Origin of the sequence: Rhodococcus sp. SGAir0479 (genome assembly GCF_005484805.1) — a bacterium.
Taxonomy (GTDB): Bacteria; Actinomycetota; Actinomycetes; order Mycobacteriales; family Mycobacteriaceae; genus Prescottella.
In genome coordinates this window covers 2860480-2975822 of sequence record NZ_CP039432.1, presented here as the reverse complement: position 1 = coordinate 2975822, position 115343 = coordinate 2860480, and the positions used below count along the sequence as shown (strand labels likewise).

General features: G+C 69.8%; 96 protein-coding genes (2 of these 96 only partly in view). 72 read left to right on the top strand and 24 right to left on the bottom strand.

Going from position 1 to position 115343, the window contains the following annotated elements:
• From E7742_RS13860 to E7742_RS13850, 3 genes are all read left to right on the top strand, one after another.
• Positions 1-9659, top strand: partial view of a non-ribosomal peptide synthase/polyketide synthase gene (locus E7742_RS13860; protein WP_254699005.1) — the end only. The gene continues 11119 nt to the left of window position 1, outside the view; the window shows 9659 of its 20778 coding nt (coding positions 11120-20778); its start codon lies off the left edge, out of view; its stop codon occupies positions 9657-9659.
• Between the two features lie 91 nt (positions 9660-9750).
• A complete protein-coding gene (locus E7742_RS13855; protein ID WP_137799469.1) occupies positions 9751-20421 on the top strand; it encodes a non-ribosomal peptide synthetase in 10671 nt (3556 codons plus the stop codon).
• A 107-nt stretch (positions 20422-20528) separates the two neighbouring features.
• The gene (locus E7742_RS13850; RefSeq protein WP_137799468.1) at positions 20529-32684 is read left to right on the top strand and encodes a non-ribosomal peptide synthetase; all 12156 of its coding nucleotides are present in this window, start codon (positions 20529-20531) and stop codon (positions 32682-32684) included.
• Positions 32685-32771: 87 nt separating this feature from the next.
• Here the strand turns inward: E7742_RS13850 and E7742_RS13845 are convergent, their stop codons facing one another.
• The 6 genes from E7742_RS13845 to E7742_RS13820 form a co-directional block, all read right to left on the bottom strand.
• Positions 32772-33725: an esterase/lipase family protein gene (locus tag E7742_RS13845; protein ID WP_137799467.1), complete on the bottom strand. Its 954-nt coding sequence runs from the start codon at positions 33723-33725 to the stop codon at positions 32772-32774.
• A 138-nt stretch (positions 33726-33863) separates the two neighbouring features.
• Positions 33864-34736 carry an ABC transporter permease gene (locus tag E7742_RS13840; protein WP_137799466.1) on the bottom strand — a complete coding sequence of 291 codons (873 nt, stop codon included), beginning with the start codon at positions 34734-34736 and terminating at the stop codon, positions 33864-33866.
• The gene (locus E7742_RS13835; RefSeq protein ID WP_137799465.1) at positions 34733-35596 is read right to left on the bottom strand and encodes an ABC transporter permease; all 864 of its coding nucleotides are present in this window, start codon (positions 35594-35596) and stop codon (positions 34733-34735) included. The genes E7742_RS13840 and E7742_RS13835 overlap by 4 nt, the downstream gene beginning before the upstream one ends.
• Positions 35593-36567, bottom strand: coding sequence for an ATP-binding cassette domain-containing protein (locus E7742_RS13830; protein WP_137799464.1), 975 nt, complete (start codon positions 36565-36567; stop codon positions 35593-35595). The genes E7742_RS13835 and E7742_RS13830 overlap by 4 nt, the downstream gene beginning before the upstream one ends.
• Before the next feature lie 195 nt (positions 36568-36762).
• On the bottom strand, positions 36763-37464 hold the full coding sequence (locus E7742_RS13825; RefSeq protein WP_137799463.1) for a GntR family transcriptional regulator: 702 nt from the start codon (positions 37462-37464) through the stop codon (positions 36763-36765).
• Between the two features lie 132 nt (positions 37465-37596).
• On the bottom strand, positions 37597-38085 hold the full coding sequence (locus tag E7742_RS13820) for a hotdog fold domain-containing protein (protein ID WP_137799462.1): 489 nt from the start codon (positions 38083-38085) through the stop codon (positions 37597-37599).
• Positions 38086-38593: 508 nt separating this feature from the next.
• On the opposite strand from E7742_RS13820, the gene rpsJ reads away from it, so the two are divergent.
• The 24 genes from rpsJ (at position 38594) to map (ending at position 51187) form a co-directional block, all read left to right on the top strand.
• Positions 38594-38899 (top strand): 30S ribosomal protein S10, encoded by a 306-nt coding sequence (gene rpsJ / locus E7742_RS13815; protein ID WP_003938093.1) that lies wholly within the window; start codon positions 38594-38596, stop codon positions 38897-38899.
• A 28-nt stretch (positions 38900-38927) separates the two neighbouring features.
• Complete coding sequence (gene rplC / locus E7742_RS13810; protein WP_137799461.1) at positions 38928-39581, top strand: 50S ribosomal protein L3; 654 nt, start codon at positions 38928-38930, stop codon at positions 39579-39581.
• On the top strand, positions 39578-40243 hold the full coding sequence (rplD, locus tag E7742_RS13805; protein ID WP_137799460.1) for a 50S ribosomal protein L4: 666 nt from the start codon (positions 39578-39580) through the stop codon (positions 40241-40243). The genes rplC and rplD overlap by 4 nt, the downstream gene beginning before the upstream one ends.
• Entirely contained in the window at positions 40240-40545 is a 306-nt protein-coding gene (gene rplW / locus E7742_RS13800) for a 50S ribosomal protein L23 (protein WP_127946084.1), read from the top strand. The genes rplD and rplW overlap by 4 nt, the downstream gene beginning before the upstream one ends.
• A 40-nt stretch (positions 40546-40585) precedes the next feature.
• Positions 40586-41419 carry a 50S ribosomal protein L2 gene (gene rplB / locus E7742_RS13795; RefSeq protein ID WP_137799459.1) on the top strand — a complete coding sequence of 278 codons (834 nt, stop codon included), beginning with the start codon at positions 40586-40588 and terminating at the stop codon, positions 41417-41419.
• A gap of 18 nt (positions 41420-41437) precedes the next feature.
• Positions 41438-41719 (top strand): 30S ribosomal protein S19, encoded by a 282-nt coding sequence (rpsS, locus tag E7742_RS13790; protein ID WP_005518370.1) that lies wholly within the window; start codon positions 41438-41440, stop codon positions 41717-41719.
• Positions 41716-42120 carry a 50S ribosomal protein L22 gene (gene rplV, locus E7742_RS13785; RefSeq protein ID WP_137799458.1) on the top strand — a complete coding sequence of 135 codons (405 nt, stop codon included), beginning with the start codon at positions 41716-41718 and terminating at the stop codon, positions 42118-42120. The genes rpsS and rplV overlap by 4 nt, the downstream gene beginning before the upstream one ends.
• Complete coding sequence (gene rpsC / locus E7742_RS13780) at positions 42120-42917, top strand: 30S ribosomal protein S3 (RefSeq protein ID WP_137799457.1); 798 nt, start codon at positions 42120-42122, stop codon at positions 42915-42917. Before rplV ends, rpsC begins: the two co-directional genes overlap by 1 nt.
• Before the next feature lie 3 nt (positions 42918-42920).
• A complete protein-coding gene (gene rplP / locus E7742_RS13775; protein ID WP_107982806.1) occupies positions 42921-43337 on the top strand; it encodes a 50S ribosomal protein L16 in 417 nt (138 codons plus the stop codon).
• Positions 43337-43573 (top strand): 50S ribosomal protein L29, encoded by a 237-nt coding sequence (rpmC, locus tag E7742_RS13770; protein ID WP_137799456.1) that lies wholly within the window; start codon positions 43337-43339, stop codon positions 43571-43573. Before rplP ends, rpmC begins: the two co-directional genes overlap by 1 nt.
• Positions 43570-43860 (top strand): 30S ribosomal protein S17, encoded by a 291-nt coding sequence (gene rpsQ / locus E7742_RS13765; protein ID WP_137799455.1) that lies wholly within the window; start codon positions 43570-43572, stop codon positions 43858-43860. The genes rpmC and rpsQ overlap by 4 nt, the downstream gene beginning before the upstream one ends.
• A 172-nt stretch (positions 43861-44032) precedes the next feature.
• Positions 44033-44401, top strand: coding sequence for a 50S ribosomal protein L14 (gene rplN, locus E7742_RS13760; RefSeq protein ID WP_137799454.1), 369 nt, complete (start codon positions 44033-44035; stop codon positions 44399-44401).
• Entirely contained in the window at positions 44401-44718 is a 318-nt protein-coding gene (gene rplX, locus E7742_RS13755; RefSeq protein ID WP_137799453.1) for a 50S ribosomal protein L24, read from the top strand. Before rplN ends, rplX begins: the two co-directional genes overlap by 1 nt.
• 1 nt (position 44719) lies before the next feature.
• Positions 44720-45286 carry a 50S ribosomal protein L5 gene (rplE, locus tag E7742_RS13750; RefSeq protein WP_137799452.1) on the top strand — a complete coding sequence of 189 codons (567 nt, stop codon included), beginning with the start codon at positions 44720-44722 and terminating at the stop codon, positions 45284-45286.
• 4 nt (positions 45287-45290) lie between these two features.
• Entirely contained in the window at positions 45291-45476 is a 186-nt protein-coding gene (locus tag E7742_RS13745) for a type Z 30S ribosomal protein S14 (protein ID WP_005239644.1), read from the top strand.
• A 170-nt stretch (positions 45477-45646) separates the two neighbouring features.
• Positions 45647-46045, top strand: a complete 399-nt coding sequence (gene rpsH, locus E7742_RS13740) for a 30S ribosomal protein S8 (protein WP_031937772.1) — start codon at positions 45647-45649, stop codon at positions 46043-46045.
• 14 nt (positions 46046-46059) lie between these two features.
• Entirely contained in the window at positions 46060-46599 is a 540-nt protein-coding gene (gene rplF, locus E7742_RS13735; RefSeq protein ID WP_137799451.1) for a 50S ribosomal protein L6, read from the top strand.
• A gap of 1 nt (position 46600) precedes the next feature.
• Positions 46601-47008 (top strand): 50S ribosomal protein L18, encoded by a 408-nt coding sequence (gene rplR / locus E7742_RS13730; RefSeq protein ID WP_137799450.1) that lies wholly within the window; start codon positions 46601-46603, stop codon positions 47006-47008.
• 31 nt (positions 47009-47039) lie between these two features.
• Positions 47040-47681, top strand: a complete 642-nt coding sequence (rpsE, locus tag E7742_RS13725) for a 30S ribosomal protein S5 (RefSeq protein ID WP_137799449.1) — start codon at positions 47040-47042, stop codon at positions 47679-47681.
• Positions 47681-47860 (top strand): 50S ribosomal protein L30, encoded by a 180-nt coding sequence (rpmD, locus tag E7742_RS13720; protein ID WP_137799448.1) that lies wholly within the window; start codon positions 47681-47683, stop codon positions 47858-47860. The genes rpsE and rpmD overlap by 1 nt, the downstream gene beginning before the upstream one ends.
• 2 nt (positions 47861-47862) lie before the next feature.
• A complete protein-coding gene (gene rplO / locus E7742_RS13715; protein WP_137799447.1) occupies positions 47863-48303 on the top strand; it encodes a 50S ribosomal protein L15 in 441 nt (146 codons plus the stop codon).
• A gap of 216 nt (positions 48304-48519) precedes the next feature.
• Positions 48520-49842, top strand: a complete 1323-nt coding sequence (secY, locus tag E7742_RS13710; protein ID WP_137799446.1) for a preprotein translocase subunit SecY — start codon at positions 48520-48522, stop codon at positions 49840-49842.
• Positions 49839-50384, top strand: a complete 546-nt coding sequence (locus tag E7742_RS13705; RefSeq protein WP_137799445.1) for an adenylate kinase — start codon at positions 49839-49841, stop codon at positions 50382-50384. Before secY ends, E7742_RS13705 begins: the two co-directional genes overlap by 4 nt.
• Positions 50384-51187: a type I methionyl aminopeptidase gene (map, locus tag E7742_RS13700; protein ID WP_137799444.1), complete on the top strand. Its 804-nt coding sequence runs from the start codon at positions 50384-50386 to the stop codon at positions 51185-51187. The genes E7742_RS13705 and map overlap by 1 nt, the downstream gene beginning before the upstream one ends.
• A gap of 85 nt (positions 51188-51272) precedes the next feature.
• Here map and dtd read toward each other — a convergent pair whose 3' ends face one another.
• On the bottom strand, positions 51273-51710 hold the full coding sequence (gene dtd, locus E7742_RS13695) for a D-aminoacyl-tRNA deacylase (RefSeq protein WP_137799443.1): 438 nt from the start codon (positions 51708-51710) through the stop codon (positions 51273-51275).
• Positions 51711-51935: 225 nt separating this feature from the next.
• Here dtd and infA point away from each other — a divergent pair, with 225 nt between their 5' ends.
• From infA to E7742_RS13650, 9 genes are all read left to right on the top strand, one after another.
• Positions 51936-52157, top strand: a complete 222-nt coding sequence (infA, locus tag E7742_RS13690) for a translation initiation factor IF-1 (protein ID WP_003418601.1) — start codon at positions 51936-51938, stop codon at positions 52155-52157.
• A gap of 75 nt (positions 52158-52232) precedes the next feature.
• A complete protein-coding gene (gene rpmJ / locus E7742_RS13685) occupies positions 52233-52346 on the top strand; it encodes a 50S ribosomal protein L36 (protein ID WP_003938068.1) in 114 nt (37 codons plus the stop codon).
• A 226-nt stretch (positions 52347-52572) separates the two neighbouring features.
• On the top strand, positions 52573-52941 hold the full coding sequence (gene rpsM, locus E7742_RS13680; protein WP_137799441.1) for a 30S ribosomal protein S13: 369 nt from the start codon (positions 52573-52575) through the stop codon (positions 52939-52941).
• Positions 52941-53354, top strand: a complete 414-nt coding sequence (gene rpsK / locus E7742_RS13675) for a 30S ribosomal protein S11 (RefSeq protein WP_005239680.1) — start codon at positions 52941-52943, stop codon at positions 53352-53354. Before rpsM ends, rpsK begins: the two co-directional genes overlap by 1 nt.
• Before the next feature lie 26 nt (positions 53355-53380).
• Positions 53381-53986, top strand: a complete 606-nt coding sequence (rpsD, locus tag E7742_RS13670) for a 30S ribosomal protein S4 (RefSeq protein ID WP_137799440.1) — start codon at positions 53381-53383, stop codon at positions 53984-53986.
• Between the two features lie 100 nt (positions 53987-54086).
• Positions 54087-55151 (top strand): DNA-directed RNA polymerase subunit alpha, encoded by a 1065-nt coding sequence (locus E7742_RS13665; RefSeq protein ID WP_137799439.1) that lies wholly within the window; start codon positions 54087-54089, stop codon positions 55149-55151.
• Positions 55152-55206: 55 nt separating this feature from the next.
• Positions 55207-55767, top strand: a complete 561-nt coding sequence (gene rplQ / locus E7742_RS13660; RefSeq protein WP_137799438.1) for a 50S ribosomal protein L17 — start codon at positions 55207-55209, stop codon at positions 55765-55767.
• 83 nt (positions 55768-55850) lie between these two features.
• Positions 55851-56708, top strand: coding sequence for a tRNA pseudouridine(38-40) synthase TruA (gene truA, locus E7742_RS13655; protein ID WP_137801209.1), 858 nt, complete (start codon positions 55851-55853; stop codon positions 56706-56708).
• Positions 56709-56777: 69 nt separating this feature from the next.
• Positions 56778-57218, top strand: coding sequence for a hypothetical protein (locus tag E7742_RS13650; RefSeq protein WP_137799437.1), 441 nt, complete (start codon positions 56778-56780; stop codon positions 57216-57218).
• Between the two features lie 36 nt (positions 57219-57254).
• Here E7742_RS13650 and E7742_RS13645 read toward each other — a convergent pair whose 3' ends face one another.
• The gene (locus tag E7742_RS13645) at positions 57255-58397 is read right to left on the bottom strand and encodes an acyl-CoA dehydrogenase family protein (RefSeq protein ID WP_137799436.1); all 1143 of its coding nucleotides are present in this window, start codon (positions 58395-58397) and stop codon (positions 57255-57257) included.
• A 69-nt stretch (positions 58398-58466) separates the two neighbouring features.
• On the opposite strand from E7742_RS13645, the gene E7742_RS13640 reads away from it, so the two are divergent.
• Positions 58467-59036 carry a TetR/AcrR family transcriptional regulator gene (locus tag E7742_RS13640; RefSeq protein ID WP_137799435.1) on the top strand — a complete coding sequence of 190 codons (570 nt, stop codon included), beginning with the start codon at positions 58467-58469 and terminating at the stop codon, positions 59034-59036.
• 51 nt (positions 59037-59087) lie between these two features.
• Positions 59088-59642 carry an NADPH-dependent FMN reductase gene (locus E7742_RS13635; RefSeq protein ID WP_137799434.1) on the top strand — a complete coding sequence of 185 codons (555 nt, stop codon included), beginning with the start codon at positions 59088-59090 and terminating at the stop codon, positions 59640-59642.
• Between the two features lie 4 nt (positions 59643-59646).
• Here the strand turns inward: E7742_RS13635 and eccE are convergent, their stop codons facing one another.
• Positions 59647-61293 carry a type VII secretion protein EccE gene (gene eccE, locus E7742_RS13630; protein ID WP_137799433.1) on the bottom strand — a complete coding sequence of 549 codons (1647 nt, stop codon included), beginning with the start codon at positions 61291-61293 and terminating at the stop codon, positions 59647-59649.
• A gap of 131 nt (positions 61294-61424) precedes the next feature.
• On the opposite strand from eccE, the gene eccB reads away from it, so the two are divergent.
• Positions 61425-62900 carry a type VII secretion protein EccB gene (eccB, locus tag E7742_RS13625; RefSeq protein ID WP_137799432.1) on the top strand — a complete coding sequence of 492 codons (1476 nt, stop codon included), beginning with the start codon at positions 61425-61427 and terminating at the stop codon, positions 62898-62900.
• Positions 62901-62916: 16 nt separating this feature from the next.
• Here the strand turns inward: eccB and mycP are convergent, their stop codons facing one another.
• Both mycP and eccD read right to left on the bottom strand, forming a co-directional pair.
• Positions 62917-64305, bottom strand: a complete 1389-nt coding sequence (mycP, locus tag E7742_RS13620) for a type VII secretion-associated serine protease mycosin (protein ID WP_254699004.1) — start codon at positions 64303-64305, stop codon at positions 62917-62919.
• On the bottom strand, positions 64302-65771 hold the full coding sequence (gene eccD / locus E7742_RS13615; RefSeq protein WP_254699003.1) for a type VII secretion integral membrane protein EccD: 1470 nt from the start codon (positions 65769-65771) through the stop codon (positions 64302-64304). The genes mycP and eccD overlap by 4 nt, the downstream gene beginning before the upstream one ends.
• 221 nt (positions 65772-65992) lie before the next feature.
• Between eccD and eccCa the strand changes: the two genes are divergently transcribed.
• The 10 genes from eccCa to E7742_RS13565 all read left to right on the top strand — a co-directional run bounded on the left by eccCa (position 65993) and on the right by E7742_RS13565 (position 78119).
• Complete coding sequence (gene eccCa, locus E7742_RS13610; protein WP_137799429.1) at positions 65993-70000, top strand: type VII secretion protein EccCa; 4008 nt, start codon at positions 65993-65995, stop codon at positions 69998-70000.
• Complete coding sequence (locus tag E7742_RS13605; RefSeq protein WP_175420487.1) at positions 69997-71298, top strand: type VII secretion-associated protein; 1302 nt, start codon at positions 69997-69999, stop codon at positions 71296-71298. Before eccCa ends, E7742_RS13605 begins: the two co-directional genes overlap by 4 nt.
• Before the next feature lie 189 nt (positions 71299-71487).
• Complete coding sequence (locus tag E7742_RS13600; protein ID WP_137799427.1) at positions 71488-71802, top strand: WXG100 family type VII secretion target; 315 nt, start codon at positions 71488-71490, stop codon at positions 71800-71802.
• 48 nt (positions 71803-71850) lie between these two features.
• Positions 71851-72135, top strand: coding sequence for a WXG100 family type VII secretion target (locus tag E7742_RS13595; protein ID WP_175420486.1), 285 nt, complete (start codon positions 71851-71853; stop codon positions 72133-72135).
• 158 nt (positions 72136-72293) lie between these two features.
• On the top strand, positions 72294-73556 hold the full coding sequence (rocD, locus tag E7742_RS13590) for an ornithine--oxo-acid transaminase (RefSeq protein ID WP_137799426.1): 1263 nt from the start codon (positions 72294-72296) through the stop codon (positions 73554-73556).
• 159 nt (positions 73557-73715) lie between these two features.
• On the top strand, positions 73716-74159 hold the full coding sequence (rplM, locus tag E7742_RS13585; protein WP_137799425.1) for a 50S ribosomal protein L13: 444 nt from the start codon (positions 73716-73718) through the stop codon (positions 74157-74159).
• On the top strand, positions 74156-74662 hold the full coding sequence (rpsI, locus tag E7742_RS13580; RefSeq protein WP_137799424.1) for a 30S ribosomal protein S9: 507 nt from the start codon (positions 74156-74158) through the stop codon (positions 74660-74662). Before rplM ends, rpsI begins: the two co-directional genes overlap by 4 nt.
• Before the next feature lie 151 nt (positions 74663-74813).
• Complete coding sequence (gene glmM, locus E7742_RS13575; protein ID WP_137799423.1) at positions 74814-76151, top strand: phosphoglucosamine mutase; 1338 nt, start codon at positions 74814-74816, stop codon at positions 76149-76151.
• A gap of 151 nt (positions 76152-76302) precedes the next feature.
• Positions 76303-76605, top strand: a complete 303-nt coding sequence (locus E7742_RS13570; protein WP_137799422.1) for an N-acyl-D-amino-acid deacylase — start codon at positions 76303-76305, stop codon at positions 76603-76605.
• Positions 76605-78119, top strand: a complete 1515-nt coding sequence (locus tag E7742_RS13565; protein WP_137799421.1) for a hypothetical protein — start codon at positions 76605-76607, stop codon at positions 78117-78119. Before E7742_RS13570 ends, E7742_RS13565 begins: the two co-directional genes overlap by 1 nt.
• A 22-nt stretch (positions 78120-78141) precedes the next feature.
• Here E7742_RS13565 and E7742_RS13560 read toward each other — a convergent pair whose 3' ends face one another.
• Positions 78142-79023, bottom strand: coding sequence for a dienelactone hydrolase family protein (locus tag E7742_RS13560; protein WP_137799420.1), 882 nt, complete (start codon positions 79021-79023; stop codon positions 78142-78144).
• A 67-nt stretch (positions 79024-79090) separates the two neighbouring features.
• Between E7742_RS13560 and glmS the strand changes: the two genes are divergently transcribed.
• On the top strand, positions 79091-80959 hold the full coding sequence (gene glmS, locus E7742_RS13555) for a glutamine--fructose-6-phosphate transaminase (isomerizing) (protein WP_137799419.1): 1869 nt from the start codon (positions 79091-79093) through the stop codon (positions 80957-80959).
• A gap of 27 nt (positions 80960-80986) precedes the next feature.
• Here the strand turns inward: glmS and E7742_RS13550 are convergent, their stop codons facing one another.
• Positions 80987-81346 (bottom strand): cupredoxin domain-containing protein, encoded by a 360-nt coding sequence (locus E7742_RS13550; RefSeq protein WP_137799418.1) that lies wholly within the window; start codon positions 81344-81346, stop codon positions 80987-80989.
• A 73-nt stretch (positions 81347-81419) separates the two neighbouring features.
• Between E7742_RS13550 and E7742_RS13545 the strand changes: the two genes are divergently transcribed.
• The 8 genes from E7742_RS13545 to tsaD are packed head-to-tail and all read left to right on the top strand — an operon-like array spanning position 81420 to position 88733.
• Positions 81420-82199, top strand: coding sequence for a VOC family protein (locus tag E7742_RS13545; protein WP_137799417.1), 780 nt, complete (start codon positions 81420-81422; stop codon positions 82197-82199).
• 2 nt (positions 82200-82201) lie between these two features.
• On the top strand, positions 82202-83662 hold the full coding sequence (locus tag E7742_RS13540; protein ID WP_137799416.1) for an NAD(P)H-hydrate dehydratase: 1461 nt from the start codon (positions 82202-82204) through the stop codon (positions 83660-83662).
• Positions 83663-83702: 40 nt separating this feature from the next.
• Entirely contained in the window at positions 83703-84947 is a 1245-nt protein-coding gene (alr, locus tag E7742_RS13535; RefSeq protein WP_137799415.1) for an alanine racemase, read from the top strand.
• Complete coding sequence (locus tag E7742_RS13530) at positions 84944-86038, top strand: alpha/beta fold hydrolase (RefSeq protein ID WP_137799414.1); 1095 nt, start codon at positions 84944-84946, stop codon at positions 86036-86038. The genes alr and E7742_RS13530 overlap by 4 nt, the downstream gene beginning before the upstream one ends.
• Complete coding sequence (gene tsaE / locus E7742_RS13525; RefSeq protein ID WP_137799413.1) at positions 86028-86528, top strand: tRNA (adenosine(37)-N6)-threonylcarbamoyltransferase complex ATPase subunit type 1 TsaE; 501 nt, start codon at positions 86028-86030, stop codon at positions 86526-86528. Before E7742_RS13530 ends, tsaE begins: the two co-directional genes overlap by 11 nt.
• A 26-nt stretch (positions 86529-86554) precedes the next feature.
• Entirely contained in the window at positions 86555-87220 is a 666-nt protein-coding gene (tsaB, locus tag E7742_RS13520) for a tRNA (adenosine(37)-N6)-threonylcarbamoyltransferase complex dimerization subunit type 1 TsaB (protein WP_137799412.1), read from the top strand.
• Positions 87217-87687, top strand: a complete 471-nt coding sequence (rimI, locus tag E7742_RS13515) for a ribosomal protein S18-alanine N-acetyltransferase (protein WP_137799411.1) — start codon at positions 87217-87219, stop codon at positions 87685-87687. The genes tsaB and rimI overlap by 4 nt, the downstream gene beginning before the upstream one ends.
• Before the next feature lie 5 nt (positions 87688-87692).
• Entirely contained in the window at positions 87693-88733 is a 1041-nt protein-coding gene (tsaD, locus tag E7742_RS13510; protein WP_137799410.1) for a tRNA (adenosine(37)-N6)-threonylcarbamoyltransferase complex transferase subunit TsaD, read from the top strand.
• Here the strand turns inward: tsaD and E7742_RS13505 are convergent.
• On the bottom strand, positions 88678-90159 hold the full coding sequence (locus E7742_RS13505; RefSeq protein WP_137799409.1) for an exopolyphosphatase: 1482 nt from the start codon (positions 90157-90159) through the stop codon (positions 88678-88680). The two genes, tsaD and E7742_RS13505, sit on opposite strands and share 56 nt — an antisense overlap.
• A gap of 231 nt (positions 90160-90390) precedes the next feature.
• On the opposite strand from E7742_RS13505, the gene E7742_RS13500 reads away from it, so the two are divergent.
• Positions 90391-90951 carry a potassium channel family protein gene (locus E7742_RS13500; protein WP_137799408.1) on the top strand — a complete coding sequence of 187 codons (561 nt, stop codon included), beginning with the start codon at positions 90391-90393 and terminating at the stop codon, positions 90949-90951.
• Positions 90952-90961: 10 nt separating this feature from the next.
• On the opposite strand, the gene E7742_RS13495 is transcribed toward E7742_RS13500, so the two are convergent.
• Entirely contained in the window at positions 90962-92695 is a 1734-nt protein-coding gene (locus E7742_RS13495) for a TIGR03767 family metallophosphoesterase (RefSeq protein ID WP_137801207.1), read from the bottom strand.
• A gap of 192 nt (positions 92696-92887) precedes the next feature.
• On the opposite strand from E7742_RS13495, the gene E7742_RS13490 reads away from it, so the two are divergent.
• Both E7742_RS13490 and E7742_RS13485 read left to right on the top strand, forming a co-directional pair.
• Positions 92888-93736 (top strand): alpha/beta fold hydrolase, encoded by an 849-nt coding sequence (locus E7742_RS13490; RefSeq protein WP_254699002.1) that lies wholly within the window; start codon positions 92888-92890, stop codon positions 93734-93736.
• 70 nt (positions 93737-93806) lie between these two features.
• On the top strand, positions 93807-95528 hold the full coding sequence (locus E7742_RS13485) for an HNH endonuclease signature motif containing protein (protein WP_137799407.1): 1722 nt from the start codon (positions 93807-93809) through the stop codon (positions 95526-95528).
• On the opposite strand, the gene E7742_RS13480 is transcribed toward E7742_RS13485, so the two are convergent.
• A complete protein-coding gene (locus E7742_RS13480; protein WP_137799406.1) occupies positions 95498-96517 on the bottom strand; it encodes an endonuclease/exonuclease/phosphatase family protein in 1020 nt (339 codons plus the stop codon). The two genes, E7742_RS13485 and E7742_RS13480, sit on opposite strands and share 31 nt — an antisense overlap.
• Before the next feature lie 350 nt (positions 96518-96867).
• Here E7742_RS13480 and groES point away from each other — a divergent pair, with 350 nt between their 5' ends.
• Both groES and groL read left to right on the top strand, forming a co-directional pair.
• Positions 96868-97170, top strand: coding sequence for a co-chaperone GroES (gene groES, locus E7742_RS13475; protein WP_005518479.1), 303 nt, complete (start codon positions 96868-96870; stop codon positions 97168-97170).
• A 94-nt stretch (positions 97171-97264) separates the two neighbouring features.
• Positions 97265-98878 carry a chaperonin GroEL gene (gene groL, locus E7742_RS13470; RefSeq protein ID WP_137799405.1) on the top strand — a complete coding sequence of 538 codons (1614 nt, stop codon included), beginning with the start codon at positions 97265-97267 and terminating at the stop codon, positions 98876-98878.
• 82 nt (positions 98879-98960) lie between these two features.
• Here groL and E7742_RS13465 read toward each other — a convergent pair whose 3' ends face one another.
• The 4 genes from E7742_RS13465 to E7742_RS13450 form a co-directional block, all read right to left on the bottom strand.
• Positions 98961-99665: an anti-sigma factor gene (locus E7742_RS13465; RefSeq protein ID WP_137799404.1), complete on the bottom strand. Its 705-nt coding sequence runs from the start codon at positions 99663-99665 to the stop codon at positions 98961-98963.
• 1 nt (position 99666) lies between these two features.
• Complete coding sequence (locus E7742_RS13460; RefSeq protein ID WP_302661136.1) at positions 99667-100203, bottom strand: sigma-70 family RNA polymerase sigma factor; 537 nt, start codon at positions 100201-100203, stop codon at positions 99667-99669.
• 202 nt (positions 100204-100405) lie between these two features.
• Entirely contained in the window at positions 100406-101065 is a 660-nt protein-coding gene (locus E7742_RS13455) for a fasciclin domain-containing protein (protein ID WP_137799402.1), read from the bottom strand.
• Positions 101066-101239: 174 nt separating this feature from the next.
• Positions 101240-101530 carry a WhiB family transcriptional regulator gene (locus tag E7742_RS13450; protein ID WP_137799401.1) on the bottom strand — a complete coding sequence of 97 codons (291 nt, stop codon included), beginning with the start codon at positions 101528-101530 and terminating at the stop codon, positions 101240-101242.
• A gap of 502 nt (positions 101531-102032) precedes the next feature.
• Between E7742_RS13450 and E7742_RS13445 the strand changes: the two genes are divergently transcribed.
• The 3 genes from E7742_RS13445 to E7742_RS13435 all read left to right on the top strand — a co-directional run bounded on the left by E7742_RS13445 (position 102033) and on the right by E7742_RS13435 (position 104514).
• On the top strand, positions 102033-102836 hold the full coding sequence (locus E7742_RS13445) for a hypothetical protein (protein ID WP_137799400.1): 804 nt from the start codon (positions 102033-102035) through the stop codon (positions 102834-102836).
• A gap of 129 nt (positions 102837-102965) precedes the next feature.
• A complete protein-coding gene (locus E7742_RS13440; protein ID WP_137799399.1) occupies positions 102966-103544 on the top strand; it encodes a sigma-70 family RNA polymerase sigma factor in 579 nt (192 codons plus the stop codon).
• On the top strand, positions 103537-104514 hold the full coding sequence (locus tag E7742_RS13435; protein ID WP_137799398.1) for an anti-sigma-D factor RsdA: 978 nt from the start codon (positions 103537-103539) through the stop codon (positions 104512-104514). Before E7742_RS13440 ends, E7742_RS13435 begins: the two co-directional genes overlap by 8 nt.
• 82 nt (positions 104515-104596) lie before the next feature.
• Here E7742_RS13435 and E7742_RS13430 read toward each other — a convergent pair whose 3' ends face one another.
• Positions 104597-105001 (bottom strand): DUF5319 domain-containing protein, encoded by a 405-nt coding sequence (locus tag E7742_RS13430; RefSeq protein ID WP_031938665.1) that lies wholly within the window; start codon positions 104999-105001, stop codon positions 104597-104599.
• Between the two features lie 203 nt (positions 105002-105204).
• Between E7742_RS13430 and guaB the strand changes: the two genes are divergently transcribed.
• From guaB to guaA, 4 genes are all read left to right on the top strand, one after another.
• Entirely contained in the window at positions 105205-106728 is a 1524-nt protein-coding gene (gene guaB, locus E7742_RS13425) for an IMP dehydrogenase (protein ID WP_137799397.1), read from the top strand.
• A gap of 30 nt (positions 106729-106758) precedes the next feature.
• The gene (locus E7742_RS13420) at positions 106759-107898 is read left to right on the top strand and encodes a GuaB3 family IMP dehydrogenase-related protein (protein WP_137799396.1); all 1140 of its coding nucleotides are present in this window, start codon (positions 106759-106761) and stop codon (positions 107896-107898) included.
• Positions 107899-108118: 220 nt separating this feature from the next.
• Entirely contained in the window at positions 108119-109882 is a 1764-nt protein-coding gene (locus tag E7742_RS13415) for a GMC family oxidoreductase N-terminal domain-containing protein (protein WP_137801205.1), read from the top strand.
• A 42-nt stretch (positions 109883-109924) separates the two neighbouring features.
• Positions 109925-111496, top strand: coding sequence for a glutamine-hydrolyzing GMP synthase (gene guaA, locus E7742_RS13410; RefSeq protein WP_137799395.1), 1572 nt, complete (start codon positions 109925-109927; stop codon positions 111494-111496).
• A gap of 74 nt (positions 111497-111570) precedes the next feature.
• On the opposite strand, the gene E7742_RS13405 is transcribed toward guaA, so the two are convergent.
• Together E7742_RS13405 and E7742_RS13400 are read right to left on the bottom strand one after the other, a co-directional pair.
• The gene (locus E7742_RS13405; protein ID WP_137799394.1) at positions 111571-111813 is read right to left on the bottom strand and encodes a hypothetical protein; all 243 of its coding nucleotides are present in this window, start codon (positions 111811-111813) and stop codon (positions 111571-111573) included.
• Positions 111806-113119 (bottom strand): PspC domain-containing protein, encoded by a 1314-nt coding sequence (locus tag E7742_RS13400; protein WP_137799393.1) that lies wholly within the window; start codon positions 113117-113119, stop codon positions 111806-111808. Before E7742_RS13400 ends, E7742_RS13405 begins: the two co-directional genes overlap by 8 nt.
• A 104-nt stretch (positions 113120-113223) precedes the next feature.
• Here E7742_RS13400 and E7742_RS13395 point away from each other — a divergent pair, with 104 nt between their 5' ends.
• Together E7742_RS13395 and E7742_RS13390 are read left to right on the top strand one after the other, a co-directional pair.
• On the top strand, positions 113224-114570 hold the full coding sequence (locus E7742_RS13395; protein ID WP_137799392.1) for an ATP-binding protein: 1347 nt from the start codon (positions 113224-113226) through the stop codon (positions 114568-114570).
• 9 nt (positions 114571-114579) lie between these two features.
• Entirely contained in the window at positions 114580-115239 is a 660-nt protein-coding gene (locus E7742_RS13390; protein ID WP_137799391.1) for a response regulator, read from the top strand.
• Positions 115240-115255: 16 nt separating this feature from the next.
• Here E7742_RS13390 and E7742_RS13385 read toward each other — a convergent pair whose 3' ends face one another.
• A protein-coding gene (locus tag E7742_RS13385; RefSeq protein WP_137799390.1) for a serine/threonine-protein kinase crosses the window boundary here: on the bottom strand, positions 115256-115343 show its end. It continues 1145 nt past the right edge of the window; 88 of the gene's 1233 nt are visible here — the last part of the coding sequence; the start codon falls outside the window, past its right edge — the gene reads right to left on this strand; its stop codon occupies positions 115256-115258.

The window sequence follows — 115343 nt, the reverse complement described above, 5'->3', positions numbered from 1 at the left end:
TGCGCCGGTCGGTGGATCTGTTGGTGGGCATGTACGCGGTGGTGGCTGCGGGTGGCGGTTATGTGCCGGTGGATCCGGATCAGCCGGCGGAGCGTAACGGCTACATTCTCACGACCGCGAATCCCGTTCTGCTGCTGAGCACTTCGCGTGATCGTTCGGGTCTGCCCGACGGGCAGCGGATCGTCGAGCTCGATACCGTGGACGTGTCGGGGTTCTCGGATGCCCCGGTGTCGGATGCGGATCGTGTTGGGGCGCTGTCGGGTTCGAATGTTGCGTATGTGATTTTCACGTCGGGTTCGACGGGTCGGCCGAAGGGTGTGGCGGTCGGGCATGCGGCGATTGTGAATCGTCTGGTGTGGATGCAGGCGGAGTACGGTTTGTCGGCTGCTGATGTGGTGTTGCAGAAGACGCCGTTCACGTTCGATGTGTCGGTGTGGGAGTTCTTCTGGCCGTTGCAGGTGGGTGCGCGGTTGGTGGTGGCGGCTCCGGATGGGCATCGGGATCCTGCGTATCTGGCGCGCACGATGGTCGAGTGTGGTGTGACGACGGTGCATTTCGTGCCGTCGATGTTGTCGGTGTTCGTGGCCGAGCTGGAAGCGAGCAGTGTCACCGAACCTGCTGCGGCGTCGGTGGGTTCGTTGCGGTTGGTGTTTGCGTCGGGTGAGGCGTTGCCGGCGTCGACGGCGGCGCGGGTGCGTGAGGTGTTGCCGTCGGCGGCGTTGCACAATTTGTACGGCCCCACCGAGGCCGCGGTGGATGTCACCTTCCACGAGGTCACCGGGGCGGATGCGGCAAGTGTGCCGATCGGTGCGCCGGTGTGGAACACGCAGGTGTTGGTGCTGGACGGGCGGCTACATCCGGTGCCGGTGGGTGTTGCGGGTGAGTTGTATTTGGCGGGTGTGCAGTTGGCCCGTGGGTATGTTTCGCGTGCGGATCTGACGGCGGATCGGTTCGTGGCGAATCCGTTCTCCGGCAGTGGTGAGCGGATGTATCGCACGGGTGATCTGGTGTCGTGGAACGGCTCCGGTGAGCTCGAGTACATCGGTCGTACCGATTTCCAGGTGAAGTTGCGGGGTCTGCGGATCGAGTTGGGGGAGATCGAGACCGCGCTGCTCACGCTGGAGTCGATTTCGCAGGCGGTGGTCCTCGTCAAGGCGGACCAGCTGGTCGCGTATGTGGTCCCGTCCGCTGGTGCGGCGCTCGACGAGGCCGCGGTGAAGATGGAACTGGCGCGGTCGTTGGCGTCGTACATGGTGCCGTCGATGTTCGTGGTGCTCGAGGCGTTCCCGTTGAATGCGTCGGGCAAGTTGGATCGGAAGGCGTTGCCGGAGCCGGTGTTCGAGGCTGCGGTGTTCCGGGCGCCGACGACGCCGACGCAGGAGATCGTCGCGGGCGTGTTCGCGGACATCCTGGGTGTGGAGCGGGTGGGTCTGGACGACGACTTCTTCGCGTTGGGTGGTAACTCGCTGGTCGCGACGCAGGTGGTGGCCCGGTTGGGTGCGGCGTTCGATGCGACGGTGCCGGTGCGGGTGTTGTTCGAGGCATCGACCGTCGAGGCGCTGGCCGCGACCGTCCAGTCGATGGCGGGAGGGGGAGCGCGCAAGGCACTCACGGCCGGACCGCGCCCGGAGCGCGTGCCGCTGTCCCTCGCTCAGCAGCGCATGTGGTTCCTCAATCGGTTCGAGCCCGATTCGGCCGTCAACAACATTCCGATGGCGATCCGCCTCACCGGTGCGCTCGACGCCGACGCTCTGGGAGCTGCGCTCCGCGACGTCGTCGCCCGGCACGAATCCCTCCGCACGGTGTTCCCCGACGTCGACGGCGTGGGGGTGCAGACGGTGCTGCCGGTCGATCGGGCCGTGGGCGATCTCGCCGTGGAAGCGGTGACCGAGTCGGACCTGACCGGCCGCATCGAGTCGCTCGCCTCCGCCGGCTTCGATCTGACGACCGATGCGCCCCTGCGCGCCACGCTGTTCCGGATGAGCGACGATCGACACGTCCTGGTGCTGGTGGTGCACCACATCGCGGCGGACGGGTTCTCGATGAGCCCGCTCACCCGGGACGTGATGGTGGCGTACGCGGCCCGCGTGGCCGGTGAGGCGCCGGCATGGGCGCCGCTAGCGGTGCAGTACGCCGATTACGCGCTGTGGCAGCGGGAAGTCCTCGGCAGTGAGGACGATCCGGATTCGCTGATCGCGCAGCAGGTCGCGTACTGGACCGAGCAGCTGGCGGACCTGCCCGAGCAGTTGGATCTGCCGGCGGACCGCCCACGTCCGATGGTCGCCAGCAATCACGGTGCCACGTACCGCTTCCCGATCGATGCCGACCTGTTCGCAGCCATCGATTCGGTGGCACGCAGTCAGGGCGTCACACCGTTCATGGTCGTCCACGCCGCCCTGTCGGTGCTGCTGGCCCGGCTGAGCGGCACGTCGGACATCGCGATCGGCACCCCGATCGCCGGCCGCGGCGAGGCGGCACTCGACGACCTGATCGGCATGTTCGTCGGCACCCTGGTGCTGCGGGCCGACGTGGACGGCAGCAGATCCTTCGCGGACCTGCTGGCGCAGGTGCGGGCCACCGACCTGGCGGCGTTCGAGCACGCCGACCTGCCGTTCGAGCGCCTGGTCGAGATCCTCGACCCGGAGCGGTCGCAGGCCCGTCACCCACTGTTCCAGGTGATGTTGGCGTTCCAGAACCTCGACCGCACGTCTCTCGAGCTGGCCGGACTGCACGTCGCCCCGGTCGACTTCGACACGGCCGTCGCGAAGTTCGACCTCCAGGTGACCGTCGAACCGGCCGGCGACGGCTACTCGGTGGATCTCACCTACGCGACCGACCTCTTCGACGAGTCCTCGATGCGGGTGTTCGGCGAGCGGTTCGTGCGGCTCCTCCAAGCGGTCACCGCCGATCCGAACGTCGTCGTCGGCGATGTCGAGCTGCTCGACGCCGACGAGCGAGTGCTGGTCCTGGGCGATTGGAACGACACCGACCGGGCGATCGACGAGGCCACGCTGATCGAGTTGTTCGAGGCGCAGGCGGCGCGTACGCCCGAGGCGACGGCACTGGTCTTCGAGGATCGGTCCCTGACGTACGCCGAGTTCGCCCAGCGGGTACACCGCACGGCCCGGTTCCTCGTCGCGGAAGGTGTCGGCCCGGATTCGCTCGTCGGCCTCGGTGTGCGGCGCTCGCTGGACCTGCTGGTGGGAATGTACGCGGTGCTCGCGGCCGGCGGCGGCTACGTTCCGGTCGACCCCGACCAACCCGCCGAGCGCAACACCTACATCCTCGACACGGCGAATCCCGTACTGCTGCTGAGCACGTCGCGTGATCACGGCGATCTGCCGGCCGGCCGGCAGACCCTGGATCTCGACACGCTCGACGTGTCCGCGTTCTCGGAGGCGCCGCTGACCGACGCGGAGCGGCGCGCGCCACTGCGTCCCGACAACGCCGCGTACGTGATCTTCACGTCCGGATCGACGGGACGGCCGAAGGGCGTGGCCGTCAGCCACGCCGCGATCGTGAACCAGATCCGCTGGATCTGCGCCGAGTACGCGCTGTCGACCGACGACGTCGTGCTGCAGAAGACGCCGTTCACCTTCGACGTGTCGCTGTGGGAGCTCTTCGGCCCGTTGGCGGTCGGCGGCCGTCTGGTGATCGCGGCCCCGGACGGGCACCGCGATCCGGCGTACCTGAAGCGCGTGATCGAGGACCGGTCGGTGACGGCGACGTCGTTCGTGCCGTCGATGCTGTCGGCGTTCACGGCGGAATTGTCCGCGGGCGACTGCGGTTCGTTGCGCCTGGTGCAGGTGGCCGGTGAGGCCTTCCCGACGTCGGCGGCCGACCGGTTCACCGCGGTGAACGACGCCGAACTGCACAATCTCTACGGGCCCACCGAGTTCACGGTGCACGCGACGGCGCGGCCGGTGGCCGGCACCGTCGGAGCGAGCGTGCCCATGGGATCGCCGGTGTGGAACAGCCGCGCGTACGTGCTCGACGCCCGGCTGCGTCCCGTGCCCGCCGGGGTGGCCGGAGAGCTGTACCTGGCCGGCAGCCAGCTGGCGCGTGGCTACGTCGGTCGCGGTGACCTGACGGCGGACCGCTTCGTCGCGAATCCGTTCGCCGGTGACGGGGAGCGGATGTACCGCACGGGCGACCTCGTGCGCTGGACGACCGGGGCGACGGGGGAGGCCACTGCCGGCGAGCTCGAGTACCTGGGCCGCACCGACTTCCAGGTGAAGCTGCGCGGTCTGCGTATCGAGCTCGGGGAGATCGAGACGGCGCTGCTCGCGCTGCCCGAGATCGCGCAGTCCGTCGTGCTGGTCAAGTCCGACCAGCTGGTCGCCTACGTCGTGGCCGACGCGGCCCTCGACGTCCACCGGGTCAAGACGGAACTGTCGAAGACGCTGGCGTCGTACATGGTGCCGTCCACCTTCGTGGTCCTCGATGCGTTCCCGCTCAACGCGTCCGGCAAGCTCGATCGCCGGGCACTGCCGGAGCCGGTGTTCGAGACGAGGACGTTCCGGACGCCGACGACGCCGGTCGAGGAGATCGTGGCGGGCGTGTTCGCGGAGGTCCTCGACCTCGATCGGGTGGGCCTGGACGACGACTTCTTCGCCCTCGGCGGCAACTCGCTGGTCGCCACCCAGGTCGTCTCGCGGCTGAGCGCCGCGCTGGACGCGCGGGTGCCGGTGCGGGAGCTGTTCGAGGCATCCACCGTGGAGGCGCTCGCGGCGCGGCTGACGACGCAGTCCGGCGACACCCGTCCGGCGCTCGCCCCGCGTCCGCGCCCGGACCGGATTCCGCTGTCGCTCGCGCAGCAGCGCATGTGGTTCCTCAACCGGTTCGACACCGAGTCCACCGCCTACAACATCCCGATGGCGTTGCGGTTGTCGGGCGACCTCGACGTCGCGGCGCTCGAGCAGGCGGTCGCCGATGTGACGGCCCGGCACGAGTCGCTGCGGACGGTGTTCCCGGCGACCGACGAGGGCCCCGAGCAGGTGATCCTCCCCGTCTCGGACGTGCCGGCGGCGATCACGGTCGTCGACGTCGATCCGAGCGAGGTCGCCGACAGCCTGCGTGCGCTGGCGACCACTCGTTTCGACGTCACCGCCGACGTTCCGATCCGCGTGGCGCTCTACCGGGTGGCCGACGGCGAGTTCGTCCTCGGCATGGTGGTCCACCACATCAGCGCGGACGGTGTGTCCCTCGCGCCGCTGACCCGGGACGTGATGACGGCGTACGCGGCGCGCGCGGCCGGCCATCCGCCGGCCTGGGCGCCGCTCGAGGTGCAGTACGCCGACTACGCACTGTGGCAGCGTGAGGTACTCGGCGACGAGGACGATCCGCAATCGCTGGCAGCGCAGCAGCTCTCGTACTGGAGTGAGGCGCTCGCCGAACTGCCGGATCAACTGAACCTGCCGACCGACCACGCGCGTCCGGCGGTGCAGTCGTTCCGCGGTGGCCTGGTCGAGTTCGACATCGACGCGCACACCCACCGCGGGTTGCGCGATCTCGCGCGCGAGCAGAACGCGACGCTGTTCATGGCCGTGCACTCGGCCTTCGCGGTACTGCTGTCGCGGTTGTCGGGCAGCGACGACATCGCGGTCGGGACCCCGATCGCGGGCCGTGGCGACTCCGCGCTCGACGACCTGGTCGGCATGTTCGTGAACACGCTCGTGTTCCGGGCACGCATCGACGGGGGACGCTCGTTCGCGGACACTCTCGGCGCCGTCCGGGAGGGGGATCTGCAGGCGTTCGCCCATGCGGACGTGCCGTTCGAGCGGCTGGTCGAGGTGCTGAACCCGACGCGTTCGACCGCCCGCCATCCGCTGTTCCAGGTGGGCTTCTCGTTCCAGAACCACGACCGCGGCACGCTCGCGCTGCCCGGTCTCACGGTCGACGTCGCCGAGGTGGAAACCGGTGTGGCGCAGTTCGATCTGCACCTCATCGTGGAGGACCGCTACGACGATTCCGGCGACCCCGTGGGCATGCGGGCGTCGATGACCTACGCGTCGGACCTGTTCGACCAGCCGACCGTGCGTTCGTTCGCGGACCGGTTCTCGCGGCTGCTCGGCGCGGTCGTCGCCAAGCCGAGTGTGCCCGTCGGTGACGTGGATCTGCTCGACGTCGACGAGCGCGCACGAGTGCTGGCGGGCTGGAACGCGACCGCTCACCCGATCGACACGCGGTCGACGCTGGTGGATCTGTTCGACGCGCAGGTCGCGGCCACGCCGGACGCCGTCGCGCTGGTGTCGGGCGACGACCAGCTCACGTACGCCGAGTTCGATGCGCGCGTGAACCGGCTGGCCCGCCACCTGGTCGATCGGGGCGTGGGGCCGGAGACGGCGGTGGCGCTGGCGATCCGCCGGTCCGTCGATCTCCTGGTCGCCATGTACGCGGTGGCCAAGACCGGCGGCGCTTACGTCCCCGTCGACCCGGACCAGCCCGCGGAGCGGACCGGTTACATCCTGGACGCGGCCACCCCGGTGTGCGTGCTGACGGTGTCCCGAGACGGCACCGCCGTCGGCGCCCGAGACGGTGGCCCCGGCGGCGGGGCGTGGCCGGTCGTCGAGATCGACACCCTCGACCTCGGCGCGGTCTCCGACGCCCCGGTCACCGACGCCGACCGGCTGCGGCCACTGGACGCCCGCAATACCGCGTACGTGATCTTCACGTCCGGCTCGACCGGCCGCCCCAAGGGAGTCGCGGTACCGCACGGCGCGGTGGTCAACCAGTTGTGCTGGATGCGAGAGCAGTACGGCCTGGGCTCGTCGGACGCGGCACTGCTGAAGACCGCGGCGACGTTCGACCTCTCGGTGTGGGAGTTCTGGTCGATGACGACGTGCGGTGGCCGGCTGGTCGTCGCCACTGCGGACGGGCACCGGGACCCCGGCTACCTGTTGGAGGTGCTGCGCGACCAGCAGGTGAGCGTCCTCCACGTCGTCCCGTCGATGCTGTCGATGCTGCTGACCACTGCCGGTGGCGCGCTGCCGGACACGCTGCGGCACATCCTCGCGATCGGCGAGGCACTGCCCGCCGCGACGGCGCAGGCGTTCCGTGCCGACAACACCGCGGCGCTGCACAACCTGTACGGACCCACCGAGGCCGCGGTGTCGGTCACCCACCACGAGGTGACGGACGAGGACACCGCCGTCGTCCCGATCGGTGTGCCGGAGTGGAACACTCAGGTGTACGTGCTGGATGCGCGCCTGAACCCGGTTCCGGCCGGCGTGTCGGGTGAGCTGTACCTGGCCGGTGCGCAGCTGGCGCGCGGCTACTTCGGCCGCGCGGATCTCACCGCCGACCGGTTCGTCGCGAACCCCTGGGCGGGCGGCGAACGGATGTACCGCACGGGTGACGTGGTCCGGTGGAACACGTCGGGCGAACTCGAGTACGTCGAGCGTGCCGACTTCCAGGTGAAGGTGCGCGGCTTCCGCATCGAACTCGGCGAAATCGAGGCCGCACTGCGAGGGCTGGGGTCGGTGGCGGCGGCCGCCGTCACCGCGCACCGCGACGAGCGCACCGGCGATCGGTTGGTCGCGTACGTCGTCGGTACCGACGGCAGCGCCCTCGACACCGAGCGGGTCCGGGACGAGCTGTCGCGGGTGCTGCCGTCGTACATGGTGCCGTCGGCCTTCGTTCCGCTGGAGACGTTGCCGCTCAACGCGAACGGCAAGCTCGACCGCAAGGCGCTGCCCGAGCCGGTGTTCGAGGCCCGGGACTTCCGGGCCGCGTCCACCGCGCTCGAGGAGATCGTCGCCGGTGCGTTCGCGGACGTGCTGGGCGCGCCGCGGGTGGGCCTGGACGACGACTTCTTCGAGCTCGGTGGCAACTCGCTGGTCGCGACGCAGTTGGCGGCCCGCCTGGGTGCGGCGCTCGACACGCAGGTGCCGGTGCGGGTGGTGTTCGAGGACTCGACGGTCTCCGGTGTGGTCGCCGCGATCACGCCGCTCGTCGGGCGTGGGGCACGGGCGCCGCTCACCGCGCGTCCCCGCCCGGATCGAATTCCGTTGTCGCTGGCGCAGCAGCGCATGTGGACGCTCAACCGGGTCGATCCGACGTCGGCCGCGTACAACATCCCGGTCGCCGTGCGGCTGTCCGGGGCCCTCGACGTCGCGGTCCTGCGCAGTGCGGTCGCCGACGTGCTCGCGCGGCACGAGGTACTCCGTACGCGCTACCCCGACAGCCCGGAGGGCCCGGTCCAGCAGGTGGTGCCGGTCGCCGACGCGATGCCGTCGCTCGATCCCGTGCCGGTGACCGAGGACGAGATCGTGGGCCGGCTGACGGAGTTCGTCGGCCGCGGCTTCGACGTCACGGCGGAGGTCCCGGTGCGTGCCGCGCTGTTCACGGTGGGGGAGAGCGAGCACGTCCTGACGTTCGTGGCGCACCACATCAGCGCCGACGGCTTCTCGATGGGGCCGTTGATCCGCGATGTGATGCTCGCGTACGTCGCGCGGATCGACGGCGGGGTGCCGCAGTGGCAGCCGCTGGCCGTGCAGTACGCGGACTTCAGCCTGTGGCAGCGGGAGGTGCTCGGCGACGAGTCCGACCCGGATTCGGTGGTGTCGAGTCAGCTCGCGTTCTGGTCGGACGAACTGCGCGGTGCGCCGGAGCTGTCGGCGCTGCCGACGGATCGGCCGCGGCCGGCCCGCCCGTCGATGGCCGGCGCCTCCGTCGAGGTCGACCTCGACGCGGAACTGGCCGCGCGCGTGGAGGACACGGCGCGCGAACACGGCGCGACGACGTTCATGCTCTTCCACGCCGCGCTCGCGGTGCTGGTGTCGCGGCTCGGCGGGTCGAACGACGTCACGATCGGTACGCCGGTCGCCGGACGCGGAGAGGCGGCGCTCGACGACCTGATCGGCATGTTCGTCAACACCCTGGCGCTGCGCACTCGGGTCGCGCCGGCGGCCTCGTTCGCGGACCTGCTGGCGCAGACCCGGACCGGCGATCTCGCCGCGTTCGGCAACGCCGACGTCCCGTTCGAGCAGGTGGTCGAGGCGGCCGGCGTCGCGCGGTCGAGCGCGTACTCGCCGCTGTTCCAGGTGATGCTGACGTTCCAGAACATGGAAACCGGCGTGTTCGAGCTCCCGGGCCTGGAGGTGTCGGCGCTGGATCTCGGCGGCGACCAGGCCAAGTTCGATCTGCAGCTCACGGCGGCGCCGCAGTTCGGCGACGACGGGGCACTGACCGGCATCCGCACGATGTTCACGTACGCGACCGACCTGTTCGACCGCGAGACGGTCGAGGTGTTCGCGCAGCGATTCGTGCGGATCCTCGACGCGGTGACCGACGACCCGGGCATCGTGCTGCGGGCGATCGACCTCACCACCGACGCCGAGCGCAGCGCCCTCGAGCCGCAACGGGAACTGACGGTCGACGACCTGCCCGACCTGGTCGCGGGTGCCGCGCAGGTGGCCGCCGACACGGTCGCCATCTCGCACGGCGGAACCGACGTGACGTTCGGCGAACTGCACGCCAAGCTCGACGCGACGGCGACCGCGACCGGCGGTGCGCTGAAGCCGGAGGCGCTCGTGACCGTCGCGCTCTCGGGACTGCTGCCGGGAATCCTCCCGGCGCTCGGTGCCGACGGATACAGCGCGGCGATCGGCAGAATGATCGTCGACGCCGCCGCGATCGCCGAGAGCGGGAACCGGTGATCGCACGCGGATGATCCGGGGGAGCCGAGCAATCGGCTCCCCCGGATCGGGCGATCGGAGATGGACGTAGATGTCGGGAGGACGAGAGTAGATGGCGGCGAACAAGCCTGGAGCCGGCGCTGTGACGGTCGAGGACCTGCCCCGGTTGCTCGCCGGGGTCACCGCGGTGGAGCCGGACCGGGTCGCGCTCACCCTGGGCGAGACCACCGTCACCTACGCGCAGTTGAAGGCGGAGATCGAGACCCTCGACGCGGCGATGGGCGGCGTGCTGGGCATCGACTCGCTGGTGCCGGTGGTGCTGTCCAACCTCGTTCCCGGACTGCTCGAGTCCGCCGAGCACGGCGGACTGGCCGGGGTGCTCGAGAGCGTGTTCGCCGACGCCACGCTGGTCCTCGGTGAGGGTGCGTCCGCGCCGGCACCGACGGCCGACACGCTCGCGTCGCTGTTCGACCGCCAGGTGGCGGCCACCCCCGACGCCGTGGCGCTCGAATTCGACGGCCGGACCCTGACGTACGCCGAGTTCGATGCGCGGGCGAACCGGCTGGCCCGGCACCTGATCGCTCTCGGTGTCGGACCGGACCGCACCGTGGGGCTCGGGATCCGGCGATCCCTCGATCTCCTCGTCGGCATGTACGCGATCGTCAAGGCAGGCGGTGCGTACGTTCCCCTCGACCCCGATCACCCGGCCGACCGCCTCGGCTACGTCCTCGACATCGCCGAGCCCGCCGTCGTACTCACGACCGGGCGGGACGGCCTGACACTCGACACCGACGTACCGGTCCTCGATATCGACGGCCTCGACCTGGCGGACCTGTCCGCCGATCCGGTCACCGACGACGAGCGCCTCGCACCGCTGACGGAGGACCACGTCGCGTACGTGATCTTCACGTCCGGGTCCACGGGCCGGCCCAAGGGCGTGGCCGTGGGACACGGCGCGATCGTCGCGAACCTGCGCTGGCGGCAGACCGCGTACCCGATGACGGCGGACGACGTCGTGCTGCAGAAGACGCCGTTCACGTTCGATGTGTCGGTGTGGGAATTCTTCTGGCCGCTGCAGGCCGGCGCGCGGCTCGTGATCGCGGCCCCGGACGGCCACCGCGACCCCGCCTACCTGGCGCGGGTGATGGTCGAACGGGGCGTCACCGTCGCACACTTCGTGCCGTCGATGCTGTCGGTCTTCGTCGCCGAGCCTTCGGCGCGGGAGGTGACGACGCTGCGGAACGTCTTCGCGTCCGGCGAGGCGCTGCCGCCGCAGACCGCCGCACGTTTCCGCGACGTCCTCGGTTCGACCACCGCCCTGCACAACCTCTACGGCCCCACCGAGGCCGCGGTCGACGTCACGTACCACGAGGTGACCGCGGCCGACACCGCCACGGTGCCGATCGGACGGGCCGTGGCCGACACCGGCCTCTACGTGCTCGACGAGGGGCTGCGCCGCGTCCCCGCCGGCAACGAGGGCGAGCTGTACCTCGCGGGTGTCCAGCTCGCCCGCGGTTACCTGAAGCGGCCCGACCTGACGGCCGATCGCTTCGTCGCCGACCCCTACGGTGCGCCCGGTGACCGGATGTACCGCACCGGTGACCTCGTCAAGCTGGGTCGCTCCGGTGAGCTGGAGTACATCGGCCGCACCGACTTCCAGGTGAAATTGCGCGGTCTGCGCATCGAGCTCGGTGAGATCGAGTCGGCGCTGCTCGACCATCCGGCGGTGTCGCAGTCCGTCGTCGTGGTGCATTCCGATCCCGACCTCGGTGATCACCTGGTGGCGTATGTCGTCACCGACGGCGGCGAGGACGTCGAGCGCACCGAGCTCGCCGCCGCAGTCGGCGCGCGGTTGCCCGAGTACATGGTCCCGTCCCTGTACGTCGCACTCGCGGAGTTCCCGCTGAACGCCAGCGGCAAGCTCGACCGCACAGCGCTTCCCGCCCCCGACTTCTCGTCGCTCGCCCGCGAGTACCGGGCCCCCGGCACACCCACCGAGGAGATGCTGGCGGCGACGTTCGCCGAGGTCCTCGGCGCCGAGCGGATCGGTGTCGACGACGACTACTTCGCGCTCGGCGGCAACTCGCTGAGCGCCACCCGGGTGGTCGCCCGGATCAACGCCGACCGCGGCATCCGGATCGACGTCCGGGACTTCTTCGACGCACCCACCGTCGCCGAACTCGCCGCGCTGGTGGACGCCCAGGTGGCCGCGGGTGGCAGCACCCGGGCACCGCTCGTGGCACAGGACCGTCCCGACACCGTGCCGCTGTCGCTGGCGCAGCAACGGATGTGGTTCCTCAACAGGTTCGACACCGCGTCTGCGGTGAACAACATCGTCGCCGCCATCCGGCTGTCGGGAACGCTCGAGGTGGGAGCGCTGCGGGCGGCCGTCGCCGATGTCGTCGCGCGCCACGAGTCGCTGCGCACGGTCTTCCCCGAACACGACGGCGCCGCGCAGCAGGTCGTCCTGCCCGCGGACCGGGTCACCGTGGACCTCGATCCGGTGCCGGTGACCGAGGGCGAGATCGCCGAGGCCGTGTCCGCGACGATCTCGCAGGGGTTCGACGTGGCCGCGGAGGTGCCGCTGCGAGTGCGGTTGTTCGCGATCGCGCCCACCGAGCACGTGCTGGTCGTCGTCGTCCACCACATCATCGCCGACGGGTTCTCGCTCGGCCCGCTCACCCGCGACATCGTCACCGCGTACGCCGCGCGGTCGGCCGGCGCCGTCCCGGGCTGGGAGCCGTTGCCGGTGCAGTACGCCGACTACGCGCTGTGGCAGCGCGCGGTGCTCGGCGACGAGAACGATCCGGAATCGCTCATCGCGCGGCAGGTGGACTACTGGCGCCGCGAACTCGCCGACCTGCCGGACCGTCTGGAGCTGCCGGCGGATCGACCGCGCCCGGCCGTGGCGTCGAACAGCGGTGCGTCGTACCGCTTCTCGATCGGCGCCGAGCTGTCCGACCGGCTGGACGCCGTCGCACGCGAGCACGGCGCCACCCCGTTCATGGTCGTCCACGCCGCGCTGTCGGTGCTGCTGGCGCGCCTGAGCGGCACGTCGGACATCGCCATCGGCACCCCGATCGCCGGTCGCGGCGAGGCGGCGTTGGACGACCTGATCGGCATGTTCGTGGGCACCCTCGTCCTGCGGGCCGACGTCCGCCCCGGCGCCGCCTTCGCGGACCTGCTCGCCCGGGTGCGGTCCACCGACCTGGAGGCGTTCGCGCACGCCGACGTGCCGTTCGAGCGTCTCGTGGAGGTTCTGAGTCCGGCGCGGTCGCAGGCGCGGCACCCGCTGTTCCAAGTGGCGCTGTCGTTCCAGAACATGGACCGCACCGAACTCGCGCTCGGCGACCTCACCGTGTCGGGCGTCGACTTCGACACCGCCGTCGCGAAGTTCGACCTCGCGGTCACCCTGGCGGCGTCCGAGTCCGGCGGTCTGGACGTCGACCTCACGTACGCGACCGACCTGTTCGACGAATCGACGATGCGCGCGTTCGCGACCCGCTTCGAGCGCGTGCTGGACGCGGTCGCCGCCGACCCGTCCGTGGTCGTCGGTGACATCGAGATCCTCGACGCGGCCGAGACCCGCGCCGCGACCGCCGCCGGTCTCCCGGGACCCGAGCCCCGGCTGCTGCCGCAGATCCTGTCCGCTGCCGCGAGCGCGGATCCGACGCGGGCCGCACTCGTCTCGGGCGAGCAGACCGTCACCTACCGGGACCTGGACGAGCAGTCGTCGCGACTCGCGCGCGAACTGATCGCGCGCGGCGCCGGCCCCGAATCGGTGGTCGCGGTCGCCCTCACTCGCTCGGTCGAGTCGGTCGTCGCCGTGTGGGCCGCCGCCAAGAGCGGTGCCGCCTTCGTGCCGGTGGACCCGCACTACCCGGCCGACCGGGTCGCGCACATGGTCACGGATTCTCGTGCGCTCCTCGGCATCACGCGTACCGAGCACGTCGGCGCCCTCCCCGACGCAGTGCCGTGGCTCGTGCTCGACGACGCGGCGACGGCGGACGAGGTGGCCGCGCGATCGGGTGCCCCGGTGAGCGACGCGGACCGCACGGCCCCGCTGCGCGTCGCCGACGCCGCCTACGTCATCTACACGTCCGGTTCCACGGGTGTGCCGAAGGGCGTGGTGGTTCCGCACACCGGACTGGCGGCCTTCGCCGCCGAGCAGGTGGAGCGCTACGGCATCGAGTCCGACTCCCGCACCCTGCATTTCGCGTCGCCCAGCTTCGATGCGTCGATCCTCGAGCTGTTGATGGCGTTCGGTGCGGGCGCGACGATGGTGATCGCCCCGACCTCCGTCTACGGCGGTCACGAGTTGGCCGACCTGCTGCGCTCACAGCACGTCACACATGCGTTCGTCACGCCGGCCGCGCTGGCCTCGGTGGACCCGACGGGCCTCGACGCACTGCGCACCGTCGTCGTCGGCGGCGAGGCCTGTTCGGCCGAACTCGTCGCACGATGGGCGCCGGGTCGCCGGATGTTCAACGCGTACGGCCCCACCGAGGCCACCGTCGCGTCCAACATCTCCGACGCCCTCGTCCCCGGAGAGCCCGTCACGATCGGTCGGGCCATCCGGGGCGCCGACGCGTACGTCCTCGACGGTCGCCTGCGGCCCGTGCCGGCGGGCGTCCCCGGTGAGCTGTACCTCGCCGGTGCCGGAGTGGCGCGCGGATATTTCGGCCGTCCCGCGCTGTCCGCGGAACGGTTCGTCGCCAACCCGTTCGGCGCCACCGGATCGCGCCTGTACCGGACCGGCGACGTCGTGCGCGCCACCTCGGACCGGGTGCTCGAGTACGTCGGCCGCGCGGACGACCAGGTGAAGCTGCGCGGCTTCCGCATCGAACTCGGCGAGATCGAGGCCGTGTTGGCCGCGCACGACGCGGTGACCCAGGTTGCGGTGCTGGTGGTGCGCGACCAGCTGGTCGCCTACGTCGTGGCCGCCGACGACCGGACGGTCGACGCGAGCGAGCTGAAGGACTTCGCGGGTCGATCGCTCACCTCCTACATGGTTCCGTCGGCGGTACTGGTCCTCGACCGGCTCCCGCTGACCGGCAGCGGCAAACTCGATCGCAAGGCCCTGCCGGAGCCGGAGTTCGAGGCCGCCGAGTTCCGTGCACCCACCACCCCGGTCGAGGAAGCGGTCGCGGCCGTGTTCGCCGACGTTCTCGGTGTCGACCGGGTGGGGCTCGGCGACGACTTCTTCGCGCTGGGCGGCAACTCGCTGCTGGCGACGCAGGTGGCGGCACGGCTCGGCGCCGCCCTGGACACCACGGTCCCGGTCCGGCTGTTGTTCGACGCGTCCACCGTCGACGGACTTGCCGCGCACCTGACCGGGTCCAGCGCCGGCCGGAGCAAGGCGCTCGTCGCGGGTCCGCGCCCCGAGCGGATCCCGCTCTCGCTCGCGCAGCAGCGCATGTGGTTCCTCAATCGGCTCGAACCGGAGTCGGCGGTGAACAACATCCCGCTCGCCATCCGGCTGTCCGGTGACCTCGACGTCGAGTCCCTCACGGCGGCCGTCGGCGACGTTCTCGCACGGCACGAGTCGCTGCGCACGGTGTTCCCGGAAAGCGACGGGGTCGGCTACCAGTCCGTGCTCCCCGCGTCCGAGGTCGCGGTCACGGTGCCGGTCGAGACGGTCGAGCAGGCGGAGCTGCCGGCGCTCGTCCAGCAGATGGTCGCGACCGGATTCGACCTGACGACCGACCTCCCGGTGCGCATCCGGTTGTTCGCGCTGTCGCCGACCGAGCACGTGCTGGCGCTGGTGGTGCACCACATCGCCGCCGACGGCTTCTCGATGGGACCGTTGACCCGTGACGTGATGACCGCCTACGCGGCCCGCGCGGCGGGGACTGCGCCCGCCTGGACGCCGCTGTCGGTGCAGTACGCCGACTACACGCTGTGGCAGCGCGACGTGCTCGGCTCGGAGGACGACCCCGAGTCGGCGATCTCGACCCAGCTCGACTACTGGAAGCGCGCCCTCGCGGGACTGCCGGACCAACTGGACCTGCCGACCGATCGTCCCCGGCCGGCGGTCGCGTCGAACCGTGGTGCGGTGCACCAGTTCCCCCTCCCCGCCGGGCTGTCGTCCGCCATCGGCGAACTGGCCCGAGAGCGGGGCGTCACCCCGTTCATGGTGGTGCATGCGGCGTTGTCGGTGCTGTTGGCGCGGCTCAGTGGCACGTCGGACATCGCGGTGGGTACGCCGATCGCCGGTCGGGGCGAGCAGGTGCTCGACGACGTGATCGGCATGTTCGTGGGCACGTTGGTGCTGCGGGCGGAGGTCGACGGCGCGGCGTCGTTCGGGGAGTTGCTGGCGCAGGTCCGGGAGACGGATCTGGCGGCGTTCGCGCACGCGGACGTTCCGTTCGAGCGGCTCGTCGAGGTGCTCGATCCGGCGCGGTCGCAGGCACGGCATCCGTTGTTCCAGGTGATGCTCACGTTCCAGAACCTCGGGCAGACCTCGCTCGAACTCCCGGGGCTCACCGTGTCCGGTGTCGACTTCGACGCCGCGGTCGCGAAGTTCGACCTGCAGGTGACGCTGTCGGAGACGCCGGACGGACTGTCCGTGGCGCTCACGTATGCGACCGATCTGTTCGACGAGTCCACGATGCGGGCATTCGGACAGCGGTTCGTCCGAGTCCTCGACACGGTGACGGCGGAGCCTGGCACCGGCGTCGGCGACCTCGATCTACTCGAGGCCGACGAGCGGTCACTGGTGCTCGAGCGGTGGAACTCCACCGAGCATCCGGTGGCGGATGCGACGTTGGTGGATCTGTTCGAGGCGCAGGTGGCGCGGACGCCGGATGCGGTTGCGGTGGTGTTCGAGGGCGAGTCGCTGTCGTACGGTGAGTTCGCGGCGCGGGTGCATCGGACGGCGCGGTGGCTGATCGGTCAGGGTGTGGGTCCGGATTCGCTGGTCGGGTTGGCGATGCGCCGGTCGGTGGATCTGTTGGTGGGCATGTACGCGGTGGTGGCTGCGGGTGGCGGTTATGTGCCGGTGGATCCGGATCAGCCTGCGGAGCGTAACGGCTACATTCTCACGACCGCGAATCCCGTTCTGCTGCTGAGCACTTCGCGTGATCGTTCGGGTCTGCCCGACGGGCAGCGGATCGTCGAGCTCGATACCGTGGATGTGTCGGGGTTCTCGGATGCGCCGGTCGGGGACGGGGAGCGGCGTGCGCCGCTGCGTTCGGGCAACACTGCGTATGTGATTTTCACGTCGGGTTCGACGGGTCGGCCGAAGGGTGTGGCGGTCGGGCATGCGGCGATTGTGAATCGTCTGGTGTGGATGCAGGCCGAGTACGGTCTGGGCGCGGATGATGTGGTGTTGCAGAAGACGCCGTTCACGTTCGATGTGTCGGTGTGGGAGTTCTTCTGGCCGTTGCAGGTGGGTGCGCGGTTGGTGGTGGCAGCTCCGGACGGGCACCGGGATCCGGCGTATCTGGCGCGCACGATGGTCGAGCGTGGCGTGACGACGGCGCATTTCGTGCCGTCGATGCTGTCGGTGTTCTTGGCCGATCCTGCTGCGGCGCGGGTGGGTTCGTTGCGGTTGGTGTTCGCGTCGGGTGAGGCGTTGCCGGCGTCGACGGCGGCGCGGTTGCGTGAGGTGTTGCCGTCGGCGGCGTTGCACAATTTGTACGGCCCCACCGAGGCTGCGGTGGATGTGACGTTCCACGAGGTGACGGCGGCGGATGCGGCGGGTGTGCCGATCGGTGCGCCGGTGTGGAATACGCGGGTGTTGGTGCTGGACGGGCGGTTGCATCCGGTGCCGGTGGGTGTTGCGGGTGAGTTGTATTTGGCGGGTGTGCAGTTGGCCCGTGGGTATGTTTCGCGTGCGGATCTGACGGCGGATCGGTTCGTGGCGAACCCGTTCGGTGGTCCGGGTGAGCGGATGTATCGCACGGGTGATCTGGTGTCGTGGAACGGCTCGGGTGAGCTCGAGTACATCGGTCGTACGGATTTCCAGGTGAAGTTGCGGGGTCTGCGGATCGAGTTGGGGGAGATCGAGACCGCGCTGTTGTCGTTGCCAGGGATCACTCAGGCCGTGGTGCTGGTGCGCAACGAGCAGTTGGTCGCGTATGTGGTGCCCGCGGCCGATGCGTCCCTCGATGTCGAGCAGGCCAAGGCCGGCCTGGCGCGGTCGTTGGCGTCGTACATGGTGCCGTCGGTGTTCGTGATCCTGGATGCGTTCCCGTTGAATGCGTCGGGCAAGTTGGATCGGAAGGCGTTGCCGGAGCCGGTGTTCGAAGCTGCGGTGTTCCGAGCGCCGACGACGCCGACGCAGGAGATCGTCGCGGGCGTGTTCGCGGACATCCTCGGTGTGGACCGGGTGGGTCTGGACGACGACTTCTTCGCGTTGGGTGGTAACTCGTTGATCGCGACGCAGGTGGTGTCGCGGTTGGGTGCGGCGTTCGATGCGACGGTGCCGGTGCGCGTGTTGTTCGAGGACTCCACCGTCGAGGCTCTGGCGTCGCGGATTCAGGATCTCGCGGGTGGTGGTGCGCGGAAGCCGCTGACGGCGGGACCGCGTCCGGCGCGGGTGCCGTTGTCCCTCGCTCAGCAGCGCATGTGGTTCCTCAGCCGGCTGGAGCCGGAGTCGACCACGTACAACATTCCGCTCGCAATGCAGTTGACGGGCGCTCTGGACGCGAGCGCGCTGCAGGCGGCGCTGCGGGACGTCCTGGTGCGGCACGAGGCGCTGCGCACGTACTACCCGGAAGATGCCGAAGGCCCGCACCAGGTGGTTGTGCCCGTCGACGACGTGGACATCGACCTGACGCCGGTCGACGTCAACGGCGAATCGGCCCTCCGAGAGCGGGTCACCGGCCTCCTCGATCGCGGTTTCGACGTCACCACCGGAGTTCCCCTGCGCGCCGGTCTGTTCCGCCTCGCGGACGAGCTCCACGTCTTCGCCTTCGTCGTCCACCACATCAGCGCCGACGGCGTGTCGATGGCACCGCTGGCGCGGGACCTCATGACGGCGTACGCAGCCCGCGCTGCCGGCGAGGCGCCGGCATGGGCGCCGCTCGCGGTGCAGTACGCCGACTACGCGCTGTGGCAGCGGGAGGTACTCGGGTCCGCGGACGACCCCGGCACGGTGGCGGCCACCCAGCTCGACTTCTGGTCCCGGACGCTGGCCGGGGCGCCGGATCTGCTCGAGCTGCCGACCGACCGGCCCCGACCGCCGGTGCAGTCCATGCGCGGCGCCGAGATCGGTTTCACGGTCCCGGCCGAACTGCACACCGCGCTCGAGTCGCTGGCCCGCGACGCGGGGGCGTCGCTGTTCATGGTGACGCACGGTGCGCTCGCGGTGCTGCTCGCCCGGCTCAGCGGGACGTGGGACGTCACGGTCGGCACCCCGATCGCGGGCCGCGGCGAGGCCGCGCTCGACGACCTCGTCGGCATGTTCGTCAACACGCTGGCGTTGCGGACCGAACTCGCGTCGTCGATGACGTTCACGGACGTGCTGGCACGGGCACGGGAGATCGACCTGTCGGCGTTCGGCAACGCCGACGTGCCGTTCGAGCGCGTGGTCGAGGCCGTCGCACCCGCGCGGTCGACGGCGCGGCACCCGCTGTTCCAGTCGGTGCTCTCGTTCCAGAACCAGCAGCAGGCGGGGCTCGCGCTACCCGACCTGACCGTCACCGGTGTGCCCGGCGTGGAGCCCGCCGCGAAGTTCGATCTGCAGTTCACGCTCGTCCCGACGTCGACCGGTGAGCTCGAGGCGTTGTTGACGTACGCCACCGATCTGTTCGACGAGTCCACCGCGCGGCTGCTGGGACAGCGCTTCCTCCGTGTCCTCGAGGCGGTGGCGGCCGATCCCGGCGCGGTGGTCGGCGACATCGAGATCGCCTCCGACGAGGAGCGCGCCCAGCTGCTCGGCGCGCGTCCCGCCGAGGGACCGGCGACGGATGCGGCGGGTGCGGTGACCCCGAGCGACCGCACCGTGCCGCAGGTGCTGGCCGCCGTGGTCGAGGCCGATCCCGAGGCCCCTGCCGTCGCCGACGAGGGGGAGGAGACCACGTACGGCGAGCTGTCCGAGCGAGCGTCGCGGCTGGCGCGGGTGCTCATCGCCGAGGGCGTCGGCCCGGGCCACCGGGTGCCGGTCGCCCTGCCCCGCTCGGTGGATGCGGTCGTCGCGGCGTGGGCGGTGCTCGAGTCCGGGGCCGCGCTCACACCGGTCGACCCCACCTCGGCGGCTCTCCAGCCGTCGGAGCTGCCGGCCAAGGTGGGCGTCACCACGTCGGAGTTCGTCGACGCGCTGCCCGACAGCGTCGCGTGGATCGTGCTCGACACCGCCGGCGAACGGATCGAGGCGCAGTCCGGGCGGCCGGTGGGCTACGCCGAGCGGGTCCGGCGCCTCGCGCCGGAAGACCCCGCCGTCGTCGCCGCGGACGCCACGCTCGTGGTCACCCACGGCGAGGTCGTGGCTCTCGCCGACAGGGACCGAGAACTCCTCGGTGTGACGTATGAATCGCGGACCGTGTGCACCGAGCCGGTGACCAGCGTGTGGGCGGTGACGGAACTGCTCGTGGCCCTCACCGCCGGTGCGGTGACGGTAGCCACCGCCCTACCCGCCGGTAACGCCACCGAGGTTCTGGCCGACGAATGGGTGACTCATGCCTTCATGTCGGGTTCCTCCGCGCAGGACCTCGACGTGGAGGAGCTCGAGGACCTCGAGGTCCTGGTGCTCACCGACGGGCAACCGTCCGGCGGGCACCCGGACGTCCGACGAGTCGTCGTCGACGCGGCGGCGTGGTCGGTGCGAGGCGAGAGGTGAGGCGATAATGGTGCACTGTTCGTTCCGGGCGATGTACGTGTGAGGAAAAGGGTCACTGTGGTGCGTTGTGCAATGCCGACCAGCGGTACACGAGGTGTTGAGAACGCATGAGTGAGCAGAGCCGGGAGCCACAGGGTACGGACGGTGACGGGGCCGCGCGGACGCGTCGTCCGCGGCCTGCGCGCAGGGAACGGCCTGCGCGCCGCAGCCGGTCCCGCACGACGACGCTGCCGCAGCTGCTGACGGCCGCGGTCGAACGCGACCCGTCGGCCACCGCGCTCGTCTGCGGCGACCGGACGCGCACGTACGCGGACCTCGACGCGTGGTCGTCCCGGCTCGCCCGTGTACTGATCGAACGGGGGATCGGCCCCGGCGATCTCGTCGCGGTGGCGGTGCCCCGGTCGATCGAGTCGGTGTCCTCGGTGTGGGGTGTCGCCAAGTCCGGTGCCGCATTCGTCCCGGTCGACCCCAACTATCCCGCCGATCGCGTCGCCCACATGGTCGGCGACTCCGGTGTCGTGGTGGGCGTGACGACCGCCGAGGCGCGGGGCTCGCTGCCGGACGGTGTCGAATGGCTCGTACTGGACGACGCGTTCGACCGCGACCTGACGACCCGGTCGGACGCGCCGGTGACGTTCGCCGACCGTACTCGGACGCTCACGGACGCCGACCCTGCGTACGTCATCTACACCTCCGGTTCGACGGGCAGGCCCAAGGGCGTCGTCGTCACGCAGGCCGGGCTCGGCGACTTCTGCGCCGAACAGGTCCGCCGCTATCAGCTGACGCCGCAGTCGCGGACCCTGCACTTCGCGTCCCCGAGCTTCGATGCCTCGGTGCTCGAGCTGCTGTTGGCGATCGGTGCCGGCTCGACGATGGTGATCGCGCCGCCCACCGTCTACGGCGGCGAGGACCTCGCCGAACTGATCGTCACCCACGAGGTCACACACGGCTTCGTGACCCCCGCCGCGCTCGCGTCCGTCGATCCCGCCGGGCTGGACACCTTCTCGGACGTCGTCGTCGGCGGCGAGGCGTGCCCGCCCGACCTCGTCGCGCGCTGGGCGACGCCGGGCCGCCGCTTCTTCAACGGTTACGGCCCCACCGAGACCACCATCATGACCGCAATCTCGGACCCGCTCACGCCCGGCGAGCCGATCACGATCGGCGCCGCGACGCAGGGCATGTCGCTGGTGGTGCTGGACGACCGGCTGCGGCCCACGCCGGTGGGCGTGGCCGGTGAACTGTACGTGTGGGGCCCGGGCGTCGCCCGCGGCTACCACGACCGTTTCGCGCTCACGGCCGAGCGGTTCGTCGCGTGCCCGTTCGGGGAGCCGGGGCAACGCATGTACCGCACCGGCGACGTGGTGCGCTGGAACGCGAAGCAGCAGATCGAGTACGTCGGGCGTTCGGACTTCCAGGTCAAGATCCGTGGATTCCGCATCGAACTCGGCGAGATCGACGCCGCGCTGGCGGCGCACGAGGACGTCGACTTCGCGGCGACGGTGGCTCACGAATCGGCCACGGGCAGCAAGGTTCTGGTCTCCTACGTGCACCCGGTGGCCGGACGGGACGTGGACACCGCCGCACTCACCGAGTTCGTCGGCCGGTCGCTGCCGCGACACATGGTGCCCTCCACCGTGATGGTGCTGAGTGAGATCCCGCTGACCCCGGTCGGCAAGCTCGACCGTCAGGCACTGCCGGCGCCGGTGTTCGAGGCCAAGGAATTCCGCGCCCCCTCCACCGCGACCGAGGAACTCGTCGCCTCCGTCTTCGCGGACGTCCTGGGCGTCCCACGGGTCGGCCGCGACGACGACTTCTTCGAACTCGGCGGCAACTCGCTGATCGCGACGCAGGTCGTCTCGCGCCTGTCGGCAGCCGTCGACGCGCAGGTCCCGGTGCGTGCCGTGTTCGAGGCCTCCACCGTCGAGGCCCTCGCGGCGGTCGTGGCCGGCGCCTCCGGTGGCGCGACCCGTCCGGCCCTGGTCGCCGGCCCGCGACCGGACCGGATTCCGCTGTCGCTGGCGCAGCAGCGCATGTGGTTCCTCAGCCGCTTCGAGCCGGACTCGACCGTCAACAACATTCCGGTCGCGATCCGTCTGTCCGGAGCGTTGGACGCACGGGCACTGCAGAGTGCCGTCGCGGACGTCGTCGACCGACACGAGTCGTTGCGCACCGTCTTCCCCGACATCGACGGGGTGGGCCACCAGGTGGTGCGAGAGACCGCCGAACTCGGTGACCTGCTCCCGTCGGAAGCCGTCGCCGCCGACGCGATCCTCGGGCGGGTGACCGAGATGGTCGCCGCCGGTTTCGATCTCGCCCGCGAGATCCCGGTGCGTGCGCGGCTGTTCGTGGTGTCGCCGACCGACCACGTGCTGGTGTTCGTGGTGCACCACATCGCGGCCGACGGCTTCTCGATCGGCCCGCTGACGCGCGACGTCATGCTCGCGTATGCGGCCCGGTCGGCAGGCGACGCACCGGCCTGGGCCCCGCTGCCGGTGCAGTACGCCGACTTCACGTTGTGGCAGCGGGAGGTGCTGGGGTCGGAGGACGATCCCGCGTCGGTGCTCTCGCAGCAGGTCGAGTACTGGTCGTCCAACCTGGCCGGGCTGCCGGACCAGTTGGACCTGCCGGCTGACCGGCCCCGGCCGGCGGTGGCGTCGAACCGTGGTGCGACACATCGGTTCCCACTCCCGAAGCAGCTGTCGGTCGCGGTGGACGAACTGGCGCGCGACCGAGGTGTCACCCCGTTCATGGTGGTGCATGCGGCGTTGTCGGTGCTGTTGGCGCGGCTCGGTGGCACGTCGGACATCGCGGTGGGTACCCCGGTCGCCGGTCGTGGCGAGCAGGTGCTCGACGACGTGATCGGCATGTTCGTCAACACGCTCGTACTGCGCACCGACGTCCGGCCGAGCGCGTCGTTCGACGAACTACTCGCCCAGGTCCGCGCCACGGACCTCGCGGCGTTCGGTCACGCCGACCTGCCGTTCGAGCGGCTCGTCGAGATTCTGGACCCGGCCCGCTCGCAGGCGCGCCACCCGTTGTTCCAGGTGATGCTCAGCTTCCAGAACTTCGGTGCGTCCGAGTTCGCGCTCGGCGACCTCACGGTTTCCGAGGTGGAATTCGATTCTGCGACAGCAAAGTTCGATCTCCAGGTCACCGTGCTGGAGAGTCAGGAGGCCGCCGACGCTGGTTACTCGGTGGCGCTCACGTATGCGACCGACCTGTTCGACGAGTCGACGATGCGCGCGTTCGGGGAGAAGTTCGTCCAGGTGCTGACAGCGGCCGTCGCCGCACCGGAATCGGTAGTAGGCGACGTCGACCTGGTCGCGCCGTCCGAGCGCGCGCAGCTGCAGCGGTGGAACTCCACTGAGCATGTGGTGGCGGATGCGACGTTGGTGGATCTGTTCGAGGGGCAGGTGGCGCGGACGCCGGATGCGGTTGCGGTGGTGTTCGAGGGTGAGTCGCTGTCGTACGGTGAGTTCGCGGCGCGGGTGCATCGGACGGCGCGGTGGCTGATCGGTCAGGGTGTGGGTCCGGATTCGCTGGTGGGTCTGGGGATGTGCCGGTCGGTGGATCTGTTGGTGGGGATGTACGCGGTGGTGGCTGCGGGTGGCGGTTATGTGCCGGTGGATCCGGATCAGCCTGCGGAGCGTAACGGCTACATTCTCACGACCGCGAATCCCGTTCTGCTGCTGAGCACTTCGCGTGATCGTTCGGGTCTGCCCGACGGGCAGCGGATCGTCGAGCTCGATACCGTGGATGTGTCGGGGTTCTCGGATGCGCCGGTCGGGGACGGGGAGCGGCGTGCGCCGCTGCGTTCGGGCAACACTGCGTATGTGATTTTCACGTCGGGTTCGACGGGTCGGCCGAAGGGTGTGGCGGTCGGGCATGCGGCGATTGTGAATCGTCTGGTGTGGATGCAGGCCGAGTACGGTCTGGGCGCGGATGATGTGGTGTTGCAGAAGACGCCGTTCACGTTCGATGTGTCGGTGTGGGAGTTCTTCTGGCCGTTGCAGGTGGGTGCGCGGTTGGTGGTGGCGGCTCCGGACGGGCATCGGGATCCGGCGTATCTGGCGCGCACGATGGTCGAGCGTGGCGTGACGACGGCGCATTTCGTGCCGTCGATGCTGTCGGTGTTCTTGGCCGATCCTGCTGCGGCGCGGGTGGGTTCGTTGCGGTTGGTGTTCGCGTCGGGTGAGGCGTTGCCGGCGTCGACGGCGGCGCGGTTGCGTGAGGTGTTGCCGTCGGCGGCGTTGCACAATTTGTACGGCCCCACCGAGGCTGCGGTGGATGTGACGTTCCACGAGGTGACGGCGGCGGATGCGGCGGGTGTGCCGATCGGTGCGCCGGTGTGGAATACGCGGGTGTTGGTGCTGGACGGGCGGTTGCATCCGGTGCCGGTGGGTGTTGCGGGTGAGTTGTATTTGGCGGGTGTGCAGTTGGCCCGTGGGTATGTTTCGCGTGCGGATCTGACGGCGGATCGGTTCGTGGCGAACCCGTTCGGTGGTCCGGGTGAGCGGATGTATCGCACGGGTGATCTGGTGTCGTGGAACGGCTCGGGTGAGCTCGAGTACATCGGTCGTACGGATTTCCAGGTGAAGTTGCGGGGTCTGCGGATCGAGTTGGGGGAGATCGAGACCGCGCTGTTGTCGTTGCCAGGGATCACTCAGGCCGTGGTGCTGGTGCGCAGCGAGCAGTTGGTCGCGTATGTGGTGCCCGCGGCCGATGCGTCCCTCGATGTCGAGCAGGCCAAGGCCGGCCTGGCGCGGTCGTTGGCGTCGTACATGGTGCCGTCGGTGTTCGTGATCCTGGATGCGTTCCCGTTGAATGCGTCGGGCAAGTTGGATCGGAAGGCGTTGCCGGAGCCGGTGTTCGAGGCTGCGGTGTTCCGGGCGCCGTCGACGCCGACGCAGGAGATCGTCGCGGGCGTGTTCGCGGACATCCTGGGTGTGGACCGGGTGGGTCTGGACGACGATTTCTTCGCGTTGGGTGGTAACTCGTTGATCGCGACGCAGGTGGTGTCGCGGTTGGGTGCGGCGTTCGATGCGACGGTGCCGGTGCGGGTGTTGTTCGAGGCGTCGACCGTCGAAGCGCTCGCGGCCCGCATCGGCTCGCTCGAGAACTCCCGGCGGGCACCGCTGGTGCCCTGGAACCGTCCCGACCGTATCCCGTTGTCGCTCGCGCAGCAGCGGATGTGGTTCCTGGGCCGTCTCGATCCGGAATCTGCGGTCAACAACATCCCCGTCGCCGTCCGACTGTCCGGCGCGCTCGACGTCCCGGCGCTGCAGGCAGCCGTTACCGATCTCCTGGCGCGGCACGAGTCGCTGCGCACCGTGTTCCCCGATGCCGACGGTGTCGGCTACCAGGCGGTCCTGCCCGTCGACGAGCTGGACCTCGACGTCGCGGTCGAGCAGGTCGAGTCCGCCGCCCTGATCGAACGGATCGAGAGCGCGGCGCTGCGCGGATTCGACCTCACGACCGAACTCCCGGTTCGCGCAACACTGTTCGCGCTCTCGGAATCCGAACACGTGCTGATGCTCGTGGTGCACCACATTGCCGCGGACGGGTTCTCGATGGGACCGCTGATCCGCGACGTGATGGTGGCGTACGCGGCCCGCGTGGCCGGCGAGGCGCCGGCGTGGGCGCCGCTCGCGGTGCAGTACGCCGACTACACGCTGTGGCAGCGGGAAGTCCTCGGCAGCGAGGACGATCCGGATTCGCTGATTGCGCAGCAGGTGTCGTACTGGACCGAGCAGCTGGCGGACCTACCCGAACAGCTGGACCTGCCGTCCGACCGGCCCCGCCCCCTCGTCGCCTCCAACAGCGGTGCCGCGCACCAGTTCACCATCGGCGCCGAGTTGCGCACGTCCCTCGAGGACGTCGCCCGCGCCCACGGGGCCACTCCGTTCATGGTGGTCCACGCCGCCCTGTCGGTGCTGCTGGCGCGGCTGAGCGGCACGTCGGACATCGCGATCGGTACCCCCGTCGCCGGTCGCGGCGAGGCGGCACTCGACGACCTGATCGGCATGTTCGTCAACACCCTGGTGCTGCGAGCGCAGGTGGACGGCAGCGGATCCTTCACGGACCTGCTGGCGCAGGTGCGGGCCACCGACCTGGCGGCGTTCGAGCACGCCGACCTGCCGTTCGAGCGCCTGGTCGAGATCCTCGACCCGGAGCGGTCGCAGGCCCGCCACCCGTTGTTCCAGGTCGCCCTCGCCTTCCAGAGCGGTCTCGTCGGCGAGTCGCTCGAGCTCCCCGATCTGACGGTCGCGGGCGTGGACGTCGATGTCGCCGTCGCGAAGTTCGACCTCCAGGTCACCGTCGCCGACGCGCCGGATCCCGAGTCCGATCGGCCGGGGTTGTCGGTGGCGATGATCTACGCGACCGACCTGTTCGACGACGCGACGGTCCGCGCCGTCGGTGAGCGTTTCGTGCGCGTTCTGGAGTCCTTGGTCGCCGACCCGTCGGCGCCCGTCGGGGACGCGGCCTTGTTGAGCGATGCCGAATCCGCGGCCCTCACCCACGTGGTCGGCGCGCCGGTGCCGCGGACGGAGACCCTCACCGCCATCCTCGGCCGCAGTGCGGCTCGCCGAGGTGACGCGCCCGCCGTCACGTGCGGCGCGACCACGGTGACCTACCGGGAGCTGGACGAGCGCTCCAGCGCCCTGGCCCGCGAGCTGATCGATCGCGGCGTTGGTCCGGAAAGCGTTGTCGCGCTCTCGTTCCCGCGTTCGATCGAGATGGTGATCTGCGTCTGGGCGGTCGCGAAGACCGGGGCGGCGTTCGTCCCGGTCGACCCCACTTATCCGTCGGACCGCATCGCGCACATGGTGACGGATTCGGCCGCCGCGCTGGGTATCGCCACCGTGGACGAGATCGACCGGTTGCCGAGCGCCGTGACCTGGTCGACCCTGGCAGACCTCGAGCGGGCCGCGGCGGGCCGGGAGACCCGCCCGGTGACGGACGCCGACCGCGTTCGGCCCCTGCACCTCGACCACGCTGCCTACGTCATCTACACGTCCGGATCGACGGGCAGGCCCAAGGGCGTCGTCGTGACGCACCGCGGCCTGTCGGGCCTGGTCGACGAGACCCTCGACCTCTACGGGGTGACGTCGACCGACCGCGTACTGCACATCTGCTCGCCGAGCTTCGATCCGTCGGTCTTCGAGTGGAGCGTCGCGGCCGCGGCCGGCGCCGAACTGGTCGTGGTCCCGCCGACCGTTCTCGGCGGCGAGGAACTGCACGCCTATCTCGAGCAGCACCGGGTGACGGTCGCGATCATCACCCCCGCGGTGTTGGGCTCGATGGACCCGACCGGGCTCGACGACCTGCGCCTGCTCTCGGTCGGCGGTGATGCGTCCTCCACCGAGCTCGTCGGGCACTGGGCGCCCGAGCGCACGTTCTTCAACGCGTACGGACCCACCGAGACCACCATCATCTCCACTCGCGGCGAACTGTTCGCGGGCAAGCCGGTCACGATCGGCGGCCCGGTCGCGGGCGTGGGCGCCATGATCCTCGATTCCCGTCTGCGGCCGGTCCCGGTGGGCGTCACGGGTGAGCTCTACCTGTCGGGTGCCGCGCTCGCACGCGGCTACCACGGCCGGGCGGGGCTGACGGCGGACCGCTTCGTCGCCCACCCGTTCGGTGCGGCGGGCGAGCGGATGTACCGCACCGGCGACGTCGTGCGCTGGACGGCGTCCACGAGCGACGCGTCCGGCGACGCCAGCGACCTGGCCATCGAGTACGTCGGCCGCTCGGACTTCCAGGTGAAGGTGCGCGGTTTCCGCATCGAACTCGGCGAGATCGACTCCGCACTCACCGACCACCCCGCGGTGTCGTTCGCGACCACGGTGGGGCACCGGCTGCCGTCCGGGCAGACGGCGCTGGTCTCGTACGTCCGGGCCGGCGGCGTCGACGTCGAGGAGATCACCCGGCACGCCGCGGCGCTGCTGCCGTCGTACATGGTGCCGGCCGCGGTCGTCCTTCTCGACGAGATCCCGTTGACGGCCGTCGGCAAGCTCGACCGCCGGGCCCTGCCCGAGCCGGTCTTCGACGCCCGCGAGTTCCGGTCTCCGACCACCGAGACCGAACGCCTCGTCGCGTCGGTGTTCTGCGACGTGCTCGGCATCGACAGGGCCGGGTTGGACGACGACTTCTTCGACCTCGGCGGCAACTCGCTGATCGCGACGCAACTCGTGGCCCGGCTCGGCGGCGCGATCGGCACCCGGGTCCCGGTGCGGACGTTGTTCGAGGCGCCGACGGTGGAAGCCCTCGCGGCGCAGCTCGCATCGCACACCGGCGACGCCCGCCGCGCGCTCGTCGCGGGTCCGCGGCCCGACCGCATCCCGCTCTCGCTCGCGCAGCGGCGGATGTGGTTCCTCAACCGACTCGAACCGGAGTCGGCCGTGAACAACATTCCGGTGGCCGTGCGGCTGTCGGGGACCCTCGACGTCGCCGCGTTGCGCGCGGCCGTGACGGATGTCGTGGCGCGGCACGAGTCGCTGCGGAGCCGGTACCCCGAGCAGGACGGCATCGGGTACCAGGAGGTGCTGCCGGTCGAGGACGTGCTCGCGCACCTCGACCTCGGTCCCGAGCCCATCACCGCCGACGACGTCCACCAGCGCGTCGTCGCAATCGCGTCGACTCGGTTCGACGTCACCGCCGAGGCGCCGCTGCGAGTCCGGCTGTACGAGCTGTCGCGCACCGAGTACGTGCTCGCGGTCGTCGTGCATCACATCTCGGCGGACGGCGTGTCGATGGGTCCGCTGATCCGCGACCTCATGACGGCGTACACCGCGCGCGCGGCCGGTGCCGCACCCGGGTGGGCGCCGCTGGCCGTCCAGTACGCCGATTACGCGCTGTGGCAGCGGGATTCGCTGGGCGACGAGGACGACCGGGATTCGGTGATCGCCCGTCAGATCGACTACTGGCGCGGTCGGCTGGCCGGTATCCCCGATCAGCTGGACCTGCCCACCGACCGTCCCCGGCCGGCGCAGCAGTCGTACGCGGGCGCCGACGTCGGGGTCGATGTCGACGCCGCCACGCACCGCGGACTCGTCGAACTCGGCCGCACGCGCGGCGCGAGCTCGTTCATGGTGATGCACGCGGCGCTCGCCGTGCTGCTCGCGCGGCTGTCGCGGTCGCAGGACATCGTCGTCGGCACGCCCATCGCCGGTCGCGGTGAGGCGGCTCTCGACGACCTGGTCGGCATGTTCGTCAACACCCTCGCGCTGCGGGTGCAGGTGGATCCCGCGGAGACGTTCACCGACCTGCTGGCGCGGGTACGCGACACCGATCTCGACGCCTACGCCCACGACGACCTTCCCTTCGAGCGGCTCGTCGAGGTCCTCAACCCGGTGCGGTCCGCGTCGCGGCACCCACTGTTCCAGGTCGGATTCTCCTTCCAGAACATGCGGATCGGCGCCCTGACCCTGCCCGGACTCGAGGTGCATGCGCTCGACGTCGAGACCGCGCTGGCCAAGTTCGACCTGCACGTCACCATCGTCGACAACACCGACGAGGACGGGAATCCGGCGGACTTCGCCGTCCAGTTCACCTATGCCACCGATCTCTTCACCGAGGACACGGCACGCCGGTTCGCGCAGATGTACGCGCGGATCCTGCGCGCCGTGGTGGCGGAGCCGTCGACCCCGGTCGGCGACCTCGAGATGGTTGCCGCCGAGGAGCGTTCCGCCGTGCTCGACCGGTGGAACGACACGGCCCACGCCGTCGACACCGACGCGACGCTCGTCGACCTGTTCGACCGGCAGGTCGCCGAGCGGCCGGACGCCCCGGCGATCGTGGCGGGGGACCGGCGGCTGACCTACGCGGAGTTCGACGCGCTGGCCAACCGGCTGGCCCGGCGGCTGATCGCGATGGGGGTGGGGCCCGAATCCCGTGTCGCGCTGGCGATGCGGCGTTCGGTCGAGCTGATCGTGGGCATGTACGCGGTGGCCAAGGCGGGCGGCGCGTACGTCCCGGTCGACCCCGACCATCCGGCCGACCGCGTTGCCTACATCCTCGAGTCCGCCGATCCGGTGTGCGTGCTGTCGACCGGCGACTTCGCGGCCGCGGGGAACGTACCCGTGCTGCGCGTCGACGCCGTGGAGGGTGCGGATGTCGGAGCGGACCCGGTCGTGGACGCCGAGCGCACCGCGCCGTTGCGGCCGTCGAACACCGCGTACGTGATCTTCACGTCCGGCTCCACCGGACGCCCGAAGGGTGTGGCCGTGCCGCACGGCGCGATCGTCAACCAGCTCGAATGGAAGCGCGCCGAGTACGGACTCGACGCGACGGACGCGGCGCTGCTCAAGACGGCGGCGACGTTCGACCTGTCGGTGTGGGAGTTCTGGTCCGCGCTCACCTCCGGCGGCCGCCTCGTCGTCGCCGATCCGGACGGCCACCGCGATCCGGGCTACCTGAACGCGCTCATGCGGCGCCAGTCGGTGACCACGCTCCACGTCGTGCCGTCGATGTTGCAGGCGCTGCTGGTCGAGTCGGGGGACCGGCTGCCGGAGTCGCTGCGCCGCGTCCTCGCCATCGGCGAGGTGCTGCCCGTGGACACCGCCGCGCGTTTCGCGTCCGCCTCGACCGCGGCCCTGGTCAACCTGTACGGCCCCACGGAGGCAGCGGTGTCGGTCACGGCGCAGCGCGTCGAGACCACGGCCGGGGCAGCGGTCCCGATCGGTGGGCCCGAGTGGAACACCCGACTGCGGGTGCTCGACGACCGGTTGCGTCCGGTCCCGGTCGGAGTGCCCGGGGAGCTGTATCTCGCCGGCGCCCAGTTGGCGCGGGGCTACTTCGGGCGTCCGTCGCTCACGGCCGATCGTTTCGTCGCCGACCCGTTCGGCGCTGCCGGCGAGCGCATGTACCGCACCGGTGACGTCGTCGCGTGGCGTCCCGACGGCACCCTCGACTACGTCGGGCGCGCCGACTTCCAGGTGAAGGTGCGCGGATTCCGCATCGAGCTCGGCGAGATCGAGGCCGCGCTCCGCGCGCAGCCGTCCGTCGCGGAGGCCGCCGTCACGGTGTGGCACGACGACAAGCTGGGCGAGCGCCTCGTCGCCTACGTCGTCGGCGCGGAGACGGACCTCGAACCGGCGGCGCTCGAGGCGTCGCTGGCGCGGGCGCTCCCGTCCTACATGGTCCCGTCGGTGTTCGTGCGGCTGGACGCGCTGCCGCTCAACGTCAACGGCAAGATCGACCGCCGGGCGCTCCCGGCCCCGACGTTCGAGGCGGCGGAGTTCCGCAGTCCGGAAACCGAGGCCGAGCGGCTGGTCGCGGACGTCTTCGCGGATCTCCTCGGCGCCCCGCAGGTCGGTCTGGACGACGACTTCTTCGAGCTCGGCGGTAACTCCCTCAGCGCCGTGCGCGCCGCCGCGCGGCTGCGCGGGGAACTCGGCGCCGATGTCCCGTTGGCGTGGTTCTTCGAGAGTTCGACGGTCGGTGACCTCGCCGGCCGGATCGCCGCGGCCGATGCCGCCGGCGGCTCGAAGGAGTTCGACGTCCTCCTGCCGCTGCGCGAGGGGGGAGCGGAGCCGCCACTCTTCTGCGTCCATCCGATCACCGGACCGGCCTGGAGCTTCGCCGGTCTGGCTGCCGCACTCGACGGGACCCGTCCCGTCTACGGGCTGCAGTCGCCTGCGCTCGCCGGTGACAGGGAGTTGCCGGGGTCCATCGAGGACTGGGCGGCCCGGTACGTCGACGAGATCCGGCGCGTCCGGCCGCACGGCCCGTACCACCTGCTCGGGTGGTCCATGGGTGGCGTGATCGCGCATGCAATGGCCGTGCAGCTGACCGCGGCGGGCGAAGAGGTCGCGTCGCTCACGATGCTCGACAGCCACGCGGCCACCGATGCATCCGGTCCCGTCGCCGCGGCCCCCACCCTGGGGGACATGATCGGTGGGCTCGGTGTCGACGGCGTCGACACCCCGAGTCTCGACCGGCTCGACCGGGCGAGCGCCGTGGAGGCACTGCACGAACTACTGTTGCCCGTCGGCGACTTCGACCGGGCGCAGCTCGACCGCGTCGTGGGCGGGGTGGAGCACTCGCTGACGCTGCTGGCGGCGTACCGGCCGACCCGCCGCTTCGACGGGGACCTGCTGTACTTCGCCGCAGAGCTCGACGGAACCCCGGGCGCCGAATCGTGGCGCGACGTCGTCGGCAGCATCGAGTCGGTCCCGGTCGCCGTCACGCACTGGGACATGACGTCGCCGCAGGCGCTGGCCGTGATCGGACCCGTCCTCACGCGACGCCTGCGGGACTGATCCGAAGCGGTTCCGTCGAACCGTGACACGACGACGGCCGTTCCTCTCGGGAGGAACGGCCGTCGTCGGTGTCGGTGCCCGGCTCGGTCAGCAGGGAGCGAGGGTGCGTGTGCGGTACGCCGGATCCAGAGCCGACTGCACCAGGTAGATCGACCGGGGATCGTCGAGGAGGCCGACGTGCTTGACGACGGCGCCCGGGCACGTGTCCTGCACCCACTCGTTGCGCACCGCCGCGCCCGGTCCGGGCACGAGGAAGGCGCCGGCCGGCGGGGTGACGATGTCGTCGTTCTGCGACGCGATCACGGTGTACCCGATTCCCGGTATCGTCTCACCCCCGGCGTTGAGTTCCGCGAGGAACCGTGACCCCGTCAGCTGTTGGTAGGACGCCAGACCGACGGTCGCGGCCGCGATCCGCTCATTCGTCGCCTCGTCCGTGATCCGCAGCGAGGTGAGCATGTCGACCCACTGCTGGGTGCCGTTGAACGTGGTGCCGTGCGTGGTGGGACCGAGCATGACCACGTTGCGGACCGCGCTACGGCCCGGATCGGAGGCGTTCGCTCCGCCCGCGAACCGCAGATACTGGCGAGCGACGGTGCCGCCCTGCGAATGGCCGACGAGGTCGACCTGGGCAGCGCCCGTCCGGAACCGGACGGTGTCGACGAACGTCGCGAGCTCCCGTGCCGAGGTGCGGATGTCACCCGTACCCCACGACCGCGTCGACGCGCCGTAGTTGAGGGCGAACACGCAGTAGCCCTCCTGGCGCAGCGCCGGTGCGAGAGCATTCCAGCTCATCGACATGCTCATCCCGGTGCCGTGGACGAGGACCACGGGCCGAGGGTGCCGGGGACCGGGCGTGCACGACCAGTCGTTGGCGCCCGCCGGGTCGGCCCCGGGCAGAACGTCCGCGATGGGCGACGGTAGTCCGACGCTGCCTGCGGGAGTGTCGGCGGTTGCGGTGGCCGTCCCGACCCCGAGGGAGCCGAGAGCGACCGCGACGGCAGCGGTGAGTGTGCCGGCGACCCGGCGGAGTGAACGAGGCATGCGGTGAGTTCCAAACGAGCGCGCAGGGGGAGAAGAGGAAACGAGAGTTCCTCGAGGAATTGAATACCAGACGCAGGTGAAAGGACGGCTACGCAGGGGCGCAATCGGGTTGGACGGTCGGGAAAGTCGCGGCCTCCGCTAGCCGGTCGCGGCGGCGTGGCGGTAACCGCGGATCGCCGGGTAGACGAAGACCGCCATCATCCCGAACGACCACGCGAGGGTCTTCAGGACGGGTTCGAGCACCGGCCCGCCGACTGCCAACCCGCGCATCGCGTCGATCGCACACGACATGGGCTGGGCCGAGACCACCGGCTGCAACCACTCGGGATACGCCATCACGGGCACGAACCCGGAGTTGAAGAACATCAGCAGTGTGCACCCGATCGAGACGAGTTCCACCAGCGGGGCGTCGCCGGACACGGTCGCGAGCGCCGTGACCATCATCGCGAAACCCATGCCGAAGATGACCGGCAGGATCAGCAGGAACAGGCTCGGCAACAGACCCTGCGTCAGCCGGAAACCGAGGAAGATGCCGACCACCAGGATCACGATCGTCGTCGCGAGCACCCGGACCGCCTCCGCCATCATCCGGCCGACGAGACCGGCCGCCCGATGGATCGGCAGGGTCCAGAACCGCGACAGCAGGCCTGTCTTGCGTTCCACGCGGAGCCCGACGGCGCTGACGATCGAGCCGAACATGGCGCCGACGAGGATGATCATCGGGACCTGGCCGTAGACCGCGGGCCGGCCCGTCGCCGCCGTGACGGTGTTGCCGATGACGATCCGGAACATCACCAAGGTCAGGGCCGGGTACAGCAGCGCCTGGATCATCGTCGACGGGTCCCGGGCCCACCGCGTCAGGAGCCGCTTGCACTGCACGGTGCTGTGGACCCACAGCGCTTTCGCCGAGGATTCCGGCCAGGTCTGATCGGGTGGGGGGAACCCGATCGTGCCGGTGCCGGCCTGCGCGGGCTGCGTCGACGTCACGGTGCTGGGGGGAACGTTGCTCATTTGCGCCTCATACTCGCCCACACGGCCAACGGTGCGAACACCGCCATCAAACCCACACACCACGCGACCGCCGGGAACAGGGTGGACCCGCTGATCCCGCCCTCGGCCATGTCCCGCATCGCAAACGAGAACTGCGAGATCGGCTGATTGCGCACGAACGGCCGTATCCACTCGGGGAAACCGGTCTCGGGAACGAATCCGCACGACAGCATGCCGAGGATGAGCTGGGGGAGGGTCAGTGCCTGAGCCGTCGCCTCGGGGGATTTGGAGAGGGTGCCGATCGCGTCGGCGCCCAGTGACAGGGCAATGCTTATCGACAGTGCCAGCGCACAGAACAACGCGGCCTGCGCCCATCCGGCGCTGAACCGGAACCCGATCGCGTAGCCGTACGTGAGCGCGGCCGCCAGCGTGACCATCGACCGCACCAACGCTCGCGTCATCCGGGAGAGCAGCGGTACCGGCCCGGCAACCGGCATCGTCTTGAGTCTGGTCGTGAGCCCCAGCAGCGTCTCGACCGACGCCACCTGCGCCGCCGAGATCGCGGTGAAGGCCATCGCCTGGAGGACGATGATCGGCATCAGGAACTGTGCGTAGTCGATGCCCTGCAGCTTCATCACGAACCGCAGCGGCAGGTAGAAGCCGACCGTGAAGATCAGCGGCGCGATGATCGCGACCGCCAGTTCCCCGTGCTTGGCCATCGTCTTGAGACTGCGCCCGGTCAGCGCGGCCCACTGCTGCAGACCGTTGGGGTCGGGGCGGCGATGCGATCCGACGCGCTTGGTCGCCGCGGCGACGCCGGCATGCTGGGCGGCGCCGGGCACGGCCATCCGCTTCGCGGCGCTGTCGGCAGTGGCGGTCATCGCGACGCCTCCGGGGCGGCGTGGCCCGTCAGCGACAGGAAGACGTCGTCGAGCGAGGGCCGGCGCAGCGCGATGTCGGCCAGTTCGATGCCCGCGGCGTCCAGCCGGCGCAGCGCCTCGGACAGCGTCGCGGCGCCGTCCGGTGCGGGGACCGACACCCGGTCGCCGCCCTCGGCCGCGAGCTCGGCGCGCACCTGCTGCGGCACGAGAGCGCCCAGCGCGTGGACCACCCACGGCAACTTTTGCGGATCGAGCGGGACGATCTCGCAGTAGCTCCCGCCGGTGCGCTCCTTGAGCTGATCGGCAGTGCCCTCGGCGATGACCGTGCCGCGGTCGATGACGATGATGTTGTCGCTGAGCAGGTCGGCCTCCTCCAGATACTGCGTGGTGAGCAGCACCGTGATGCCCTGCTTCTTGAGCGAGCCGACGAGCGCCCACACGCCCTGGCGGCTGCGCGGATCGAGTCCGGTCGTCGGCTCGTCGAGGAACACCACCTCGGGGCGGACCACCAGCCCGCACGCGATGTCGATACGGCGGCGCATGCCGCCGGAGTAACTGCGCACGGCGCGCTTGCCGGTGTCGAGCAGATCGAACTCGGTGAGCAGATCCTGCGCGCGTTGCTTCGCGGAGGCGCGGTCGAGACCCATCAGCCGGCCGAAGAGTTCGATGTTCTCGCGGCCCGACAGGGTCTCGTCGAGCGCGGCGTACTGACCCGTCATCATGATCGAGCGGCGAACGTCCGGGGCGTGCGTGACGACGTCGTGGCCGGCGACCACGGCCCGCCCGCGATCCGGACGCAGCAGAGTGGAGAGGACCTTGACGGTCGTCGTCTTACCCGCGCCGTTGGGGCCCAGGATGCCCAGAACCGTTCCGCGCTTGGCTTCGAAACTCACGCCCTGCAAAGCCTTCACGTCACCGAAGGACTTGTGGACGTCGTCGACGAGCACGGCTGCGTCCTGGAAAATTGGCATCGACACTCCGCCTAGTTCACCTGGTTGGATGGCTGACCGCCACTGTGGGGTTCACGCGTCCATCCGTCGACGTGTATTCCCTCCGCTTGCGGGAGATGTTACCCGCGGGGGCTGCGCGACAGGGCCGCCGAGGACGGATCCGAGTGCAGTTCCGGCGCGGTAGCGGACGCTCCGGACAATCGGCCGATCGTTTGGTCAGTCCCAGATTCCGATCGTCTCGAGGTGGCGCACCAGCCGCTTCGCACCGTCGTCGAAGTGCGCCCGGGTCTCGGCCGCGACGGCCGCGTGATCCCGCGCGGCGAGGGCCGCCACAAGCCGTGTGTGACTCGCCACCGCCGCGTCACCCCACTGCCGATCCGACGAGTAGAACTGCGCCGGCGTGTAGCGGGTGGCGCCCAGCAGGAACCACGAGAGCTTGCGGGCGCCGGCCAACCGGTTGACGACGCGGTGGAACCCGAACTCGAGCTGCTCGATCCGTGCTGCGTCGCCGAGTCCGACGGCCCGCTGCAGCTGCTCGTTGATCTCGGTCAGCTCGGTCAGCGCCGCATCGTCGACGCGGTCCACCGCCCGCACGGCCAGCTCCTCGGCGATCCGCCCCTGGAGCCAGAAGACGTCGCGGACGTCGTCGCGGCTCAGCGGCGCGACGACGTACCCCCGGTGCGGCACCAGTTCGACAAGTCCCTCACCCCGCAGGGTGAGCAGAGCCTCGCGGACCGGGGTGACGCTCACCCCGAGTTCGGCGGCCGTCTCGTCGAGGCGCACGAAATCACCGGGCCGCACGTCGCCCGACATGATCCGGTTGCGGACGTGCGCGGCGACGTCGTCGGACAGTTGTGGTCTGCGGCGAAGGGCCCCGGACGCGCCCGCGGCGACGTCGCGGGCGGTGGGCCGAGTCATCGAATCTCCCTTCGCGGGCGCACGTTCCGTCTTCTTCGCGGCGGTTCGTACGCCGGCATCTCCGGCTGTGATTCGTACGACAACCGGATCGCGTCGAATATATAGGGCGTCCGCGGTACGGGGAGGGCGCGGTCAGGCCGGCGTGACCCAGACGGTGATGGCGGCGTGGACCACCTCCAGCCCGGCGCGGTCGGTGATCGACACCGGGATCGTGAGCTCGGCGCCCTCGGTGATCGCGCCGAAGTCCGGTAGGTCGTCGAGGACCGCCGTCGCACGCAGCCGGGACTCGCCCTTCGCGAGGTATCGCACGTCCATCGCCTTGGGAATCCATCGGTGCGTACGCGGCACCGTCGCCTCGGCCAGCATGCCCATCGCGATCTCGGCGAGATTGCACGCGGCGATCGCGTGGAACGTGCCGATGTGGTTGTGGACACCCCACCACTTCGGGGCCGTCACCTCGCATCGTCCGGGCGCCAGGTGGGTGACCGTCGGCAGCACCGTGGCGAAGTACGGGACCCGCGCACACATGCCGAGAGCGAAGAGCGCGCGACCGAAACGGTTGCGCGGCAAGCGTTGCCAACTGTGGTACGTGGCGGTCGGGGAAGTTGTCGGGGGCGTCATGCCACCGGACCTTACTCGCAAGTAAGTTAGGTGGCGGCCAATCGGACGGCGCACGGGCGCTGACCTCGTACGTCACAGCACGGGGGATTTGAACTCTCGGGGTCCCTACGGCATACTGATCGGGTTGCCTTGACCGGGGCGCGCTCAGTTGCGACCCGAGTCGGGCTGGATGAAGCGTCGAGCATCGGGACGAAGTGCCTGGTCACGGCGATGCAAGGCGAAGATGCAAGACGGAAGCAGTACCCGACGTTTGCGCCCCCAGCGGGTGCATCCGGTGCGGTTCCGCGGCTCCTGGGAAGGGATTTCCGGGGCCGGGGAATGAGCGGGAGGGCGACACGCCCGACCGCGTGGACCGGAGAACCATGACACATGAACAGCGGCAGCGGATCGAGTGATGTCTCGATCGCGAGTGTGTTGTTCGAGTCGTGTTTCAGCCGAGGGCTGTGCAGACGAGGTAGTTCCCGGCTCGTTCGGGTGCTACGAAACGCGGCAAGAAAAGGACACAAGCGTGGCGGGACAGAAGATCCGCATCAGGCTCAAGGCCTATGACCACGAGGCGATCGACGCGTCAGCGCGCAAGATCGTCGAGACGGTGACCCGTACCGGGGCCCGCGTGGTCGGCCCGGTGCCGTTGCCTACCGAGAAGAACGTGTACTGCGTCATCCGCTCGCCGCACAAGTACAAGGACTCGCGCGAGCACTTCGAGATGCGTACTCACAAGCGGCTGATCGACATCCTCGACCCGACGCCGAAGACGGTCGACGCGCTCATGCGCATCGACCTTCCGGCCAGCGTCGACGTGAACATCCAGTGAGCTTGGGAAGACGCAGCGGAGATATCAAATGACTAATCAGATCAAGGGAATCCTGGGCACCAAGCTCGGCATGACCCAGGTCTTCGACGAGAACAACCGGGTCGTTCCGGTCACCGTCGTCAAGGCCGGGCCGAACGTCGTCACCCAGATCCGTACCGAAGAGCGTGACGGCTACAGCGCTGTGCAGCTGGCGTTCGGCGCCATCGACCCGCGCAAGGTGAACAAGCCCACCTCGGGCCAGTTCGCCAAGGCCGGCGTCACCCCGCGCCGCCACATCGTCGAGCTCCGCGTCGCCGACGCCTCCGCGTACGAGGTGGGCCAGGAGCTGACGGCCGAGGTCTTCGAGGACGGCGCATACGTCGACGTCACCGGCACCAGCAAGGGCAAGGGCTTCGCCGGCACCATGAAGCGTCACGGCTTCGCCGGCCAGGGCGCCTCGCACGGTGCACAGGCTGTCCACCGTCGCCCGGGTTCCATCGGTGGCTGCGCCACCCCCGGCCGCGTGTTCAAGGGCATGCGCATGTCGGGCCGTATGGGCAACGACCGCATCACGACGCAGAACCTCTCGGTCCACAAGGTGGACGCCGAGAACGGTCTGCTGCTGATCAAGGGTGCGATCCCCGGCCGCAAGGGCGGCCTCGTGATCGTCAAGACCGCAGTGAAGGGTGGTGCTTCGGCATGACCGAGACCGCAACCAAGCTGACCCTCGACGTCAAGGCTGCCGGCGGCAAGACCAACGGCACCGTCGATCTCCCCGCCGAGATCTTCGACGCGACCGCGAACATCGCTCTGATGCACCAGGTCGTCGTCGCGCAGCTCGCTGCGGCACGTCAGGGCACGCACTCCACCAAGACCCGCGGCGAGGTCCGCGGTGGTGGCAAGAAGCCGTACCGCCAGAAGGGCACCGGCCGCGCGCGCCAGGGTTCGACCCGTGCGCCGCAGTTCGCCGGCGGTGGCACCGTCCACGGCCCGCAGCCGCGTGACTACTCGCAGCGCACCCCCAAGAAGATGAAGGCCGCCGCTCTCCGTGGCGCCCTCTCCGACCGGGCCCGCAGCGAGCGCATCCACGTCATCACCGAGCTGGTCGCCGGGCAGGTCCCGTCCACCAAGACGGCCAAGACGTTCCTGGGCGAGCTCTCCGACCGCAAGAAGTTCCTGCTGGTCGTCGGCCGCGAGGACATCGCAGCGTGGAAGAGCGTGCAGAACCTGGAAGGCGTGCACCCCATCGCACCCGACCAGCTCAACACCTACGACGTGCTCAACAGCGATGACGTCGTGTTCAGCCTCGAGGCTCTGAACACCTTCATCGCGGGCCCGGCCAAGAATGAGGAGGAGAGCAAGTGAGCACCATCGCCGACCCCCGCGACATCTTGCTGGCTCCGGTCATCTCCGAGAAGTCCTACGGGCTGATCGAGGAAGGCACCTACACCTTCCTGGTGCACCCGGACTCGAACAAGACGCAGATCAAGATCGCCGTCGAGAAGATCTTCGGTGTGAAGGTGACCAGCGTCAACACCGCCAACCGTCAGGGCAAGCGCAAGCGGACCCGCTTCGGTTACGGCAAGCGCAAGGACACCAAGCGCGCGCTCGTGACCCTCTCGGCCGACAGCAAGCCCATCGAGATCTTCGGAGGCCCGGTCGCGTAAGCGTCTGGGACTTGACGAGATATAGAGGACGAGAAGACTCATGGCAATCCGTAAGTACAAGCCGACTACCCCGGGCCGTCGCGGCTCGAGCGTCTCGGACTTCGCCGAGATCACTCGGTCGACGCCCGAGAAGTCGCTGGTTCGCCCGCTGCACGGTCGCGGTGGTCGTAACGCCCACGGTCGTATCACCACCCGTCACAAGGGTGGCGGACACAAGCGCGCCTACCGGTTGATCGATTTCCGTCGCAACGACAAGGACGGCGTGCCGGCCAAGGTCGCTCACATCGAGTACGACCCCAACCGCACCGCTCGTATCGCCCTGCTGCACTACGCGGACGGCGAGAAGCGCTACATCATCGCCCCCAAGGGCCTGGTGCAGGGTGCTCCGGTCGAGTCCGGCGTCGGCGCCGACATCAAGCCGGGCAACAACCTGCCGCTGCGCAACATCCCCACCGGTACCACCATCCACGCTGTGGAGCTGCGTCCGGGCGGCGGTGCCAAGATGGCCCGCTCCGCCGGTGCCAGCATCCAGCTGCTGGGTAAGGAAGGCACCTACGCCACGCTGCGTATGCCGTCCGGTGAGATCCGTCGCGTCGACGTGCGCTGCCGCGCCACCGTCGGCGAGGTCGGCAACGCCGAGCAGTCGAACATCAACTGGGGCAAGGCCGGCCGCATGCGCTGGAAGGGCGTCCGCCCGACCGTCCGTGGTGTGGTCATGAACCCCGTCGACCACCCGCACGGTGGTGGTGAGGGTAAGACCTCCGGTGGTCGTCACCCCGTCAGCCCCTGGGGCAAGCCCGAGGGTCGCACCCGTAAGAACAAGGCGAGCGACAAGCTCATCGTCCGTCGTCGCCGTACCGGCAAGAAGCGCTAGTCAAGGAGGGAGTGAAGGATGCCACGCAGCCTGAAGAAGGGCCCGTTCGTCGATGACCACCTCCTTGCGAAGGTGGACGTGCAGAACGAGAAGGGCACCAAGCAGGTCATCAAGACCTGGAGCCGTCGTTCCACGATCATTCCGGACTTCATCGGTCACACGTTCGCCGTCCACGATGGACGCAAGCACGTTCCGGTGTTCGTTTCGGATTCGATGGTTGGCCACAAGCTCGGAGAGTTTGCACCGACCAGGACGTTCAAGGGCCACATCAAGGACGACCGGAAGAGCAAGCGTCGATGAGTACTGAAACCCAGAACCCCACCGCGAAGGCGGTCGCACGCCATGTGCGCGTGACCCCCATGAAGGCGCGTCGCGTCGTGGACATCGTCCGCGGCAAGTCGGTCGACGATGCTCTCGCGATCCTGAAGTTCGCGCCGCAGGCCGCGGCCGAGCCGGTCGCGAAGGTGATCGCCAGCGCCGCCGCCAACGCGCAGAACAACCTGAACCTGGATCCCTCCACGCTCGTCGTCGCGACGGCGTTCGTGGACGAGGGCGCAACCCTCAAGCGGTTCCAGCCGCGCGCACAGGGCCGGGCCTTCCGGATCCGCAAGCGTTCGAGCCACATCACCGTCATCGTGGAAAGTGTGGCGAGCCGGGGTTCCGCCTCGGGTCGTAACCGCCGGAAGGGAAGTGGTCAGTAGTGGGCCAGAAAATCAACCCGCACGGCTTCCGTCTCGGCATCACGACCGACTGGAAGTCGCGCTGGTACGCAGACAAGCAGTACGCGGAGTACGTCAAGGAAGACGTCGCGATCCGTAAGCTCCTGGCCACCGGCATGGAGCGCGCGGGTATCGCGAAGGTCGAGATCGAGCGCACCCGTGACCGTGTGCGTGTGGACATCCACACCGCACGTCCGGGCATCGTCATCGGTCGCCGTGGCGCCGAGGCGGATCGCATCCGCGCCGAGCTCGAGAAGCTGACCGGCAAGCAGGTCCAGCTGAACATCCTCGAGGTCAAGAACTCCGAGGCCGAGGCGCAGCTGGTGGCACAGGGTGTCGCCGAGCAGCTCTCGAACCGTGTCGCGTTCCGTCGCGCCATGCGCAAGGCCATCCAGTCGGCCATGCGTCAGCCGAACGTCAAGGGCATCCGCGTGCAGTGCTCGGGCCGCCTCGGCGGCGCCGAGATGAGCCGCTCGGAGTTCTACCGTGAGGGTCGTGTCCCGCTGCACACGCTGCGTGCGGACATCGACTACGGCCTGTACGAGGCCAAGACCACCTTCGGTCGCATCGGCGTGAAGGTCTGGATCTACAAGGGCGACATCGTCGGTGGCAAGCGTGAGCTGTCGGCGGCTGCGCCGGCCGAGCGCCCGCGCCGCGAGCGTCCGAGCCGTCCGCGTCGTTCCGGTTCCGCCGGCACCACCGCGACCAGCACCGAGGCCGGTCGCGCTGCGACTGCAACCGCCGATGCACCCGCTTCGACCGAGCAGAAGGAGGGCTGACGCATGTTGATCCCGCGGCGGGTCAAGCACCGCAAGCAGCACCACCCCAGCCGTTCGGGTGCCGCCAAGGGCGGGACCCAGGTGGCCTTCGGTGAGTACGGCATCCAGGCTCTCGAGCCGGCCTACATCACCAACCGGCAGATCGAGTCCGCTCGTATCGCCATGACCCGGCACATCAAGCGTGGCGGCAAGATCTGGATCAACATCTTCCCGGATCGCCCGCTCACCAAGAAGCCTGCCGAGACCCGCATGGGTTCCGGTAAGGGTTCGCCGGAGTGGTGGATCGCGAACGTCAAGCCCGGACGGGTGATGTTCGAGATGAGCTACCCGAACGAGGAGATCGCCCGCGAGGCTCTGCGCCGCGCGATGCACAAGCTCCCGTGCAAGTGCCGGATCGTGACGAGGGAGGAGCAGTTCTGATGGCAACCACCAGCCCTGCTGCAGAGCTCCGCGAGCTGACCGACGAAGAGTTGGTCACCAAGCTGCGCGAGTCCAAGGAAGAACTGTTCAACCTTCGTTTCCAGATGGCCACCGGTCAGCTGGACAACAACCGCCGGCTGCGCACGGTCCGTCACGAGATTGCGCGCATCTACACCGTCCTGCGCGAGCGTGAGCTCGGTCTGGCCTCCGGTCCGGACGCAGGTGACGCGGCATGAGTGAGGAAAAGGCAGTGAGCACAGGCAGCACCGAAGAGCGCAACAGCCGCAAGGTCCGCATCGGCTACGTGGTCTCGGACAAGATGGAGAAGACCATCGTGGTCGAGCTCGAGGACCGGGTGAAGCACCCGCTCTACGGCAAGATCATTCGTCGTACCTCGAAGGTCAAGGCGCACGACGAGAACGGCCTCGCCGGCATCGGCGACCGCGTCCAGCTGATGGAGACCCGACCGCTGTCGGCGACCAAGCGCTGGCGTCTGGTCGAGGTTCTCGAGAAGGCCAAGTAAGAGCCTCGAAGTGTATCCAGTACGATGGTGGGGTTGCCCTGCGTATGCAGCGGCAGCCCCACCATCGGCGGGTACGGACCGCGCGCGTCGGGTCGGAAATCTGCCGCGCATGATCAGCACGAAACCCTCGGGCATCGCGCTGGTCGAAACAAGCCAGGTCAAGGAGAAGTAAGTGATTCAGCAGGAGTCGCGACTGCGCGTCGCCGACAACACGGGTGCCAAGGAGATTCTCTGCATCCGCGTTCTCGGTGGCTCGTCTCGTCGCTACGCCGGGATCGGCGACATCATCGTCGCCACCGTCAAGGACGCGACCCCGGGTGGAAACGTCAAGAAGGGCGACGTCGTCAAGGCTGTCGTCGTTCGCACCGCCAAGGAGCGTCGCCGTCCGGACGGCTCGTACATCAAGTTCGACGAGAACGCCGCGGTCATCATCAAGGCGGACAACGATCCGCGCGGCACTCGTATCTTCGGACCCGTCGGTCGTGAGCTGCGCGACAAGCGCTTCATGAAGATCGTCTCGCTCGCCCCGGAGGTGCTGTGATGAAGGTGCACAAGGGTGACACCGTGCTGGTCGTCTCCGGCAAGGACAAGGGCGCCAAGGGCAAGGTCATCCAGGCCTACCCGGCGACCAACAAGGTCCTGGTCGAGGGCGTGAACCGCATCAAGAAGCACACCGCGGTTTCCGCGAACGAGCGTGGCGCCTCCTCGGGCGGCATCGTGACGCAGGAAGCTCCGATCCACGTCTCGAACGTCATGGTCGTCGACGCCGACGGTAACCCGACTCGCGTCGGCTACCGCACGGACGAAGAGACCGGCAAGCGCGTTCGTGTTTCCCGGAAGAACGGGAAGGACATCTGACATGACCTCCACCGAGAACAAGATCCAGCCGCGTCTGAAGACCCGGTACCGCGAGGAGATCCGCGACGCACTGAACGCGGAGTTCGACTACGCGAACGTCATGCAGATCCCCGGCGTCGTCAAGGTCGTCGTGAACATGGGTGTCGGTGACGCCGCCCGTGACGCGAAGCTGATCAACGGCGCGGTCTCGGATCTCGCTCTGATCACCGGTCAGAAGCCCGAGATCCGCAAGGCTCGCAAGTCCATCGCGCAGTTCAAGCTGCGCGAGGGCATGCCGATCGGCGCGCGCGTCACGCTGCGTGGCGACCGCATGTGGGAGTTCCTGGACCGTCTCGTGTCCATCGCGCTGCCCCGTATCCGCGACTTCCGCGGCCTGTCGGGTAACCAGTTCGACGGCAACGGCAACTACACGTTCGGCCTCAACGAGCAGTCGATGTTCCACGAGATCGACGTGGACAAGATCGATCGTCCGCGCGGTATGGACATCACCGTCGTGACCACCGCCACCAACAACGAAGAAGGCCGTGCGCTGCTCAAGCACCTCGGCTTCCCGTTCAAGGAGAACTGAGCCCATGGCTAAGAAGGCATTGGTCAACAAGGCCAACAAGAAGCCGAAGTTCGCGGTGCGCGCGTACACCCGCTGCCAGCGGTGCGGTCGTCCGCACTCGGTGTTCCGCAAGTTCGGTCTGTGCCGTATCTGCGTTCGCGAGATGGCACACGCCGGTGAGCTGCCGGGCGTTCACAAGAGCTCCTGGTAACCCGCTCACACCAAGACTTCCGTTCCGCGCCCGCGGGGCGGTGAAGGTAAGAACCACTTCGTTGTAGGCCCACGATCGGGGCCGGCCCCGCTCTTCCGACATGTCGGGGGAGCGGGGCCGGGACCGGTGTTGCATGGGAACCCCAACGAGAAAGGTGCACAGGTCAACCAATGACCATGACTGATCCGATCGCAGACTTCTTGACGCGTCTGCGCAACGCCAATTCGGCGTACCACGACGAGGTGAAGCTGCCGCACTCGAAGATCAAGGCGAACATCGCCGAGATCCTCAAGCGCGAAGGCTACATCGCGGACTACCGCACCGAGGATGCCGAGGTCGGCAAGACGTTGATCGTCGACCTCAAGTACGGCCCGAGCCGCGAGCGTAGCCTCGCCGGCGTGCGCCGTGTCTCGAAGCCGGGCCTGCGCGTGTACGCGAAGTCCACCAACCTGCCCAAGGTCCTGGGCGGCCTCGGCGTGGCCATCATTTCCACGTCGTCCGGTCTGCTCACCGATCGTCAGGCGGCCAATCAGGGAGTGGGCGGGGAAGTCCTCGCCTACGTCTGGTAAGGGAGGCCACCAGAATGTCGCGTATTGGAAAGATTCCGGTCGCCGTCCCCGCGGGCGTCGACGTGACCATCGCCGGCCAGGATGTCGCGGTCAAGGGCCCCAAGGGCTCGCTGTCGCTGACCATCGCCGAGCCGATCTCGGTCGCCAAGGGTGAGGACGGTGCCCTGCAGGTCACCCGTCCCGACGACGAGCGTCGCAGCCGTGCGCTGCACGGTCTGTCGCGCACCCTGGTGCAGAACATGATCGTCGGGGTGACCGCCGGTTACACCACCAAGATGGAGATCCACGGTGTCGGTTACCGTGTGGCGCTGAAGGGTCAGGACCTCGAGTTCTCGCTCGGCTTCAGCCACCCGGTCCTGATCGAGGCTCCGGAGGGCATCACCTTCGCAGTCGAGTCGCCGACCCGGTTCTCGATCACCGGCATCGACAAGCAGAAGGTCGGCCAGATCGCGGCCAACATCCGCCGCCTGCGCAAGTCCGACCCGTACAAGGGCAAGGGCATCCGCTACGAGGGTGAGCAGGTCCGTCGCAAGGTCGGAAAGACGGGTAAGTGATATGAGCCAGACTGCAAACCAGAAAGCCAAGCGGATCCCGCTGGGCAAGGACGTGTCCACCGCACGTCGTCTGTCGAAGGCGCGTCGTCACTTCCGTCTCCGCAAGAAGGTCTCGGGCACTCCCGAGCGTCCGCGTCTCGTCGTGAACCGCTCCTCGCGCCACATCCACGTCCAGTTGGTGGACGACCTGGCCGGCAAGACCCTTGCCGCCGCGTCGACCATCGAGGCGGACGTGCGTGCGCTGGACGGCGACAAGAAGGCCCGCGGCGCCAAGGTCGGTCAGCTGATCGCCGAGCGTGCCCAGGCTGCCGGCGTGGAGGCCGTGGTCTTCGACCGCGGTGGCCACACCTACAGCGGCCGCATCGCGGCCCTGGCGGACGCTGCTCGCGAAGGCGGGTTGAAGTTCTGATGACCAACATTACTAACGGAAGGAATGCCTGATGCCGGGACGTCAAAGGCGTGACGGCGGAAGCGGACCCGCCGGACAGAATGGCCCCCAGGGCGGCGACAACCGCGGTGGCCGCGACCGTCGCGACAACCGTCGTGACAACGCTGCCGAGAAGTCGAACCACATCGAGCGCGTCGTCTCCATCAACCGCGTCTCGAAGGTCGTCAAGGGCGGTCGTCGTTTCAGCTTCACCGCTCTCGTGATCGTGGGCGACGGCAACGGTCTCGTCGGCGTCGGCTACGGCAAGGCCAAGGAAGTTCCCGCGGCCATCCAGAAGGGCGTCGAGGAGGCTCGCAAGAGCTTCTTCCGTGTGCCGCTCATCGGCAGCACCATCACCCACCCGGTCCAGGGCGAGGCGGCGGCCGGTGTCGTCATGCTGCGTCCGGCCAGCCCGGGTACCGGTGTGATCGCCGGTGGCGCGGTGCGTGCCGTGCTCGAGTGCGCGGGCGTCTCCGACATCCTCGCCAAGTCGCTCGGTAGCGACAACGCGATCAACGTTGTGCACGCGACGGTTGCCGCCCTCAAGGGTCTGCAGCGTCCGGAAGAGGTCGCAGCCCGTCGTGGCCTGCCCCTCGAGGACGTGGCCCCGGCCGGCATGCTGCGCGCTCGTGCACAGGCTGGGAGCGTGAAGTAATGGCACAGCTCAAGGTCACCCAGGTCAAGAGCACCATCGGTTCGAAGCAGAACCAGCGGGACAGCATGCGCACCCTCGGGCTGAAGGGCATCCGTCAGACCGTCGTCCGCGAGGACAACGCGCAGAACCGTGGTCTGATCAACGTGGTGCGCCACCTCGTCACGGTTGAGGAGGTCTAACCATGACCATCAAGTTGCACCACTTGCGCCCCGCGCCCGGCGCCAAGACCGACAAGACTCGCGTCGGTCGCGGTGAGGGCTCGAAGGGTAAGACCGCTGGTCGCGGCACCAAGGGCACCAAGGCACGCAAGAACGTGTCGGCCGCCTTCGAGGGTGGACAGATGCCGCTGCACATGCGTCTGCCCAAGCTCAAGGGCTTCAAGAACGCGTTCCGCACCGAGTACCAGGTCGTGAACGTGGGCGACATCGCTCGCCTCTTCCCCGAGGGTGGACAGGTCGGCATCGCCGAGCTGGTCGCCGCGGGAGCGGTTCGCAAGAACCAGCTCGTGAAGGTTCTCGGCGAGGGCGAGCTCACGGTTGCCGTCCAGGTCACCGCGAACAAGTTCTCGGGCGCCGCGAAGGAGAAGATCGCCGCTGCCGGTGGTACCACCACCGAGCTGTGATCTCGCTCAGTTAGCTGCCGAATGGCCGCAACTCGTTCCACGGGACGAGTTGCGGCCATTCGTCGCTGCGGGGTCCGCACAGCGGGCATACTGGTGAGCGTCCAGCCCCAGCAGCGGGGCTGTAATTTCATGTGTCACTGCTAGAGTTCTAGAGTTCTGCAATCCACGGAACGGGTCATCGATCGGCTCTCCGTATGTCGTGCGCCAGGAGGATCTTTGCTTTCCGCCTTTGTCTCGGCCCTCAGGACTCCTGACCTGAGGCGGAAGATCCTCTTCACCCTCGGTCTGGTCGCCCTGTACCGGCTGGGTGCCACCCTGCCCTCGCCGGGTGTCGACTACGCCAACGTGCGCGCGTGTATCGACCAGGTGTCGGGCGGCGAGTCCGCCGGCATCTACTCGCTGATCAATCTGTTCTCCGGCGGTGCTCTCCTGCAGCTGTCGGTGTTCGCGATCGGCATCATGCCGTTCATCACGGCCAGCATCATCGTCCAGTTGCTGACCGTCGTCATCCCGAAGTTCGAGGAACTCCGCAAGGAGGGCCAAGCGGGTCAGACGAAGATGACGCAGTACACGCGCTATCTCTCGATCGCGCTCGCGGTCCTCCAGTCGACGGGCATCGTCGCGCTCGCCGCGCGCGGGCAGCTGCTGCAGGGTTGTTCCGAGCCGATCCTGGCCGACGAGAGCGTGTTCGGCCTGATCATCATCGTGCTGGTCATGACGGCCGGCGCAGCGCTGGTGATGTGGTTCGGTGAGCTCATCACCGAACGCGGAATCGGCAACGGCATGTCGCTGCTGATCTTCGCCGGTATCGCCTCCCGCATCCCGTCCGAGGGCAAGACGATCCTCGACAGCCGCGGCGGCCTGACGTTCGCGCTGGTGTGTGTGGCCGCCCTGGCGATCATCGCCGGTGTCGTGTTCGTGGAGCAGGGCCAGCGCCGCATTCCGGTGCAGTACGCGAAGCGGATGGTCGGCCGCAAGATGTACGGCGGCTCGTCGACGTACCTCCCGCTGAAGGTCAACCAGGCCGGTGTCATCCCGGTGATCTTCGCGTCGTCGTTGCTGTACCTGCCGAACCTCATCGTGCAGCTGACCGGTGCCAGCACCAACCCCGATCCGAGCTGGTGGCAGCGTTGGATCAACGAGTACCTGGTGAACCCGGCGAACCCGGTCTACATCCTGATCTACTTCGCGATGATCGTCTTCTTCACCTACTTCTACGTTGCGATCACCTTCAACCCGGAGGAGCGCGCGGACGAGATGAAGAAGTTCGGCGGCTTCATTCCCGGTATCCGTCCGGGCCGGCCGACCGCCGACTACCTGAACTACGTGCTGAGCCGGATCACGCTTCCCGGTGCCATCTACCTCGGCACCATCGCCGTGCTGCCGAATCTCTTCCTCGAGATCGGCAACTCCGGCGGCGCTACCAACCTGCCGTTCGGCGGCACCGCGGTGCTGATTATGGTCAGTGTGGGCCTCGATACCGTGAAGCAGATCGAGAGCCAGCTCATGCAGCGAAACTATGAAGGGTTCCTCAAGTGAGACTTGTCCTCCTTGGTCCTCCCGGTGCCGGTAAGGGCACCCAGGCCGCGATTCTGTCCGAGAAGCTCGGCGTTCCGCACATCTCGACCGGCGATCTGTTCCGCGCGAACATCGGCCAGGCGACGCCCCTCGGACTCGAGGCCAAGAAGTACCTCGATGCCGGCGATCTGGTGCCCAGCGAGATCACCAACAACATGGTGAAGGCCCGCGTCGCCGAGCCCGACGCCGTCAACGGTTTCCTGCTCGACGGTTTCCCGCGCACGGTCGACCAGGCCAAGGCCCTCGAGGACATCCTCGCCGGGATCGACGCCAAGCTCGACGGTGTCCTCGCGTTCGACGTGGACGACGACGTCGTGGTGGAGCGGATGCTCGCCCGCGGCCGCGCGGACGACACCGAAGAGGTCATCCGCAACCGCATGCGGGTCTACCGCGAGGAGACGGCGCCGCTGCTCGACTACTACGCCGGCCATATCGTCACCGTCGACGCCGTCGGTCCGGTCGAAGAGGTCAACGCCCGCGCGCTCGCTGCGTTGGGGAAGTAATGGCTTTCGGCCGCAAGCGCAAGGTCGTACCTTTCCGCACGGCGGGCGAGCTCGACGCCATGGCCGCTGCCGGTGCGATCGTCGGGGCCGCCCTCGTGGCGGTTCGCGACGCGGCCCAGCCGGGCGTGAGCACGCTCGAGCTCGACCGGGTGGCCGAATCGGTGATCCGCGACGCGGGCGCCGTGCCCTCGTTCCTCGGTTACCACGGATTCGCCGGCTCCATCTGCTCGTCGGTCAACGATCGCGTCGTGCACGGGATCCCGTCGGCCGACGAGATCCTCGTCGAAGGCGACCTGGTGTCCATCGACTGCGGCGCAATCCTCGACGGTTGGCACGGTGACTCGGCGTGGACGTTCGGAGTGGGCCGGCTGAGCGAGGCCGACGCGCAACTGAGCGAGGCGACCCGGCTGTCGATGGAGGCGGGCATCGCCGCGATGGTCGACGGGAACCGGCTCACCGACGTCTCCCACGCCATCGAGCTCGGCACGCACGCCGCGGAGAAGCTGCACGGTCGGTCCTACGGCATCGTCGACGGTTACGGCGGCCACGCGATCGGCCGGGAGATGCACATGGATCCGTTCCTGCCCAACGAGGGCGCACCCGGCAAGGGTCCGCATCTCGTGGTCGGTTCGGTGCTGGCGATCGAGCCGATGCTCACGCTCGGAACGTACGAGACCGAGGTTCTCGGTGACGACTGGACAGTTGTGACCACGGACGGCAGCCGCGCCGCCCATTGGGAGCACACCGTGGCGGTCACGGAGGACGGTCCGCGGATCCTCACGGTGCGACCCGGCGACAACTGACGTCGGGATCCGACGACGACGACGCCGAGCGGGCAGTGGCAACACTGCCCGCTCGGCGTTTTCCGTGTGTCGGAAGCGGCGACGGTCAGCCGTCGAGGAGCACGGTGACCGGTCCGTCGTTGACCAGGCTCACCTGCATGTCTGCGCCGAAGCGTCCCACCTCGACCACCGCGCCCAGCTCGCGCAGCGCGGTGGCGAAGTCGTCGACGAGCGGTCCCGCGACCGCGCGGGGTGCGGCGGCGGACCACGACGGGCGCCGGCTCTTGCGGGTGTCACCCATGAGGGTGAACTGACTGACCACCAGGATCGGGGCGTCGACGTCGGAGGCGGACTTCTCGTCGTCGAGGATGCGCAGCCGCCACACGCGTCGGGCGAGGTTGGCGGCGGCGATCGGATCGTCGTCGTGCCCGACGCCGAGGAGTACGAGCAGGCCCTGACCGTCGGCGGGCGGCCTGATGCGGGCGACCTCCTCGCCGTCGACGGTGACCGCTGCGGAGGTGACCCGTTGGACGAGCGCGCGCATGTGGGTTGTCTTCCTTCGCGTGTGGGGACCGGTGGCCGCATTTGGCCTGGTCGGCAAATGCCGGTAGCATGGAACAACGGTGCGCCCTGCGTATCGGTTGTTTGCGTGTCCGGCCCGGCGTCGGAGGACGTTCTCGGCCGTCGAACTGCACAGAGCGACCGCTGTAGCGGCTACCGGTGACGGTAGCCGATGCACCCACACGCCACTCAACGGATCGCGGAGGATATGGCTAAGAAGGACGGGGCCATCGAGGTCGAGGGACGAGTTGTCGAGCCGCTGCCCAATGCGATGTTCCGCATTGAGCTGGAGAACGGCCACAAGGTCCTCGCACACATCAGCGGCAAGATGCGTCAGCACTACATTCGCATTCTTCCCGAGGACCGCGTCGTCGTGGAGCTTTCGCCCTACGACCTGTCGCGTGGGCGCATCGTTTACCGCTACAAGTAACAGCTTCCCCGGCCACACCGGCCGGGGAGAACTATGTCTGCCCTCGGGTGGACACACAACAGGAGATCAGACGCAGTGAAGGTTCAGCCTAGCGTCAAGAAGATCTGCGAGAAGTGCAAGGTGATCCGCCGTAACGGGCGCGTCATGGTGATCTGCGAGAACCTGCGTCACAAGCAGCGTCAGGGCTAGACCCACAGATCACAGGGCTTCTTCTTCGAGATCGGCTTGGCAACAAGCGTAAAGAAGACCTCCCAGCACCAGCCGCCACCCGGGCCCCGAGTACTGACGACGGGCAGGTAGCGGTTCACCCCCGGCACGGAGGCCGGGGCCCCACTGCGAGTGTTTGACCGCAGAGTTTTTCAGACGCAGGGGACGGACTGGGAGCAGACCTCCGCACACCGATAGGAAATGCCACATGGCACGTCTCGCAGGTGTCGATCTTCCTCGCGACAAGCGCATGGAGATCGCACTGACCTACATCTACGGCATCGGCCGTACCACCTCGCAGGAGATCCTCGCTGCCACGGGCGTGAGCCCGGACCTGCGCAGCAAGGACCTGTCCGACGAGGACCTCGCCAAGCTCCGCGAGTACATCGAGGAGTCAGTGAAGGTCGAGGGTGACCTGCGCCGCGAGGTGCAGGCGGACATCCGCCGCAAGATCGAGATCGGCTGCTACCAGGGCCTGCGCCACCGCCGTGGTCTGCCCGTGCGTGGACAGCGCACCAAGACCAACGCCCGTACCCGTAAGGGTCCGAAGCGCACCGTCGCAGGAAAGAAGAAGTAATGCCCCCCAAGTCACGTAGCACCGGTCCGAAGAAGACCCAGAAGGCGCGTCGCAGGGACAAGAAGAACGTCCCGCACGGTGCCGCTCACATCAAGAGCACCTTCAACAACACGATCGTGTCGATCACCGACCCGGCCGGCAACGTCATCTCCTGGGCGTCGTCGGGCCACGTGGGCTTCAAGGGCTCGCGTAAGTCGACGCCGTTCGCCGCTCAGCTCGCCGCCGAGAACGCTGCCCGCAAGGCACAGGAGCACGGCGTCAAGAAGGTCGACGTCTTCGTGAAGGGCCCGGGCTCGGGCCGCGAGACCGCGATCCGCTCGCTGCAGGCTGCCGGCCTCGAGGTCGGCACCATCTCCGATGTCACCCCCCAGCCCCACAACGGCTGCCGTCCGCCCAAGCGGCGTCGGGTTTAAGTAGCGGGAAGGATAGGTAGAAGAACATGGCACGTTATACCGGACCCATCACCCGCAAGTCGCGTCGTTTGCGCGTCGACCTCGTCGGAGGCGACCAGGCATTCGAGCGGCGTCCCTACCCGCCCGGCCAGCACGGCCGCGCGCGGATCAAGGAGAGCGAGTACCTGCTCCAGCTGCAGGAGAAGCAGAAGGCTCGCTTCACCTACGGCGTCATGGAGAAGCAGTTCCGCCGCTACTACCAGGAGGCGGTCACCCGTCCCGGTAAGACCGGTGAGAACCTGCTCCAGATCCTGGAGTCGCGTCTCGACAACGTCGTGTACCGCGCCGGACTCGCTCGTACCCGCCGCCAGGCGCGTCAGCTCGTCACGCACGGTCACCTTCTCGTGAACAACAAGAAGGTCGACATCCCCAGCTACCGCGTCTCGCAGTACGACATCATCGATGTCCGCGAGAAGTCGCTGGCGACCCTGCCGTTCCAGATCGCCCGTGAGACCCAGGGCGATCGCCCGATCCCGGGCTGGCTGCAGGTCGTCGGTGGACGCCTCCGCATCCTGGTGCACCAGCTCCCCGAGCGTGCGCAGATCGAGGTTCCGCTGCAGGAGCAGCTCATCGTCGAGTTCTACTCGAAGTAAGGCGTAATGCCCGGGAGTGGCCGGTAACGACCGCTCCCGGGCCCCAGGCCTTTCCCATCGTGGGCGTCATATGGCGGACGCCCGTACAGGAGGAAATCCAATGCTCATTTCTCAGCGACCCACGCTGACCGAAGAGGTCATCGCTGACAACCGCTCGAAGTTCGTCATCGAGCCCCTCGAGCCAGGCTTCGGGTACACCCTCGGCAATTCGCTGCGCCGCACCCTGCTGTCGTCGATTCCCGGCGCTGCTGTCACCAGCATCCGCATCGACGGCGTCCTGCACGAGTTCACCACCGTCCCCGGGGTGAAGGAAGACGTCACCGACATCATCCTGAACCTCAAGGGCCTGGTCGTGAGCTCCGAAGAGGACGAGCCGGTCACCATGTACGTCCGCAAGCAGGGCCCCGGGGTCGTGACTGCTGGCGACATCGTTCCGCCGGCAGGTGTCACGGTCAACAACCCGGATCTGCACATCGCCACCCTGAACGACAAGGGCAAGCTGGAGATCGAGCTCGTCGTCGAGCGCGGTCGCGGCTACGTCCCCGCCGTCCAGAACAAGGCGTCCGGCGCCGAGATCGGCCGTATCCCGGTCGACTCGATCTACTCGCCGGTGCTCAAGGTCACCTACAAGGTGGAAGCGACCCGCGTCGAGCAGCGCACCGACTTCGATCGGTTGATCCTCGACGTGGAGACCAAGAACTCCATCACCGCACGGGATGCGCTCGCTTCTGCGGGCAAGACCCTGGTTGAGCTCTTCGGCCTCGCCCGTGAGCTGAACGTCGAAGCAGAAGGCATCGAGATCGGACCCTCGCCCGCCGAGGCCGATCACATCGCGTCCTTCGGACTCCCCATCGAGGACCTGGACCTGACGGTCCGTTCCTACAACTGCCTCAAGCGCGAGGGTGTTCACACCGTCGGTGAGCTCGTGGCACGCACGGAGTCCGATCTGCTCGACATCCGCAATTTCGGACAGAAGTCCATCGACGAGGTCAAGGTCAAGCTGCATTCGCTCGGCCTCGCCCTCAAGGACAGCCCTGCGTCCTTCGATCCGACGACCGTTGCCGGCTACGACGCCGCCACCGGTACGTGGAGCGACACCGACGCCGGTTCCTTCAGCGACGCTGACGGCACCGACCAGGACTACGCCGAGACCGAACAGCTGTAACCCGTATCACCCGGCACATGGGCAAATGTGCTGGGCGAGCCCCAGAGGAGCTCCAATGCCCAAGCCCAAGAAGGGTGCCCGCTTCGGCGGGTCGGCGTCGCACCAGAAGGCGATCTTCGCCAACCTGGCGACCGCTCTCTTCGAGCACGGCCGAATCACCACCACGGAGGCCAAGGCCAAGGCCCTGCGTCCGTACGCCGAGAAGCTCGTGACCAAGGCCAAGGGTGGAACCCTGGCCGACCGTCGCGAGGTTCTCAAGGTCATCCGCAACAAGGACGTCGTGCACAGCCTGTTCGCGGAAATCGGTCCGTTCTACGCCGACCGCGAGGGTGGCTACACCCGCATCATCAAGACCGTTCCCCGCAAGGGCGACAACGCGCCGATGGCGATCATCGAGCTCGTTCAGGAGAAGACGGTCACCTCCGAGGCGGACCGCGCTCGTCGCGTCGCCGCGTCGCAGGCTGCTCCGGCTGCCGGTGACGACGCCGAGAACGTCGTCGAGGCCGTCGAGGCCGAGGCCACCGAGGCCGAGGTCGAGAACGCCGACGCCGTGGTCGAGGGTGTCGAGGACGAGACCGCGACCGCAGCCGACGCCGACGAGGCCAAGAAGGACTAGTCCACTTGGTTTCGGCACGCAGTGTGCATGCTGCCGCATCGAACGAACCCGCCGTTCCCTCCGGGGACGGCGGGTTCGCTCGGTTGCGGCTCGACATCTCCTACGACGGCACCGACTTCTCCGGCTGGGCCCGTCAGCCCGGCCGCCGCACGGTGTGCGGGGAGATCGAGGAGAAGCTCGGCGCGATCGTCCGCACCCCCGTACTCCTGACGGTCGCGGGCCGCACCGACGCCGGTGTCCATGCGAGCGGCCAGGTCGCCCACGTGGACGTCCCGGCCGATGCCGTCCCGGAGGACCCGTCGCGTCTGGTGCGCCGGCTCGCCCGGTTCCTGCCGAAGGACGTTCGCGTCGAGCACGTCTCGTTCGCCCCCGAGCACTTCGACGCGCGGTTCTCCGCGATCCGGCGGCACTACGAATACCGGCTGACGACGGCGCCGTACGGCGCCGAGCCGCTCCGCGCCCGGGACACCGTCGCGTGGCCCAAGCATGTCGACGTCGACGCGATGCGGGAGGCGTCGTCGCGGCTGCTCGGGCTGCACGACTTCGCCGCCTTCTGCAAACGCCGCGAGGGAGCGACGACGGTCCGGGAGTTGCAGCGCTTCGACTGGACCGTGTCCGAGGCGCGCTCCGCAGGCTCCGCTCCCGACCGCGGGTACATCCTCACCGCCCACGTCACCGCCGACGCGTTCTGCTGGTCGATGGTTCGCAGCCTCGTCGGGGCCGCGCTCGCCGTCGGAGAGGGCCGTCGCACCGTCGACTGGATGGCGGGACTGCTCGCGGAGCGCGAACGCGCCAGTGCGGTGGCGGTCGCGCCGGCACACGGGCTGTCGCTGGTCCGCGTCGACTATCCGGCCGACGAGGACCTCGCCGCCCGCAACGCGGCGACGCGGGAGATGCGCACGGCAGTCGAACCGGGCACCGGCGGCTGCTGCGGCGGGTAGCCTCGAGCTCGAACGGGCCCGAGCTGCAGGACCGATGATCGGGCCTCCCCACGACCGAGGATCTCGACGATGAACGAATTGTGGCTCGCCGTCGAGGTTCTCGCGCCGGCGTTCTGGCTCGGGACGGTGTTCGCGATCTCGTTCCTGGAGGCGCCCCTCAAGTTCCGGGCGCCCGGTGTCACCATCGCGATCGGTCTGGGCATCGGCCGGCTCGTGTTCCGCGCGTTGAACCTCGTCGAGATCGTCGTCCTGGTCGCACTGTGGGTCGCGACGCTCGCGGCCGACGAAACTCCGAGTGCCGGCGTGCGAAACCTGCTGGCCGCGTTGACAATCGTGCTGGCGATCCAGGTCGCCGGGATCCGCCCGCCGTTGACGCGCCGCTCGGATCGCATCCTGGCGGGCGAGGAGCTACCCCGGTCACGAGCCCATCTGCTGTACGTCGCGTTCGAGCTGGTGAAGGTGATCCTACTGATCTGGCTGGCCGTGGTGACGGTCACCGCGCACCTCTGACGGCGCCCGGGACCGTCCCACGGCCTCTCGTCCGGTTCAGCCGGCGAGCTGGCGGGCGATGACGAGTCGCTGGATCTGGTTGGTGCCCTCGAAGATCTGGGTGATCTTCGCTTCGCGCATGTACCGCTCGACGGGGAAGTCCTGGGTGTAGCCGTAGCCGCCGAAGACCTGTACCGCATCGGTGGTGACCTTCATGGCGGCGTCCGTCGCGACGAGTTTCGCGACGGAGGCGTTGCGCGAGTAGGGGAGTCCGGCGTCGCGGCGACGGGCCGCGTCGATGTAGGTGGCGCGGGCGGAGTCGACCGCTGCGGCCATGTCGGCGAGGACGAAGCCCAGACCCTGGTGGTCGATGATTCGCTTCCCGAAAGCCTTGCGCTCCTTGGCATAGGCGACGGCGTCGTCCAGTGCACCCTGGGCGAGCCCCACGGCGACCGCCGCGATACCCAGGCGTCCGGAATCGAGGGCGCTGAACGCGATGGGCAGACCCTGACCGGTCGCTCCGATGAGCCGTTCGGCGGGGACGAACGCGTCGTCGTAGTGTGCCGCGGTGGTGGGCACCGCTCGCAGACCCATCTTCTCCTCGGGCTTGCCGAAGCTCAGACCGTCGGTGTCCCGGGGCACGAGGAAACACGAGATTCCGCGGGAGCCGTCATCGCTGGTCCGCGCGAACAACGTGTAGAAGTCGGCACGGCCGCCGTTGGTGATCCACGCCTTGCTGCCGTTGATGCGGAAGCCGCCGTCGACCTCGGTGGCCCGGCACGTCAGCGCCGCCGCGTCGGACCCGGCCTGTGGTTCCGAGAGGCTGTAGGCGCCGATCGTCTCGCCGCCGAGCATGTCCGGCAGCCACTTCGCCTTCTGCTCGTCGGTGCCGTGAGTGGCGAGGGCGAAGCAGGACAGGCTGTGCACGCTGGTCGCGACCCCCACAGCCGCCCACCGCGCCGCGATCTCCTCGAGAACCTGCAGGTAGACCTCGTAGGGCTGGTTGCCGCCGCCGAACTCCTCCGGGTACGGCAGGCTCAGCAGCCCGGCGCGTCCGAGAGCGGGGAAGACGCCGTCCGGGAAGGTCTCGTTCTTCTCGTGCTCGTCGACGATGGGCGCCAGTACCTTGTCGGCGACGTCGCGAGTCAGCTCGATGAGGTCGTGGGCTTCCTGGGTGGGTAGCAGGCGTTCGACGGGCACGGTGGTCTCCTCGCGGATCGACGAGTCGGAAAGTAGTACTGGGAGCGATACTGCAGTACCGTTTCCCGTATGGCAACTGCGGCGAGGACGACGGCACGACAGCTCGCGTTGTTCGACGAGCTGGTGGCCCTGATCCTCGCCGAGGGGTTCGCGCACTTCACTCTCGACGATCTGGCCGCGCGGCTGCACTGCTCGAAGTCCACGTTGTACCGCCTCGCCGACAGCAAGGACCAGCTCGTCCGCCGTGCCACCGTGCACTTCTTCCGCGGCGCCACCGAGAAGGTCGAGGCCGGCCTGTCCGGTGCGGTGGGCGCGCGGGAGCGGATCCGCGTGTATCTCGAGGCGGTCGGCGAACAGTTGCGGCCCGCGTCGGCGCGGTTCATGGAGGACCTCGCGGCGGACGCGGCGGCACGCGAGGTGTACGAGCGCAACACGCGGTTCGCGGCGCGGCGCGTCCAGGAACTGATCACCGAGGGCGTCGAGGCGGGGGAGTTGCGGGACGCGCACGCCGCCTTCGTGGGCGACGTCGCGGCCGCCGCGATGGTGCGCATCCAGCAGCGGTCGACGGCGGAGGCAACGGGTCTGGACGACGCGGAGGCGTACCAGGAACTGGCGATCCTGCTGACCCGCGGGCTCTGACCCTGCGCCCTAGGATCGGTTCCTGGGATCGGTGCGGAAGGGAGACTGTCGATGGAACCGGACCGGCCGCTGCGTCTCGAGGTGATCGTCGGAAGCGTCCGCGTCGGGCGGTTCGCGCCCGTCGTGGTGGACTGGCTCGTCGAACGGGCCGGCGCGCGCGAGGAATTCGACACCGCAGTGCTCGACCTCGCCGACGCTTCTCTGCCGCAGGATCTTTCGCGCACCCCCGAGGTGGATTCCTTCACCGACCGGATCGGGCGCGCGGACGCGTTCGTCGTGGTGACGAGCGAGTACAACCACGGCTATCCGGCGGCGCTCAAGACGGCGTTCGACACCGTCAAACACCAGTGGCGGGCCAAGCCCGTCGGCTTCGTCGCGTACGGCGGGATGTCCGGGGGATTGCGCGCGGTCGAGCAGTTACGGCAGGTGGTGGCGGAACTGCACATGGTTTCGGTGCGCGAGTCGGTCAGCTTCCATCAGGCGCGCAAGCACTTCGACCCCCAGGACGGCGCGGCGAACGACGCCGCCGGCCGGATGCTCACGCAACTGGCGTGGTGGGCCGGTGCCGTCCGGGCACAGCGCGCGCACACGCCGTATCCGGGCTGACGGTTCAGCGCGCGGCGACCGGCCGAGGCGCCGCGCCGACGGGCCGGCCGACGAACGCCGTCTCCGCTGCGATGGTCACGAGCGTCAGATCGATCCGCTCCCCGCCGGCGGCCAGGACCACGTGATCGCCGCAGGCGCCCGGCTGCACGATCGACACGGTGGGCGTGGTCCGGGGCAGGGTGCCGGGCTCGCGGTGCACGTGGACGGTGGTCACGCCGGCGCGCGACGGCGGAACGGGTACCCCGTCGACGACGACGGTGTCGAAGCCCGTTTCGGTCCAGGACGACCCGGCGCCCAGGCGCAGGCGCATCGGGGCCCGGACCGCGTCGACCAATTCCGCCCAGGCGTGCGGACGGTCGGTCAGGACGAGGACCCGGGAGCCCGTCGCGACCGCACGGAAGACGACCTGCCGCGCCAGGTAGTGCTCGCCCGCGATGTGGACCTCGGTGACCCCGGGCCCCGCGATCCGTGCGGTCACGGCCTTCCCGTCGCCGTCGGAACCGATGAGTTGTCCACACCCCACCGCCACCAGACCGAAGGTGTCGAGGCGGTCGGCCGTGATGTCGCCGAACGGGACGAGATCGTCGAGATGCGGGGAGGACGCGGGCAGGTGGGCCAGAAGCGACTCCCGATGCGTGCCCTGTGCGGAGATCAGGCCGCGCACCTTCAGGCGCGGCGCCGCCGCGGGTGTGGTGCGGCGGAAGGACACCCCGACCCGGACCTCGTCCGCGGCGCGGCCCGGACGTAGGCGCACGGCCGTCGTCGTCGCGAGACCGGGCACCGACCACAGCCCGGTCAGCAGTGCGCGGGACAGGTGGCGTGGGTCCACGGCGTTGCCGACGTCGAACGCGCCGGCGAGCGGAACGTGATCCCACTGCCGGCGCATCGTGTCCGGGTGGACGCCGCGGCAGATGCGCGCGCACGCCGACTCGATCTCCGCCGCCGACAGGATCCGGGCGCGACACCCGCCGTCGGCGAGGGTGCGCACCACCCGGCGGGCGGCGACGGCAACCGTGCGCGATGCGCCGTCCGTGCCGCCGCCGCGACGCGCGACCGACGCACCGTTCGTCGACGGATCGAAGCGCAGCACCACCCACACGGTCCGGCGGGCCGCGGCCGGCAGTGGGCCGACCAGTGCGTCGTACACGTCGGCGGCCGCAGTCCCCGCGACCGACCGGCTGCCGTGGCTGACGACGTCGATGCCGCTGAGGGTCACGTCGTTCTGTTCCAGGCAGCGCGCCAGTGCCGCGAGCGGCACCCGGTCCGGTGATGCGCACGTGTCCCGGTCGACGCGGGACCAACCGCCCCGCGGAGCCGGCAGCAACTCGACGACCGCGAGGACCTGGCCGTCGATCCACCGGAGCCCGACCGTCTCGCCGGGCGCCCGGAAGTCGGTTCCCTCCCCGATCCCGGGCCGGCGATCGAGCGCGAACCGCCACGCGGCCAGCATCCACGCGACGGGCGGGCGGCCACCGATCCGAACGAACATCGCCGCGCCGACGACCAGCGCCGGCGGGCCCGCGGCCCACAGCGGCAGGCCGGCCCACAACCCCAGCAGGCAGATCCCGGCCGCCAGCAGTTGCGCCACGACGACGGTGGTCACGGTGACGGCGGCCCGATACGGACGGCGTCCGGCACGAAAGTGGTCCACGGTTCCTCCCCGATACCTGAACCAGGCGGACTCGTCGTCCGCCGCAGAGTGCGTCACCGCGAACTGTACTGTGTGGGGTCGTGGCGCACGCCTCATGGGGGAGGGAAAGTGCGCATCCTGGGGGAGGGGACATGCCGGCACAGCCGACGACACGATGGCAGGTCAGTGGATACCGGTTTCTCGTCCGGCGGATGGAGCACGCACTCGTCCGCCGTGACGTGCGGATGCTGCACGACCCCATGCGCTCGCAGTCGCGGGCGCTGGCGGTGGGTGCGGTCGTCGCGTGTCTCGGCCTCGCAGCGTGCGCTGCGCTCGCGCTGATCCGGCCGCAGGACAAGATCGGAAACGCGTCGATCGTCGTCGGAAAGGACTCCGGCGCAATGTTCGTCGACATCGACGACACCCTCCACCCGGTCCTCAACCTGGCGTCGGCGCGACTGATCGTGGGCGAGCCGGCGAAGCCGGTGATGGTCGCCGAGTCCGAGATCGATGCGCGACCCCGCGGCGCCCTGGTCGGGATTCCCGGCGCGCCGTCCGCTCTACCGTCGGGTGCCGGTGCCGCCGGACAACCGTGGACCGTGTGCGACACGGCCGATTCGAACCGAACCGGCTCGGCGACAACGACCGTCGTCGTCGGCGAGCCCGCGTGGAGCGAGCACGTCGGCCCGCTCCGTGCCGGGGAGGCCCTGCTCGTCGCCCACTCCGATGTGACCTACCTCGTCTACGACGGGCATCGGGCGCCGGTGGACCTCGCCGATCGGGCCGTCACTCGGGCGCTCGGACTCGAGGGCGCCCAGGCACGTCCGATCAGCCGGGGACTGCTCGACGCCGTACCCGAGACGGTGCCGATCGAGGCGCCCCGGATACCGGACGTCGGAACGGTGCCACCCTACGAGATCGCCGGACGCACAGTCGGATCCGTCGTCAAGGTCAAGCGCGGTGACGACACCCGCTACTACGTGGTGCTGCGCGGCGGCGTACAGGAAGTCAGCGAAGCGACCGCCGTCCTCGTGCAGTTCTCCGACTCCCAGGGACTGTCCGAGGTGCCGGCGGTCGCCCCGGACGCGCTCGCGCAGGCACCCACCGCGCACGAACTGGACGTCGACTCCTTCCCCAGTGCCCCGCCCCGCATCGTCGACGCCCCTGACGAACCGGTCGGCTGCCTCACGTGGACCCCGAAAACGTCTGCCGAGGGCGACGAGTCGGGGCGCGTCGATGCCGAACTGACCGTGTCGGCCGGCCGCGCGCTGCCCATCCCCGAGGACGGGCGCCCGGTCCGTCTCGCGCAGGCCGACGGCGGCGGCGACAACGCCGACACCGTGTACGTCCGCCCGGGCAGTGGCGGACTCGTGCAGACGACCGGACTCGAAACCGGAAGCTCCCGCAAGGGCGGGCTGTTCTTCGTGGCCGACACCGGTGTCCGGTACGGCGTCGGAAACCCCGACGCCGCCAAGGCACTCGGATTCGACGGGGCAGGATCCCCGGCGCCCTGGCGCATGGTCGAACTCCTCGCGCCCGGGCCCGTACTCGGACGGCCCGAGGCACTCGTCGCGCACGACGGCGTGGCATCCGACGACAACGCCGCGCCCGTCGCATCCGGAAACTAGCCCGCAGCCGCCGCGGTCACCCCGTGCGGCGCCGCCGCAGTGCCTCCGTGAGGGCCACCCCGACCACCGACACCACGACGACGCCCGCCGTCGCGGACAGCGCCACCGTGCGCGGTCGCGTGTCCGGCGTCGGGTCGGGCGTCGGCGCAGGGATCGGTACCGACTGCGCGGTTGCCGTCGTGACCGGCCGGAGCGGCAGATCGGCCGTCAGCGCCGCCGCAGGGTCGACCACCCCGTGCCCGACGAACGGATTCCACCCCTCGGCCGGGGCGTGCGCGGTGGACTCGATCCGTTCGATCACCTCCCGAGCCGTCAGCTGCGGATGCCGGGCGCGCACCAGCGCAGCGGTCGCCGACACGAGCGGCGCCGCGAAACTCGTCCCGTCGAAGGACCGCTGCTCGCCCTGCCCCGTCGTCCAACTCCGGGTCTGCCCCCGCCCGTCGGGACTGAGCGAGACGATCCCTGTGCCGGGCGCGGCGACGTCGACCCACGGTCCGCCGAGGCTGAACTCCGACGCGGAACCGTCGGGGTTCACCGATCCGACCGTGAGCACGTAGTCGTCGTACCAGGCCGGGGTCGCGATCATCGCCACCGAATCCCACGGGTCCGCTGCGGGATTCACGGGATCGCGCGGCGGGTTCTGCACCGTGCACCCTCCGGAGCGATAGTTTCCGGCGGCCGCGACCACCACGGCGTCGCGCACGGTGGCCGCATACTGCACCGCGGCACCGAGTGATCCGTCGCCGATCCCGTCCGCCGCCGACCGGCACGCCACCTCGGAGATGTTGATGACGGTGGCCCCCAGATCCGCGGCCTGTCGGACGGCCATCGCCATCGTCTGGGTGTTGCCGTAGCCGGTGGAGTTCTGCACGTCGTTCGGGTCGTCCCGGCGCCGACTCTCGGAGAAGTTCGCGCTGGACTGCCGGATCGTGACGATCCGCGCGTCCGGGGCCCCACCCGCGAATCCGGAACCGGCAACCGGCCCCGCGGCGATGAGCCCCGCGACAACCGTGCCGTGCGCGTCGCAGTCGCCGATACCGTCCCCGTCGGAGACGTAGTCGCCGCCCGCCGTCAGGCCGGGCAGCCGCGGATGACGCGTGACGCCGGTGTCGATCACCGCGACGGTCTGACCCTGCCCGCGCGACAGCGGCCACACCGACGTGAAATCCATGGTGCGCTGCGGGAGCGGGACGTCGGGACTGTCGGGCATCGGCTCGGTGACCGCACACGCATTGCGCTGCTCGGTGGGAGCCAACGGCGCCGGGCGCGTGGGTGGCGGCAGCCGACCGGGATCGACGGGCGGCGGGACGGCGCCGCCGGCCACTCCCGCCCCGAGTGACGCCGTCAGGACGACGACCGCCGCTGCCAGACCGGCACGCAGCGCGCGCAGTGCCGGGGCGCTCACAGCCCGCGGACAGCCGCGAACAGGCCGGACACCCAGCACGCCAGCGGTACCACACTCGCGATCGCGGCGTAGTCGACGAGTTCGGCGGCGCGGCGCTGCACGGGGGAGAAGGCCGTGCGCGGAGCGGTGATACCGAGAACCAGCGCCGCGACGACGGTCGAGGCTGCCACGGCGAACACCCCGAACGCCGCGGAGGGCACCGCCACCGCCGTCATCGCGCAGAGGAGCACGAGAATCGCGCCGCCACCCCCGACGAGCGGGACGGCCTGCTGCGCCGCCGTGTAGGTGCGGCCGCGGAACATCAGCACGGTCGCCGCCGCGACGGCCAAAGCCGTACCCGGCCAGTAGATTCCGGTGCCGGACTGCGGGTATGCCGCGGCGAGGACGCCGAACCCGATGAGCAGGGTCGTGGCCGAGACCAGACCGGTGAGGAGTCGGCGGGCCCGGTCCGCGCGCGCCGCGACCGATTCGAACGACGGCAGGCGGCGGGAGTCGTCGGGGTCGTCCTCGGCGGGATCGACGGGCGTCCCCGGCGCCGGGACGGGCGGCAACGGAAGCTTCGCGAGCATGATCGCGACGCGGGGTGCGCAGGCGAGCCCGACGAGAGCCGCGCCGGCCAGCAGCGCGCCGACCGTCCGCACCGGCTGATCGGTGAGTGTCGCGCCCGACGCCGCCGCCGCCCCGAACAGCGACACGGTGACCGCGCCGCCGAACACTGCCTGTCCCGTTCCCGACGCGCGTAACGCCAGCACCGCCGCGGCACCGAAAGCCACGAGCCCCAGCAGGAGGTGCGGTGCGCCGCGCTCGCCCGGCACGAGTTGCACGCCCGCGACGAAGGCGAGCGGCAGGGCTGCCGAGCCGAGGGTGACCCCGGTGCCGGCGTCGCCGTACACCCGGGTCACGACGGCGCAGGCGACGAGAAGTGCCACGAGCGCCAGCAATGCGCAACCCGCCGCGACGAGTGCCGCGACCGTACCGTCGACCTGCGCCAGCGCGAGCGAGGCGGACACGGAGGCGGCCACGGCGAGTACGGAGCCGGTCAGTCGAGCCGTACGCGGATTCCACGGGTGCGCGTGCCCCGTCTCGGCGACGGCCACGTTGTACATGATGTCGTCGAACAGCGGCGGCGGGGGACTGGCGGCGACGTCGTCGAAGACGAGCAGCTCACCGTCGAGTACGCCGTGGTCCCGCAGGCTCAACGACGGATCGAGCGGTGGTGCCCCCACCCGCGACAGGGCCCAGCGGACCGGTTCCGTGGGCTCCCGAGCGGCATCGAAATCGTTGGCCGCGCTGTGCTTTCGGACCAGATCGGCGATGCCGGGGATCAGGAGATCCACGGGTACGGAGTGCGGCAACGCGAGGTCGATCTGCGTGTGCGGCGCCAGCACCGTGAGCCTGACGAGATCGGCCGGACCGCGTGGCCGCGCGTCGCCGCTCACTGCACGTTCGGTATCGACAACCGTCACGATCATCCCCCCGGATCTTCCGCGGCGCCGGTCCCCACCCGCGCCCCTCGCTTCGAATCACCGGCACTTTACCGGCTTCCCCGGACAGACCTCCAACGAGTGCGGTGACGGGATCGTGCGGTAGGTTGCGTTTCGCGAGTTCGAAGCCTGTGGGGGGCAACTCGGTGCGGTCCACGCGGCCGCCCGGGGGAGTGACCGGCGTTCTTGTGGGGGTGGCAGCAATGGGGACCGTGCATTTCGTGCGCCGGGCGCGCCGGGAGGCTCCGCGTACACCGGGTGGCGAGGTCGGGCTCCAGACGCCGCCCGAGATCCCCCGGGTCACGCCCGGGAGCCTGTTCACCAAGCTGCTCCCACTCGTGATGGTCGCGGCGATGGTGGGCATGGTCGCGCTGATGTTCACGTCGGGCATGGCGAGCAACCCGATGTCGTTGCTGTTCCCGGTCATGATGATGGTGTCGATGCTCGGAATGCTGGTCGGCGGCGGGCGGGGCGGGGGCGCCAAAGCGGCGGAGGCCGACGAGGATCGCAAGGACTACCTGCGCTACCTCGACCAGTTGCGCCGCGACGCGATCGAGACCGGCCGGGACCAGCGCACCGCGCTCGAGTGGAGTCACCCGGACCCCGGCGCGCTGTGGACCCTCGCCGGGACGGTCCGCATGTGGGAACGCCGGACCGCCGACCCCGATTACTGCCACGTCCGCGTCGGCCGGGGCAGTCAGCGACTCGCGACCCGACTGGTCCCGCCGGAGACCGGACCGGTCGAGGACCTCGAGCCCGTCTCCGCGGTGTCGTTGCGGCGGTTCGTGCGCGCGCACTCGGTGGTCGCGGACCTGCCCACCGCGGTCTCGCTGCGCGGGTTCGCGGCCGTCTCGATCGACGGCGACCGGTCCGACGCACGCGGGCTCGTCCGGTCGATGCTGGTGCAACTGTGCACCTTCCACGGCCCCGATCACGTTCGCGTCGCGGTGGTGTGCGGACCCGACACCGCGTCCGAGTGGGAGTGGGTCAAGTGGCTACCGCACGCGCAGCACCCGGACACCCGCGACGGGGTGGGGACGGCCCGGATGGTGTACGGATCCGCGCTCGAGCTCGAATCGTCACTCGGGCAGCACTTCTCGATGCGCGGACGGTTCTCCCGCAGCGCTCCGCCCACGGCGGGCGTGGCGCAGTTCGTCGTCGTGGTGGACGGCGGGATCCTGGACGGTGACAGCGGCGCGATCACCGACGGCGGGCTGGACTCGGTCACGGTGGTCGACCTGAGTGGTTACTGCCCGCGCCTCGCGGCCACCCGCGGACTGCAACTCGTGACCTCGGACGGTGCCCTCGGCGCCCGCAGTGGTGCCGGCACGGAGACGTTCGCGACCGCGGACGTCCTCACCGTCCGGGATGCGACGTCCGCGGCACGGCGGCTGGCTCCCTACCGGATCGCCCCGCGCACGGCCACGGAGCCGGGCAGCGAGGACGGAGCACCCGTCGCGGCCGGATGGAGCAGGCTGCTCGGGCTCGGGGACGTCGGCGCGTTCGATCCCGCACGCGCGTGGATGCCGCGCCACGGACGGGACCGGCTGCGGGTACCGATCGGGGTCGGTGTGGACGGCAGTCCCGTCGAGTTGGACCTCAAGGAGGCGGCCGAGAACGGCATGGGCCCGCACGGTCTGTGCATCGGCGCCACCGGCTCCGGCAAGTCCGAGTTCCTCCGCACGCTCGTGCTCGGACTCCTGGCGACGCATTCGCCGGAGGCCCTCAATCTCGTCCTCGTCGACTTCAAGGGCGGTGCGACCTTCCTCGGCCTCGACGACGCGCCGCACGTCGCCGCGGTCATCACCAATCTCGCCGAGGAGCTCGCGATGGTCGACCGCATGAAGGACGCGCTCGCCGGCGAGATGAACCGGCGGCAGGAACTGCTCCGGGCCGCCGGCAACTTCGCGAACGTCACCGAGTACGAGAGGGCGCGCAGCGCGGGCGCCGACCTGGCTCCGCTGCCCGCTCTGTTCATCGTGGTCGACGAGTTCTCCGAGTTGCTCAGCCAGCAACCCGAGTTCGCGGACCTGTTCGTCGCCATCGGCCGGCTCGGACGGTCGCTGCACATGCACCTGCTGCTGGCCAGCCAGCGGCTCGAGGAGGGCAAGCTGCGGGGCCTCGACAGTCACCTGTCGTATCGCATCGGCCTCAAGACGTTCTCGGCCAACGAGTCTCGCACCGTCCTGGGCGTGCCGGACGCCTACCACCTGCCCGCGTCGCCCGGCGCCGGCTACCTCAAGTGCGACTCCGCCGAGATCGTGCGCTTCCAGGCGTCGTACGTCTCCGGACCCTACGAGACCGAGAGTGGTCACCGATCCACGGAAGGGGCGGCGCCGGACGTCGACCTGCGGCCCCGCGCGTTCACGGCGACACCGGTCTCGGTGCCCGCGATCGAACAGCAGGTGAGGCCGCTCGAGCCGGAGCCGGCACCGGCACCGGAGGCGGACACCGATCCGCGGTCCGTGCTCGAGGTCCTCGTCCACCGGATCCGCGGCCGCGGCCCGGCGGCCCACGAGGTGTGGCTGCCGCCGCTCGACGCCGCCCCCGCCCTCGACCGGATCGTGCCGGCCTCCGCGCTCACGGGGCCGGTGCCCGCCGTCAGTACGCTGCGGGCTCCGATCGGTGTGGTCGACCGTCCGTTCGACCAGCGCCGCGACCTGTTGGTCGCCGACCTGGCCGGTTCGACCGGCAACGTCGCCGTCGTGGGCGGTCCACAGTCCGGCAAGTCGACGCTGCTGCGCACCCTGATCATGTCGATGGCCGTCGGGCATTCGCCGCAGCAAGTGCAGTTCTACTGCCTGGACTTCGGTGGCGGCACCCTGTCCGGTCTGGCCGGGCTTCCCCACGTGGGGGCGGTCGCGAACCGCCTCGACGTGGACCTGGTGCGGCGCACGGTGGCCGAGATGACCACACTCGCGCGACAGCGCGAACGGCGCTTCCGCGAACTCGGCATCGAGTCGATGGCGCAGTTTCGGCAACTGCGCGGCGACGGAGCCGACGGGCCAGCGGCCGACGACCGGTTCGGGGACGTCTTCCTGGTGGTCGACGGCTGGCCCAGCATCCGGCAGGACTTCGAGGCACTCGAACCGCAGATCACCGCCCTGGCCGGCCATGGCCTGTCGTTCGGTGTGCACGTGGTGTTGGCCACGCCGCGCTGGGCCGACATCAGGCCGGCGCTCAAGGACCAGCTCGGCACCAGGATCGAACTGCGCCTCGGGGATCCGACGGACTCGGACGTGGGACGTGCCAAGGCGATGCTCGTTCCGGGTGGCCGGCCGGGGCGCGGCATCACCCGCGAGGGGCTGCACCTGCTGGTCGCCCTGCCCCGGTTGGACGGTGCGAGCCGCACCGACGACCTCGGCGCCGCGGTCGCCGGTGCGGTCGAGCACCTCGCGGTGGTCCGTCCCGGGCCGCCCGCCCCCGCCGTACGGATGCTGCCCGACCGGATCCCTCGCGACCGGCTCCTCGCCGTCACCGCCGGGCAGCGGCTCGGTGCGGGGGAGCCGGACGCTGCGTGTCTCGCGGTGCCGATCGGGATCGACGAGGCCGAACTGGCTCCGGTGTACCTCGATTTCGCGGACCAGCCGCACTTCCTCGTCTTCGGTGACAGCGCATCAGGCAAGACGACTCTGCTGCGAGGAATCTGCGCGGGGCTGATGGAGTCGAACACGCCCCGGCAGGCGAAGCTCATCATCGGCGATTACCGGCGCACCATGCTCGGGGTGGTCGAGGGCGACCACCTGGCCGGATACGCCGCCTCGGCGACCACGCTCGCGACGATGATGACCGACCTCGCGGGGATCCTCGCGTCGCGGATGCCGGGCCCGGACACGACCCAGCAGCAGTTGCGTGAGCGCTCCTGGTGGTCCGGGCCGGAGATCTACGTCGTCGTCGACGACTACGACCTCGTCGCGACATCGAGCGGGAATCCGCTGACCCCACTGCTGGACTACCTCGCACACGCACAGGACCTCGGTCTGCACCTGATCGTCGCCCGCCGATCGGGCGGCGCGTCCCGTGCGTTGTACGAGCCAGTCATCGCCCGCATGCGGGACCTGGTGCCGGCGGGGTTGGTGCTGAGCGGCAGCCGGGACGAGGGCAACCTCATCGGCACGGTCCGTCCCAGCGAGATGCCACCCGGGCGGGGCACCTTCGTCTCCCGCCGCGGGACGTCGCTGGTGCAGCTCGCCTGGTTGCCGTCGCTGTGACGGGGACGCGGGTGTGCTTCGGCGACGACGCGATCCGGGTCGGGACCGGCCGGGGGAGCGTGGAGGTTCCCGACGAGACGATCCGTGACTGCCTCGACTGCATCGACGACGATCACCTGCTGGTGGGCGGACACCGCGTACCCACGGCGGACGTCCTTGCCGCCGCCCTCGCGAGGGCGCTCGTAAGTGCCACCGAGGGATCGGAATTCGTCGACGAACTCGAGGTCGTGCATCCCTCGCACTGGGGAGCGGTGCGCAGACAGGTCCTCGAGTCGGCAGCGCGGCGATGTGCCCGCGACGCGTCCGTCGTGCCGACCGCGGAGGCAGTGCGAGCTCCCGCGGGCGCCGCCCGGTGGGTCGTGCTCGAGCTGGCGCCGCTGTCGTGTACCGCGACACTGGTCGAGCGGAACCGGGACGGACACCCGACGATCGCGGCGTGCGAGATCGCTCCGACGACGGGCAGCCTCGACGTGCGGGACGATCCCGCGGCCGTCGCCGGGCTCGGGAGTCTGATCGAGGCGGTGGCGGGTGCTGGGGCGGTGGACGCCGTCCTGGTGACCGGCGCCGACGATGCGGACCTGCGCCGGATCGTTTCCGGGGCAATCGGTTCGGTGACATTCGTCTCGGCCCACGACATCGTCCGTGTCGAACCGCAGCCGCCCGCCGGTCCGGCGGCGCCGGCAGTCGAATCGGGGCTCTGGGCGGACGCCGGACCGGCGCATCCGACACCGGCCGTGCGGACGCGACGCCCGCGGGGGCGTGCGGTCCTGGTCGGCGCGGGCGGTGCGCTGGTCGTCGCCGCGGCGGTCGTGGGGGCCGCCGTCGCATTCCGCCCGGACCGTGAACCCGCTGCCGTCGATGCAGTCCAGACGTTGCAGCGCTTCGAGATCGGTCCGGCGAGTGTCGAACTGCCGTCCGGGTGGCGGTCGCGGTCACCGGAGCCGGGCCGTCTCGATCTGACGCCCGACGGCACCGGTGACCGCCGGATCGTCGTGATCCCGACGGCCGTCGGCGCGGGCTCCGACATCGCCACCGTCGCCCGCGCGCTGGAACGGCGGATCGCCGACCGTGGACCGGCCGGCCCCTTCTCCGAGTTCGATCCCGCAGCCGAGGTCGCGGGCCGGGTGGGCGTCTCGTATCTGGAGTCGCCGGACGACCGGTCCCGGGTGCGGTGGCACGTCCTGGTGGAGGACGGCGTGCAGGTGAGCGTGGGCTGCCAGTTCCGGGTCGGGGACTGGGACGCGCTGACGAGCGCGTGCGAGCAGGCGATCCGCAGTGTCGTGGTCCGGGCGTACTGAGCCGCCGCGGTACCAGTGCAGGGTCCGGAAAAAGATCCGGAAGCGAGGGAACCGAATCGACGCCCGAGTGCGTCAAACCACATGTAGGCGCGAACTGACTGCGGCGAGTCCCTGGGGGGCATCGGTGGGGCGGGACGCGGAAGCGAGATCCGGTGCCGTGGGCGTCGGGATGCATCCAAAGGAGTCGAAGTGAGCGATCAGATGAGGACCACCGTCGAGACCATGGAGGCCACCTCGCGTCGCGTCAGCGATGTGCGGACGGAAATCCAGGGTCTGCTGAGCACCCTCAAGGGTGAGGTGGACGGGATCCGCGGCGGTTGGGAGGGCTCCGCGGCCATCGCGTTCCACAGCCTCATGGAGCGTTGGGACGCCAGCGCGAACAAGCTGGGCCAGGCGCTCGACGCGATCAGCGAGAACATCAAGTCCAACAGTGTCTCGTACGACACCGCTCAGCAGGACCACACGAGCTCGCTCACCAACGTCGCGAGCAGCCTCAACATCTGATTCCGCTCGCCTGAATTCCAGATCATTCCAGTACGGACAGGAGCAGTCATGACCATGCGTTACTCGTTCGGGCAGATCGAAGCGCTCAAGCTTCGGATCGACTCGATCCAGGCTCAGATGAACGGCAAGCTGGACGACCTCAAGACCCACATCGCGCCGATGGTCGCGGAGTGGGAGGGCTCGGCGTCGGAGGCCTACCAGGCGCAGCAGGCCAAGTGGGACTCGGCGGCGCTCGAACTCAACCAGATCCTCGACGCCGTCGGCCGCGTGGTCGGCCAGGGCAACGCGGACATGCAGCAGGTGAACACCGCCGCTGCCAACAGCTGGGCGTAGCTTCCGCACTACGTCCGAATCGTGTGCCCCGACGGAGGAGAGCCGTCGGGGCACACGGGTGTCGGGACGAGAACCATTGCCGCCGAGGGTGGGTCGGCGGATACTGGCCTGACCCGAAGTCCAGTGGCGCCCGGCGCCAGGCGGGAGGGGCAGATTCCATGCCGGCGGGAGATCGTCTCGATACCGAGCTCGTCCCGGTCACGGCCGCCACCGCGGCCGAACTCGACCGCGGCGAGGCGCACAGTGCGCACAACTACAGTCCGCTCCCGGTGGTGATCACCTCGGGGCGGGGCGCCTGGGTGCGGGGAGTCGACGGCGTCGACTATCTCGACGTGCTCGCCGGGTACTCGGCGCTGAACTTCGGGCACGCGCACCCCGAGCTGGTCGAGGTGGCGCGCGAGCAGATCGGGCGGCTGACGCTGACGAGCCGGGCGTTCCAGCACGACCGGTTCGCCACGTTCTGCGCCGACGTCGCCCGTCTGTGCGGCAAGGATGCCGTGCTGCCGATGAACACCGGCGCCGAGGCCGTGGAGACCGCGCTCAAACTGGCGCGCAAGTGGGGGTACGAGGTCAAGGGTGTGCCCGCCGACCGCGCCGAGGTCGTCACGTTCACCGGGAACTTCCACGGCCGCACCATCGGGATCGTCGGGTTCTCGACCGATCCGGACGCCCGGGACGGCTTCGGTCCGTTCCCGCCCGGGTTCGTCTCGGTCGAGTACGGCGATCTCGACCGGCTGGCCGACGCGATCACCGACCGTACGGTGGCGGTGCTGGTCGAACCGATCCAGGGCGAGGCCGGCGTGCGGGTACCTCCCGACGGCTATCTCGCCGGGGTGCGCCGTCTGTGCGACGACCGTGACGTTCTCATGCTCGCCGACGAGATCCAGAGCGGCCTGGGCCGCACCGGGTACACGTTCGCGTGCGACCACGAGCAAGTCGTGCCCGACGTCTACATCCTCGGCAAGGCGCTGGGCGGCGGGATCGTGCCCGTGTCCGCGGTGGCGGCGGACCGCGACGTCATGGACGTTCTCCGCCCGGGTCAGCACGGCAGCACCTTCGGCGGCAACCCGTTGGCGTGCGCGCTCGGCAGCGCGGTCGTCCGGCTGCTCGAGACCGGCGTCTACCAGCGCCGCAGCCGCGACCTGGGCGACTTCCTCCACCGTGAGCTACGGCAACTGCCGGCCGGCCGGGTCGCGCAGGTGCGCGGGCGCGGACTGTGGGCCGGTGTCGAGCTGGCCGCGGGCGAGCCGCCGGCACGGGTGATCTGCGAGCGGTTGCTGGCGCGCCGGGTACTGGCGAAGGACGCTCACGAGGGCACGATCCGGATAGCGCCGCCCCTCGTGATCGAGGAGGCGGACCTCGCGTGGGCGGTGGAACGCCTGGGCGACGCCCTCACGGCGGCGGACGGCGGCCCCTTTTGACCCTGCTCCGCCCCAGCCGGTATCGTTCTACGTCGGCGTACCGTCTCCTGCCGTGTCCATGTGACGCGCAGAGGTGGTTTCCGGGTCTCAACTGGCCGCCGGGAACCGTCCGTGCAGTACGCCCGGCCAGCAGCAGAAACGAACAGACGAGGAAGTTCTGTGCCTACGTATTCCCCGAAGGCCGGAGACGTGACCCGTACCTGGCACGTCATCGACGCCACTGACGTGGTGCTCGGTCGCCTTGCCGTGCAGGCAGCCAACCTGCTCCGCGGCAAGCACAAGCCCACCTTTGCACCGCACATCGACGGTGGCGACTTCGTCGTCATCATCAATGCCGACAAGGTTGCCATCAGCGGCAACAAGCGTACGGACAAGTTCCTGTACCACCACTCCGGACATCCGGGTGGCCTCAAGTCCCGTTCGGTCGGCGAGGTTCTCGAGAAGAACCCGGATCGTCTCGTGGAGAAGGCCGTCGTCGGCATGCTCCCCAAGAACAAGCTGGGCCGCGCCATCGCGGGCAAGCTGAAGGTCTACGCAGGCCCGACCCACCCCCACACCGCGCAGCAGCCGGTTCCGTTCGAGATCAAGCAGGTCGCCCAATGAGCAACGAAGATTTCAACGAGGCCGTCGAGGTCGCGGCAGAAGAGCTCTCGGAGTACACCACCGAGACCGAGGCCACCGAGAGCTTCGAGGCCGCTCCGCAGGCCCCGATCGCGATCGACCGTCCGGTTCAGACCGTCGGCCGTCGTAAGGAGGCGGTCGTCCGCGTCCGCCTGACCCCGGGCACCGGCGAGTTCAAGCTCAACGGGCGCACCCTCGAGGACTACTTCCCGAACAAGGTGCACCAGCAGCTGATCAAGGCTCCGCTGGTCATGGTCGAGCGCACCGAGTCCTTCGACATCACCGCCCTCCTCACCGGTGGCGGCCCGTCGGGCCAGGCCGGCGCTCTGCGTCTCGCCATCTCCCGCGCCCTGGTCGAGGTCACCGCCGAGGATCGCCCCGCGCTCAAGCGCGCCGGCTTCCTGACGCGTGACGCCCGCGCCGTCGAGCGCAAGAAGTACGGCCTGAAGAAGGCCCGCAAGGCATCTCAGTACTCCAAGCGCTGATGTGTCGCCGGGGCCGACATCCGTGTCGGCTCCGGCACCTGTTCTTCCACGAGAGCAGGCGTTCGTAGAGTTCTTCGCTACCGGACGCCTGCTCTTGTGTTTTACCGGGCTACTCGCCCGGACAACCCGGATTGCGAGGGATCGGATTCACATGGGTCGTATGTTCGGCACGGACGGCGTGCGCGGCTTGGCGAACGCGGAGCTGACCGCGGAACTGGCACTGAAGGTGGCGGCCGCGGCCGCGGAGGTGCTCGCACCGCAAGGACCGGGGCCGGAGCGGCCCATCGCCGTCGTGGGCCGGGACCCGCGTGCGAGCGGCGAGATGCTCGAGGCGGCCGTGACCGCCGGTCTCACCGCGGCCGGTGTCGACGTCGTCCTCGTCGGCATCCTCCCCACGCCGGCGGTCGCGTACCTGACCGGCGCCTACGGCGCCGCGCTGGGCGTGATGATCTCGGCGTCGCACAATCCCATGCCCGACAACGGCATCAAGATCTTCGCGGCCGGCGGCCACAAACTCGACGACGAGATCGAGGACCGCATCGAGGCCGCCATCGCGACCGGCCCCGCTCGGCGGCCCACCGGCGCGGGCATCGGCCGCGTCGAGGTCGCGTTCGACGCCACCGGCCGATACCTGGCCCATCTCGCCGGAGCCCTCGACACCCGACTCGACGGCCTCACCGTGGTGGTCGACTGCGCACACGGTGCGGCCTCGACGGTCGCCCCCGAGGCCTACCGGGCCGCGGGCGCCACGGTGATCGCCGTGAACGCCGACCCGGACGGGCTCAACATCAACGACGGCTGCGGGTCGACGCACCTCGAGGGACTGCAGCGAGCGGTGGTCGAGCACGGCGCCGATCTCGGTCTCGCCCACGACGGTGACGCGGATCGTTGTCTCGCGGTGGATGCGAGCGGCGCCGTCGTCGACGGGGACGCGATCATGACCGTCCTGGCGATCGGGATGCACGAGTCCGGGCTCCTCGTCGAGAACACGCTCGTCGCGACCGTCATGAGCAACATGGGTCTGCACATCGCGATGCGTGAAGCCGGAATCACGTTGCGTACCACCGCCGTCGGTGATCGGTACGTGCTCGAGGAGTTGCGTGCCGGCGGTTTCAGCCTGGGCGGCGAGCAGTCCGGGCACGTCGTGCTGCCGGGACACGGCACCACGGGTGACGGTGTCCTCACGGGTCTGCGGCTGATGGGGCGGATGGCGGCGACCGGCCGCTCGCTCGCGGAGCTCGCCGGTGCGATGACCTCGCTGCCGCAGGTCCTCGTCAACGTCAGGGTCTCCGACAAGGCCGCGGTTGCCGCGGCGTCCCACGTCCGGGCGGCGGTGGCCGACGCGGAGGCCGAGCTCGGCGACACCGGCCGTGTGCTGCTGCGTCCGTCCGGCACCGAGCAGCTGGTACGCGTGATGGTGGAGGCCGCGGACCCCGAGACGGCCCGGCGCATCGCCGAGACGCTCGCCGAGAAGGTGGCGTCCACCTAGCCCGACCATCACCCGGCCCGACCAGCACCCGGCCCAGCCATCACCCGGCCCGACCACCACTCGAGCCCGACGGCGGGCGGAACCGCAACGGCATCACGTGCGTCGAACATGGACGAAGGGTCCGAATCGACAAACGCGGAGGGTGGAGCGGATGGGTGACGTGGTTTCGATCGATGTCGCGAGGGTGCGGGCAGCGGCCCGGGCGATGCGGGCGAGTAGTGAGGCCCTGGGCGGTCCGCCGCGCGCGATCGCGGGGTGCGGGTTCGGCGCGAGCGGCCCGAATCCGGCGCGGGCGCAGGCGGTTCGGGAGGGATACCTGAGGCTCGCGCGTGCGATCGGCGTGTGGTCGTCCGCCTCGGACGTCACCGCCCGTGCGCTCGCCGAGACCGCCGACGCCTACGAGCGCCAGGACGTCGTGACCGGCGGGAACGTCGTCGCGCTGGGCGGGCGGTAGTGGACGCCCTGCTGCAGACCGGTGCCGCGGGCCTGCGTTACTTCGAGCTGTATCTGCCCCGCGCAGCTGCAGTCGCCGCAGGGCGGGGCACCGGGGACACCTTCCCGGCCTACCCCGACGTCGAGACGCGCTACTTCGAGCAGCGCGGGATCGACCTGACGGCGTTGGATGCCGATATCGAGATCCTCGCCCGGGTGGCCGCCGAGCTGGACGATCGGTTCGACGACGAGGCCGCGATCGGCGGCGAGCTGGGGCAGGCGTGGACCGGTGGCGCGGCGGACCGCGCCGGGGAGCACTTCGCCGAGCACCTCCGTCGAGCGGACGGCGTGCGGCGCAGCGCACACGCCGTCCGAGGCGCGTTGGCCGAGGCCGCCGCATCCCTGCGAGCCGCCGGGACCCGCAAGGCGGACGAGGTCGGCGCCCTCGACCCGACCACGGCCGGTGGACTGACACCGGAGCAGATCGACGGCGTGCTCGCCGGCGGAGATTGCGACGAATCGTCCATCGGGCCGTTCCTGGCGCACGTGCGAGAGACGGTGCAGCAGTTCACTACCCTGTGCGACGAGACCGCGGCAGCGATCGACGAGGTGTACCGGACACTCGACTGCGTGTTCGCGGGAATCGACGACAGCGCCTTCCCTGTGCCCGCGCCGATCGTCGTCGAGTGCCGCCCGGTCGCCGCGCGGCCCGCGTGCATTCCACCGGCGGCGCCCGAATCGGTGCAGCCCACGACGAGCCTGTCGGGTCTCGGCGCGGCCGGTTCGGCGATCGTGACTCCGGCCGTGGTCACCGCGCCGACCCCGACTCCCGCGCCGACCCCGCCGACCCCGCCGTCCGCGCCGGTGACGACGGCCGCGGCGGGGAGCGGCGCCTCGATCGGGAGCTCGCTCTCGCTCGACGCTGCTGTGGCGGCGGGCGCGATGCGCGCGGTCGGCGCGGTCGTGGGTGTGGTGGCCGATGTCGCGCTGGGGATCGTGGACGCGGTACGGGTGGATGGTGACGGCGACTGCAACCCGGACCTCGAGACAGAGCCGCCGTCGTCGTGCGGGTGCGAGTGCGCGTGCGAGTGCGGATCGCAACCGCAGGAGTGCCCGCCCGAGCCCGCACCGGAACCCGTCCCGCCGACGCCCGAGGAACCGGTCACCGAGGAACCGGCCCCCGAGGAACCGGCCCCCGAGGAACCGGCCCCCGAGGAACCGGTCGCCGCGGCGCCGATCGAGCCGGAACCGGCCGGCGAATGTCCCGAGCCCACACCGGAGCCGGAGCCGGAGCCGGCTCCCGCGCCCGAGGCGGCCGCACCGGCTGCGCCGCCGTCCGGCTACTGCGTGCCCGATCCCGCTGCGCCGGAGGCGCCGGTCACTCCCCAGGTCGCGCCGTCTGCGCATCGCGCGGTCGGCGGCCGTCCGATGCCGACCGCCGGCGCGGGCGGGGAGGAACCGGCTCTGGCCGAAGTGGGCCCGGCCGGCTCCGACGCCGACGGGGCAGCGGCGCTGGCCGAGGCCGGACCGATGTGACTCGGCAGGTACTTCGGGGGCGTCAGCGGCCGAGCAGCTGACCGACCTGCGTGCTCAGACGGTGGGCGGCCGCGTCATCGGGGTGGACGACCGCGGCGTCGTCCTCGTCCTCGCGATGAGCGGGATGGGTGCCGGGGAAGTCGGCGTCCAGGTCGGAGAACATCGCGTACGCCTTGTCGTCGGTGAGGTGCCGCAGCAGGAACCCTGTCAGCAGCGCGCGGCTCACGCGCTGCGTGCGACGTTCCGAGCCGCCGACGCCGAGGAACCCGACGAGGCGACGGCCTTCGACGAGTCCGGCGCTCGACCCCTTCTCCACGACGCGCAGCAGGCTCTCGCCCTTCCAGGCGTCGTCGAGGGCGACGGCGTCGCTGTTCAGCGAGTCCACGTCCCGCGCACCGGCAAGGATCAGTCCCGGTACCTCGACGCGGGTGGCGGCGACGACGGCGGAGGGCGTGGTCGGCGCCGGGAACAGTGCGGCGACGGCCTTCACGCGCCGCCGCTGGGCAGCGGCGAGAACGGCGACGCCGGCACCCATGCCGTGGCCGGCGAACGCGACGCGCTCGGGCTGAACGCTGATGCGGCCCGGACCGAGCCGCACCCCGGTGCAGACGTCGAGCGTGGTGCCCAGATCGGCGGCCAGCCCCAGATGCGACGGAACGGGCCCGCGTTCGGTACCGGGTGCGGCCGCGACGATGCCCCACGAGGCCAGATGCTCGAGCGTGTCGGCGTAGTTCGCGGCACCGGCCATCCAGTCGTGCGCGAAGGCGACGGCAGGCAGGTTGAAGCCCTCGGCGGGGGTGTAGACCACACCGGGCTGGCCCGCGAGAGCCAAGTCACCGCGCAGCACCCGGTGGGGACCGCGTTTGGACAGCTTGGAGACCAGGGACTTGGGTGTCTGCGCCACGGGTGTGACGTTATCCGATCATGGACCGAGTTCGCTCCACACGGTCGTACAAGTACCCTGGTGAACCATGTGCGGAATCGTGGGTTACGTGGGCCACCGCCAGGCGCTGGATGTCGTGGAGAAGGCGCTGCAACGAATGGAATACCGCGGCTACGACTCGGCGGGGATCGCCGTCCTGGACGGCGCGGGCGGGCTCGCCAGCGAACGCAAGGCCGGTCGTCTGGCCAACCTGCAGGCCGAACTCGACGAGGTGGGCCGCACCAAGTTCGCCGGCAACGCCGGCATGGGGCACACCCGGTGGGCGACGCACGGCAAGCCGACCGACCGCAACGCGCACCCGCACCGCGACGCGAGCGGCAAGTTCGCCGTGGTGCACAACGGCATCATCGAGAACTTCGCGCCGCTGCGCGCCGAGCTCGAGGCCGCGGGTGTCGATCTGCTCAGTGACACCGACTCCGAGGTGGCCGTGCACCTGGTCGCCCGCGCATACACGGACGGTGCGACCGAGGGTGACTTCCTGCAGAGCACGCTGTCGGTGCTGCGGCGACTCGAAGGCGCGTTCACGCTGGTGTTCGCGCACGCCGACCACCCGGACATGATCATCGCCGCCCGCCGGTCGACCCCGCTGGTCGTCGGCGTCGGTGAGGGCGAGATGTTCGTCGGCTCGGATGTCGCCGCGTTCATCGAGCACACCCGTGACGCAGTCGAGCTGGGCCAGGACCAGGTGGTGGTCATCACCGCGAACGGCTACTCGGTCACGGACTTCTTCGGCAACGACGCGATCGACCGGACCCGCGCTTTCCGAATCGACTGGGACTTGCAGGCCGCCGAGAAGGGCGGCCACGACTACTTCATGCTCAAGGAGATCCAGGAGCAGCCGGACGCGGTGGCGGACACCCTGCGCGGGCACTTCGTCGACCAGCACATCGTGCTGGACGAGCAGCGGCTGTCGGATCAGGAACTCCGCGACGTCGACAAGGTGTTCGTCGTCGCGTGCGGCAGCGCCTATCACTCCGGCCTGCTCGCAAAGTACGCGATCGAGCACTGGACGCGGCTGCCCGTCGAGGTGGAACTCGCGAGCGAGTTCCGTTACCGCGACCCGGTTCTCGACCGGTCGACGCTCGTCGTGGCGATCTCGCAGTCCGGCGAGACCGCGGACACGCTCGAGGCCGTCAAGCACGCCAAGGACCAGAAGGCGCGCGTGCTGGCGATCTGCAACACCAACGGCGCGCAGATCCCGCGCGAGGCCGACGCCGTCCTCTACACGCGGGCCGGTCCGGAGATCGCCGTCGCCTCGACCAAGGCGTTCCTCGCTCAGGTGACCGCGAACTACCTGGTGGGGCTGGCCTTGGCGCAGGCGCGGGGTACCAAGTACCCCGACGAGGTCGCGCGTGAGTATGCCGACCTGGCCGCGATGCCCGAGCTGGTGTCGCGGGTGCTCGAGAAGGTGGAGTCGGTGCGGGAGCTGGCGCGCACGTACGCGCAGTCCCCGGCGGTGCTGTTCCTCGGCCGGCACGTGGGTTACCCGGTGGCACTCGAGGGTGCGCTCAAGCTCAAGGAGCTGGCGTACATGCATGCCGAGGGTTTCGCCGCGGGTGAGCTCAAGCACGGGCCGATCGCGCTGATCCAGGAGGGGCTGCCGGTCATCGTGATCATGCCGTCCCCGAAGGGGCGCGCGGTGCTGCACTCGAAGCTGGTCTCGAACATCCAGGAGATCAAGGCACGTGGCGCGACGACGATCGTGATCGCCGAGGAGGGCGACGACGCCGTCCGGGCGCACGCCGATCACCTCATCGAAATTCCGGCGGCGCCGACGTTGCTGCAGCCGCTGTTGTCGACGGTGCCGTTGCAGGTCTTCGCGGCCGAGGTCGCGCAGGCCCGCGGACTCGACGTCGACAAGCCGCGGAACCTCGCGAAGTCCGTCACCGTCGAGTAGTTCGGCCACCCGGTGTGGTCGTGGTGGTCACACCACCACGACCACACCGAGCATGTCGGGGTGCAGCGAGCACGTGTAGTTGTACGTGCCGGGCTGCGTGAACGTGAACTCCCACGTGCCCGATGTCAGCAGCGGGCTGCGCAACACGCCCTTCGCGTCGCCCAGTCCCACCACGTCGTGCGGCGTGCCGCGGTCGTCGAACTCCCACGTGACCGTCTGACCGGCCGAGACCGTGAGGGAGGCGGGCGTGTACGCCATGTTCGCGACCCGAACGGTGAGTGCTTTGTCCGCATCCTGGGTCGCGTCGTCGGTGGAGGCCGAAGTGCATCCGGAAAGGCTTGCCGCCAAAGCGATTCCGGCAATCAGCGCGCTCGCGCGTTTGTTCATGCGATCCAGCGTAGTCTGAGCACGAGTGTGCCCTCCGGCACCTTCGCATCGTTCGACCGAGCGAGGAGTTGTCATGCCCACCCGTGAAACCGCGCCCGTCGGGGCGCCGTGCTGGATCGACGTGACGTGTTCCGACGTCGACCGTGCCGCTGCCTTCTATCGCGAGCTGTTCGGATGGACCGCCGAGTCGTCGGGGGAGGAGTACGGCGGGTACGTCATGTTCTTCTCGGACGGCAAGCCGATCGCCGGAATGATGGCGGGGGAGCCGGGGCAGCCCGGCACCGACACATGGACGACGTATCTTGCCACCGATGACGTCGACAGGCTCGCGGAGGCGGTCACCACGGCCGGCGGCCAGGTGATGGTGGGGCCGATGACGGTGCCCGCGCAGGGGCGGATGGCGGTGTTCGTCGACACGTCCGGCGGCGTGGTCGGCGCCTGGCAGCCGGACGGGCACAAGGGCTTCGGGTTGATCGCGGAGAGCGGTGCGCCCGCGTGGTTCGAGCTGGTCACCAAGGACTACGAGGCGGCGCTTCCGTTCTATCGGGATGTGTTCGGGTGGGAGCTGTCGACCCTCGGCGACAGTGACGAATTCCGTTACTCGACCGGGCGTTTCGACGGAGAGGATCTGGTCGGGGTCTTCGATGCGAGCAGGGCGCTGCCGGCCGAGGTGCCGTCGCACTGGCAGATGTTCGTGCAGGTCGACGACACCGATGCCGCCGTCGCTCGGGTCCGTGAACTCGACGGCGCGGTCCTGACCCGGCCGTGGGACACCGAGTACGGGCGAATGGCGCAGGTGGCCGACCCCAACGGGGCGCGGTTCATGCTCTCGGGACCGGTGGTGGCCGGGTAGACATGCGGCACTACTACACGACGGCACGGGTCGAGGCCGCCGAGGCGCCGCTGCTCGCGAGCCTGCCGGAGGGCACGCTCATGCGGCGGGCCGCCTACGGTCTCGCACGCGTCGCGGCCGAGGAGTTGCGCTCGCGGACCGGGGGCGTCGCCGGCCGGCGGGTGACGTTGCTGGTGGGTTCGGGCAACAACGGGGGCGACGCGTTGTGGGCGGGCGCGGCGCTGCGCCGGCGCGGCGCCGCGGTGACCGCGGTGCTGCTGAACCCGGACCGGGTCCACGCTGCGGGCCTGGCGGCGCTGCGGGCCGCCGGTGGGCGCGTTTCGACCGAGCCGGGCACACCTGATCTGGTGGTCGACGGCATCGTCGGGATCTCCGGGAAGGGCCCGTTGCGGCCGGCGGCGGCCGCGCTCGTCGCCGACCTCGATGCGCCGATCGTCGCGGTGGACCTGCCCAGCGGCGTCGACCCGGACACCGGCGCGGTCGACGGTCCCGCGGTGACGGCGGCCGTCACCGTCGCGTTCGGTGCGCTCAAACCGGTGCACGTGCTGGCCGGGGCGCGCTGCGGGCGGGTGGAACTGGTGCCGATCGGTCTGGACCTGCCCGCCCCCGACCTGGTCTCGCTCGATCCGGCGGAGGTGGGTCGACTGTGGCCGGTGCCGCACGCGACGGACGACAAGTACACGCAGGGTGTGGTGGGCGTCGTCGCGGGCAGTGAGCGCTATCCGGGTGCGGCGGTACTCGCCTCGGGTGCCGCGGTGACAGCTACCGCCGGCATGGTGCGGTACGCCGGACGCGGGGCCGCCGAGGTGCTGAGCCATTGGCCCGAGGTGGTCGCGGCGCAGTCACCCGCCGACGCCGGGCGAGTGCAGGCGTGGGTCGTCGGTCCGGGGATCGGCACCGACGACGCCGGGCTCGCGGAGCTGCGGACGGTCCTGGAATCGGACGTCCCCGTGCTCGTCGACGCGGACGGCCTGAATCTGCTGGCCCGGCACCACGACCTCGCCGCGGGGCTTCGCGCGCGTGCGGCGCCGACGCTGCTGACACCGCACGCCGGGGAGTTCGAGCGGCTCACCCGGGTGCCCCCGGCCCCCGACCGCGTCGCAGCGACGCGCGCGCTGGCCGCCGAATGGGGTGTCACGGTGCTGCTGAAGGGCCGTGCCACGGTGATCGCCGACCCCGCCGGGCGCGTCCACGTCAACGACGCCGGGAGTTCGTGGGCGGCGACCGCCGGTTCGGGCGACGTCCTGTCCGGGGTCGTGGGTGCGCTGCTGGCCACCGGCCTCGAACCGGCGCTGGCGGCGGCGGTCGGTGCACGTGCCCACTCGCTGGCCGCCAACCTCGGGGCGCGCGAGGAATCCGGTGAGACGGGTGTCGCCGGCCTCGCCCCGATCTCGGCATCGACGCTGCTCGGGCATCTGCGGCCCGCCATCCGGATACTTCGCTCACATGTGCCCGAATCGTGACTGGTCGGCTTGTACCCGCGGGGTGGTTTCGTCGCGATGAGTGGCAGGATCGAATTCCGTGACCACTACCGCGCAGGAGCCTGACACCGAGCCCACGACCACGAGCGCCACCCCGGCCGACACTCCGCCCCGTGCGGCGGCGCCTCAGGCCGAAGCAGTGATCGATCTCGACGCGGTGGCGCACAATGTCGCCGTTCTGCGCGAGCACGCGGGCGAGGCGGCCGTGATGGCCGTGGTCAAGGCCGACGCCTACAACCACGGCGCGGTCCCGGTCGCGCGGGCCGCCGTCGCCGCCGGCGTCCACGAGCTCGGTGTCACCACGCTCGGCGAGGGGATCGAACTCAAGCGCGCGGGGATCACCGTCCCGGTCCTGTCGTGGCTGCACACCGCCGACTCCGACTACGCCCCCGCGATCGCCGCCGGTGTCGAACTGGGACTGTCGTCGCCGCGGCACCTGGCCGCCGTCGTGGCCGCGGCCCGCGAGGTCGGCACCGCCGCGACCGTGACAATCAAGGTCGACACCGGTTTGAACCGCAACGGGGTGTCCCGCGAGGAGTGGGGAGACCTGCTGAAGGACCTGGCCCGGGCCGAGGCCGAGGGCGCCGTCCGGTTCAAGGGCGTGTTCTCGCATCTCGCGCACGCCGACGAGCCGCACCACCCGGTCATCGACGAGCAGCGTGAACGGTTCACCGGCGCCCTCGCGGACGCCGCACGGATGGGACTGGTCCCCGAGGCGGCCCACCTCTCCAATTCCGCCGCCACGCTCACCCGGGCCGATCTGCGCTTCGACATGGTGCGCCCGGGTATCGCGCTCTACGGGCTGTCCCCGGTCCCGGACCTGGGGACGTTCGGGCTGCAGCCGGTCATGACGTTCCGGTCGAGGGTGGCATTGGTGAAGAAGGTGGCGGCCGGCGAGGGCGTGTCCTACGGACACACGTGGATCGCGCCGCACGACACGACGGTGGCGCTGCTGCCCGTCGGGTACGCGGACGGGATCCCACGTGCCCTGGGTGGACGCTTCGACGTGTGGCTCGGCGACGACCGGCGCCCCGGGATCGGACGGGTCTGCATGGACCAGCTCGTGGTCGATCTGGGCCCGGACGGCGCGGGCGTGCGCGAGGGCGACACGGCCGTGTTCTTCGGAGCCGGCGGTGACGGCGAGCGCGGAGTGCCGCACGCGCAGGAGTGGGCCGACAAGCTCGACACGATCCACTACGAGGTGGTGACGTCGGTGCGCGGTCGCACGGTCCGGACCTACGTCGGGGGACCGGGCGGGCGACCGTGAACCTCCTGAACAGGCTCGGCCTGTTCGGAGGCGTGGTGGGAGTCGCGGCGATCGGTGTCCTCGCGGGGATCGACGTCGTCAAGAGCGCGACGATGCGACGCGGGCGGGAGATCTACGCCACCGAGGACTTCGAGGTGATGCGCCGGGACCGCCGTCGGACCGTCACCACCGAGGACGACGTCCCGCTGACGGTGCGCGAGGTCGGACCGGCCGACGCACCGCTGACGGTGGTCTTCGTGCACGGCTACTGCCTGCGGATGGAGTCGTGGCACTTCCAGCGCACCCAACTGGAGGCGCGGTGGGCCGATTCGGCGCGGATGGTGTTCTACGACCAGCGCGGTCACGGCGAATCGGGGATGCCGGCCACCCCCAGCTGCACCATGGCCCAGTTGGGCCGCGACCTGGCGGCGGTGATCGCCGCCGTCGCGCCGTCGGGGCCGGTCGTGCTGGTGGGTCACTCGATGGGCGGGATGACGATCCTGGCCATGGCGCGCCAGTTCCCGGAGCTGTTCGCCGACAAGGTGATCGGCGTGGGCCTGCTCGCGACGACGGCGGCCGGGCTGAACAAGTCGGGGCTGGGCCGGAACCTGGACAACCCGGTGATCGACGCGTTCCGCCTCGCGGTGCGCACCGCGCCGGGCGTGGTGCAGCAGGCGCGCGGCGCGGCGCGGGCGATCATCTCGCCGATCCTGCGGGCGGCGTCGTACGGCACCGAGGTGAGCCCGCGGCTGGTCGCCTTCTCCGACGGGATGCTCGGCGACGTGTCGGTCGTGACGATCGTCAACTTCCTCGAATCGTTGGAGCTGCACGACGAGTCCGAGGCCCTGCCGGTGCTCGCCGACACACCCGCGCTCGTGCTGTGCGGCGACACCGACATGATCATCCCGTTCTCCAGTTCGAAGGCGCTGGCGGCGGCACTGCCCCGAGCCGAACTGGTGCGGGTCCAGGGCGCGGGCCATCTCGTCGAACTCGAGTTCCCACAGGTAACCTCCGATGCGATCGATCGGTTGGTCCGGCGGGCCGTGTCGAGTCGCGGAAAACGCGAAAGTACTGCGCTGGTGGGTGAACTGGAGCGAACCGATGTCGGCTGACGCACGAACCGGAAGCGGCAGCGCGACGCTGCCGACCACCGAGGACACCGAGGCGCTCGGGCGGACGTTGGCGCGGGACCTCGAGGCCGGCGACCTGGTGGTGCTCGACGGCCCGCTCGGCGCGGGCAAGACCGCGCTGACCCGCGGTATCGCGGCCGGACTGGGTGTCGAGGGACGGGTGACGTCGCCGACGTTCATCATCGCGCGCGAGCATCGCCCCGGAACCCGCCCCGACGGGGGTGCGCCCGTCGCGCTCGTCCACGTGGACGCGTACCGGCTGGGCGAGGCCGGCGGTGGGGGAGCCGTCGACATGCACGATCAACTCGACGCGCTCGACCTCGACACCGATCTGGCGTCGGCCGTCGTGGTGGTCGAGTGGGGCGAGGGCGTCGTCGAGCATCTGGCCGACCGGCATCTGCGCTTGCGGCTGCGGCGGGAACCCGAATCCGATGTCCGGACGGCCACGTGGGAGTGGGTGTCGAGCACGTAACCCGGGCCCGAGTAGCCTGGACTACCGTGCTTGTGCTTGCCATCGACACCTCCACACCCGCGGTCACCGCGGGTGTCGTGCAGTTCGACCGGGACTCCGACGACGCCGCCCCGCGGGAGCTGGCGACGCGGGTCACCGTCGACGCCCGTGCGCACGCGGAGGTGCTCACCCCGCAGATTCTCGACTGTCTCGCGCAGAGCGGTCACCCTCCCGCGGATCTCGACGCCGTCGTCGTCGGAGTGGGCCCCGGTCCCTTCACCGGCCTGCGGGTCGGCATGGCCACGGCGGCCGCGTTCGGTGACGCGCTCGGCATCCCCGTCCACGGCGTCTGCAGCCTCGACGCGATCGCGTCCGACGTGGCGACCGGGACCGGTGACCGGGAACTGTTGGTGGTCACCGACGCCCGCCGGCGTGAGGTGTACTGGGCGCGGTACTCGGGGGCGCGGCGTGTCGCGGGACCCGAGGTGGTCAAGCCGTCCGAACTCGACGCGGCCCCCTCGGAGGTCATCGCCGGATCGGCGTCGCACGTGGACATGTTCGATCTGCCGGTGGAGCCGGTGGAGACGCCGTCGCCCCGCGGACTGGTGACGGTCGCGGCACAGGCGCTGCGGGTCGGGGTGGAACCCGAGCCGCTGGTGCCGCTGTATCTGCGACGGCCGGACGCGGTGGAGCTGGCGGACCGGCGCAAATGACTTTCCGGATCGTTCCGATGACCGACGCCGACGCCGATCGGTGCGCGGAGCTCGAGCGGGTGCTGTTCCCCGGTGACGACCCGTGGAGCGCGCAGGCTTTCCGCTCGGAGCTCGCGGGCGGACACAATCGGTACTTCACGGCGCGCGACGACGCGGATGTCCTGATCGGCTACGCCGGCGTGGCGTTGCTCGGGACCGGCATCACTCCCGAGGCCGAGGTGCATACGATCGGTGTGGATCCGACCGCGCAGCGTGGCGGCGTCGGGGGAGCGCTGCTCGCCGAACTGCTGCGGGTCGCGGACAAGTGGGGTGGACCGGTGTTCCTCGAGGTACGCACGGACAACGAACCGGCGATCGCGCTGTACCGACGCGAGGGCTTCGAGATCGTCGGTACCAGGAAGCGGTATTACCAGCCGAGTGGCGCGGACGCCTTCACGATGCGCCGCCCGGCACCGGGTGAGGAGTGACGGCCATGATCGTGATGGGTATCGAGAGTTCGTGCGACGAGACCGGTGTCGGCATCGTCCGTTGGCACGACGACGGTCACTGCGAGCTGCTCGCCGACGAGGTCGCGTCGAGTGTGGACCAGCACGCCCGCTACGGCGGTGTGGTGCCGGAGGTCGCCTCCCGCGCGCACCTCGAGGCGATGGTCCCCACCATGAAGCGTGCGCTCGCCGCCGCCGGCATCGACAAGCCGGACGCCCTCGCCGTGACCATCGGGCCGGGCCTGGCCGGTGCGCTGCTGGTCGGGGTGGCCGCGGCCAAGGCGTACGCAGCGGCCTGGGACGTGCCGTTCTACGCGATCAACCACCTGGGCGGGCACGTCGCGGTCGACACCATCGAGCACGGCCCGATGCCGCCGTGCGTCGCGCTGCTGGTCTCGGGGGGCCACACCCACCTGCTGCACGTCGAGGAGCTGGGGCGCAAGCCGATCGTCGAGCTCGGCACCACCGTCGACGATGCCGCCGGTGAGGCGTTCGACAAGGTGGCCCGGCTGCTCGACCTCGGATTTCCGGGCGGTCCCGCACTCGATCGTCTCGCGCAGCGCGGCGATCGGGACGCCATCGTGTTCCCGCGCGGCATGACCGGACCGCGGGACGCGCGTCACGACTTCTCGTTCTCGGGACTGAAGACCGCGGTCGCGCGGTACGTCGAGGCCAGGCAGCGCGCGGGCGAGGACGTTCCGGTCGCCGACGTCGCCGCCGGATTCCAGGAGTCGGTCGCGGACGTGCTGACGATGAAGGCGGTGCGCGCGGCGCAGGACGTCGGCGTGGACACCCTGGTCCTCGGCGGCGGCGCGACCGCCAACTCCCGGATCCGCTCGTTGGCCGAAGAGCGTTGCGCGGCAGCCGGAATCACGCTCCGCGTGCCCAGCCCCCGGCTGTGCACCGACAACGGTGTGATGATCGCCGCGCTCGGTGCCCACCTGATCGCGGGCGGCGCGCAGCCGTCCCAGCTCAGCTCGGCGACGAACCCGGGGCTGCCGGTGTCGGTGAGCCAGGTTCGGGACTGACCGCAGGGCCCGGCTCGGGCGTCGAGAACGTCGGGGGAGTCGACGGCGTCTGCGGAATCGCCGGAGCCACCGACGGCGGCGGTGTCGAGGGGGCGGAGGAACCGGCCTCGGGTGCCTCCGGGTCGGTCGACAGATTCGGTTCCTCCGGCGTGACCGGATCGGTGGGGGTCACCGGGTCGGTGGGTGTCACCGGGTCGGTGGGGGTGACCGGATCGGTGGGCGTGGTGGGATCGGGAGGCGTCGTCCCGGTCTCGGGCGCCTGCTCGTCGTCGGTCGGCGGCGCGGGCACGGCGTCGGGAAGCCACGTGGGCAGCTCCGGCCACTTCGGCGGAATCCACGGCAGGGTCTCGGTCGGGGTGGCCGAGGTGGTGGTCGGACTCTCGCTGGACGAGTCCGGCGTGGTGGTCGTGGGCGGCGTCGTGATCGACGGCTGGGTCGTCGGGTAGCCGTACGTCGACTGCGGAATCTCTGTGATCGGTAACGGAAGCGCCTGCGTAACGGTGGGATCCCCGGTCGGAATGCCGGTCTCCTCGGGGTTCGCCACGAGCGAGTCGGGCGGCGGTGCCGTCTCGCTGGGGGTGTCGACCAGACTGCCGGTGGGAGCGTAGTTCTCGTTGCTCGACGGAATCATCTCCTTCACGCCGTACCCCAGCAGCAGGGCTCCGACGACGAAGGCGCCGATGAGCGCACCGGACGCGCGGGTGCCCGATCCGGTGACGACGGGAAAGGACTGGCGTTCGTTCGAGCCGGCCAGTAATGCCGCGCCCTTGGCGGCGACGGCCTCGGGTTCCGGAACGGCGATGGTCACCCCGTCGACCGCGGCGTCGAGCGCTTCGGCGAGACCGGGGACGTTGCCGCCGCCGCCGACCAGGACGACCGCGTCCGGCGGGCGCAGGCTTCGGCCCGCGACCTCGGAGACGAATTCGGCTATCCGCGAGGCGATCCCGTCCGGGGTCGCGCCGGCGGCCGCGTCGGCGCTGATCTCGGCGGTGCGATCGCGTACCGCGACGGTCCCGTCGCCGGGGGCCACGATCGTGACGGTCAACCCGGACGAGCCGAGGTCGGTGAGCGCAATGCGGTCGTACTGCGCCACCAGCCCGGTGCTGCGCAGGTAGGTCAGGATCGCGTCGGTCTCGGGCACCAGCCGGATAGCCCGGCGCTGCGTCTTCGCCGCCGAGCGCACGGCAGCCGCCTGGCTCTCGTTGCGATAGGCGACGGCGATCGCGTCGGGTTCGATGCGGCAGTCGGGGACCTGGGTGGTCATCAATCCGATCGCCGACAGCGCCAGTCCGCCGACGTCGGTGTGGGTCCCCAGGTCTGCGGAGATCGTGCGGTACTCGACCGACTGCGCCCCGGTCTCGTCGGTAGTGACGAGTGCGGCGCACACGCCGGCGGCTCCAGCCGAGATTCCCAGTGAGTTGCGCATCGTCCACCTCCCGTTGTCGGTGCGTGTTCGGTCGTGGAACCGTCTCGTTCGGCTCTCGTCGGCGCGGAAAACTCGAGATACTTCGGTACAGACGTGCCGACGTCGTTATCTGAACGTTACCGAATGTCGGGCCGAATTGCTCGTCCTGACGTGTCGGTGCAGGTCGTGGCGGTGGGTTGCACGCGGGGAAGGTCGAAACAGGGCCGTAACCGACGGCGAATCGAGGGACGGATGCCCGACCGTGAAGGTGTGCCGCAGTACGACCGACGGCAGCGTCGGCGGCTGCTGGCGAGAACTCTGTCCCGGGCACTGGTGACCGTGGTGCTGCTGTCCGTCGCGTACTTCGCGCTGCCGATGGATCGCCTGGACGATGCGGGCGCCGTCACGATTCTCGTCGGTGGGCTGGCGTCGGTCGTGGCCCTGTGCATCTGGCAGGTGATGCGCATCATCCGTTCGCCGACGCCGATGTTGCGGGCGGCCGAGGCGCTGGCGGTGACGTTGCCGACCTACTTGTTGGGCTCGGCCACAACGACATTCCTGTTGTCGACGATGGACCCCACCTCGTTCACCGAGCCGTTGACCAGGCTCGACGCGCTCTACTTCACGCTCACCGTCTTCGCGACCGTGGGATTCGGCGACATCGCCCCGGTCGACCAGACGGCACGCGGCGTGGTGACCACGATGATGGTCGGAAACCTGGTGATGCTCGCGGTGGGCGTCAAGGTGCTGACGAACGCCGCGAAGTGGGGCCGGGACCACCGGCGCGACGACACGTCCGGCGAATCCGCGTGAGCCGCAGCGGTCAGCGCAGAGTCGCCACCACCAGTTCGACGTTGTGATCGGGCGACCCACCGAGCAGCTTGGGGTCGGCGTGGATGTCGTTGAACGAGAACTCCCGGTACAGGGAGGCCAGGCCCGCGGGGGAGAAGTCGTCGTAGTCCACCTGATAGGGGCTGTCGGCCTCGATCAACGTCGTCAGCAGCGAGACGGTGCCGTCGTTGTTGTCGACCACCTCGATGATCCGGCCCTGCTGCGGAAAGTCGATGTGCGACGCGGTGTTGATCTCCCAGAAGCTCTGTTCCGCGGTGGGGCCGACCTGCGGCGTGATCCGGTTCTCGTGGGTGTGGCCGTTGATCCAGGCCAGCACGTTGGGGAAGCGGTGCAGCAGATCCACCAGCTGGGCGCCCTTGATTCGCGGCTCGAGGGGGCGCTCGGGATCGGGGAGCGTGTTGGCCATCGTGGTGCTCGTGTGGTGGCTGAACAGCACGAAGAAGGTGTCCGTGCGGCTCTGCGTGACCAGCGCCCCGTTGGTGTCGTAGTACTTGCTGCTGCCGGCCGACAACGTCTGCTCGATCCACCGGAACTGCGCCTCACCGAGTGAGCCGTCGACGAAGCCGGCGCGGTTGGTCGAGTCCATGCTGATGCCGACGACACCGGGCGCGATCTCGAATGTGTAGTAACCGATGCCGGTCTCGTCGGCGTCCGGCGCGAAACCGTGCCCCACCGGGCCCGGTCCTGTGTTGGCCGGATCGAGGTGGGCGGCGATGAACTCCCGGGGCGTGAACGGCTGCCGGCGCGCATCCGGCGTGACGGTGCGCGGAGGGGTGGTGATGGCCGAGAGCAGATTGAGCAGCGCGGTCGGGTCCGAGCTGAGGGCGCTGGAGATCCGCGCCGCCTGATCCGACGAGTCGGGGACCTCGAACTTCTTGTTGCCCGTGTACATCTGCTCGAGGAACGGAATTCCGCTCGGCAGCGTGCCCTCGACCGAGTCGTCGTGGTTGCCGAACACGCAGTACCACTTGGTGTTCAAACCGGGGCTGTCGACGGCCTGCAGCGCGGCGGTGAGTAGGCCGGGCACCTCCGGGAAACCCGTCTGCTTGTAGATGTCCTGCAGCGACGACTCCGGGTTCCAGTACAGCTCGGCGCCCGAGTTCTGCACACCCTCGTACCGGGTCGGGTCGCCGGTGTTGGGCACGATGGTGCCGCCGTTGAGGGCGGTGAGGAACCAGCCCAGCTCGACGAACTCCTTGTTGTCGGTGTTGTCGCCGGTGGTGACGACGGCGTCGAAGTCGCGTTGGGTGTGCGGGCCCCTGCGCAGCGAGTTGACCCGGTCGATGAGCGAGACCAGGCCCTGGGCCGTCATCGTCTCCTGCGGCCGGAACGCGGCTCCCTGGAAGGGGTGGACGTACTCGAATCGAACGGGCGACTGGGCGTCGAGCACGTGGACATCGGTGAGTTGGACCAGTGACGCCAGCGCGGTGCGACGGTCCTCGCGCCCGGACTTCGCCTCCGCCAGATCGTTTCGGACGACCAGCGGCCACCCCGGCCCGGCCGTGAGCCGGCGGTACCCGCTCGTGCCGAGGGGGACGGCGACGGACTCGAGCGTGGTGCCGGCGATCGAGGCGGGCAACGGCGCCGCGAGAGCCTGTCCCACAAGCGGATTCCAGGACCGGTTTCCGATCAGCGGGAGGCCCGCGATTCCGAGAGCTCCCACTCCGGCGGCGCCGAGGAAGGTGCGACGATTCATGCCGTTCATCCGCTGTTCACCCACGCGCACACTGTAGGCGACGGTGAGCTGCGTGGTGTCGCGATCGGCGCAAATGCGCGACTCGTGTCGCGCAGCCGTTCTCGTCGTTTCGAAGCGGGGCCCGGCAGAGGAACTGTCGCATCAGCGCTACTACCGCGGCTCGCTCACGGCTCTTGTCGTCACCGACGGCGGGTGTTACCCATGGAGGACGCCGCTGGGGAGGAGACGGTCATGGTGACGTCGGCGTATCGCGCGGGGACCGGTGAACCTGTGCTGTTGCTGCACGGCTTCACGCTGTCGCACCACGTGTGGCACCGGGTGGTCGACGCGCTCGCGCCCGACTACGACACCCTCGCGCTCACGATGCCGGGACACTGGGGTGGGCCGCGGCTGCGGTGGCGCGAATTGGGTGTCGCGGGTCTGGCGGACGGCATCGAGCGAGAGCTCGATGTGCTCGGTTGGGACACCTGCCACGTCGTCGGGAACTCGCTGGGAGGACAGGTCGCCTTCGAGTTGGCGGCCCGCGGCCGGGCCCGCTCGGTGGCCGCCGTCAATCCGGGAGGTGGCTGGAAACGATTCTCCTACACGGAGTTCCGAACAGGTTTCGGATTCGTGGTGCAGTTCCCGCGCATGGCCCTCGCCCGGCTGATCGGCGACCGGGCGGCTGCCCACGGCTTCTTCCAGCGGCGCGTCATCGCCGATAGCAGTCACGACGTCACGGCCGTCGACCCTGTAGACGCCACCGACGTCGTACGTGCGGTGTCCCACTGTTCGGTGTATCTGCCGATCCTGCTCGCCTTCCTCCGGGACGGACCGCTCACCGGGCTCGAACGGATCGTGGCGCCGACGACGCTGATCCTGGGCGAGTGCGACACCTTCCTGGCGCGGGACACGTGCATCCAGCGTTTCGTCGACGAGCTGCCGGGACCGGTGGAGGAGATCGTCCTTCCCGCCGTCGGGCACATTCCCATGCTCGAGAACCCCGGACTCGTGGCGCGGGCGGTGCGCACACATCTCGAGCGGGTGGCGGGCCGCGACGTCGTGGCGTGAGTCGGTGTGCGAGCCGGTCTCGGCTCTGAGAGCAGCCGGGTTGTCGGGGGTCTCCGTTACGATCGAAAACATGTTCGATACCGGGGGTGGGGTCGGAGAGCGGGCGGCAGACGATGCCGCCCTCGAGGCGGTGCGTTTCACCGAGCTGTCGCAGCTCGCTCGGGTCGAGAACGCACACGCCGCGCGAAAGGTGTTGTTGGCGGGGGAGCTGACGCTGGCCGCCCTCGAGCGCGACGTACAGCTGCGGGGCAACGACATCCGCGATTGCGGCAACGAAGCGCTTGCCGAGGTCTCGATCCGGCTGGGGTGCTCGCACACGATGGCGTCTCACTTCTGCGATCTCGGGGTGGATCTGCGCCTGCGTCTTCCGTTGACGCGGGCGGCGTTCCTGGCCGGTGAGCTCGACTACGCCCGCGCCTGGCGGATACACCGTGAGACCGTCGGACTGCTTCCCGGAACGGTGGCGCTGCTCGAGCACGAGATCGTCGAATCGGCGCGCCGGCTGGCGCCCGCCGCTCTCGGCCGGGAGATCCGGGAGCTGATCGTGCGGGCCAGTCCGGACGAGGCGGCGACGGACCGTGAACTCGCGGAAGCGGAGTGCCGGGTCAAGGTTCGTCCCGTCGGGCCGTTGTCGGAGTTCACTGCGGTGCTCACTGCCGAACAGGGACAGGCGGCCTGGCAGCTGGTCTGCGAAATGGCCGAAACCGTGTGTGTCAGGGACCGGCGCGGTCGTCAGGCCCTGCTCGTCGACGCCTTCATGGCGTTGGTGCACGGGGAAGCGGCACTGCCGTGCACGTGTGAGAAGTCCGAGTGTCCGAAGGCGGGTGGCGCGACGGCACCGTCGCGACGGAAGCCGCTCGTGCAGATCACCGTCGACGTCGCGACGTTGCTCGGGTTGACGGCATCGCCCGCGTACCTCGACGGTCACGGCCCGATCGATCCGCAGTTGGCCCAGGTGCTCGCCGAGGATGCGACCTGGCAGGCAGTGCTGACCGAAATGCTGGATCTGGCGACCGAACTCGGACTCGTGACGGATCGACGGATGCACCCGGCCGAAGAACCGGAGCCGGATGTCGAGCCGGAGTCGGACACGGGGCCGGAGCCAGAGCCGCAGTCGCAGTCGGAGTCGGAATCGGAACCGGATGAACCGCGTCCAGGACTCGGGCCGCACCGACGTATGCACGTATTCAGGACGCGCGGGTCTCGACATCGGGGCTGCCGACTACCGGTGCCGGTGACACGCAGACGCCCGTTAGCGGGAACACCGCCCGCGGGGGTGGGGACGACGGCTGCCGCGATCGAGCGTGCGGTCGAAGCCGGTCCCGTGACGACCCGTCGAGGACAGTGCCGCGGCGGGCACTCGGGCGCGACGTCGCCACCGGACGGGGCGCTGGTCTACCGGCCCGACGCCGCGACGACAGCAATGGTTCGCACCCGAGACGGGCACTGCCGGTTCCCGGGGTGCTCCGTGCCCGCGGCGCGCTGCCAGCTCGACCACGTCGTGCCGTTCTCCCACCTCGACCCGAAGGCGGGCGGGTGGACCGTCGTACCGAATCTGCAGTGCCTGTGCCAGTTCCACCACAACCTGAAGACCTCAGGCCGCTTCGCCGCGACGATGCTCGCCGGTGGCGTCGTCGTGTGGACGAGCCCGTATCGGACCACCACCCTCACCCTGCCGGGCGGCGCAATCGCCCGCGACCCCGCACCAGCACTGACCCCGCGCGTCCCGCGGCGACGCGGCAGCGGGCCGGCGAGGAAGGATCAGCCCGACGTCGGGCCGCCCCCGTTCTGACCGGCGTCGTTCCGGTCGGTGCCGAGTCGGACGTCCGCGACCAAGCCGTGGTGGTCGGAGCCTGCGACATGGATGCGCTCGAGCGAGGTGGCCTGCGCGCCCTTGGTGAGAATGTGATCGATTCCCACGATCGCCGGATAGCGCTTGTCCGTGGGGTAGGTCGGCAGAATGCCCGCCCCCAGCTGATCGGCGGCATCGACGTAACCGCCTCGGCGGAGGTCTCGGAACTTGCGATGCGCGTACGTGGCGTTGAAGTCGCCACTGACGATCACATTGTCCTGCGCCGCAGCCCGGTCCATCTCGTCGCGCAACCGATCGAAGTCCTCCGTCCAGTCGGCAGCCGGCGCGATGTACGCCGGAACCGGATGCACGTCGTACAACTGGACCGAGCGGGGGAGACCGGCGTCGAGCTCGACCGCGAGATTCGTCAGCGCCATCCCCGCGACCGTCCGCCCGTTCGACAACGGCAGCCGACTGTAGACACCGGCCCCGCCGCCTTCCGTCGCGTGTGGCGCCAGGAAGGTGTGCGGCAGAGTCTCCTCGAGCCCCGCGGTGCGCAACGCCGCGACGGCCGGCTCGGTCAGCTCCTGGATCGCCAGCACGTCGATCTTTCGCTCGCGCACGGTCTGCACCAGCGCCTGCGGGTCGGCCGATCCGACCATGATGTTGGACTGCATCACCCGGATCGACGGCCCTTGCGGGTCGGTGTCCGATCCTGCGGCGCCGTCGACCCACAGCGGACCGAACGACCACGCACCCAGTGCGAGCACCAGCGCGGAGATGCCCGACAGGACCCACTGCCGCGCCGCGGCAGTGACGATCGCCCCGACGACCGTCACGGCCATCAGCAGCGGCGCGAACGACGCGGCCACGATGACGACGTTGGTGGAGGCGCCGGATCGGAACGCCACCAGCGCGGCCACGCCGGACGCGATGCCCACTCCACCGATCACCGTCGCCGCGCGGCGCGCTGCGGTGCTGCCCCTCATCGCCGACCCCCTACGTCGTCCCAGCCGAAGCCGCAGCTTATCCGCCGCTCCGCGTCCGGGCCGCCGACCGGCCTCACCCGGACCTCGCGCGTGCGCCACGTGATCCCGTTGCAGGACATTCCCGCCGAAGCCCGCGGCACGATCAACGAGGGGTGACGGCAGCCGTGACGACTCCAGCGGGCGTTGCCCTTGAGTGCTGGCACTCGCATGTATAGAGTGCTAGTCGACGCTGAGCGAGTCCCGGCACCCGCGACGACGGGGCTTGTGAGGAGTCACCGTGGTGACTGAACTGATCGTGGTCCGAGGAACGGCCTCGGGCCCAACGAACCCCTGAAAGTGGAGGGCTCATCGTGGCGAGCGTGAACATCAAGCCGCTCGAGGACAAGATCCTCGTCCAGGCCAACGAGGCCGAGACGACGACTGCCTCCGGCCTGGTCATCCCCGACACGGCGAAGGAGAAGCCCCAGGAGGGCACCGTCGTCGCCGTTGGTCCCGGCCGCTGGGACGAGGACGGCGAGAAGCGCATTCCGCTGGACGTCCAGGAAGGCGACACCGTCATCTACAGCAAGTACGGCGGAACCGAGATCAAGTACGCCGGCCAGGAGTACCTGATCCTGTCGGCTCGCGACGTGCTGGCTGTCGTCGCCAAGTAAGCCTCACGCCTCCCGCCCCGGAGTTCCGCATCGGACCCGGGGCGGAGTGCGTTTACCCCGGCGCAAACCCTGATATCCAGGAGTAGCTGAATCAATGTCCAAGCAAATTGAGTTCAACGAGAAGGCCCGGCGCGCGCTCGAGCGCGGCGTCGACCAGCTCGCCGACGCCGTCAAGGTCACCATCGGCCCGCGCGGTCGGCACGTCGTGCTCGCCAAGGCATTCGGCGGCCCCACCGTCACCAACGACGGTGTGAGCATCGCCCGCGAGATCGAGCTCGAGGACCCGTTCGAGAACCTCGGTGCCCAGCTCGTCAAGAGCGTCGCGACCAAGACCAACGACGTTGCGGGCGACGGCACCACCACCGCCACCGTGCTGGCACAGGCTCTGGTCAAGGCCGGTCTGAAGAACGTTGCGGCCGGCGCCAACCCGATCGCACTCGGCGCGGGTATCAGCAAGGCCGCCGACGCCGTCTCCGAGGCGCTGCTCGCCGCCGCCACCCCGGTCGAGGGCAAGAACGCCATCGCCCAGGTCGCCACCGTCTCGTCGCGTGACGAGGAGATCGGCGAAATGGTCGGCGAGGCCATGACTCGCGTCGGCGTCGACGGTGTCGTCACGGTCGAGGAGTCCTCGACCCTGCACACCGAGCTCGTCGTCACCGAGGGCGTCCAGTTCGACAAGGGCTTCATGTCGCCCTACTTCATCACCGACATCGACGCGCAGCAGGCCGTCCTCGAGGACGCGCTGGTTCTGCTGTACCGCGAGAAGATCGGCTCCCTGCCCGAGTTCCTGCCGCTGCTCGAGAAGATCGCCGAGTCGGGCAAGCCGGTCCTGATCATCGCCGAGGACATCGAGGGCGAGGCCCTGTCGACTCTCGTGGTGAACTCGATCCGCAAGACGCTCAAGGCCGTTGCCGTCAAGGCGCCGTTCTTCGGCGACCGCCGCAAGGCGTTCCTCGACGACCTCGCCGTCGTCACCGCGGGCACCGTCATCACCGCCGACATGGGCATCACGCTCAAGGAGGCCGGTCTGGACCTGCTCGGCTCCGCACGTCGCGTCGTGGTCACCAAGGACGAGACGACGATCGTCGACGGCGCCGGCACCGAGGCGGACATCCAGACCCGCGTCGCACAGCTCAAGCGCGAGATCGAGAACACCGACTCCGACTGGGACCGAGAGAAGCTCGAGGAGCGCCTCGCGAAGCTGGCCGGCGGCGTCGCCGTCATCAAGGTCGGCGCGGCCACCGAGACCGATCTCAAGGAGCGCAAGTTCCGGGTCGAGGACGCGGTCAACGCGGCCAAGGCTGCGGTCGAGGAGGGCATCGTCCCCGGCGGCGGATCCGCGATCGTGCAGGCCGGCCGGACCCTGACGGCCCTGGCCGACTCGCTGTCCGGTGACGAGGCCACGGGCGTCGAGGTCGTGCGCACCGCGCTCGCGGCCCCGCTGTACTGGATCGCCACCAACGCCGGCCTCGACGGCGCCGTCGTGGTCGGCAAGGTCTCCGAGTCGGATGCGGGCCACGGTTTCAACGCCGCGACCCTCACCTACGGCGACCTGCTCGCCGACGGTGTCGTCGACCCGGTCAAGGTGACGCGTTCGGCCGTCGTGAACGCGGCGTCCGTCGCCCGCATGGTGCTCACGACCGAGAGTGCCGTCGTCGAGAAGCCCACCGAGGAAGAAGCGGATCACGGGCACGGCCACGCGCACTGATCTGCTCGGCATCGGCTGAGACGGAAAGGACCCCCGGACGAATTCGTCCGGGGGTCTTCTGCTCTCGTGGGACCGGCGCCGGTCAGGTGAGCGGGATCGACGCGAACATGTCACCCGTCGGCGACGTCGATCCACCCGGGGGCTCCACCGTGAACCCCAGCCGGGTCGCGCCGTCGATGCCCTCGAGCACCGCCGTGGTCGTGGGCGCCACCTGGTCGGGCGCCATCGTCCCGGCAGCCACCTGGTCGTCGTCGTGCACGAGCCACATCTGGTACACCGTGTCCGGCTTCGGCGGGGTCACGCCGTTCATCACCAGCATCGCGGCGTTGGCCTGCTTCGAGTACATCGCGGTGGCCGTACCGCCGCCCGGGACCGCGGTCGACGACGACTGCAGGTCGGGCGCGTCGAGGATCTGAGCGGTGACCGACGCCGGCTGCGGAGTCTCGGTGAGCTCGCGTCCGATCACGACCCCGCCGGCGAGGAGAACCGCCGCGGCAGCCACCGAGGCGACCGCGGTCTGCCACCGGGGTCGACCCTTCCGCCGGGCCGTGAGATCGTCACCCTCGACCGTGCGGAGCAGGCCGTCGCGCAACGAGATCCGTGGCGTCACCGCGACGAGAGAACTCGCGGCCGCCATCGTCTCGCGCGCCAGCCGCACGGCGGTGTCGAACTCCGCCCGGGTCGTGGCGTCGACGGCGGACAGACGGGCGTGCAGTGCCCGCTCGTCCTCGTCGTCGAGGGCGTGAAGGGCGTACAGATGCGCCCACTCCATCAGGTCGTCATCCATCTCACATCACCCCCAGACATCCTCTGAGCCTTGACAATCCGTCTCTGATCCGGGACTTGACGGTGGGAACCGCTACACCGAGTTCGGTCGCCACTTCCCGGTACGTCCGGCCACCGTAGTACGCGAGCGTCACCGACTGACGCTGGATCTCGGTGAGTGCCTGCAGGCAGTCGAGCACGGCCTGCCGCTCGGCGCGGCGCGAGACCTCCTCGGTCACCTCGTCGAATTCGCCGACGCGATTGGTGGTCTCGTAGACCAGCTCCCGGTCGGTGTGCGACTGCTCGGAGCGCACCCGGTCCACCGCGCGCCGGTGCGCCAGCGTCATCAGCCACGACAGGGGAGAGCCACGGCCGGGATCGAACGTGCTCGCCGACTTCCAGACCTGGAGGAATACCTCCTGGGTGGTCTCCTCGGCGTACCCCGGATCGCGCAGCACCCGCAGGATCAGCCCGTAGACCCGGGCGCCGGTGAGATCGTAGAACTGCGCGAACGCCTGCGTGTCGGCAGAAGCGATGCGCTGCAACAGCGGTCGGAGCACCGCCGCCTCGTCACCGCGGGTGACGGCCAGACGTCCGTTGTCCGACGGGCAGGCGTCGTCCCCGCCGGGGGAACCGGCCGCGGTCACGTGTCCTCGTTCGCAAGCATCGAGGATCACCGTAGCGTCCGCGGGTCGGGACCCCCGGCATTGGGACGACGTTCGGGCCGCCCCGGCGTCGGCGTGCACCGGTCGGGCTCGTCGATCAGCTCGGCATCAGGACCGAGTCGAGCAGGTAGACGGTCGCGTTCGCGGTCTGGACACCGCCGCACACGACGCCGGCCTCGTCCACCTTCAGGTTGTCGCCCGAGCCGGTGACCGTCACGTCCGAACCCTCGACGGTCGCGTGCGTGCCGTCGACCTGGTCGGGGGCCAGCTGCCCGGGCACCACGTGGTAGGTGAGGATCTTGGTCAGCAGCGCATCGTCGGTCTTCAGCTGCTCGACGGTGGCCGGATCGAGCTTCGCGAACGCCGCGTCGGTCGGGGCGAACACGGTGAACTGGCCACCGTTGAGGGTGTCGACCAGGTTGACGTCGGGGTTGAGCTGTCCGGACACCGCCGCGGTCAACGTCTTCAGCATCGGATTGTTCGACGCCGCGACCGCGACCGGATCCTGGGCCATCCCGTTCACCGATCCCGGGCCGTCGGGGACCATCGCGGCGTATTCGGCGCAGCCCGGACCGACGAGGTTCGCGGCCGGTGCGGCCGTCCCCGACATGGCGGACGACGGGCTCTCCATCATGGTCGTCGTCGTGGTGGTCGAATCGTTGGAGTCGTTCGAGTCGTCGGACGAACACGCGCTCAGGCCGAGCAGGGCGATCGAGGCGGCGGCGGCGACGGCGAAAGTACGGGTCTTCGTGTTCATGGGTCTGCCTTCCTGACGGATGCTCCGTGCACTGTCGCTGAGGACTTCGGAGCGGCCGCCGGGGCGGATGGGTGCGACCGTCATGCACCACCCGGACACGACGACGGCCCGCGGAATCCCGATCGGATTCCACGGGCCGCGGCCGCGTTCGTCATCGACGATTCACGTCATCCTTCAGGCGATGCGCCGGCGGGACTGGCGAGTGAGCGTCTCGCGCTCGGCCTCCGACATCCCGCCCCAGATCCCGTACGGCTCGGACACGGCGAGCGCGTGGTTGCGGCACTGGGCCAGAACCGGGCAGCGGCGGCACGTCTCCTTGGCCCGGCTCTCCCGCTGCGCCCGGGCCCGGCCGCGCTCGCCGTCCGGATGGAAGAACATCGAGGAATCCATGCCGCGACACAGCCCTCGCATCTGCCAATCCCAGATGTCGGCGTTGGGGCCGGGAAGATGATTCGGTACAGGCATACAAGGACTCCTCTGTCAGCAGGCTCGCGATGAAGCGTGCGAGCGGCCCGCCACCCCCCGTGGATGACGGGACCAATGAAAATCGGTCACGCACAGGCAACCGTAAAGGTGCGCACGAAATCGCGTCAACACTTTCAGCGGGTGGCGATTTGCATATCCGTGGTGTCGAGAATTAACGGGACGGTCATTTACATCAGGGTCCGGGTGTGATTACGTGGCGGAACGCGGGCCGTGCGTGTCTGTGCAGGCAGGACTGCGCTCCACCTGGACGATCGTCCGGAATAAGTCGGTCGGTCGGGTTACCCGGGAGTATTGTTCGCCATTCTTGTTAACCTCCCGGCTACGTATTCTTCAAATTTGAATCACTACGGCGTCGACTCGCAAACTGTACGGACCCACTCGCATTTTGACGGTCGTCCAGTTGGATTGAATTTGTCCGTTTCGGGACTTTCGTCGACGGCGGGGTGAGGGCGCGGGCCCCGGGTGGTGCGATGATCGCCGGATGCTTCGCGACGTTGCGTTCGGCCCCGATCCCGGCCGTTGTCCCCTGCCCGGGACCGGTGATCCGGAGGAGCGGTGGCTCCGGGCGGTGGCCTACGGCGGCCAGGGTCGATACGCCCGGGCGCGGGCCGAACTCGCGCGTGCGGCGAGTCCCGGTGTCTCTCCCGCGCTCGCATCGCTGGCGGCGAGCACGCGGGCCTCACTGCTGCGGCAGCTGGGCTCCCACGCCGTCGCCTCCGGGTACGACGGCGCCGCGCTGGCTCTGGTGGGCCGGTCCCGCAGCGCCGACCCCGCCGACGACGGCCTGCTGCACGAGGCGCGGTGCGATGCACTGACCGGACTCGCGGCCGATGCGCTGGGGTGCGGCAGGTTGACGGCGGCGCACCGCCTGCTGTCACGCTGCCGCGACTATCTGAGCGAGGTCGACGACGCCCACCGGCTGTGGCGCCAGCACGTGCGACTCGACTGGGTGCGGGCGGAGGTGGCGCTGGCATCCGGTGATTTCGGCACCGCGACGGCGCGGGCGCAGGCGGCCGTCGACCGGTCCGCCGAATGCCCCTCGGTCCGTCACCGCGTCAAGTCGGCACTGCTGCTGGCGGCGGCCGCCACCGGTCGGCCCGACTCGGATCTCGCGGTACAGACCGCCGAACGGGTGCTCGCCGACAGTTGCGAACACGGGCTGCTGCCGCTGCAGTGGGCGGCGGCGATGCTGCTCGACGGCATCCGGCCCAGTGCGGCGGTCCGGGAAGTGCGCGACGAGTGTGCCCGCACCATCGTGCAGCGGGGCGGAAGGTTCACGATTTGACCGCCGGATATTCGTACGATGCACTGTCCCGTCCGGGTCGGTCGTTACTCTTACAGACGTTCCGTCGCGAGGCGGAAGCACACCCGGCTGGGGGGACGTGCCACTGTAACGCCAGGATTCGCTCTGACGATGTCTAACACGGGTGAAGAGTTGAACTCCGCCGTCGCCGCTGCCGCGCAGGGCGATCGGAATGCTCTGGCCCAAGTCCTGCAGAGTATTCGGCCGATGGTCGTTCGATACTGCCGTGCGCGGGTGGGGGCCGCGGAGCGGGGAAGTCTGTCCGCGGACGACGTGGCCCAGGAGGTGTGCCTGGCTGTCATGACGGCGCTGCCGCGCTACCAGGATCAGGGCCGACCGTTCATGGCCTTCGTGTACGGAATCGCCGCCCACAAGGTCGCGGACGCCCACCGAAACGCGGCGCGTAACAAATCCGATCCAGTTGCTGAAGTACCAGATGTCGTTTCCTCCGAGGACGGGCCCGAAGATCGGGCGCTGAGTTCGGAGACGAGTCGACAGGTGAACGCGCTGCTGGAAACGCTTCCCGAGAAGCACCGCGAGATCCTCGTCCTCCGTCTCGTCGTCGGACTCTCTGCGGAGGAGACGGCGGCCGCGGTCGGAAGTACCGCGGGAGCGGTCCGCGTGGCTCAGCACCGAGCCATCGCGAAGTTGAAGAAGGAAGTGACGAGAGCAGGTGAGAGACATGGCTAGGGGACACAATGGCGAGCCGGGCGATCCCCACGCCGATCTCGCCGGGAACGGCGGTCCGGTCGACGTGTCGGCCGTACGCCGTGACGACGCGCTGATCGACGCGATTGCCGGCGACGGGCCGGTCGCGACCGACAGTCCCGAGGAGTACCAGGTCGCGGCTCTGCTGGCGAACTGGCGAACCGAGATTCTCGCGCAACCGATGCCCGCCGAGCCGGATCTCGACGAGATCGTCGAGCGGGTGGGCCGCGAACTCGAGGCCACGCGCTCGCTCACGACCACCCGCACCCGTTCGGGCCGCGGTCAGCTCCGTCTGCTCCGTCCGATCGCCGCGGCGGCCGCGGTCGTCGCGATCGCGATGGGCGGAATGACGATCTTCTCGTACAACGCCGAACCGGGCGATCCACTGTGGGGCGTCAAGCAGGTCGTCTTCACCGAACGCGCCGCGTCCACGGTCGCCAAGATCGACACCACGTCCAACCTGGAAGAGGCCGAGCGGCTCATCGCGACAGGTGACACGGCCGGGGCCAAGGCCAAGCTCGAATCCGCCGCGGCGCGCGCGAACGCCGTGAACGAGGCGGGCACCCGGGACGAACTGAACGGCTGGCGGCAGCGGCTCCTCACCGAACTCGACAAGGTCCTCCCGCCGCTCCCGCCCGCCCCGGTCCCCTCCGAGGGAGTGGACGGAACCACCGGTCAGTCGTCCTCGGTGCCGGGCAGCGAGCTCGGCTCGACCGCGACGTGGGCGCCGACGACGACGCCGAACCCGGGGCTCATGTCGATCCCCGCCACGTCGACCGCCCCGCAGACGCCGCCGGAAACCACGTCCGCCACGCCGACGCCGGTCACCTCGGTGCCGTCGACGTCGTCGCCGACCCCCACCTCGACGTCGGCGCCCGCCACCTCGACCTCGCGCGCGACCAGCGGATCGATCGACGGTTCACCGCCGTCGCTGCCGGCGTTGCCGCGCTGACTCCGCACCCCCGTCAACGGCCACGGCCCGGCAGGAATGTCCTGCCGGGCCGTGGCCGTGTTCGAAAGAGAGTCGGTGCGGCTCAGAGATCGAAGCCGTCGCCGTGGAGCGCGTCGTTCATCGACGCATCCGCGTATCCGCGGCAGTAGTCCCACGTGACGTACGCGTCGGGCGAGGGGTCGTAGGCCGGCTCGTGCGGGCGGACCGTTCCGTCGACCAGCAGCTGGAGCAGGTTCGCGCGGAGCATGTCCCAGTCGTGGTAGTGATCCTGCTGGCAGTCCTCGCAGCACACGACCAGTCCGCGGATGCCGCGGTGGCCGAGCAGTGCCTCGTACACGGCCAGGTCCGCGAGGTCCTCCTCGACGGCGAGGCGCTCGTGAGGATCCAGCGGCTGGCCCGGTTCGATGGCGTCGAGCGCAGCGGACGGGTCGGCGGGGTCGCCGGCGAAGGGGTCCGGCGGGAGACCGGGAGGCAGTTGATCGCGCACAACACCACGGTACGCAGGTCATCCCGGTCTGCGCTAGCCGATACTCGCCGGTGCGTCGCGGGGGCGCGCGCGTGCCGCCCAGCGGAAGCCGATATCTGCGAGCCGATACCATGGACGCCATGGACGCGGGCGCGGAATAGTTTCCGGCGTCCGCACCTTCTTCCTTTACCGATCGACGACGCTTCATGGAGGGCCCGAGCCGCATGAGTAGTTCCGCAGGGCACGTGCACACCGGGGGAGACGACCCGAACAAGGTTGCGATGCTGGGTCTCACCTTCGACGACGTGCTGCTGCTCCCGGCGGCATCCGACGTCGTCCCCAACCAGGTGGACACCTCGACTCAGCTGACGCGCGACATCCGGCTGAACGTGCCACTCGTCAGTTCCGCGATGGACACCGTCACCGAGGCGCGCATGGCCATCTCGATGGCGCGCGCCGGCGGCATGGGTGTGCTGCATCGCAACTCGTCCGTCGAGGCGCAGTCCGGTTGGGTCGAGACCGTCAAGCGCTCCGAGGCCGGCATGGTCACCGACCCGGTCACGTGCCGTCCCACCGACACCATCGCCGACGTCGAGGCGATGTGTGCCCGCTTCCGCATCTCCGGCCTCCCGGTCGCCAACGACGCGGGCGAGCTCGTCGGCATCATCACCAACCGCGACATGCAGTTCGAGGTCGACCAGAACCGTCAGGTCGCCGAGGTGATGACCAAGGCGCCGCTGATCACCGCGCGTGAGGGCGTCACCGCGGAGGTCGCGCTCGGCCTGCTGCGCCGTCACAAGATCGAGAAGCTGCCGATCGTCGACGGCCAGGGCAAGCTCACCGGCCTCATCACGGTCAAGGACTTCGTCAAGACCGAGCAGTACCCCAACGCCACCAAGGACCGGGACGGCCGCCTGCTGGTCGGCGCCGCGGTCGGTGTCGGCGACGACGCGTGGACCCGCGCGATGACGCTCACCGACGCCGGTGTCGACGTGCTCGTCGTCGACAGCGCTCACGGTCACTCCCGTGGCGTGCTGGAGATGATCACCAAGCTCAAGGGTGAGATCGGGGACCGCGTCCAGCTCATCGGCGGCAACGTCGCCACCCGCGCGGGTGCCCTTGCGCTGGTCGAGGCCGGCGCGGATGCCGTCAAGGTCGGTGTCGGTCCCGGCTCGATCTGCACCACCCGTGTCGTCGCCGGTGTCGGCGCCCCGCAGATCACCGCGATCCTGGAAGCGACCGCGGCGTGCAAGCCGCTCGGTGTGCCGGTCATCGCGGACGGCGGCCTGCAGTTCTCCGGTGACGTCGCCAAGGCTCTCGCGGCCGGTGCGTCGACCGCGATGCTGGGTTCCCTGCTCGCCGGCACGGCCGAGTCCCCGGGCGAGCTGATCCTCGTCGGCGGCAAGCAGTTCAAGAGCTACCGCGGCATGGGTTCGCTCGGCGCGATGCAGAGCCGCGGCCAGGGCAAGTCCTACTCCAAGGACCGCTACTTCCAGGACGACGTCCTCGCCGAGGACAAGCTGGTCCCCGAGGGCATCGAGGGCCGGGTGCCGTTCCGCGGTCCGCTCGGGCAGGTCATCCACCAGCTCGTCGGCGGTCTCCGGGCGGCCATGGGCTACACCGGCTCCGCCTCCATCGAGCAGCTGCAGGAAGCGCAGTTCGTCCAGATCACCGCGGCCGGCCTCAAGGAGAGCCATCCGCACGACATCACCATGACGGTCGAAGCGCCCAACTACGCTGCCCGCTAAGCACACCTAACAATCGAGAAAGGGGCGCGCGTGCGCGACCTCGTCGAAATCGGCATGGGCAGATCAGCCCGACGCACCTACGAGTTGGACGACATCAACATCGTTCCCTCTCGCCGGACCCGTTCCTCCAAGGAGGTGTCGACGGCCTGGCAGATCGATGCGTACCGCTTCGACATCCCGGTGCTGGCCCACCCGACCGACGCGCTCGTGTCGCCGTCGTTCGCGATCGAGCTGGGCAAGGCCGGCGGTCTCGGTGTCATCAACGGTGAGGGCCTGTGGGGTCGGCACGCCGACGTCGAGGCCAAGCTCGTCGAACTCGCGGAGATGGCCGACAAGGAAGTCGACCCGGACGCCGCGGTCGCGCGCCTGCAGGAGCTGCACGCCGCGCCGCTGCAGCCGGGGCTGCTGGCCGCGGCCGTCGCGCAGGTCCGTGACGCCGGTGTCACCACCGCGGTCCGGGTGAGCCCGCAGAATGCGCGCGCGCTCACCCCCGAGCTGGTCAAGGCGGGTATCGACCTGCTGGTCGTGCACGGCACGATCATCTCGGCCGAGCACGTCGCGCACGGGGACAGCGAGCCGCTGAACCTCAAGACGTTCATCTCCGAGCTCGACGTCCCGGTCATCGCGGGCGGCGTGAGCGATCACCGCACCGCGCTGCACCTCATGCGCACCGGCGCGGCGGGCGTCATCGTCGGCTACGGCTCCACCGAGGGCGCCACCACCACCCGTGAGGTCCTCGGCATCGGTGTGCCGATGGCGACGGCCATCGCCGACGCCGCCGCGGCACGTCGCGACTACCTCGACGAGACCGGTGGCCGCTACGTGCACGTCATCGCCGACGGCGACATCACCACGTCGGGTGACTTCGCCAAGGCCATCGCGTGTGGTGCCGACGCGGCCGTCATCGGTGCGCCCCTCGCGGTCGCGCAGGAGGCCCCGGGCGGCGGCTGGTTCTGGCCGTCCGCCGCGGCACACCCGTCGATGCCGCGCGGTTCGCTGCTGCCGGTGTCGTACGGCGAGCGTCCGAGCCTGGCGCAGGTGCTCACCGGCCCGTCCGACGATCCGTACGGCTCGCTCAACTTCGTCGGCGGCCTGCGCCGCTCGATGGCGAAGTCCGGCTACTCCGACCTCAAGGAGTTCCAGAAGGTCGGCCTGAGCGTTCGCGCGTGACGCCCGACTGACTCACCCTTCCCTGTGGCCGAATGTCACATCCGTTCAGTGGAACCGAACTGGTGTGACGTTCGGCCACAGGCGTTTTCCGGGGATCGTCCACCGTTTCTGAAACCGGTAGTTACAGTTAGAGGCACCCCTGTGTCCCCAGTCACAGGGGGTCGGTGCATACTGGCGAGTAGCAACGGGTGAACTTCGGTGGAGGTGTGCAATGGGGCAGTTGAGCAGGCAGCGCAAAACCGACTACGACGTGCTCATCGTCGGTTCGGGATTCGGTGGCAGCGTCACCGCGCTTCGCCTCGTCGAGAAGGGCTACAAGGTCGGGGTGCTCGAGGCCGGGCGTCGGTTCGCCGACCGCGACTTCGCCAAGACCTCGTGGGACCTCAAGCGGTTCCTGTGGGCGCCCGCGCTCGGCTGCTACGGCATCCAGCGCGTCCACCTGCTGCGCGACGTGCTCATCCTCGCCGGCGCGGGCGTGGGCGGCGGGTCGCTCAACTACGCCAACACGCTCTACAAGCCGCCCGCGTCGTTCTTCCGGGATCCGCAGTGGCGCGACATCACCGACTGGGACGCCGAGCTCACCCCGCACTACGAGCAGGCCCGCAAGATGCTCGGTGTCGTGCAGAACCCGCACATGACGCCCGCCGACGAGGTCATCAAGTCGGTGGCCGAGGACATGGGCGTCGGCGACACCTTCATCCAGACGCCGGTCGGCGTCTTCTTCGGCGAGCCCGGCAAGACCGTCGACGACCCCTACTTCGGCGGCGTCGGCCCGGCCCGCACCGGCTGCATCGAGTGCGGCGAGTGCATGACCGGGTGCCGGCACGGCGCCAAGAACACGCTGCTCAAGAACTACCTCGGGCTCGCCGAGCGGGCGGGCGCCACGATCGTGCCGATGACCACGGTCGACTCGCTGCACGAGGCGTCCGACGGCACATGGGACGTCGTGACCCGCCGCACCGGTGCGAAGGTCCGCAAGAACCACAAGACCTACACCGCGAAGTACGTCGTCGTCGCGGCCGGCACGTGGGGCACCCAGCACCTGTTGCACAAGATGAAGGACACCGGCACGCTCCCCAAGCTGTCGGACCGGCTCGGGGAACTGACCCGCACCAATTCGGAGTCGATCGTCGGCGCCGGGAAGTACGAGGTCGATCCCGCGATGGAGCTGACGAAGGGCGTCGCGATCACGTCGTCGTTCCATCCCACGTCCGACACCCACATCGAACCGGTCCGCTACGGCAAGGGCTCCAATGCGATGGGCCTGCTGCAGACGCTCATGACCGACGGCGACGGTCCCACCCCGCGGTGGGTCAAGCTCCTCGGCATCATCGCGAAGAACCCGCGCCAGATGCTGCGGATGCTGTCGGTGCGGAACTGGAGCGAGCGCACGATCATCGCGCTCGTGATGCAGAACCTCGACAACTCGATCACCACGTACACCAAGCGCGGGGTCCTCGGTCGCCGCAAGGTCACCAGCAAGCAGGGACACGGCGAACCCAACCCGACGTGGATCCCCGCGGGCAACGAGGCCACCCGCCGGATCGCCGACAAGATCGACGGCGTCGCGGGAGGCACGTGGGGCGAGGTGTTCAACATCCCGCTGACCGCACACTTCCTCGGCGGCTGCACCATCGGTGCCGACGCCGAACACGGCGTCATCGACCCGTACCACCGCGTGTACGGATACCCGACGCTCAGTGTCGTCGACGGCGCAGCGGTCTCGGCCAACCTGGGCGTGAACCCGTCGCTCACGATCAGCGCGCAGGCCGAGCGGGCCGCGTCGCTGTGGCCGAACAAGGGCGAGCAGGACACCCGGCCCGCCCAGGGCGAGCCGTACCGGCGCGTGGATCCCGTCGCGCCCGCGGCGCCCGTCGTCCCGGCCCACGCGCCCGCGGCGCTGACGCTGCCGATCGTCGAGATCCGCGGTGGTCAGATGGAGGACCGGCGAGAGGGCACCGAAGCGGGCAGTGGGGTCGCCTAGGCCGGGGACGGCACCGGAGCTGCGCATATTAGACTTGTGCAGGTGTCAGAAACCCAGCAGGACAGGCCGGTTCTCGTCGTCGACTTCGGAGCCCAGTACGCGCAGCTGATCGCTCGCCGCGTACGTGAGGCAAAGGTCTTCTCGGAAGTGGTGCCGCACACCACGACCGTCGAGGAGATCGCGGCGAAGAAGCCGCTCGCGGTCGTCCTGTCCGGTGGCCCGTCGAGCGTGTACGACGAGGGTGCGCCGCAGCTCGACGCCGGCCTCTTCGACCTGGGCGTGCCCGTCTTCGGTATCTGCTATGGCTTCCAGGCGATGGCCCAGGCGCTCGGCGGCACCGTCGCGCACACCGGCGGACGCGAGTACGGACGCACCGAGATGACCGTCAGCGGCGGTGTCCTGCACGACGGCCTACCGGCCACCCAGCCGGTGTGGATGAGCCACGGCGACGGCGTCACCGCCGCGCCCGAGGGCTTCGAGGTCACCGCGTCGAGCGCGGGTGCGCCGGTCGCGGCGTTCGAGGATCGTGCCCGCAAGCTCGCCGGTGTCCAGTACCACCCCGAGGTCCTGCACTCGCCCCACGGTCAGCAGGTGCTCAGCCGCTTCCTGCACGAGATCGCCGAGATCCCCGGCGCGTGGACGGCCGCGAACATCGCCGACGCGCTCGTCGAGCAGGTGCGCGAGCAGGTCGGCGACGGCAAGGCGATCTGCGGTCTGTCCGGCGGCGTCGACTCGGCGGTCGCCGCGGCGCTCGTCCAGCGCGCGATCGGTGATCGGCTCACGTGTGTGTTCGTCGATCACGGGCTGATGCGCGCCGGTGAGCGCCAGCAGGTCGAGAAGGACTTCGTCGCCGCCACCGGCGCGCGCCTGGTGACCGTGGACGCGTCCGAGACGTTCCTGCGCGAGCTCGCCGGGGTGTCCGACCCGGAGACCAAGCGCAAGATCATCGGCCGCGAGTTCATCCGCAGCTTCGAGGGCGCGGTGTCCGAGGTGCTCGGCGAGAGCGCCGCGCACGGCGAGACCGTCGACTTCCTCGTGCAGGGCACGCTGTACCCGGACGTCGTCGAGTCCGGCGGCGGCACCGGCACCGCGAACATCAAGAGCCACCACAACGTCGGCGGCCTGCCCGAGGACCTGCAGTTCAAGCTGGTCGAGCCGCTGCGTCTGCTGTTCAAGGACGAGGTGCGCGCCGTCGGCCGCGAGCTCGGTCTGCCCGAGGAGATCGTCGGACGCCAGCCGTTCCCCGGACCGGGCCTGGGCATCCGCATCATCGGCGAGGTCACCCAGGAGCGGCTCGACATCCTGCGGCACGCCGATTCCATCGCGCGCGAAGAGCTCACCGCAGCCGGTCTCGACGGACAGATCTGGCAGTGCCCGGTCGTGCTGCTCGCGGACGTCCGCAGCGTCGGCGTCCAGGGCGACGGCCGCACCTACGGGCACCCGATCGTGCTGCGCCCGGTCTCGAGCGAGGACGCCATGACCGCCGACTGGACGCGTCTGCCGTACGAGGTGCTCGAGCGCATCTCCACCCGCATCACCAACGAGGTTGCCGACGTCAACCGTGTCGTGCTCGACGTCACCAGCAAGCCGCCGGGAACGATCGAGTGGGAGTGAGTCCCGAATGACGTAGGGCGCCTCGGCCATCCGGCCGGGGCGCCCTCGTCGTTTCCGGTACCGGTTCTCCGGTACTACCGGCGTCTACCCGGGGAGAACACGAGGACCGCCCCGACGGCGACGGCCGCGATCACGAAGACCCAGCGGAACTCGACGTTCGTGAAGAGGTCGAGCGAGAACGGGCCGACCAGGGCCCACACGCTGACGAACAGCGCCGCCAGGCCGGCGAGGAGCAGGCCGAACGACGGTCGGCGCGACGCGGTGGACGCGGTCGGCTCGTCGTCGGAGAGGTGCGGAGTGTCAGCGAATTCAGCCACGGTAAACCCTCACTTCTCCGAGCTTGTTGTCGACGGTCACGTTCAGCACCGGACCGTTGATGCCGTCGGCGCCGCCGTCGACGAAGCCGTCGCCGATGCAGTCGACGTCACCGGCGACGACCGAGCAGTCGGTGTGGACATCCATGTTCTGCGGCACGATCACGGTGTAGTTGCCGAGCTTGCCCTCCAGGCGTACGTCGGAGGTTTCGGTCAACTCGAGTTGGCGCAGGTCGAGAGTGAAGTCGCCGGCGGTGCCCTCGTAGACGGGGGCCAGTTCGGTAGGCGACCGGGGCGTCCAGACGTGGTCCCCGAGCTTCGATTCGTCCCAGTTCAGCGGTCCCACCACGGAGGCGAGAATTACGAAACCGGCCAGCGGGAAGGCGACGGTGAGCAGTCCGTACCCGCGGCGCAGGAAGGCTCCGATCAGGAGTCCGACCCCGATCACAGCGAGCGCGATGCCGCCGATCCGGGCGGGCGTGAGCCATTCCGCGCCGGTCGCGGCCCACACACCGGTCGCGGCGGCGGCCGCCAGAACCGCGAGACCGAGGACGACCGACGTGAACCGGGTGCGGGGTTTGCCCGGGATCGGCTCCGGCGGCTCCGGCGCGCGCGCGGGCTCCGGCAGGTCCCACGCGAACGGGGCCACGCCCAACGGGTCCCACGCCGGGGGCGTGGGGCCGTCGGGAGCGGTGTCCCCGACGCCCGCGGCCGGCGGCACCGAACTCGCGGAGGGTCCGGGGGAGGGCTCGTAGTGGTCGGGCAGCCGCGTGTAGGGACCGTAGGCCGGCGGTGGGTAGGCCGCGGCCTGGGCGGTCGGCGTGGTCTGGAACGGCGAGACCGGGTAACCCACCGGCGGCTGCACACTCGCCGGGAGCGCCGGCGGCACCGGCCGGCGCTGATAGAGCAACCACAGTCCGCCGAGCATGAGCGCGAAGCTCAACAGCACCGATCCACCCATCCCGAACCCGATCGGCCCGATGGTGCTCAGCGCGATCGCGAGCGCGACGACCAGCACGACTGTCTTGGTGCCGGACTGGGAGCTGCGGCCCCGACCGAACAGCGATTCGGCGGGGGACACCTGGTCGCCGGGCTTGCCGAGCAGCAGCCAGCCGACGAGGTACAGGATGATGCCGGCGCCGCCGAAGAGCGTCGAGACGACGAACGCGACCCGCACCAGAACGGGATCGACACTGTAACGCTGGCCGACACCGGCCGCGACGCCGGCGACGTGCCCCTGCTGCGGGAGCCGGAGCGGGCGAGTCCGCCAGAGGTCGTGAAGCTGATCCGAGAAGCTTCCTGTGGTCATGGATCCATCGTCGCGGTCGCGCCACCGATCGCACCATCGGGAACTACCCTGATCTTTCCCTGAACCGGCGGCCCCACGGCCACCGATCTCAGGGTCGGGCCCTGATGTCACGCCGCCGCGATCGTGCCAGGATCGAGGCTGTGCAACCCCTGGTCGATCCGAACGAGGCGCTGAACCCGCCCGTGCCCGCCCTGGACGAGGCCTTCCACCCGAGACTGCAACGCCGGGCGGGTGGCCGCATCGTCGGCGGTGTCGCCGGAGGCCTCGCCGACCACCTCGACGTCGATGCGTTCAAGGTGCGGATCGCGTTCACGTTGCTCGCCTCGCTGGCGGGTGCCGGGATCGTGGCCTACGGCCTGCTGTGGATCTTCACGCCGCTGGGCACCGACACCGACCGTCCCAGCGCGTCCGAGCGCCGTCGGGCCATCGGCCTGGCGGTCATCGGACTGGCCGTCGCGGCGAGCGTGAGCTGGCTGGCCGACGGCACCGCAGCATCGGTGATCACGCCGTTCATCGTGGTCGCGGTGGGTGCGGCACTGGTGTGGCGGGAGTTCGACACCGAAGGATCGCGATCCGCGCTCGGGCTGCCGCGACGTCCGACCGTGCTCACGTGGGCGCGGATCCTGGGTGGCGTGACGCTCATCGTCACAGGCCTGGGCGTCGTGATCCTCGCGCAGATCGATCTCGACGCGTTGCGGTCGTCGCTGCTGGCGGTCGTGGTCACGCTCGTCGGCGCGGGACTGCTCACCGTGCCGCTGTGGCTGAAGCTGTGGCGCGCCCTCGGCGCGGAACGGGCCGCCCGGATCCGGAACGAGGAACGCGAGGAGATCGCCTCGCATCTGCACGACTCGGTGCTGCAGACGCTGGCGCTGATCCAGAAGCAGGCGGATTCGCCGCAGGAGGTGGCCCGGCTCGCGCGCGGCCAGGAACGTGAGCTGCGGCGGTGGTTGTTCGGCGGCGGCGAGACGACCCACACGAGTCTGTCCGAGGCGCTGCAGACGATCGCCGGCGAGGTCGAGGACCACCACGGAGTCACGGTGCGGCCGGTGACCGTCGGCGACGTGGGGCTCGAGGCCGAGGGCGGCGATGGGACCGGGCTGTCGCGTGAGGCCTTCACCGCGCTGCTCGGTGCGACGCGGGAGTCACTGGTCAACGCCGCCAAGCATTCCGGGGTCTCGAGCATCGACCTGTACGCCGAGACCGAACGAGACCAGGTGAGCGTGTTCGTGCGCGACCGCGGGGTGGGGTTCGATCCGGACTCGGTGCCCGAGGATCGGCAGGGGCTGGCGAAGTCGGTCCGCGCCAGGATCGAACGTCGGGGCGGACGGGTGGACGTCCGGTCGACGCCCGGCAAGGGCACCGAGGTGCGGATCCACATGCCGCGTCCGGTGCCGGACGCCGGGGAGACCCCGGCCGAGGACGTGGTGAGCGAGGCCGAACCCATGTCCTAGGGTGGGGCCGTGACGACACCTACCCCCGACAAGTTCCGTGTGTTCCTCGTCGACGACCACGCCGTCTTCCGCGCCGGGGTGCGCGCCGAACTCGGCGGAGAGCCCGACATGGAGGTCGTCGGGGAGGCGGGCGGCGTCGCCGAGGCCGTCGCCGGCATCAACGCGCTGCGCCCGCACGTGGTGCTGCTCGACGTCCACATGCCCGACGGCGGCGGTGTGGCCGTGCTCGCCGGTATCGACTCGGGCCCGGTGTGTCTGGCGCTCAGCGTGTCCGACGCCGCGGAGGACGTCATCGCGGTCATCCGGGCCGGCGCGCGCGGGTACGTGACGAAGACGATCTCGGGTGCCGAACTCGCGGACGGCGTGCGCCGGGTCGCGGGCGGGGACGCGGTGTTCAGCCCGCGGCTCGCGGGTTTCGTCCTGGATTCGTTCACCGGCCGCTCGAGCGTGCCGGAGCCGCCCCTCGACCCCGAACTCGACTCGCTCACCCCGCGGGAACTCGAGGTGCTGCGGCTGCTGGCCCGCGGTTACACCTACCGGGAGATCGCCGAGGAACTGGTGATCTCGGTGAAGACCGTCGAGACCCACGCCTCGAACGTGCTGCGAAAGACGCAGCAGTCCAACCGGAATGCCCTCACCCGGTGGGCGCATCGGCGGCGCATCGACTGAGTCGGCGCGCCGGTGCTCAGAGAACCAGTGCGACGATCACCGCGACGACGAGCGCCAGCACGATGATGCCGACCATGACCGCCATCGCCAGCGGTGCGGCCGCG

Coding starts and splice junctions, on each gene's coding strand:
- E7742_RS13395 (WP_137799392.1), top strand. CDS start 113,224: ATGTCACGCCGCCGCGATCGTGCCAGGATCGAGGCTGTGCAACCCCTG.
- E7742_RS13435 (WP_137799398.1), top strand. CDS start 103,537: ATGGCTAGGGGACACAATGGCGAGCCGGGCGATCCCCACGCCGATCTC.
- E7742_RS13400 (WP_137799393.1), bottom strand. CDS start 113,119: ATGACCACAGGAAGCTTCTCGGATCAGCTTCACGACCTCTGGCGGACT.
- E7742_RS13540 (WP_137799416.1), top strand. CDS start 82,202: ATGCGGCACTACTACACGACGGCACGGGTCGAGGCCGCCGAGGCGCCG.
- rpsI (WP_137799424.1), top strand. CDS start 74,156: ATGAGCAACGAAGATTTCAACGAGGCCGTCGAGGTCGCGGCAGAAGAG.
- E7742_RS13830 (WP_137799464.1), bottom strand. CDS start 36,567: ATGCCAATTTTCCAGGACGCAGCCGTGCTCGTCGACGACGTCCACAAG.
- rpsK (WP_005239680.1), top strand. CDS start 52,941: ATGCCCCCCAAGTCACGTAGCACCGGTCCGAAGAAGACCCAGAAGGCG.
- E7742_RS13505 (WP_137799409.1), bottom strand. CDS start 90,159: ATGCGCAACTCACTGGGAATCTCGGCTGGAGCCGCCGGCGTGTGCGCC.
- E7742_RS13485 (WP_137799407.1), top strand. CDS start 93,807: ATGTTCGATACCGGGGGTGGGGTCGGAGAGCGGGCGGCAGACGATGCC.
- E7742_RS13640 (WP_137799435.1), top strand. CDS start 58,467: ATGGCAACTGCGGCGAGGACGACGGCACGACAGCTCGCGTTGTTCGAC.
- E7742_RS13545 (WP_137799417.1), top strand. CDS start 81,420: ATGCCCACCCGTGAAACCGCGCCCGTCGGGGCGCCGTGCTGGATCGAC.
- rpsQ (WP_137799455.1), top strand. CDS start 43,570: ATGAGTGAGGAAAAGGCAGTGAGCACAGGCAGCACCGAAGAGCGCAAC.
- rimI (WP_137799411.1), top strand. CDS start 87,217: ATGACTTTCCGGATCGTTCCGATGACCGACGCCGACGCCGATCGGTGC.
- rplR (WP_137799450.1), top strand. CDS start 46,601: ATGAGCCAGACTGCAAACCAGAAAGCCAAGCGGATCCCGCTGGGCAAG.
- rpsE (WP_137799449.1), top strand. CDS start 47,040: ATGCCGGGACGTCAAAGGCGTGACGGCGGAAGCGGACCCGCCGGACAG.
- glmM (WP_137799423.1), top strand. CDS start 74,814: ATGGGTCGTATGTTCGGCACGGACGGCGTGCGCGGCTTGGCGAACGCG.
- E7742_RS13440 (WP_137799399.1), top strand. CDS start 102,966: ATGTCTAACACGGGTGAAGAGTTGAACTCCGCCGTCGCCGCTGCCGCG.
- E7742_RS13650 (WP_137799437.1), top strand. CDS start 56,778: ATGAACGAATTGTGGCTCGCCGTCGAGGTTCTCGCGCCGGCGTTCTGG.
- glmS (WP_137799419.1), top strand. CDS start 79,091: ATGTGCGGAATCGTGGGTTACGTGGGCCACCGCCAGGCGCTGGATGTC.
- infA (WP_003418601.1), top strand. CDS start 51,936: ATGGCTAAGAAGGACGGGGCCATCGAGGTCGAGGGACGAGTTGTCGAG.
- rpsH (WP_031937772.1), top strand. CDS start 45,647: ATGACCATGACTGATCCGATCGCAGACTTCTTGACGCGTCTGCGCAAC.
- rplQ (WP_137799438.1), top strand. CDS start 55,207: ATGCCCAAGCCCAAGAAGGGTGCCCGCTTCGGCGGGTCGGCGTCGCAC.
- tsaD (WP_137799410.1), top strand. CDS start 87,693: ATGATCGTGATGGGTATCGAGAGTTCGTGCGACGAGACCGGTGTCGGC.
- eccB (WP_137799432.1), top strand. CDS start 61,425: ATGCCGGCACAGCCGACGACACGATGGCAGGTCAGTGGATACCGGTTT.
- E7742_RS13455 (WP_137799402.1), bottom strand. CDS start 101,065: ATGAACACGAAGACCCGTACTTTCGCCGTCGCCGCCGCCGCCTCGATC.
- guaB (WP_137799397.1), top strand. CDS start 105,205: ATGAGTAGTTCCGCAGGGCACGTGCACACCGGGGGAGACGACCCGAAC.
- E7742_RS13665 (WP_137799439.1), top strand. CDS start 54,087: ATGCTCATTTCTCAGCGACCCACGCTGACCGAAGAGGTCATCGCTGAC.
- rpsD (WP_137799440.1), top strand. CDS start 53,381: ATGGCACGTTATACCGGACCCATCACCCGCAAGTCGCGTCGTTTGCGC.
- rplP (WP_107982806.1), top strand. CDS start 42,921: ATGTTGATCCCGCGGCGGGTCAAGCACCGCAAGCAGCACCACCCCAGC.
- dtd (WP_137799443.1), bottom strand. CDS start 51,710: ATGCGCGCGCTCGTCCAACGGGTCACCTCCGCAGCGGTCACCGTCGAC.
- rplV (WP_137799458.1), top strand. CDS start 41,716: ATGAGTACTGAAACCCAGAACCCCACCGCGAAGGCGGTCGCACGCCAT.
- E7742_RS13450 (WP_137799401.1), bottom strand. CDS start 101,530: ATGCCTGTACCGAATCATCTTCCCGGCCCCAACGCCGACATCTGGGAT.
- E7742_RS13850 (WP_137799468.1), top strand. CDS start 20,529: ATGAGTGAGCAGAGCCGGGAGCCACAGGGTACGGACGGTGACGGGGCC.
- rplE (WP_137799452.1), top strand. CDS start 44,720: ATGACCTCCACCGAGAACAAGATCCAGCCGCGTCTGAAGACCCGGTAC.
- E7742_RS13840 (WP_137799466.1), bottom strand. CDS start 34,736: ATGAGCAACGTTCCCCCCAGCACCGTGACGTCGACGCAGCCCGCGCAG.
- E7742_RS13635 (WP_137799434.1), top strand. CDS start 59,088: ATGGAACCGGACCGGCCGCTGCGTCTCGAGGTGATCGTCGGAAGCGTC.
- groL (WP_137799405.1), top strand. CDS start 97,265: ATGTCCAAGCAAATTGAGTTCAACGAGAAGGCCCGGCGCGCGCTCGAG.
- rplX (WP_137799453.1), top strand. CDS start 44,401: ATGAAGGTGCACAAGGGTGACACCGTGCTGGTCGTCTCCGGCAAGGAC.
- rplO (WP_137799447.1), top strand. CDS start 47,863: ATGACCATCAAGTTGCACCACTTGCGCCCCGCGCCCGGCGCCAAGACC.
- rpsM (WP_137799441.1), top strand. CDS start 52,573: ATGGCACGTCTCGCAGGTGTCGATCTTCCTCGCGACAAGCGCATGGAG.
- E7742_RS13835 (WP_137799465.1), bottom strand. CDS start 35,596: ATGACCGCCACTGCCGACAGCGCCGCGAAGCGGATGGCCGTGCCCGGC.
- E7742_RS13825 (WP_137799463.1), bottom strand. CDS start 37,464: ATGACTCGGCCCACCGCCCGCGACGTCGCCGCGGGCGCGTCCGGGGCC.
- E7742_RS13465 (WP_137799404.1), bottom strand. CDS start 99,665: ATGGATGACGACCTGATGGAGTGGGCGCATCTGTACGCCCTTCACGCC.
- E7742_RS13550 (WP_137799418.1), bottom strand. CDS start 81,346: ATGAACAAACGCGCGAGCGCGCTGATTGCCGGAATCGCTTTGGCGGCA.
- map (WP_137799444.1), top strand. CDS start 50,384: ATGGCTTTCGGCCGCAAGCGCAAGGTCGTACCTTTCCGCACGGCGGGC.
- rpmD (WP_137799448.1), top strand. CDS start 47,681: ATGGCACAGCTCAAGGTCACCCAGGTCAAGAGCACCATCGGTTCGAAG.
- E7742_RS13745 (WP_005239644.1), top strand. CDS start 45,291: ATGGCTAAGAAGGCATTGGTCAACAAGGCCAACAAGAAGCCGAAGTTC.
- E7742_RS13490 (WP_254699002.1), top strand. CDS start 92,888: ATGGAGGACGCCGCTGGGGAGGAGACGGTCATGGTGACGTCGGCGTAT.
- rocD (WP_137799426.1), top strand. CDS start 72,294: ATGCCGGCGGGAGATCGTCTCGATACCGAGCTCGTCCCGGTCACGGCC.
- E7742_RS13595 (WP_175420486.1), top strand. CDS start 71,851: ATGACCATGCGTTACTCGTTCGGGCAGATCGAAGCGCTCAAGCTTCGG.
- eccCa (WP_137799429.1), top strand. CDS start 65,993: ATGGGGACCGTGCATTTCGTGCGCCGGGCGCGCCGGGAGGCTCCGCGT.
- E7742_RS13845 (WP_137799467.1), bottom strand. CDS start 33,725: ATGCCTCGTTCACTCCGCCGGGTCGCCGGCACACTCACCGCTGCCGTC.
- rpmC (WP_137799456.1), top strand. CDS start 43,337: ATGGCAACCACCAGCCCTGCTGCAGAGCTCCGCGAGCTGACCGACGAA.
- tsaE (WP_137799413.1), top strand. CDS start 86,028: ATGTCGGCTGACGCACGAACCGGAAGCGGCAGCGCGACGCTGCCGACC.
- rplF (WP_137799451.1), top strand. CDS start 46,060: ATGTCGCGTATTGGAAAGATTCCGGTCGCCGTCCCCGCGGGCGTCGAC.
- rplB (WP_137799459.1), top strand. CDS start 40,586: ATGGCAATCCGTAAGTACAAGCCGACTACCCCGGGCCGTCGCGGCTCG.
- E7742_RS13480 (WP_137799406.1), bottom strand. CDS start 96,517: ATGAGGGGCAGCACCGCAGCGCGCCGCGCGGCGACGGTGATCGGTGGA.
- E7742_RS13495 (WP_137801207.1), bottom strand. CDS start 92,695: ATGAACGGCATGAATCGTCGCACCTTCCTCGGCGCCGCCGGAGTGGGA.
- rplC (WP_137799461.1), top strand. CDS start 38,928: ATGACTAATCAGATCAAGGGAATCCTGGGCACCAAGCTCGGCATGACC.
- E7742_RS13500 (WP_137799408.1), top strand. CDS start 90,391: ATGCCCGACCGTGAAGGTGTGCCGCAGTACGACCGACGGCAGCGTCGG.
- rplD (WP_137799460.1), top strand. CDS start 39,578: ATGACCGAGACCGCAACCAAGCTGACCCTCGACGTCAAGGCTGCCGGC.
- rpsS (WP_005518370.1), top strand. CDS start 41,438: ATGCCACGCAGCCTGAAGAAGGGCCCGTTCGTCGATGACCACCTCCTT.
- E7742_RS13445 (WP_137799400.1), top strand. CDS start 102,033: ATGCTTCGCGACGTTGCGTTCGGCCCCGATCCCGGCCGTTGTCCCCTG.
- E7742_RS13855 (WP_137799469.1), top strand. CDS start 9,751: ATGGCGGCGAACAAGCCTGGAGCCGGCGCTGTGACGGTCGAGGACCTG.
- E7742_RS13820 (WP_137799462.1), bottom strand. CDS start 38,085: ATGACGCCCCCGACAACTTCCCCGACCGCCACGTACCACAGTTGGCAA.
- E7742_RS13570 (WP_137799422.1), top strand. CDS start 76,303: ATGGGTGACGTGGTTTCGATCGATGTCGCGAGGGTGCGGGCAGCGGCC.